The sequence below is a fragment of the Streptomyces sp. NPDC090741 genome (assembly GCF_044769045.1).
GTDB lineage: Bacteria > Actinomycetota > Actinomycetes > Streptomycetales > Streptomycetaceae > Streptomyces.
This window is the reverse complement of record NZ_JBIVXF010000011.1, coordinates 1-111,692: the sequence shown is the minus strand read 5'-3', so window position 1 is coordinate 111,692 and position 111,692 is coordinate 1. Positions and strand designations below refer to the sequence as shown.

The window sequence follows — 111,692 nt, the reverse complement described above, 5'->3', positions numbered from 1 at the left end:
TGGGCCTGCTCGGCCCGCTCCTTCGGAGTGTGGGCAAGACGGTCCTCGCGGTGCCGGACACGCACGTGACCGCGACCGTCGACGTCTCCCCGTGGGCCGCGCAGAAGTGGCAAGCGATCCTCGCCCACCGCAGCGAGGTCGCCCGTCCGCGGCCCCTGCCCGGCCTCCTCGCCCGCCTGCCCGAAGCCCAACGCAACGAGATCATCCGCACCGAGTCCTTCACACGACTCTCCCCCGCCGCCACGCCGGGCGACCCTCATCGGCTCACCCCCTGACCAGCCCGCGCCCAGCCCCCATCGAACCGAGGACCTTCATGAGCAACACGCCACCCCCGCCCACCCAGCCCCTGCCCGCCGAACACGCCGACACCCTGCCGCCAGCAGCATCGGACGCGCCGGCGCCGGTTCGAACAGGACACTGCCAGTGCGGCCGAATCTCCTACCAGGTCAGCGGCGTCCCTGATGATCCGCACCTCTGTTCCTGCGTCCACGAGACCCGGATCTCCGGCGGGCCCGCAGTGCTATGGGTGGGATTCCACCTGGACTCCCTGACCTGGACCGGGTCCGGCGGCGAGCCGAAGTGGTACTCGACCTACCCGACGCTCCACCGTGGCTTCTGCCCCGACTGCGGCACACATCTGGTGTCCGTGGCCGACGGTTCCAGCATGATCATGGTGACCGGCTTCAGCCTCACCGACCAGAGCGGCATCGAACCCCTCGGCCACTCCTACCGCGACATCGCCGCGCCCTGGATGAGCATCACCCTCGCGCGGGGCTCGGAGCACGGAGAAAACGAAGCCCCGATGACCGCGTCTGCGCGGTCCTGATCACCCTGGTCGCCGCCACCCCCACGTCCAGCGTGTTCTCACGGGCAGGAACACAGCCTGGTGCTGATGGCACCGGACGGGTCATCCCCGCCGCGTAGACCTCAGGCGAGGAAGCTGGTGGTGGCGGCGCACCTGTGCGGACCAGCCTGACGGACGTGCGCCGCACGGAACGAGGGTGAACCGGGCACCGCTCAGGCGGTACCCGGCTAGCTGTCAATCACCCTTCAACCTTCGCCAGAGCAGGATGCGACGGACACGGCAAGCTGCGGCCTTTACACTTTGAACGGAACGCTCCGCCCGGGCGCGTTCAAGACCCGCTGCTCCGCAAGAGTCAGGTCTGGGCCCGGCAGCGCGGGCTGCCGTGGGCCCCGAAGTGCTGCGAGCAGCACGGCAGGATGGGCGAGTGCTCTAACGTCCGCCTGGAGCGTCATAACCTCGGTGAGGGCGTCGGTGGCTGTGAGGTCGCCTGTGGCGGTGTGGATGAGACGGTGGACGTACGCGCTGGTCACGCGGTCGATGAGGTTGGGCTTCTTACCTTGGGAGTTCGGGAAGAAGATGTCCTGTCCCGTGGCCAGCATCCAGGCGGCGGTGGCGGGCCGACCGATGGCCCTCTGTGCGTGCCGGGTAAAGCCGCTCGCGCCGATGTTGCCCCGCTTGGCGACGACTTCAGCCAGGGCCCGGGCGCTCTGCGCGGCGACTGACATGCCGTGGCCGTAGACGGGGTTGAGGGCGGTGGCGGAGTCACCGATTGCTACGAACCCGTCGGGCATGTGGCGGCCCAGCTTCTCGTAGTGGCGGCGGCGGTTTGCCGTGGTCCGGGTGACGGTGACCGGTCCGAGCGGCTCCGCCCGGGCCAGGATCTCGGCGACGAGTGGGCTTCGAGCCTGGGCGGCGTACGCCTCGTACGCTTCGCTGTCATTGGTGGGTTCGCCGCCGCGGGTTCCGGACAGGCTGACCAGCCAGTCACCACCTTCGATGGGCACGATGGAGGCGATCTTGCCGGGATTGGGACGGCGGGGGTCGGCCTGGATGTGGATCACGGGCCACGACTTCGGGGTGTCGGCGGGAGCCTTGTACCGGCGGCTGGCGTAGGTGACGCCGGCGTCGATGACGCTCTCCGGGATGGATGGCACCCCGAGGTCCTCAAGCCACCGAGGCGCGCGCGAACCGCGGCCCATCGCGTCGACGACGAGGTCGGCTCGCAGGATCTCCTCGGTGCCGTCCGGGCGCCGGACCACGGATCCGGTGATGCGGGCATGGTTACCCAGGAGCCGGGTCGGTTCACCCTGCATGAACTGGATCCCCAGGTGTTCATCTAGGCCCGCGCGGACCCCCCAGTCGATGAGGTCGCGACTCGCGGTGATGAGGAAGTGCGACTCGGGCCACCTGCGAAACCACCCTCCGGGGGAGAGCGAGACCATGCCGGTGGGCAGGGGGATACGGTGGGCGCCGCCGGACAGCCATCGGGAGGTCGTGCCGGGCACCAGGGCCTCGATCGCCTTCGCGCCACCAGACCAGAGCATGTGGGCGTGACGGGCTTGTGGCAGGCCGCGGCGCGGCTGCGGTGTGGCGGGCAGCATGTGCCGCTCGATGAGGATGGTCTCGTCGCAGTGCGGGGCGAGTGCTGCTGCGGCGAGGGTGCCGGCCAGGCCGCCGCCCAGGACGAGGACGCGGCGGGTGGATGAGTGAGGCGCGGTCATGTCCTGCGGTCTCCTTGTCTGGGGGCCCGGGGGTGGCCGGTGGCTGGTAGGAAGGGGTGGCTGGGATTCGCGGTCGGCCGGGTGCGGATGGAGCTTCGGCCGTAGAGTCCTGCCATGATCAAATTCATTGGGGGGCCTCTCGACGGCGAGCGCGAGCTGCACTTCTCCGTCGCCGAGGCGCCCGTGAACATCGACGGGCGCACCGCAGGCAGGTACGTGCGCCGCAGCGCGGAGGGGGACGCACCGGGGGTCTACGAGTGGGTGCCCGAGCCGACTGCGCAGCAGGAGGCGGGAGGTACTCCTGCCTGACGCAGGTCAGCTGCTGTGCAAGACGTCCGTTTCCGGCGCGGGGTTCGATGCGAGCCATTCCGCGTAGGCGCGAACCCTGCCCCGCTGACGCATGGCGTCGAGTAGGAAGGCCAGCCGTGGGGAGGTCTTGGGCCGGGGACTCCGTCCATCCGCGGTGCGGCGCAGATGGGCCCGGATGTAGGAGAGCGCGCCGGCACTGGCGAGGTCCTGGTCCCGCCAGGGGAGGTACGGGGCGAAAACATCGGCTTCGTGGCCGGACAGCCAGCGGGAGGGCAGTTCGGGGTCGAGGGCGAGCGCTCGGGCCATTCCAACCATCGCGAATCCCCGCTTGAGGACCTCCTCGGCGGTCCCCCGGCGGCCGATGCCACCCGTGAGCATCAGGGGCAGCCGTGTGGAGCGTGCCAGGTGCTCCGAGAGGGAGAGGAAGTACGCCTCCTTGTCCAAGGCGCGCTGGTCAGCCGTCCGGCCCATGGTCGCGGCGCTCTCCACGCTCCCTCCGGAGAGCTCGACCAGGTCCACGCCGAGCCGCTCAAGGAATCCGAGGACCGTTGCCGCTTCGTCGAGGTCGAAACCGCCGTGCTGGAAGTCGCTCGCATTCAGCTTCACTCCGACGCCGAAGCCGGAAGATACCTCTGCACGGACTGCGCGGGTGACCTCGACAAGGAGCCGTGCCCTGTTCTCGAGACTGCCACCCCACCGGTCGACGCGCCGGTTGGCGAGCGGCGAAAGGAACTGGCTCAGGAGATACCCGTGGGCGCCGTGGATCTGTACGCCGTGGAAGCCGGCCTCCTCGGCGCGCCGTGCCGTGACGGCGAAGCGGGCGATCGTGGCCATGATGTCGTCCTCGGTCATGGCGGTGGGCCGAGCGAAAGCGGCGGTGTGCTTGCCGAGGCTGATGCCGATGTCGGAGGGCGCCCAGGCCAGGCCCGGCATGTTTGAGTACACCTGGCGGCCCGGGTGGTTGATCTGCATCCAAATCTGTCCTCCGTCTGCCCCGCCCGCAGCGGCCCACGTGCGGAAGGGCGCGAGGGGTGTATCGGCGTCGAGCACGATCGTCCCTGGGGAGGTCAGTGCGCGCCGGTCGACCATGACATTGCCGGTGACGATCAGGCCGCTGCCGCCGTGAGCCCATCGGCGGTACAGCGTCGCGATCCGCTGGTCGGGGAGCTGTCCGGGTTGGCTCGCCATGCTCTCTTCCATGGCGGCTTTGGCCAGCCTGTTTGGAATCCACGAGCCGTTGGGCAGTTCTAGCGGGGCGGACAGATGCATGGCGGGTTCCCCCTGTTCGGTGACGGATGCCGGTCGGCCTGACGGCGTGGTGTTGTCCAGGCGTGTCACGGTGTGCGGGCCGCCAGGAAACGTCCGGCACCCGTCCTGGCACGCCCCATGAGCTGTGCGAGAAGCCGGTGCTTGGGAGCTGGCTGCCGGGCCAGCATGGGGCGCGGCCACAGCCGGGCGATTTCCTTGGCGATGCCGCGCTGGGCACGCAGGGCGAGCGTCGGGTGTGAGATGCCGCCCTCTGCCAGGGCGGACCGCAGGGCGCGAACAGCGGCCTCCGCGGCCTGAGGGCCGCTCGCGTGGCCGGGCGCGAAGGTGGCACAAGCGTCGCCGAGAACCACAAGCCGGCGCGGCCACGTCTTGGCCTTGTCGTATCGGCGCCACCGAGGATCGACCGCTGCGGGGCAGTCCACCTCGCTGAGCGGGTCAGCCGTGCCGATCAGCTCTCCGACGCGGGGATCGGACAGCGCGAGAGCTGCCTTCTCAAAAAGGCCGCCGTCCGTCAACTCCTCACCCGCGGGAGCGGTCTGGGATACCGCCCATACGTCGTTCTCGATCGGAACGAGGACAGCAGAGCGTGCCCCGTCTGCCACCGCGGTAACCGAGACGTCGGCGCAGTCGGCCGGGGCGCGGTAGAGGCGACTCGTCCAGGCGCCGGCCGTAGCGGTGCTGACGGAGACGATGCTGTGGCCGAGTCCTGCCAGCCAGGACGGGGTGAGGGAGTCCGTGCCGCTTGCATCCACGATCAGGTCGGCGTTCACTTCGTGGACGACGTCGCCTCCGAGTCGCACACGGACGCCGCGTACTTCTTCCTTGTCGCCGATGAAGCCGACCGCCACGGCGTCGTCCCACAGCAAGGTATCCCGCCCGTGGCCGGGGTTGGCCGGGACGATCTCCCGCAGGACGCTGCTGAGCAGCTCCTGGCTGCACGAGAGAAGCCGGGTGGGCCCCCACAGGGGCGGCCCGTCGAGCTGAGGGCGCTCGATCACGCTTCCGCGAACCGGCAGGGGGGATTCCTTAGCCCCGCGGGCACGCAGTTCAGCGACAGAGCCGTACACCAGGTCCTGCACGTCGTAGATACCGCCGATGTGCAGGACCTGTCCGGGTGGTGCGGACGGCAGGGCGCCGTCGATTCCTGCCGGTGTGCCGTGGCCGGCAAGTACCAGGACGTCGACGTCGTACCGGGAGATCATGGACGCTGCCAGCAGGCCGGCATAGCCGCCGCCGATGACTACGGCGTTGACTCGGGTCGGGTGTGTGGTGGTCATGATGGTTCTCTCTGTACGGGGGCTGCATCCCACGAGGGAAGGCCGGTCGCGTGTACGCCGGTCGCGGTCAGGGTGCTGTGGCCACCAGTTCGGATGTACGGGAGCTGCGCACCAGGGGTGAGCGGGCGAGCGCTTTGGACAGGCTGACCAGCAAGTCGGTGCTGTCGGCCGAGCTCACGGTCCACCTGCCCTTGGGGGTGAGGGGTGCAGCGGCCGGGTCTCCCTTGGCGATGACTGCGCGAGCGATCACCGCTGCGTCTGCTTCGCTCTGGGCCCTCTCTGGGGCATGACCTTGAGCGATGGCCTGCTGGTAGACCTCCGCGCCCACGGTGCCATCGAAGAACGGGCAGAGTCGCAAGACTGCGTCGTTGATGTCCCTCTCGCGCTGCATGAGCCGCAGGTCGATGGGCTCCCACCACTGCATCGGCTCGGGGCTCGTCGAAGGGATCTCGGACCGGATTTCCAGCCACAAAGGTTGCAGAAGCTGATACCGCTGAAAGGATCTCCAGCGCGAATTCGCTCCTTGCCCGATGGGCGGGATCAAGAATCCGGCCGCGACGAGAAAAGCCGAAAAGCTCGCCAGGGTGAACGCGACGTTGGTGCTTAGCCAGTCAAGATTGTGACCAGTCCACCGCGCGACGATCGCAACATACTTGAGGAAGTCGTAGGCGAAAGTGAGAGCATTTCCTGAAGCGATGAAAAGCAGGCCGACTCTCAGGGCGCCGGGTACCTTCCTCGACCACCGCCAGCACAGGATCCCCATGGTGACCGCCGCAACGGTGTGTGCCGCCAGGTAGAGAAGGATCATCTCGCGGATATACGGGGTGCTGGCGTAGTAAGTGTCCAGGTCGCGCAGCCTCTCCACGTGGGCATCCCCCAGTGCGAAGAGCACCGCGATGGCCACGATGGCCACGCCGTAGACGGCCAGGCACAGACGGGTCGCCCGCCGGAGCTTGTTGGCGTCTTCATCTCCACGCCAGTGGATCAGCAGCACGATGGCCGTACCGTCGAATGCGGTCAGGATGCCGTACACGATGGGGGCGGCAATGTTCGGGATGCCTATCCATTTGTTGATCAGGGCGAGCATCGGCGGTGCCGCAGTCGCGAAGAGGAGGGCTGCGACGAAGAGCGAGGCGGACACGGCTCGCAGGAGAGTGTCGCCCGCGTTCTTGCGCAGAGCCGCGAACTTGATGGAGGCGGCCACGAGGAGAACCACGGCAGAACTGATGTAGAGCGCACCAGCCGTATTCATGGGCGACCCTCAAGTTTCCGTATGGAGAATCCGTTGTTGAAACTGAGGTCGGTTCGGCCGCTGGCCGGGGTGTAATTCGAAGGACGGCGCATGATTACTTGCTCTCTGGGGTGGCGGCCCCGACCAGGTTGGTGCTGTTGATCTTTGAGAAGTACCTGCTGAGCTCGGTCACGTGTGTGCCCGACAGGAAGACGGGGGGCCTGTCGGCGTGGTTGTCGGTCCGCTCGAGCTGGTGGTCCGGGTTCTGCCAGGTCGCTGAAGGCTTCGCGACTAGTGCCGCGTGAATGGTCGCCGCTTCCGCCACGACTCGGGCGGCATCCGGGTCGTACCCCTCGGCCTCGGCGTAGCGTTGGGCGGCCGCGCGGTGCTCGGGGCTGAGGTAGGGCGCAAGGTTCAGGAGCCGGTCGGCGATCTCGGTAGCCCTGTGCGTTGCCCGTACTTGGATGCCAGTGGTCAGCCCGATCCTCATGGGCGCTCCCGGGCCGTTCCACGGTTCGAGAGCGCGCCATAGGGGTTCCATGAGCTGGTAGGAGCGCCATGCTTGGAACCGCGCGCTGCTCCAGGGCCCGGCGACCGGAACCAGGAAGCCGAGCATGGTCACGCCGGCGCTCACGGCAACGACGGAGGGGGCGGCATCGGTGCTCAGGTAGTCCCACCGGTCTCCTCCAGTCGACCACCGCAGGCCCACGGCGATGAGCTTGAGGATCGAGTAGCCGAGGCTCAGGCAGTAGCCGGCGACGAGGACGGACAGGCCCTTCCGCGTCCAGCCGGCTCCCAGCACCCGTGCCCAGCTCCAGCACTTGATCATCACGGCTGTGCAGATGGCCGTGTGGCACAGCAGGTAGAGGACGATCATGGCCCCGATGTACGGGGTGGTCGCGTAGTACGTGTCCAGATCGCGCCGTCGCTCCACGGGGACGTCGCTCAAGGAGAAGAGCACGCAGTAGATGACGACGGCCCCGCCGGTTGCTGCGATCCACCTCCGAGTGTGCTGCCGGATGACCTCCTCGGGGCCGCCTCGCCAGTGCATCAGCAGGACCAGGGAGGCGCAGCTGAAGGCCGAGAGGATGCAGTAGACGATGAGGGCCGAGATGTTGGGGACGCCGATGATGCTGTTGACGCGGCCGACAGTTGGCGGTGCCCCTGCGATGAAGACGAGAGTTGACGTGAGGAGGATGGCGAACAGGGAGCGGGACATGGGCGAGCGCCGGGTTCGCCACAGGCCGGGCATCTTCACGGTCAGGGCGAGCCCCAGCGCGAGAGCGGGTATGTAGTAGTCCGTGCCGGTCACTGTCAGATGCTCCGGCTGCCGAGGCTGGCCTGGATGCGGCCGGCCAGACCGTCTTCAAAGGTCAGTTCGCTGTCGGCCTCGAAGTAGCTGCGGAAGGCCGAGCCCATGAGCAGCCCGAAGCTCTCGGCATCGTTCTCTTCCCTGGTGTTGAAGCTGGTTCGTGCTGCCAGCGACAGGATCTGCGCGTCCTGCAGCTCGCCGCCCAGCGAGCGGGTGGCCGCGTTCACTTCGGCCGAGTGGGCGACGTGCGCGCACTCTCCCTTGAGGACGTGCCAGATCTCGTGTGCGAAGATCACGACCTGGTGAAGAGGGCTCGTCTGGCTCTCCACCACGATGACGAGCCTGTCCTCGAAATCCAGGGACAGGCCGCTGGCCGTGCCCTCGGGAAACTGCTTGAACAGCAGGTAGACCGGTCGCCGAGGGCGCCCCTCCGCGTCGTCCTTCTCGTTGACGCGTTTTTCGAGGTACTCCCGCAGGGACTCGAAGAGGGCCTCGGGATCCGAAGGAGCGGGCCGCGCGATCCCCTCGAGGACGTCGTTGCGGAGTTGGATCATCGAACGCTTGCTTCCGCCGCCCTCACGGCGCTTCATCAATTTGCGAATCATGGATATCCCCCAGTGAAGTCCTGATGCATCAAGCAGCACCGACTCTGCCTGATGGCCTCTCGTCCCGTAGCTGACCGATGGCTGGCTAATCGGGGGCCCTCAACCACGGCCGGCTCCCTCGGTCGTTCTTGCGACAGCGTCGACGAGCAGCATGAGCGCGGCTTCTTGCTCGGGCGACAGGTCTGTGTCCCCCAGCCGGTGCGCGATCTTCACCGCGTGCCGGTTCGTGATCGCCTCGGTCGGGCTCTGGGCGAAGTGCCGCATTTGCGGGATGGTGCGGTCGTTCAGCACACGGTTCAGGGCCGCAGCCGGCGGGTCGGTCAGGAATGTGACCGGAACGCTAAAAAATGCGGCGAGCTTTGCCGAGTGGTCCAAGTTCGGCGCCTTGGGTTTGCCAAGGAGGTTGCTCAGCCAAGCCGGAGTCATGTTGCAGGCCCGGGCAATCTGGGCGGAGCTGTACCGGCGGCTCTCCAGAGTCCCGCCAGGGCCCTCAGTCTCGTTGAGCCGGGTCGCCTGCAGGTATTTGATCCGCCGTACGACCTCGTGGTCGAAGCTCTCGGGCTCGGGCAGGCGTTCGCCGGCCAGCAGCGTCTGTACGTCGTCTTGCGAGAAGGAGGTGTGGAAGGAGAGCTCCTTCAGGGGCAGCGCGCTGTCTCGGTCAAGTCCCGTTTGAGACAGGAGTAGTTCGACAGTTCTCAGGGTCTCGGCGAGGTCGTCGTACCCGTCGCTCATAGACGCTCCAGGAGGGGTGTGAAGGGGTTTGTGAGGTACGCGGACGGCGCCCGCGGCCTGCGTGGATACTAGATCACGTTAACTGTGCTTGATGCAACGATTTCATGGTTGACGGACCTGCGGTGAGGGGGCAAGATCGCATTCTGTGCCCCCCGGGGCACGCCGGGTACCGCTCTTTTCATCACGGTTGGCCATACATGTTCGATTCTGGAGTTGGCGTGTAAGGGGCGCTTGCGTACGGATCGGACCACAGCGGGCCAGGCATCGATCACCCACAGCACGATTGGTCAGCGAGGGCGAGATCCCGAATGCGCTTGAGATGGCTTCGGCCAGGCAAGGCGGTCTGCCACAGCCCGCGGGCCGTACGCAAGGAAGCTCGACGGGTCGTCGACAGCATGCCGCTGCCGGAGCCTTTCAGCCTGGCAGCCCTCATCGAGAACATGGAGAAGGCACGTGGCCGCCACATCCGGCTGGTGCCGATCCCGGACCACCTGCTCGGGGCGACTTCGCTGTGTGGCCTCTGGCTCAAGAACCAGAGCCTTCCCGTCGACCTGATCCTCTACGTCGACAGCACGACCGCCTTCCATCGTGAGGCGATCATCCTCCACGAGCTCACGCATTTGTGGTGCGACGACGCCGAGGGCGCGACAAACGAAGACGTGACGGAACTCCTGGCGGGTTTCCCACCCGAACTGGTGAAGCGGTTGGTCGGGTCGGGACAGGCTGCAGCCCGCCATCGCTACGGAACACGCAAGGAGTCGAGGGCCGAGATGGTCGCATGCCTCATCCAGCAGCAGGTCCACAGCTACCGAGACCTCGCCGATCCAGGCGATGACGAAGTGCTTCGAGCACTCGGTGAGTCTCTCGCCTACCCCACCCGGAGAAGACGTGTCTGACTTTGTCGCCTACGCCGTCGTCGTTGCCCTGCTCTTCCAAGCAGTCTGGAGGGCACCCACCGCGTTCCGAGGACACGTCAGAGAACGATCCCTGTGGGGATCCTTCACAGCGCTGGGCATAGCCTGGTTTCTTCGAACGCCCGCCGGTCATTGGCTCGTGGAGCAGTCCGGCGTCGACGAGCTCGCATACCTCCTCAAGCACCTGCTGACGATCGCCGGCCTGTGCGCTCTGCTCCGGTACGTCACTGCGATCGACGCCGCCCAGGTCGCCACCGGCGCCAACCTCAGCCGACGCGTCAAGATCACCAGCAGGGCACAGAGTTGGGCCCCCGCGGCCGGACTCCTGGCTGCTGCGCTAATGACCGCCACGTTCCTGTTTGCCCTCGACCGGTCCGGCCCTGAGCAGGCCCACTTCATGCAGCGCCATGCTGGCGAAGCTGGGCTGGCCGTGTACATGGGTCTGTTCTACCTCTTCACCGGAGCGGTGATCGGCCTGTGCGGCTACCAGTGGGGCAGCAAGGCCCGCGATGCACGCGGCGCCCTGCGTGTCGGTCTCGGCCTGATGGGCGGCGGAATGGCCGCGGGGACGCTCTACTCCCTCGTCCGCCTGATCTACGGCTTCGTCAACGCGGCCACGCCCATGCCCGCCGACTTCGCCGCGCTGCAGGAGACCGTCACCGATTCCCTGCTGTACATGTGCTTCCTGCTGTGGACCCTGGGCGCGGTCGTCCCCGCGACGCAGGGGGTCACGACGCGATACCGCACCATCGCCCACACCATCCGGCTTCACCGCCTGTGGGCCGACCTGACCCTCGTCAACCCCGACCTTGTGGCCTACCCGCCGAGTCAGCTCCTCGTCGGCCGCCCCGGTGCCGCGTTGCTCAACACGACACGCGACGTCCTCTCGCGGCAGATGTCGCCCGCGTTCCGGCTCGGCAGGTACATCACCGAGATCCGCGACGCCATCCTCGAACTCCGCCGCCGGGCCCCCGAGCACCTCTACGCCTCGGCCCTGCTGGCCGCCGAGCGCGACGGACACCAAGGCCAGGACGCCGAGATCGTCGCTCAGGCGTACTGGCTCCGGGCGGCGCTCGCGCGGGTGGACCGTCAACCTCACCAGCCGGTCGACTTCCCCGCGAACATCGGCGAGAGCCTCAACGATGAACGCGCCTGGCTGCTCAAGGTGGCCTTCGCCTACCGCACCATCCCGCGCGCCACGGCACTCGCTCTCCTGATCGACGCGCCGCAGCCCGCCTGAAATCCGCCTGACAGAACGACCCTTTTCACCCACACCAGGAGTCACCCGTGGAATCGCGCGAGACGCACACCACTGCCGGAGCCTCGGCTGCCGCAATCGTCACCGACGCGGAGGGGCGCTGCGTCATAGTCAACCCCCGGTACAAGCCCGGCTGGAATCTGCCCGGCGGCCGCCTCAACCTTGGGGAGACTCCGGGCGCGGCGTGTGCCCGCGAGATTCGGGAAGAGCTCGGCCTCGACCTCGAGATCGGTGACCTCCTGGTCCACTTCTGGGTCAACCGTGACAGCGGCTCCCACGTCTACTACATCTTCGACACACCCGCCCTGACCGCAGATCAGGTCGAATCCATCACGCTCCAGGACGCCGAGCTGACGGAGATGCGGATCACCAAGCCGGAAGAGATCGACCCGGAGGATATCCCGAAGTTCGCACTGACGGCCTGGCGCGCGGCGCTGGCGGCCCGAGAGGACAAGACGATCCGCTACGTAGAGGTCAGCGCGTAGGAGAACCGGCTCGGCCGTCCCGGGCTTAGGTGCCCTCGGGACGGCCGGGGCGATCAGATCCTCGGATCTCGTCGATGAGCTCGCTGAGGAAGTCCATCAGGTCTGCGGGCATCGCTTCGCCGGCGCCCCGCGCAGCCATGCCGGTGAGACCGGTCTTCAGCATGCGGGCGCCGCTAACGATCCGGGTGACTTCGTCGCTGTCGCTGGAGAAGAAGGAGGAGGGCGCGTCCAGGGCAGCTGCCAGCGCGCCCAGTTCGTCGACCCCGGCCTCCACGGCCTCCCCTGTACGCAGGTCGCGGACCAAGGAGGGGCTCAGGACGCGGCGGCCGGCGGCCGCGTTGCCTCGCCGTGAGATCTCCTCATCACTAGGCCGCCGGCCGGGAACATAGGTCTCCGCCAGCAAGTACTCGATCTTCTCGGCGATGGTCCGCGGCGTGCCGGGTACGGCTGCATCGGCCTCCGTACGGACCAGGGCCAACGCGGGGCCGGGGGCAGGCTCAGGAACGTCGTTGCCGAAACTGCGCTCCTGGGCGCGGAGCAGCACTTCCACACTGACTCCGTAGGCCGCGGCGAGGGAAGCCTCGTACTGGGGGGAGAGCCGGGCTTTGCCGCTCTCTGCTCTGCGCAGGGGGTTCGGGCTACGTGTGCCGAGAAACGCGGTTGTCTCCGCCTGGGTAAATCCGGCGTCACACCGCAGGTCCGTCAGGTCGGCGTCGCCGTCCCGGGGAAACAGCTCATCGAAAGGCTGGCCCAACTCCGCCGCCAGCCGAGCGAGCTTCTCAGGCGGCGGTGTAGTCCGTCCGGTCTCCCACTTCCCAACAGACGACTCGTTCACCTTCACGGCAGCGCCAACTTGGGCCTGAGAACGATCTGAAGCCCGGCGCACCGAACGGAACTTTTGCGCATCGAAAAGACGTTCGGGCATGCAGGGACTCCAGAGGACGCGAAGGCGGGCGACAACACTCTAACCACTTGATCATGTCGCCAGAAGACGATAACTTGCCTTTGGCGATCTGGGGGGTGGATCCGCTCTGACTCCGCTACCCGTTTCGTTCCACTCGTACCTCCCGCCCTATTTAGGGCGGTTGGATCCCGTCGGACCGGGCCGCAACGGCCTAGGAACCTCAGTGCCCGGTTCCGACGGAGCAATCCCCGCGGACGGAGATCAGGATGAATGGTGCACCACTCAAGGGCCGCGCGCACGCGCAATGGCGCTTTCGGTATCCAATCGTGCTTGGCACGGCGGCTGCGCTGGGCGCGGGCATCATGCTGGCGCCGGGTGCGCAGGCGGCGGACAAATGGGGGCCGGGATACTTGATTCCGGATGCCTCCGGCAAGCCGGACACCTCCCACATCGGTGCCTACGGAGCGCCCGGCAAGACCCTTCCCGGCGTGACCGAGCTGGCCTACTGCGCGGACCCTGAGCTCGCCGGCCCTGACGCGGCCGGCCAGTACGGGCCCGTCAAGGAGTTCACGACCTGGACCTCCCAGGCCAGCGCAAAGAAGGCGTCCGCCGAGGACGTCGCTCGCGCCGCGTACGTGCTCTCGAAGTACGGCCAGGCCAAGGGCGACATCCAGGCCGCTGCGGTCGACGCCGTCATCTACAGCTACCTCGAGGCCGGCACCACCTACGCACTGCCCGACGGCAAGCGTGCGCTGCAGCGCCTGAGCTACCCGAACGTGTCGCCGGACGCGAAGAAGTTCGCCACCGGATACATGAACGAAGCGAAGATGTTCGCCGGCCCCTACAAGATCAACATCAAGCCCGTCGGTGGATCTCTCAAGCCCGGCGGGAAGACCGAGGTAATCCTCGACGTCACCTCCGCCACCGGCCACAAGGTGCCCGGCGTCAAGCTCGACATCAACGTGGCTGGCGCGGCCTCCGGCGTGATGACCAACGCCGACGGTGTCGCCACCACCACGGTGACGGCCGGCAAGGACACCACTGCCACCGTGAAGGTCACCGCCAAGTCCCTCCCCGGCAGCACCCTGCGCGCCATCACGCCGAGCAACAGCAAGGCGCAGCGCATGCTGCTGGCCGGCGGCACCTCCAGCGCCGAGGCACAGCTTCAGCCCAAGGTCGACGCACTCCAGGGCAGCATCAAGGTCGTCAAGACCGCGGCCGACACCGGCAAGGCGCTCGCCGACGTGGAGTTCCAGATCAAGAACGACCAGGGCAAGACCGTCGCCACCGGCAAGACGGACGCAAACGGCTTCTGGCAGGTCAACGACGTGCCACCCGGCAAGTACACGGTGCACGAGGTCAAGGCGATCGAGGGCTACCAGCTGGCACCCGACCAGACCACCGCGGTCACCGACGGCAAGGCCGCCGAGGTCCCGGTCAAGGACGTCAAGATCCCGACACCCGAGAAGCCTAAGCCGCGGCCTGTGAAGATCCCCGAGCTGCCCAAGACCGGCGCCTGACCAATCCACTGCAGGCCCCTGCCAGGGCCTGACCTTCCCTCGAGCGGGGCCGGACCAGTTACCGGCCGGCCCCGCTGCCTGCCGTCCTCTCACGCACGGATGACGCACCATGACGCACACGCCCGACCACCCCAGCACCATGAACCCCGCCGCCCGTCGGCGGAAGCGGAACACCGGCCTGTACGCGGCGATCGCCGCTGGCGCCGTCCTGACCGCCGCGGCGGTTACGGTCACGGTCCTCAACAACGGCAGCGACGCGGCTGGCACGAACACCGCCACCCGTGACGTCTCGCCGAGCACGTCCACCACGACCTCGCAGCAGGTCGAACCCGACCCGCTCACCTCGTCCGCGGCCCCCACCGGCGGAGACCCGTCCGTCCCGGACGAGACCGGCACCGCCGCCAAGGCTGCCGACGACGCGCTGGGCACCTGGTCGGACAGCAACCCCGCATCCAGCGGCGACCGCGCCGTCGCGGGAGACCCGGCCCCGGGCCCGGGCGGCAGCATCCATGAGGTGGTGCGTATCCCCGCCCTCGGCGAGGACTGGGCCCAGCCCGTCTACGAAGGTGTCGCCGACAAGCAACTGCGCGCCGGCATCGGTCACTTCCCCGACACCGAACAGCCTGGCCAAGTCGGCAACTTCGCCCTGGCCGGCCACCGCAGCGGCGTCGCCGACCCCGCGTTCCGACAGATCGACAACATCAAGCCCGGATCCGTCATCTCGGTCACCACCGCCGACCGGATCACCTACACCTACACCGTCGCCCGGGTCCGCACCGTCGAGCCCAACGACGTCAACGTCATCGCTCAGGTCCCCGACAACCCCGCGGCCACGCCGACGAAGGCCAAGTTGACCCTCGTCACCTGCTGGCCGGCCACCGGCCACTCCAAGCGGGTCGTCGTCGAGGCGGACCTCACATCAAGCAAGGGGGGCACGTAATGTCCGACGAGGCCGACCAGGCCGACACCAGCAGCAAAGTCGTCATCCAGCCGTCCCGCCCCTGGCCCGTCTACAACGTGGACCGGGCGAAGGCGGAGCTCATCGCCCTGGAGCTCCTGACCCAAGGCGTCTCGCAGTACCGCGTCCGCTTCCAGACCAAGCTGTCGGCCAAAGAGGTCCGCCGCCTGGCCGCCGTCGTCGCCGAGGACGCCCAGAACCCTCCGACGCCTCGCATCGTCGGCCGCAGCCCGCGACCCAGCCGCGCCGTCCCGGCCGGCCCGGCCGCCCGCGCACCGCGCACCGCGGTCATCCGCCCGGCCCGCCGTGGCCACGCCCCCACCTGCCCTACCGCCCGAACCGAAACCCCGGTCGAGTCCGAGCAGATGGCCTTCGCCTTCGACTAACCCACCGGCGCAGCACCCGCTGCACCGCCTTCCCCTTTCAGGCCCGTCCCGCCGCGGGTCTACTTCGCGCACCCCGAGACCTGGAACTCCTGTGCCCACATCCACCCAGCCCGGCGCCACGCCGCAGCAGCAGACGCTGCCGCGCGTGCCCGCGGCCAACCAGTGGATCACTGCCACCAAGAGCCGCATCGCCACCGACCGCTACTCCTGGATGCAGGCCGTCCACTGGGCCAACATCCGCGCCGGCTACACCGACAACTCCAGCCACGGACCCCAGCGCATCAGCGACACCACCCTGCGCGTCGCCCAGGTCCTGGCCAAGCTCAACCCCTGCCGCCCGGGCATCGACTTCCTCGCCCGCGTCTTGAGCCTGTCCGAGCGCACCGTCCAGTACCACCTCGCCCTCCTGCGCGGCGTCGGCCTGCTCACCTACCGCACCAAGGGCACGCGTGTGCCCGGAGTAGGCGGCCAGGCCAGCGAGTTCGTCCACACCATCCCCCCTGGATTCGACGACGACCTCCAGCTGCGCACGGGCCCTTCCGAGCAGTACATCCGCACCGTTCGCGGCATCGACCCGGCCGGCCTGCCGCTGATGAAGCGCCTCGCCCGCCTCGCCGGCCGCGCCGGCCGCCGCCCCGCCAAGCGCACCCGCCTGGGCCGCTCCGGCGCCAACCCCTCTTGCACCCCAATGGGGGTGGGTCCTTCAACGTCTTCTCCTACCGGTACTTCTACGCTTCCCCCTGAGAACAAGCTCGCCAGCGGGAAGCCCAATTCACCCGCCCGGAAGAAGCCCAGCACCCCCAAGCCGAAACGTTCCCTCAACGCCGTCGGACGCCGCTTCCAGCTCGCCCGGGAGCTCATCACCCAGGTCCCGTGGCTCGGCCGCGCGAACACCGCCCGGATCGCGTGGATCGTCCGCGAGGTCGCCGACGCCGGCTGGACGACCACCGAGGTCATCGCCGTCCTCAGCCTGGAGAACCCGGCCCACCGCGTTCACCGCCCCTCCGGCTTCCTCGCTGCCCGCCTCCACGGCGCCACCGCGCTGTACAACACCCCCGAGCGCCGCGCCGCGATCGTCGCCTGGTGGCAGGACTCCCGCCACGCCGCACAGGCCCGGCACGCCGAATGGGACGGCACGTGGCAGGGCCCCACCAGCCGCGCCGTAGCCCGAGAGGTCAACGCCGCGATCGCCCAGCTCCACACCACCCCGCAGACCGCCAGCACGCCGGCCTACGAGGTCGGCGAGGACGGTTTCGTCGCCCTCGAACAGCTCACCCGCGACGAAATTATCGACCTTCGCGCGGCCGCCCAGAAGGACCCCCTCCTGATCAAGACCACCCTCGCCACCTGCGGCGAGACCTACGCCCGCCGCCTGTTTACCAACCACCTCGTCGACCAGGTCCAGCGCCTCGCCGGTGTCGGCCGCATGGTCCTGCACACCCAGTGGGGGCACGCATGACTACCACCGAGACCACCGGTGCCGACCTGGCCCGCATGGCCCTGATGGCCGCCCGCAAGGCCGCCGCCGCCCGAGGCGAGCACAGCCGCGCCCAGGCCAAGCCCAAGCGCCGGCGTTCCGCGCATCGTGGCGACGGCCGCGACCCCCTGGACCTGAAGGCCGTCTTCAAGCGCCTGGCCGACGAACGCGGTTGGGACGAGCCGCTCGTCGGCGGCCAGGTCATCGACCGCTGGAAGGACATCGTGAGCGGCGAGGTCGCCGACCGGCTGCAGCCGGTTCGCTTCGACGAGCCGACCGGCCGCCTGGAGCTGCTGCCCGAGTCGCCCGCCTGGGCCCTCCAGGGCCGCCTGATCAGCGCGCAGCTCCTCGACCAGGTCAACGCCGAACTCGGCGCCGGAGCCGTACGCGAGATCGAGATCCTGGCCCCCGGCACCCGCCGTCCCGGGCACATTCGGCAAGACGAACGGCCGGAAGCCGTCCAGCCGACGCTCCCCCCGCCCGCCGTCGACAGGTACGCGCCCGCCGGGTACCACGCAGTCCGTGAGGTACTCGCCGGCCGCACGGGGCCGATGATCGCCGGCCCTGCCCTGGTACGGCCCGACGAGGACAAGTGCGAGGGCTTCCACCACGCACGAGCCGGTCTCCGACCCATCCGCACCGCGCCGATGTCCGAGCCGGCTGAGATCCCGGTCGACCGGTCCCAGGGCTACCACCGTGCCCGCGCCGGCCTGCGGCCCATGGCCCCGCCGACGTCCGCGGCCGCCGTTCAGTACGAAGCGACGTCCGGCTACACCCGGGCCCTGCACAGGCTGCGGTCGAGCAAGGTGCTCAGCGCCGCGCCCGAGTGAGCACCATCCCGATCGCCCAAACCGGATGTGCCGCAGCCCACTTCTGAGCGCCAACCCGAACGGAGCCCGATGAACCCCACCGGTACCCACCCGCCGACTGACGGGGCCGAAGCCAGCCCGGTAGACCGGCACACGGCCTCGACCATCACCGACGACGCACTCGAAGACCTCTACAACCAGCGCGACCGACTCCTCTTCCTCGCCTTGCTGCTTGTCATCGCCCGCACCACGCCCAAGGAGACAACCGCATGACCGGCCCCACCAGCACACCCCGCGGCGAGCGCCACGGCACCACCGGCTCCCTCTGGGAGACTCACCTCGTCTCGAACGAAAGGGTCGTCCCCGACGAGGAATGGGAGATGCCTCTGCCCCGCGCCAACCGGGCAGCCCGGCGAGCAGCCGCCCGCAACCGGTCTCCACGATCCGGCGCAGCTCCCGGCTCGGCTGTGCCCCCGGCTGCGTAGGTGCCCCAGCACCGGCCAACTTGAGTACGCGCACTCAGGCCGCAGTGCCCCCGACCCGCCACGATGAAGATCAACTCGTCGCCGACCGAAGAGGCTTCTTCATGCTCAGCCGCATCGCCGCCGCGATCGTCCCGGCGTTCGGGCATCTGACCATCAGCTCGGACCGCCCCACCACGCCGACCGGCACGATCATCCTCGGAAACCACACCTCCCTCGCTGACCCCGGCGTCGTCCTGGCCGCCCTGCGACGCCTGGAGATCGAACCTGTCATCCTCGCGACCGCCGGGCTTTGGCGTATCCCTCTCCTCCGCAGCCTGCTCACCCGCGACGGCCACATCCCCGTGCACCGCGGCACCGCGCGGGCAGCCGACTCTCTTGAGGCCGCCGCCCAGGCGCTGGCCGCCGGCCGCAACGTGCTCATCTACGGCGAAGGCCGCCTCCCGCTCCGCAAGGACTCCGCCGAAGCAGCGCCCGAGAACTTCCGCAGCGGCCCTGCCCGACTCGCCGCAGCCACCGGCGCCCCGATCCTGCCCCTGGGCCAGGCCGGTGCGCGCCATATCACCTCCGGTACCCGCTCCAAGCAGCTCGCCGGGATCATCACCGCACCCGCACGCCGGCCGCGCCTGCACGTCCACCTCGGCGCTCCCCTGCGCCTGCCCGCCGAGATCCCGGCCGCCACCGCAGCCGCCCACCAGGCCGTCACCGCCGCCTGGCGCACGGCGGCTCGACACCTCGGAGAGCCGGCCGCGCTCGCCGCCTGACACCGGCCGTGCAGCTGGAATAGGCGCCCCTGGGCAACGAAGCGCCGAGTGCACCACGGCGGAAGACGCGATCTCGCTGGAGTCCAAACCGGTTCGTCCCGGGCGCAGATGCCGTAGGGTTCTGTCTACCGACGCGGGGTGGAGCAGCTCGGTAGCTCGCTGGGCTCATAACCCAGAGGTCGTAGGTTCAAATCCTGCCCCCGCTACTAAAAACGGCTTCGGGCCCAGCACAAACGTGCTGGGCCCGAAGCCGTTTCGCTTGCCATACGACCATTGCGCTGCCGCGGGCGAGTCGCTGCTCCGCCGTACGGACACCCGACCGACCCGAGTCTCCGACCAAGTCGTCACCGAGCCGAGCCGGCACCTGCCCCCGGTGCGCGGGCGGCCTTCAGGCCCCAGTCGCCTGCCCGTTCGGCGACGACCCGGATCCGCGACGGCAGTGGCTCTCTTCTTCCGCGCACAGGACCGGCCCGATGTTCAACTACGTCTGGTTGCAGCCATTTTGGGGATTCAGGGACCGCCAGGGTGGACCGGCAGGGCTTGACCAAGATCACCACTCTCTATATACTTTAAATTGTCAAAGAGAGGGGAGTGCATGACTCGATCCGCCACCCAGTCCCGCAAGCGCCGCTGCCCGCAGGTCCCCTATGACCTGCTGACCATGGAGCTTGGCCACCGGCCGCCCGTACGAAGCTTCGCCCCCGAGCGAGTGCCTGACCTCGTTGCCGAGGTGTTCGATCCGTCGAGGATTCTCCCGCTGGTCCTCGTCACGACGTCCCCGAGTCACGGCGACAAGCCGCTGCTCGACCCCGCCGAACTCGGTGAGCAGCTCGAAGGCCGAGCAGACGTAGCCGTTCTTGCCGATCAGGCCGCATCCTGGGCCCTCGGCGCAGCCCTCCCGGAGAAGTGGTCCACCTACGGAGGCGCCCTTCGAATCTTCTGGGCGGACGCCACCAAACGCGACCCTGCCGAGCGGCACCCCCGCGTCTACGTCAACTCCTCCAACACCGCAGATACCGTCCGCCACGTCGTCTCCCGCATTCGCGGCAGTGTCACCGTCTGGACCAGCGACACCGCATCTGCTGCACTCGCCACCCCGTCCGGAAGGCCGGACGCGACGCGCCAGGCAGAAGACGCTGACCTGCTGCGCGAGCACCTCCGGGCTGCCCGACAGGACCTTGCCACAGCCCGGAAGGACAACCGCGCTCTGCAGAACCGCATCCGCGACCTGAAGTCCTCGGGGGAGGGCGACGCCACCCTCGCCCTTCCGCCCGCAGTCTTCACCGATTCCGAGGCACAGTTCCGCTACGAGGTCGAGCAGATCTGGTTGTGGCGCTACCCCGAGGCCGAGCGGACCACCTGGCTCCTTCGCCCCTACCAGTTGGGACCCGACTGGCTCACCTCCCTTGGCGAAGTCACCCAGACCCACCGCCGGGACATCCTGGACGTCGTCACGGACGTACTCACCGGCCGCGCGGTCGACGTGCCGGGGCGCCAGGTCCGCCCCCACAAGACCCACGCGAGCGGAGGAGCACCCCAGCTCGTACGCGGCGACGGAGCCGCCGCCTGGCGGTGCAACATCAAGAACAACAGCCCCGCCGCCCCCCGCCTGACCTGGTGGAAGCTGAGCACCGGAACCCTCGAACTCGGACGTCTGTCCCTCCACGACGACACCAAGCTCCGCTGACGCGGTTCCCGGACGCTGCGCGGGCCCGGATACACCCCGGCCCGCAGCATCCCCTCTTCCGGCCGCCGTTGAACCGAGGCCGAACAGCCGCCGCAGGCGCCGGAAATTATCCACAGGCTCACCCCCATAGCGTCATTGACGTGCGCATTTGCCGCGCAGGCAGCCCTTCCGGGATGCCTGCGCGGTTGCACGTGACCGAGCTCGGCTGACCAACCCAGGGGAGGGCCACCATGACGACCAGCAGCAGCACCGCATCCCGCCATCGCGCGGCACCGCATACCCCAACCGGACCCTGAACCCAGCCTGAACCACCGGCCGGAGGAACACCCCCTGCTCTCCGGCCGGACCGCGGCCGAGGCCGGCCGCCGCCCGTGTCCCCCTCGGATCGGCGCCCAGCCCGGCCACCACTGCGGGGGCGCCGCCTCACCCCCATCCGGCGGCGCCCCCACGGGGATCCCGGACACCCGCCTGCTGCTGGAGAGAAGTGACCACGACCACCACGCCCACCAGAGCTGCAGAAGGCAGAGCGCCCGCCCGCGCCGGCTCCTGGCCCACCGAGATCCGCGCGCTGCTGGTCGCCACCTTCCTCGTCCGCGCCCTCGGCTACAGCTACCCCTTCCTCCCCTACCACCTCGACGAACTGCAGCTCTCCACCGCGACCATCGGCAAGACCCTGATGGTCTTCGGCGCCGGCTGGCTTGCCGGATCCGTCCTGTGGGGTTGGCTTGCCGACCGCATCGGCCGGCGCACCACCCTCGCCACCGCCATGGGGCTCGCCGCCGTGGTCCTGCCGCTCCTGGCCCAGGCATCGACGCTGAGCACCCTCACGACCGCGGCCTTCGTCGCCGGCATCGTCTACGACGCCCCCCGCCCAGTCGTCACCGCCGCCATCGCCGACCGCTACCGCGACGACGCCTCCAGGGCCTCGATCAACGCGGCCCGCAACTTCGCCGTTAACACGGCCGCCGCCGCTGCCGGCGCGAGCGGCGGACTCCTCGCCGACCGGATCGGCATCCCGGCGCTGCTGTGGGCCAACGCGGCTGCCTGCGCCGCCTGCGCGGTCATCGCCTTCACCCTCGTCAGCCCGAACAGCGCCACACCGCCCGCAGCCCGCGCCCCCCAGCGCGACGCGCTGCGCGACCGCCGGCTGTGGCTGCTGCTCCTGACCAGCCTGGCCGCGCTCACCGCCTGCGCCGCCATGTTCTCCAGCCTTCCCCTCCTGATGGCCAGAGCAGGACTGTCCGCCGCCGACTACGGATGGGCGCAGACCGCCAACGCCGCCGCCGTCCTGCTGCTCTCCCCCTACCTCAACCGCTGGATGAGCCGACGCGCTGGCCGCGACCGGCCCATGACCGGCATGCTCGCCCTCAGCGCCCTCATCCTTGGCACCAGCATGGCCTCCGCCGCCTACGCGACGAGCATCCCCGGATTCAGCCTCGCCGCCGCCCTGGCCGTCCCCGGGGAGATCATCGCCTTCATCGCAGCCGGAGACATCCTGGCCCGGATCTCACCCCCGGGAAGCCACGGCCTGTACGCCGGGATCTGGGGAACCACCCTCGCTGGCGCGGTCGTCCTGGCCCCCACCCTCGCCTCCTGGTCCCTCGAGCACGGCGGACCCCCGCTGAACGCCGCGGCCACCCTCACCGCCGGCGTCCTCGGCGCGGCGCTCTGCTGGCCGCTGGCCGCCTCCGTCCGCCGCATGCAGGCCCCCGCCACCCCCGCCCCCTGAATCCAGGAGCCTTGATGCGACCCCGCCATCCCGACACCCGTGCCAGGAACGGCCATACCGGCTCCGGGCCCACGCGATGAGCCTGCAAACCCTGCTCCGCCGAAAGCAGCGCCCCGCCCGGGCCTGAGAGCACCGGTGCACGATCCCGTACTGTCGACAGGCTCCGCCGCATGGGTCAGGGCCTGTCCCTGCCGATCGCCGCGATGCCCGCCGCCGGCGTCCTGCTGCGCCTGGGCCAGGACGACATGCTCGGACGCGCCCCCCACCCTGCACCAGGCCGCATCCGTCATCTCGGGAGCTGGCGCCGCCGTCCTCGACCAGCTGCCGCTGCTCTTCGCCCTCGGTGTCGGATTCAGGCTCAACCGCTCGCCGAACTCGGCCAGCCGCGTCCTGTCCTGCGCCCTCTCCTACCTGATCCTGGCCCGCGCCGTCATCGTCCTCAACCCACTGGACAAGCCCGACACACCGGCCGCGCGCTGGCCCTACGGAGCCCTCTCCGACTGCGAGGCGCTCGACGACCACTAATGAGGCGCGGCACTCACGGGGCGAGCCGGCCTTTTCCTACTCCCCGTCACGGCACCGCATCCGGTGAGTGCCGGGGTGCTCGTGATCGGCAAACTCCACCACTGCTCGTTGAACGCGGATTTCGGCATCCGCCCAGCGCCCAATGCTCGGGAAGTGACGGACCCTGTAGCAGCGGCCTTCGCCGATGTGGCATGAGACCGGCGCTCCCCGAGCCGCCGGCGAACTCCGGCCCGGGTACGACGCGGGGGCCGTACACCATGGCGTACGGCCCCCGCGTCCTGCGGACAGCTCAACTGCGTTCATGCGCAGTCAGGGGATCCCCCGACCTGACCGGAAGCGGTCAGCGTGATCTGTCCGCGGTTGTAGGCGCCGAAGAGGATTTCCAGCAGCCTGCTGCTGCTCACCACACCGTCCTTGGCACCCTTCTCCGTTGCTTGCTCGACGAGGTCATCGTCGAGCGCCAGGTCTTTCCGCGAGCGGGGCGCAGAGCCGCCATCAGGCAGGGGGCGGGCCAGCCGGATCGTCCCCTGAACGTATCCGCGGAGCAGGAAGGTGGCGAGGCTGGGTACGGACAAGCGGTCGCGGCCGGCAGCGTTAGTGAAGTCGACCAGTACGTCGCCGGCGATGGTGTAGGAGTTGCGGGGTAGTGCCATGCCCAGGAGTGTATGGTCCCGGCCCATATACGACTCTGCGCACCTGCCGTCGACGTGGACGGCCAGGTGCTTAAGGCGTGCAGCCGAGCCCGGGCTGGACGGTCGGCCAGGTTGGAGGGGACACAGGAGGGCTGGAGGCTGAGGCACAGCTGCCAGTGGGGCTGGGCGCGACGACGTTCCTGCCACCAGACCGGCCGAGTCGGCTACGCGGCGCTTCTCTCGGCCTCGTTGAGGGCGGCGGCCTCGCGAGCGCACACCTCGACCACCGGTCCCGTCAACCGTCCGGCACGCCAGGACTCGCGCAGTCCAGCATCGAGCAGGTCCGAGCGGGTGGCGAGCAAGCGCATGTCACCAGCCAGGCAGCCGGTGAGGCTACGTCCGGGGTGACGGCGGTGAGCTGGCCGGCACGGTCGGCCACAAGGGCCGAACGGTCGCGCTCGGGGTCAGAGGACAGCACGGTGAGAGCCCTCAAATGGTCAGTCGTGACAGCCGCTCGTGCCCATTCCGTCACTGGGACCCCCGTGACTGGCGCCACCTTGGCGCCTCCCGACGAGAAGTTCTTCTCTGTCCGAGCCATGGCGTGCCTCCCCTTGACCATACGGGCGGAATCCGATCTTGATGTATATGTTGCAGCAACATATACTAGGTCCATCGGTGTGAGTGTTGAAAGCCCCGTCGAGGGCCAATCAGCCAGCCACCCGTCCATCACTGGATCCTGCCCGCTGCACCATCGCCGCGGATCCATCACGGCCCAACCATCTGCCTTCCGTACGGGAGTTCAATGACCCAGCTGACCAGCCTGCCGTCGATGCCCACCGCCCGCGACGTGTTCCCCTCCGGGACCCCGGGCCACATCTGCGAGGACTACAACCGCCGTCGTAAGGCGCAGATCATCGCCATGGTCCTCTTCCGCCAGTTCAAGGGCGTCCTCACAGAGGCGTCGATCGCGCGGATCACCGACGAGCGCATGGAGTGGGCCGCCCGGAGTGCCAAGGAGAAGGTGCCCGGCAGCGAGCTGACGCGAAGCATGATCCGGGACGAGCTGCGGCGACTCGGCGGCCTGCCCCCGGCGCCGAACGACCAGGCGGGCGAGAAGGCTGCCGCCACCACCGCCCCCGCGGGCCAGCCCAGCAGTCCGCTCGACCCCCACCAGCTCTCCGAGATCCTCCGGCTCGGCCTGCCGGTCCTCGTCGTCCCGGTCCCTGCCGCCTAACACCGTCCACCGGCGCCTGGGGTGTCCCGTGCCCGCGTACGGCTCGCCCCAGGCGCCTGCGAGTTCACCGCTCCGCACGGTGCAGCGTCCACCTTCGACGCGGTAGACGCCAGCCGAGTCCCAGGTCCTGAACCAGAGCCACGGCCGATTCCCATCAGGAGGTCCGCCATCACCGAACCCCAGACGCTCAGCGGAGCGTTCCGTACCCGCCTGAAGCGCGCCTGCGCAGATCCCAACGGGCTCTTGGCCGGCAAGCTCACCCAGCGCTTCATCGAACAGATGAGCTTGGAGGGCTTCATCGCCGCCGTCCAGGCGAATCAGCCGGGCCGGGCTGAGCCGACCGACTCCGCCTGGAGCATCACCCCCGCAGGACGCCTTGCCGTCCTGACACCCGCTCAGCGCATCGCCCTCACCGAAAAAGTCGCCGAAGGCGGGCGCTTCGATTCCAAGGTGCCGTGGGCCACCCTGCGCTCGCTCGTCGACGACTGGCTCGCCGAATACCGCGACGAACACGGCGTCGCGCAGCCGAGCGACGGCGACGACGGCGTACGGGGGCCGCAGTTCGCCGCGTTCCGCACCCAGCTGGGTAGGGAGCTCGCCGACTACGCCCTCGCCGACACCACCGCGACCTGAAAGACCCCCACGCCCGCGACCTGCCCGCACCGCTACCGCCCGAGGGCGCCGCGGACAGTGACCCCGTACAGACGCCGCAGCCGGCCCAGCTCCCACACGGACAGGGCACTCACCGACAACGGTGGCCCGATGAGGAAGAGCAGCCGCACCGATGCCGGGGCGGCAACCGGACTGTCCTCACACGCCTGGAAGGCGCAGGTTGCCCAAGCCAACAAGGGAGAGAGCAGTGGTGGCAGGACTTCGTGGACGTCTCCGACCCGGAACACGTAGTGCACGGACAGGACGACCGAGGCCAGGCCGAAGGCTGTGGTGAACAGGACCAGCACCAAGAGGGCGATGAGCCCCGGGAAGCGCAGCAGCCCGAGATGACCGGTCAGCCGCATGCCTGCGTCCTCGCGCAGCAAGGTGTACACGACGAGGCCGGATCCGAAGAGCGCAGCGAAGCCTCCCAGCGGAGTGCCGAGCCGCCGAGCGAAGAGCCGCCGCCGCGGCGATCGGGCCGCGAGCACGAACGCGATCAGGGCTACAGGTCCAGCTACGGCGAGAACGCCGGCGGCGATGAACGCGTCGGAGAACCGGTCGAGGGCGAACGCGGACGCCGACTCCTGGAGCGGGTACCGATAGACAAGCCAAAACGTCGCGGCGAGGCCGATGCTCGTCCGCAGGATCTGGGCGGCCTCGATGGCGCTATCGCTGACGCGTCCGGGCCGACCGGGACGGTAGACGCGTAGCGCGAGCGCGAACGGCAGCGCGAAGCAGCCTGGTCGGCGGCGGCGGCGGCGCGAGCGCGAACCACGTCCTCGGCGATCCGGATGTATGTCCAACGTTCTCCCTCTGTGTCGTGGCTGCGGACGGTGGCCGCTCGGCCTGAGTGGCACCCGCCGCGCGGCCACCGTGGAGGGACCGTCGGCACGGTCAACGCCGCAGCTTGATCACATGTATATGTTCCGGTAACATATACACCATCGGGTGAGGTGATGCTCTACCCACCCCCGGCCCCGCGTGCGTCGCAGGCCACAGCGCACGCCGGACGCCAACTCCCCGCATCCCCACACGCCTTGACCCGAGATCGGCAGGGCGTCGACGCATCCACGTCCTCAGCCGAAACAGACCGACGCGCTCGCGCGACCAGCGCCTCTCACGAACCCGGAGATCCCAAGCGTGCTCCTGCGACCACCGCGAGAACGGCCGATCGTCCCCAACGCGCACACCCAGCTGCACTTCCTGAGCGACTACAACCACCCCCTCGGGCCTGTCGGCGACCTCCGGCATGAGCGGAGCTACTACCTGGCTCCCACCACCGAAGGACTGCAGGCCCACTGGGCCCTCCTTCGCGATCCGCACCCGGACAACCCGATCCCGTTTATGTGGCTGTGCCTGACGCACATCGACCACGAGGACCTCGGGCCCGGCGAATGCGGCCGCTGGCGACGCTGCGAAACGAGTGCCGCGGCCTCGGAGGAGGCCGCCAACCACGCCTTCTTCCACGACCGGTGTGCCGAGGAGGTACGTCGCCGAGGTGCCGGCGCACCGCCCAGCACCAGCCTGAACCCCACCGAGGAGCAGGTGGAGGTGGCGCTCGAGACCGCGCAAACAGGCGGTCCGTGCCCGGAAGAAGCCCTCATCGAACCCATTCTTCGCGCGCACCGCGCAGAGGGCACAGGTTCGGGAGCCGTGTGCACCACCGTCAGCAGGCGCCACCTGCAGATCCGGCTGACCCAGCTGATGGCCGGCGGCCGGGCTCGTGTCCGGCAGGAACAGGAGTGGCGCGCGCTCACCGGCACCCGATGGCCCAGCACATCCCCGCACCAGGCCCTCTGGGCCACCTGCGAGCAGGGCGAACGATGGGTGAGGGAAGCCGTGGAGAGCCGGCGAGGCATATGGGCGGCGTGATCATCCCGCGGCAGGAGGAACTCCTCCTGCCGTCTGTGGCGGACTGGTGTCAGCGCTGGAGCGAGCGACGCCCCACCTGGCGCCGCACCAGCGAGGGCGGCTTCGACCCGTCCGCTCACCGTGTTGTGTCGATCCCCGAGACCGCGGCGCGCAGCTTTGTCGAACGTCACCACTACAGCGGCGCTTTTCCGGTCGTCCGCTTCGCCTACGGCCTTCAGCGAATTGACGAGGAACCCGGACCGGGCGAGCCGCCCGGAGGTCGTCTGCTGGGCGTCCTGACGCTCGGTATCCCGATGAACGGTGCATCCCTCGACATCTTCGAGAACATCACGAGATACTCCCAATCGCTTGAGTTGAACCGACTCGTCCTACTTGACCGAGCTGAGTCGAACGCCGAGTCGTGGTTCTGTGCAAGATCATTTGTCCTCGCAGCCAGAAGGGGCATCCGAGGCGTCGTCGCCTACAGCGATCCGGTCGCCAGAATCCGAAAGACCGAGGCCGGGGACGAGCTCGTGAGCCCAGGGCACATCGGCCACGTCTACGCCGCCCAGGACTTCGCCTACCTCGGAAAGACCCGCACTCGACGGATCACTCTCCTGCCCGACGCGACCGTCCTGGCCGACAGGGCGGCCACCAAGGTCCGCCGAGGAGAGCAGGGCCACCGCGGTGTGGAAGAGCGACTCGTACGGCTCGGAGCCACCCCGCGGCGCAGCACCGAAACCGGCGCCGACTGGCTCACCGCCGCACTGGCCACCATCGGCGCCACCACATTCCTCCACGGTGGCAACCACCGCTACGCCCGCACCATCGGCCCCCACCGCACCCGCCTGCGCCTGCTCGGGACGACCCACCCCCCACCTCGGGCCTGCTGATCGCGGCCACCCGAGACCGTGCACCACACCATTCCACCCATAACCGGAGGACCGCTGATGACCAGCACCGACCAGAACCCGACCCACCACACCACGCCGGAGACCGGCGCCGAGCCGACCCGTGCCCGAAGGCTGCCGCGGGGCCCGGAACGCGACCAGCTGGTCGCCGACCTGAAGGAGAAGTACGACGGCGGCGCATCCATCCGTGAACTGGCGGACGAGACCGGCCGCTCGTACGGCGGCGTCCACCGTCTCCTCGTCGAAGGCAAGGCCGCCCTCCGCGGCCGCGGGGGAGCTCACCGCGCACCGGGCGCCGGCCAGCACAACTAAGCCCCCGCCACACCCCGCAAACCGCCGCCCTCGCAGATCCCCTGCGGGGGCGGCGGACTTTGTCCACAGGCCCGCGCCCAGAAGATCACCATCTACCCGTTCACCACCCGACGGAGAATCCGATGTTCCGAACCGCATTCCGGCGTAAGAGCGGCGCCGGCGCCAGCGCCCAAGCGATGGCCGACGCCATTCGAGCCGATGAGCGCCGACGGCAGCACCGCACGGCGGCCTGGGCCCTTCCTGCCGCGATTCTGCCCTCCGCTGGCCTCGGCTACCTCGCCGCAACCTCGACCAACTGGTACGCCGGCACCGCGGTCATCAGCGTCATCACGGTTCTGGCCCTGAGCCGGATCTACCGGACCAAGGGCAGCACCTGGGCCACCGGCGCGGCAGGGGAACGGAAAACCGCGCGGATCCTCGCCCCGCTCGTCTGGTGCGGGCTCGGACTCTGGATCGTCCTCCACGACCGGGCAATCCCACGATCCAGGGCGAACATTGACACATTGGTGGTTGCGCGGTTCGGGCTCGCCAACGTTGACAGCAAGACCTTCAAGTCGAAGAAGTCCAAGGTCCGTCTCGACGCCCAAGGCCACCTCTGGTACGGCCGCTTCTCCCTGCAGCGCAAGCTGGAGACCGTGGTCTGGGAGTCCAACCGCGCCGCGGAGATCCTCGGCTACCCGGTCCGACCTATCATCGCTGTCCACCACGCCGCCATACCTCCTGGCGGACTGATCAGCGGCGGCGTCACCATCATCCAGGCCGGCGAACTGCGTCGGTATCTGCGCTCACTGCCCAAGGAGCCCGGCTGGAACCGCGCCCGCGTGCGTCAGGTCGCTCTCCTCGCCGAACAGATGCTGCCCCCCGCCGCATGACACCGCCGAGCACGAAGCTCGGCACCCGCCCAGGCGCGGGTGTGATGACCAACGGCTGCGCTCCTGGGAACGCGCGGGCCTGCACACCATCTGACCCCACGCCGCGCCACGCAAGACATCGGCCGACGCCTCACCCCGCACAGCCGGCAAGTCGAACCCCCAGCCGATACCCAGACTCGCAAACCCGATTAAATCTGTGGAACCCAGCGTGTACGGCGCATAAGGTCACCTCTATGAGCCCTGGGGCGCAGTCACTGCCACCCCCCCCGCACACTGTCCAGGGCAACGCGACGGGCCCCGGAGCACGTGCCCTCAGGCACGAAGCTCTGGGGCTTCGTCATATTCCGAGCAGATGGCCAACGACCGACCCCCAGGGCGGTGCCCGTACCTCGCAACCTTACGGACCAGGCGCCAGCGCGGACGCCATCAGGAGTCATCGGCCGTACCGCTGACTGCAACCTGGTTGCCGAGCTCGGAGCGGTGTGGGGAAAAGCCGGGGCCCGCCCCGGCCGCCCTGATCTCGCCATTGCTGTTGCGGTACTCGACGAGCAGCAAGTCCGCCAGGCAATGGCTGGTCCGCTTCGTCACACGGTCGGACAAGCGTCCCGCCGAGTCCAGCTCCTGGCTGAGCGCGCGCCACTGCGTGGGGCTGAGGAGAGCGCGACGGCCAGCCGGCAGGATGCGGAACAGCGCCGTGTCGATCTCGCGAAGGGCGTCCTCCAGTTCCAGGCGGAAGCCGTCGGAGTCCTGGCCGTAGATCCAGCGTTCCCGGAGCATCGACTCGATGTGACCGGTACTGGTGTCCCCAGGCAGGTGCCCGTGCTCATGGACGCTGGCCAGTTTGAGGGCCGTTGCCTCCTTCGGCGTCGGCCTCCTCGATGCGTAAGTGGGCAAGGGCGATCCCTCCTGCAGAGTCGGAGCAATGTGGAGCGGCGACGCGAAGGGGCCTACGCCGCGGCCTGGCGAAGATCCCTGCCGCGCTGCGGAATCTGCATGACCGGAGCCATCTCCTGCATGGACGCAGCGGATAGGAGCCCGAGGTACTGCCGCTCCCGGGTTCGGTGCCGGCGTACCGCAGCGACAAGGTGCCGCTCCCGTCCTCGGAGGCGGTCCAACTCGCTGCGAGCGGCGGCCCGGGTGTCGGCCGCCCGGTGCTTGCCAGCGGCGATGCGCAGGGCGTCGACGTCGCGGCGGGCCAGGTAGTGGAGGGCCAGGGCTCGCAGGACGGCGCTGGCCCTGCGCGTGGTGGCCGCCGGCGCGGACGTGCTGGTCGTCGGCCCGAGCCGGACCGAGGCGGGCAGGTAGTCGGGCGAGGTGGCGGTGATGTCGTCACTGCGGCCGCCGTGGCTCCATCCGCCGCTGAGCTGCACGCCGTTGACGGTCGGCTCGTCGACACATGCACGCCACGACGGCCAGGCCGTACTGGATGCAGGCTGGCCGTAGGAGATGTAGATGCCCTGCGGGACGGCCGTGCTCCGGTCGTAGAGGTCTGGACCCACGGTGAAGCTGCCGAGGACGCGGCTGCCCTCGACCTCGTAGACCACGCGCCCGGGCACCGCGCCGACTTCCTTCTCCCGGATGCGCAGAACACCCATGCGTGTGCCCTGGCGGTCGAAGAAGGGCAGACTCACAGTCGTCTGCACAGGCGGCATCACCGCGGGCTGGCGCCTGCGGACGAGACCGGCGACCTGGTGGATGCGCCTGCGGGCGGCAGCACGGTCGCTGCGCACGGACTCGAGCTCGGCTTCCAGCTTCTCGGCGCAGCGGCGCTCGTAGGTGGCGTTGCCCTCGGCCGTGAGCCGCGCCGCAGCGAGAAGCAGCTCTTCGCGGTCCGGACGCTGGCGCCAGTCCTTCAGGATCGCGACGATCACGGCCTCGATGAGTGCACGGGCGCCGTCGGGGATGCGGTAGGTGGATCCGTTGTCCCGCAGGACCACGGCGTTCGAGGCGAGGGAGTAGCCGCGGCGGGAGACGGTACGCGGGTTGATGGAGTCGGTGAAGCCGTGGAGCCGTACGTTGCGCACGATCGGCTCATCGGGGCGCGGGCTGTACCAGCCCACGTTGTCGGTGCCGTCGCCGAACTGGACCCGCACCGTCCGCGGTGTGAGCGGACCTTCGTACGGGGTTTGCGGAACCACGACGAGGACGCCCCGAACATGGGGGCCCCGCACTGCGTATCGAACACGGCCGTGTTCGAGAACCGTTGTGTGGACGGTCAGCGTGCCGATGCCGCGGAGCGGCAACTGGGTGCCATTCTTCGGGTGCACATTCCTCCTTTCCTGATCAGGTGCTGTACGGAGGGACGGCTGCGGTGCCGCCTGTGCGGTCCGGTCGTGCAAGGTCCGGCCCTGGGTGGGGGCGCACCGTCCGCGCCGCCAACCATCGGTATGGCGGCGCAGGCAAGCGGAGCTGGGGACCGCCTCGGAGATGGGCGATGGGACGGTTAACAGCAGTTGGTCTGCAGTTCCGTTGAAGGGGGACCGTCCGGCCCGGCCAGAGCCGGGCCGGACGTCATGTGGGGTGGCCGGGCAGGCGGACGACCGGAGACCGCGGCCGTCATGGCGCCTGGAGGACTCCGGGCCTACGCCTCGTCGTAGGCGTCGCAGCACGGGCAGGAGTCCTGCCCGGTCTTGTAGTCGTGCGGGCAGAGGATGCCGCGTACGGAGCGCAGCATGGCCGCCACGGCGTTCAGGCGGGTGCGGTGTCCCGAGGAGAGGGGAGCGAACTCGGCCCCGTCCAGGGAACAGCTCCAGCGGCCGGATACTGCCCGGAGGACCCGGTAGGTACGGCCGGAATACCGGAAGGTGTAGTTTCCGGCGGAGCCGGCGAAGTCCTGACTCCGAGCGATCAGGCGCATCCAGCGGTCGTCTTCGGCGCTCTGCTGGACGGAGCCGGTGCTCAGGGCAGACTCGATGAGGTCGATCTGCAGGAGCAGCTCGTTGTGGCCTGCTTCGGCGTCATGGTCGGCGCGGTACCGGCGGCACTCGACCTCGTCGTCGATGCTGAGGTCGAAGACCATCGTCTCGAAGGAGTTTCCGTCCCACATCGGCTCCGCCATCGCCACGGTGGACACCTCGTACCGGCCGCACCGCGACAACGACTTGAGACCGATCATGCGGGCACCTCCGAGGTGATGGGCCGAAACTCCGACTGACACATAAAAGCATATATCGAACCGCGAGCGTGAGTCAACTTTTATGTGTCATATCACGATGTTGCGATCTTCCCCGGACGTAGACCCTCGGTCGGTAGGGCGGTTCTCGTGCCCGCAATCAATGTGGCCGAACATACGCGCATGTTGTGGTGGATGTCCGGCTAGCCTCCGCTCGTTACGCCTGCGTGCCTGCCGGGTGGGGGGCCTCGCTACAAGGGTCGACACGTGACACATAAAAGTGTATAGTCGGGGTAGCGATAGGCTCTCAGAGCCACGCTGCGGTAGCGCGCACCCATGTCAGCCTTCACTGGCGCACAGGCGTGCACCGCGCCCGCTCTGGCCATGCGGGGTGCAGCTCCCATGTCGTACCTGCCGATTCAGTTGAAGGGCGAGAACTTGTCGAAGCGCGGCCGGCCCACGAGGGTCGCATTGGTTGTCGTCGTGGCAGGTGTGATTGCGTTCGTTGTCGCCGTGTCCGCGGCGGCCGCCGACCAGGTAGTCGTATGCGCCACCGCCGTGGCCCTGACGGTCGGATGTGGGGGCTGGCTCACACACGACGCCTGGTGGACCGGGAAGCGGCCGCGCGGATAGGCCGCATCCCGCCCGACGTGAGCATCCGCGTTGGGGCGGCCGCACGGAAATGGGTCAGCGATCTCCGCTACCGGAGCGCGGTCTGCCCCAGGGCGGCGCCCGTAGGTCCGAGGGGCCGGCGCAGATTCAGAGCGACACGATCTACATTGAACCGCCGTAATACCGGCAATCCCCACAGGAGAGTGATATGAACCGCAGTGAACTGGTGGCCGCGCTGGCCGACCGCGCCCAGGTGACCCGCAAGGACGCCGACGCCGTGCTGGCCGCCCTCGCCGAGACCGTCGGCGACGTGGTGGCCAAGGGGGACGAGAAGGTCTCGATCCCCGGCTTCCTCACCTTCGAGCGCACCCACCGCGCCGCGAGGACCGCCCGCAACCCGCAGACCGGCGACCCCATCCAGATCCCGGCCGGCTACGCCGTCAAGGTCTCCGCCGGGTCGAAGCTCAAGGACGCCGCCAAGGGCAAGTAGCTCGGCCTCGGGCTGGGCTGAGCCCGCCCGGTCAGGCTTCGAACAGGGCTGCCACGCAATGTGGCGGCCCTGTCTCCATCCGGGAGACCGTCAGAATCTTGGAAGAATCTTGGAAATATCTTGGAGTTCCAAGATAGGGTGGGCATCATGAGTACCGCCTTCGACGAGCTGGAAGCCGAGATGCAGGAGCAGCGCCAACGCCTGCGCGCCGCTCTGACGTCCAGCAATGAAGTCGAAGTTCAGGCGTCTCGCGCGGAGCTCCAGCGCCTGGAAGCGGCCTGGCACGCCCTGACCGGGAAGCTGGTCGTTGACGCTGCTGACCGCGCGACGCCCTCGATGCGTGAGCGAGTCCTGCAAACCCTGTCGTTGATCGGTTCGCCTGCCTCCCAGACGTTCATCCTGTCTGTACACCGGGTCTTCTACGGCGCCGAGCTCAACGGCAAGGCGATGGTCAGCCTCCGCCGTGACGAACAGCGGAGCCTCGCCAGCACCGGCAACCACCGCGTCTACGTGTGCGCGGCGCTGACAGCGGACCGCTTCGGCGTTGCCCGAGGACTCCTGGCTCACTCCGCCTGGCCCCTGGAAGAACGCATCATCGCCCCGACTTCGCGGCGCGTGAACCTACTTCGTGCGATCACCCAGATCACCGAAGCCGCTGAACGCCTGCCCACCACAAACGGGACAGCGCACGCGGTACACAACCTGTTTCGCGGCATCCCGGAGATTCCGGAATACGACGTCACCGACACCCCAGTTGACCTCCAGGAGCTCCATGCCCGCGCCAAGCAGGCTCTCGCCCTGGAACTCCGGCCCGACATAAGGGCCCGGAGCGCAGCAGCACGACGGGCGCGACAACAGCTCGACCCTGTCCAACAACTCTTCGGCGCATCCCGCCACTGATCACCCACCGACCGAGTTAGCAACACAGACATGAAGGGGGCCAGACCAATGGCGGAGGTACGGCTGGGCGGATGCGTCGGCTGCACAGGAAGCAACCGGCCCGGCTTCATCTACCCCTATGAGGAGCAGGCAGACGGCTCCTGGAAGTCGGTGGAGAAACGCTGCCCGGAGGGGTGCACGCCCCAGTCCCGCCGGGAAGCGATCGCTCGTCAGCAGCGAGCCCGTGAAACCCCGAAGCACGAGTCGCCCGCTCCGTTGGCCCCCGCCCCCGCCGAGCCCGCCGCTGCTGCTGAGCCGATGCACCACCCCGCCAGCCCCAATCCGGCCTCCGCCTACCGGGGCCGACCCGGCCCTCCGGACAACCGCCGCGCGGTGACGCCCCGGCGTGACGCCGCCGCGAGGGCCACACGTACGCCGGCGACCGCCGGCGCCCCGCGCCGCTGGCCGGCAGTGGCCCTCGATGCAGCGGACGAGGGCTGGGTCCTCGACATCGAACAGGTCCCGCCGCCCGCAGGAATGAAGCTGACGGACTGGGTCGGCTGGCTCGGCACCGGACTGCCCCTGCGTGTCGAGCGGATCCACGCTGCCGGGCGCGCCGGTGACGGAATCGTCTGCCTGACCTCGGCCGCGCTGAAGAAGCTCGGCCTGCCCGCCGTCCTGCCAGCCACCGACAAGGCCCTCGCCCAGCTGCACAAGAAGCTCTCTACCGCGGCGGCCAGCGTCGGGATGGAGGTGTCCGACGAGATCGGACCCACCATCCACGTATTCCGCCGCAAGGGATCCGCCGGCGGACCCAAGACCTCCGTCCGGATCCTCTTCACGCCGTGGCTCGGCCAGGGCACGGACAAGCAGAAGGCCACCAACCAGCTCGCCCTCGAGATGGCCACTGACGACCACGGGCAGCCCGACGCGCCCGTCCTGGCCCGCCGCATCCGCACCTTCGTGGCCGACCTAGGCATCGCGCCCGGTTCGACCCACGCGACCACCAGCATGCTCCTGCTCGACGCTGTCCGCCCCCGCGAGGAAGCCGTCCAGGACGACGAGACCGGGGAATGGTCCCGGCAGCTGCGCGACGGCGCCCTGCCCTCGGGCGACACCGCCGTCCCACCGGCAGCCGGCGCCCGCCACCCGCTCACGCGCGAACTGACCGGAAAGGACGAAGCCGTCTGCCAGGAGGAGGACTTCAAGTACTGGGCCCGCCCCCTCACCGACGACGAGGCGGCCCTGCCCTACGCCGTGGTCATCGACGCCTGCGCCTCCTACCTGTCAGTCACCGAGACGCTCGCCCTGCCGGCCGGGCCACTGCAGTACACCAGAAACCCCGCCTGGGACACCAAGACCGCCGGGCTGTGGTGGTGCGACTTCACCGACGTGGAAGTCAACGCGCTCCTGCCGCACCCTGCGACCTTCCACGGCGCGCACCCCACAGGCCCCGGCTGGTACGCGACCCCCACCGTTGCCTACATGGTCACCACGTACGGATACGACCCCAAGAAGATCGACGCGGCGTACCTGTCCTCGCACACCGTCCCCCTCCTCAAGGAATGGACCGGACGCCTCCGCACGGCATACAAGCGCGCGTACGCCGACCTCGGACTCACCGACGGGCAAGACGCACAGGACTTCCTCGACGCCTACGCGATCCACAAGGACACCGCCGGCGACCCTCAGCGCGCCGACGCCGCCCTCCTCGCCTCCTTCTACAAGAGCATCTACAAGGGCGGGATCGGCAAATGGACGGACTCGGCACGCACCTCCATCCCGGATGACGAGGTCTGGCTCGAGAAGACCGCCTCGAAGTGGTCGTACCGGCCCGAGATCCGCTTCACCATCATCGCCGCAGCCCGCATCGCCGCACACCGCCGCATGCGCAAGACCTACCAGCTCACCGGACGCGCCCCCTTCGCCGTCAACGTCGACGCGTCCTTCTACGCCACCGCCGAGCCGACCCCGCTCGAGCTGTTCATCCTCGGCGACAACGGCAAGCCCGTCCCGGGGACACTCCGTCCGGGAATCGCTCCCGGCTCCTGCAAGCACGAGTCGAGCATCCCGATGAAGGCCGTCATCTCCCTGCTGGACAACCATGAGCATCCCGCCCGGATCGCCCACGACTACGACACTGCCGGCCAGCCCGTCGACGACCGCGAGCAGCAGGAAGAGAGCACTCAGTGACCGGCGACGACGAGACTCCCAAGCGAGGGCTGCTCGGCACCTTCCGCGCCAACGCCTTCCCCTCACGCCAGCCGCCGAAGATAACGACCACCCAGACCGCCCATGTCCTCGAACGCAAGTACGGGGGTAATCGTCAGGCCATGGCCGCTGCCTACGGCGTCACGCCAACCGCCGTGGGCCGCTGGCTCAAGGGGACGCGGACACCACGCGGCAGGGACGCGGAGAACCTGCGGCACGACGCCGCTGAGGTCCAGACCACCGAGCGCGGGCGGGAACGACGGGCCCGTGAGGTGGAACGTGCCGGCGCCGGTGCCAACGCCAGGGTCAGCCGGACCGCGACATTCGCCATTCGCGGCTCCGACGCCATCCGCGCCCAGGATGTCCCCCTGCGTCTAAGTGCCGCTCAGATTGCCGCACTCGTGCGAGCCGAGGACGAGGAGACGGCCCGACGCATCGTCGGCAGCGCCATCGCCGACTACTTCAACTCAGGTGCCTACGCCCGCTGGACCGCAGAAGACTTCGACTACGACCCCGAGAGCTTCACACTCGGATAGCACCGCACTCACACACCATCGCGGTCAGCCACGCGACAGACCGGCGACGACACCATGCCGAAGGGGGAAGACCATGGCATCGCACGACCCGAGCCGGCCCACAGCCGTGGCCACCAGGGTGGTTGCCGTTGACAAGAACGACTACCAGCACCTCCCACACGACGAACGGCACGCGGGCAGCTTCTCCTCGTACTGGCGCGACATCCACCAGACCGCCACCGCGGCCCTCGCCCGCGGCGAGCAGTACCTGCTCCGTCCCCTCCTGGCCGCCGAGTTCGACCAGTTCTGCCGAGGCGCGGGCCTGCGCCCCCGATCACGCGCCGCTCTCGATGCGTACAGCGCCGTCCCCGCGGACCGCGAAGAGCTGGTCGCGTTCAGCGGGGAACCTGTCGAGATGCTGCGGCAGATCATGGTCTACGAACGGGAGACCTGGGCGATGATGACGCTCTGCGGCCGCATCTTCGACCTGGCCGCCGAGCAGGGCAGAGACCACGTTGTCGGTGAAGCCCGCCACGACGCCAGGAACCTTCTGGACAGGCTGCTGCGGCGATCGCGTTGGCACGACGACGTGGTCCTCGTGGCGAAGGCAGGAGGCGGCCTGTCCCTTGGCTCCTACGCCATCACCGTGGGAACTCCGGCCGGCGACACGGCCATCGGCTCCCGCGACCGGAACCGCTTCACCTCGCTGCTGGCCGCCTCCCTCCTCGCCGGGGCCGCCGGCGTACTCACCCTGCGCACGCCGGACCCAGGCGGGGACCACGTCCTCGTCTGGCGGATGGCCGACCAGAGGCTCCTCCCCACCGAGCACGGCGAACTGATGCTTGAGCCAGCCGGAGGCCACGACCAGACAGTCACGTACGCGCCCGGTTTCGATCTCATGAGGTAGGGACACGGTCGCCGATCACCTCGCCCATACCCTGGCCGCAGCGCAGGCATTTTGGCAGATGGAACAGCTCGGCCAGACAGACGGCCTTGATGGCGTTGGCCGCGGTCACCGAAGCGACGTCACGCCCTGCACATCGGCCACCGGTGGGGGTCAGCCGCGATTCCCGGGGAGGGCAACCTCGACGCCGCGGGCCAGGAACCAGCCCTGCGAGAGACTGACACCATGGCACATGATGACGCGACGGCTGTGACGATGGCCCATCTCTTCGATCCGGAGCCGGAAAGGTGGGGCCTGCGTGGCGACCCTCATGTCTGGCGGGCCCTCCGTGACCACCTGTCCGCTACCGACCTCCCGGCGTCGGTTGACGAAGCGGTCGGCATTGTGCGGGAAGCGTTCAGGGGGCTCGTGGGTCTTGACCCCGTTGCGGACCCAGCGTCATGGGTGTACCGGGAGCAATACGCCCACGGCGGCATGTCCAGTGGAGGGATCTCTCTCGACACATGGCGAGAGAAGTTGATCCCTCTGCTCACGGAGCGTGCGAGGACGCAGTTGGAATCCTGATCGGGGCCGACTCGCACAAGCTCCCCCGAGCTGAGGGGATCCTGGAATGCTGCTGGCCGTGAACGAGGAACCCTTCGCTGACGGGTTGCTTACCACTTCCGCGACGTCGGCCGGCTCTTCCTGCACTTCCGCCGGCACACCGGGGCCAGCCAGACCGTCCTCGTCTGGTGGGAATGAGTCAATCCGACGTCAGCGCCATCGAGCGTGGCGTGCGGCAGGTCAAGACCGTAGAGGTCCTGGACCGGATCGCCGACGGCTTGTCGATCCCCGCCACCCTGCTCGGACTGGCCCGGGCGGGTCCACAGGCCGTCGGGGACGGTTAATGGAACCGCTGCGGGAGGGGCGGGCCTGGGCGAGGAAGGGGAGCGTCAGGTAGCACTGAGGGCACGCCAGCTGTTTTGGGCCAGGGCGGTCGATGGGTGGGGCACTGGGCGCTCCCGCGGCGCAGGAACCGTAGCAGCAGCGACCTCGGGGCTGGCGAACTGAGTCAGCGGTACACCGCCCGCCTGCCGGGGTGCCCGGGATGCCATTCGGCCCAACGCACTTCACCGAGAAGCGTGCCTTGCCCGGACCCACCTCCGGACTGTGGTGAATCCAGCTGCCGCTGGGAGGTGACGCAACGGTGATGCCCGGCACCCCCCCGACATCCTTGACCGCTTGTGCGCACTCTGGCGTTTGTCGTGGTGGGGCGGCATGACCCGGAGCGTGCAGGAGCCGTCTTGTTGCCGAAGAACAGCACGAACATCACCAACCGCCAGCAGATCGCCAGGGCACTTAACAAGGCGACCGGATGCGGTTACCAGCAGGCGTTGCAGCGCGTCGTCGACGCCGCCGGGCGGAACCTGCTGCCCCCAATCCTCGACGCGGCCGGCCGCGCTGCAGCCGTTCGCATCCTCACCGACCTGACCGCAACCGGGCCCAACCTGGGCCCCGTGCTCGCCACGGACTACCTCACAGCCCTGGTCGCGGAGTTCCGTCTCCTGGGATGGGGCGCTGATGACCGCAAGCCAGACGTGGACGCCTTCGGCCTCACGGCATACGCAGGACCGGTCGCTGGCCTGAGCCTCTCCGTGGGACGTGCATACCACGATGACGACGGCAGCGATGAATCCGACCCGGACGACCCGGAGCGCTTCGACCTGACCAAGCCGCTGTACCTGACCGCGATGTGCCCCTCGGGCAACGCCACCGTCGAGGACTTCGAGGACGGCCTCGCGGACTGCTCCACCGAAACCGTCCGCGTCACCGCGCGCCGCCTGGACACCGAACTCGGACAGACCCGGCTCCGCAGGGTCCGGGCCATGGAAGAGGAGTCCACCACGCCGTGCCCGATCTGCGGTGACCGGTACCCCGAGCACCACCTGCTCGAGAACTCGCCTGGTGCAGATCCTGTATGCCCCGCGTGCATCTTCGACGGCGACCAGCAGTACCGGACCGATCTGCCGCATTTCGCCGTCAGGCTCGACCGGCTCCTGCACGATGACCTGTCCGCCCCGGCGGGCTGGGACGGCGTCGCGGCTGTCCTCGCGCTGACGTGCGGCCCCAACTTGGGCGCCCGGCTCGACCGCGCGCTGAAGGAACGCGGCGGCTGGCCCTTCGTCATGGAACGCTGGGGCGAGCCGCGCGAACGCTCCTGGATCTGGCTCCCGCCGCCGGCCTACCGTCACGCGGCGTTCAAGCACCTGGGCGCCGGCGCGAACCTGGCCGCGCTTGTCGACGCCGTCGACCGCCACGACCCCACCGCTCGCGCTCGCGCGAAGGCCGTGTGCCAGGAGTCGGACGTGCGCTGGCGGGACGCCCTGTGGCCGGCCGCAATCGCCTACACCGTGGCCTTCACGACCCAGGGCTACGAGCGCGACCGGCACCGCGCCCCCACCCACGTCGTCCACTCCCTCAGCGACGGACTCGAGCAGACCATGAAGCCGTTCGCTGTCACGGGCGACGCCTCGAACGTCGAGTACGGGCTCGAAGCGCTCCTCACGTACCAGCTGTTCCCGATGTTCCTCGGGCACAGCCTCGACGAAGAACCCGACGACCCCCGCCGCCGGTACGGAGCGGAAAGCGACGACGACCGCCCCACCGCGGCCCGCGCCGACGCGCGCCTCTCCAACAGCATCGACCGCGCGAACCAGGTCGCTGTCATCCTCGGCAAGATCCCGTTTGCCCCGCCCGGCATCCCGGTCTGGGACGGCGCATCAGTAGCTGGGGCCGATGCCCGCGGCTTGGGCAGCACCGCGCCCGCAAACGACCAGTGCGCGGCGGCCCGGGAGCAGGCCCGTCAAGAGGCGGCCGAAGCCCTCTACGACCTGGGCGGATCCCTCTTGGTCGACGCCGACCAGGCATGGACGCGCAACGGCTGGTGGATTCCCTCGGACCACGCCCCGTACGCCGTGCGCCAGGCCCAGCAGTTCCTCGGCGCGAAGACCAGGGTCCAGGTCCTGTGGTACTGGCCCAGCTCGCAGTTCTCCGAACCCGTGCAGGTCTGCGTCGACGCCACCGGCGTCAATCCGCACAGTACCGGGCTCCGGGACGTGCCCTGGCTGGATGTTTGGGACGGCCATTCCGTGTTCGGGTTGATGCTGTCCGACATCGCCCTCGTCCGCCGAGCCGAACCCGGAGACGAACTCACCCAGGTCTGGCCCTCTCACAGCCCTTCCGCCCTCAAGGAGGACGAAAGCGCGAACGAGACGAGCCCCGTCACGACGGACAAGCTGCTTCCCACGCTGGACGAACTGTCCCTGCTGGCGAACCAGTTTCTGCATCTGGCAGGGCACCGGCTCGGAGAGGGCTGGAAGGCGGTCGACCAGAAGGCGTACGCCGCCCACCAGCGCCTGGAGAAGGCGCTCGAAGCCGAGTACACCGGCTTCGCAGCCACGAGCGTCAAGGTGTGGATCAACCTGTTCGACACCGGGCACCCCTGCCCGAGCGGACAGGCCCGGGCCTTGCCCGGATACGCCGTGACCGGCAAGCCCTACGAGGTGGAGTTCCAGGTTCACGCTCACGACCCGTCATGCGGCTGCGGCCAGGAGTACGGCTTCGGCGAGTTCTCCGACCGCATCTGCCAGCTCTTGATCGTCCTTTGTCTGTTCGGCGGACTGATCGAGATCCACCCCCTGATCGAGATCGCCACCGCGACGGGCGATCCGGACGAGCACCGGGCTACGCTGCGCGATGTCACCTGGGAGGTCGACGGACCCGACGGCTACGACTTTCGGGAAGTCCAGCGCCGGGTGATCCGGGACTTCACCGACGCCGACTCGAACCTGAACACCGATACCAACCCGACCTACATCCCGCCGTACATGGCGGCGGACGGATGGCACCTGCCAGAAGGTGGAACGTCGATGATGTTCCACGGACGACGGCACGGCGACGGCGGCGAGACGGCCTGACCGCAAGGCCGGTGCTCAGGTGCACCCTGAGCACCGGCCTCGGTGCGGAAGCCGTCTCGTGGGCATCCGATCGCGGCAGCTGAGAACCTCCGCACGCTGCCGTCGAGCACAGGGAGGGCGGGATGATCCAGCCACCTCGTCGGATCCAGCCGGGTGCCGGGAGCCTCTGCAGCAGGTGTGGTTACGCGGCCGCGGAGAGGTCGCCTCGCTGCAGGGCCGCGCGCAGCTCGTCAGAGATGGCCGTGGGCAGGAGGGCGATGCCAGCAATTGCGTCGGGGGTGAGGGGTACCTCGACGAGCTCATAGGTGCCTCGGTCGGTGCGCAGGAACTCGGGCCCGGTCCGGTCGGCGAAGTTCCAGCGCTTGACGTGGGCGAGGTAGAAGAGCTCGGTCTCCCCGCTGGGGTTCTTGAGCTCGTGGAAGAGTCGACCGATGGTCGCCTCGCCCGCGATTTCCTCGCGGATCTCGCGCAGCAGGGTGTCTTCGGGGGTCGCGTCGTCTTCTTCGATGCCGCCGCCGATGACTACCCAGTAGGGGTCGCGGTCCGGACGGATGCGCTTCATGAAGAGGGCGGTATTGCGCGGGGTGATCAGGATGGCGCGGACGCGCAGCTTCATCAGGTGGATCCTCTCGTGGACGGGTGGCGCGGGCGGTCAGTGGAGCAGCCAGCCGCCGTCAACGTGCAACGACTGACCAGTGATGAAGGAAGCGGAGGGACCCGCCAGGAAGGCAATAACGGCCTGGAAACGGCCGCGATCTACCGACGCCGGCGCCGAGACCTAGCAGAAGCCCCCGCCACCGCCCAGCGGCCCCGAGCGTCGCCGCGGTCATTGGCCTTTTACCACTCCGCGGCCGCGGACCCCGGCTTCGCGACTCCGACACCGGACAAGGGGCATGGACTGCGGGCGCAGAGCCTCGGCGACCTTGTCCACAGGGCCGGCGTCTTAGCGTGCCAGCGCCAGGAGCTGAGGCCCTGGACCGCCCTTCAGCGCCGGCACCGCTGTCGGGCGAGACCTCGCCGTACACGCTCGACAGCGATTGAAGGAGCAACCTTGCACAGTCAGGCACCACCGAGCCGGCCCCCGGACGAAGCCGGTCGGCGCGCCCGCCGACTCTCACGAGCCTGGACGCGGAGCCACCAACGAGATCTCTGGGAGTCCATATGTGACTTCTGGAGCGGGGCTCGGTACCCGATCCTCCGTACCGCCCGGTGGGGGCTTCTCGCGGCCGCCCCGTTCCTAGCCCTGGGCGTCATAGTCGGCCTGCTCGGTTACCTCGCGGACACGACTGGCGATTCGGGCCACACCGGCCTGCTCGCCACCGTCACCACCCCCGTGCACCGCTACGTGACCAGCCACGCGGTTTACCTACCGCTCTCGACGGCCACCGCGTACGCGTTGTGGAAGATCGTCGGGGTCGCCTCCTTCGTCCTCGCGGCCCTCCGCGTCGGCGGCGGCCGGCCCCTTTGGGGCCTGTGGGGCGTGGCAACGGTAGCCATGACCTGGGCCGGCACGCCCGTCACCGGCCGCGGCCTTGCCGCCGGGATCGCACTGCTGGGCTGGTGTCTGGCGTCGGCCATCGCACTGCGGGGAACCAGCCTGCGCCCCCGCGTCCAGGTCCTGATCGAGGCTCCCCAGCGGGCGCCAGAGGTCCACGCGGACATCCACGTCCACCCGGTGGAGTCCTCGCTCATCCCGCATAGGCCGCGCTCCGGCGGCATCTCCCTGAACTGACCGTAGGAGGAGCGAGACATGACCGAGCTGATGATTGCCGCCTGTGACGGCGCCGCCAAGGGGAACCCGGGACGGGCCGCCTGGGCCTGGGTTGTCGCAGGCGACGACGGTGGAGTGGCGCGCTGGGAGGCGGGCCCGATGGGGACGGCCACCAACAACCAGGCCGAGTTGACGGCGCTGCTGAAGCTCCTGCAGGCCACCGACCCCGCGGTGCCGCTGGAAGTGCGGATGGACTCGCAGTACGCGATCAAGGCCGTCACGACCTGGCTCCCTGGCTGGCGCCGGAAGGGCTGGAAGACCGCCTCCGGCACCCCGGTGGCCAACAAGGACCTCGTGGTGCACATCGATGAGCTGATGGCAGGCCGGAAGGTCAAGCTCGTGCACGTAGCCGCCCATCGGGCTAATGGCGACCCGTACAACGAAGCCGCGGACCGGGCCGCCAGCCACGCAGCCCGAACGCAGGAGGCCGCCCGCGGCACACACGCCTCCACACTGCCGGCGGCACGGGCCACCAGCCGCACGGAGCGCGGCCACCCGCGCGCCCGGTACGCACCGAGCCGAAGGCGCAGCCGCTACGACACATAAGAGTTGACAAAGGGCGTGTGTCAGCGTAAATTACGCCCCTATGGACAACGGGGTGCGCGTATCCGTGATCCGGTGCGACAGGCCCATGGGCCCTGCCTGTTGAGGTCTCGACCGTGTGATCACACTGGATGGCCGGATGCCCATGTCGTTCCGCCGCCCCACGGGTGAGGTTGGCGCTCGGCCCCAGGCGGGTGTCCCGTTTGGTCGGCTCCGCTGTCGATTTGTGGCGCGGAGCCGGCCGGCGCGCCCTCCGAATCGGCTGGCGGCGGCAATGAGTACTGGAGTTCGCGCCCCGGGCGCCGCTGGCACGGCCGAGGGTCGTCGCAGGTGCTGGCGAACTCATCGCAGAGGCGGGGCAGAAGGACGCTTGCGTGGCCGGATTGGAACGGCCGAATCGCCCGCGCGATCTCCCCCCTTGAGCGATCTACGAAAGGTTAGTGTGTGGACATGACACGCAGTCGCATCGCCGTCGTTCCCGCGGTCCTACTTGCCGCTCTCGCCGTCACCTCGTGCTCCTCCGGCTCGGATGACAAGCCGGCGAAGGAAGCGAACGGCCAGCCCATATCGAAGCAATTCAGCCAGGGCGAGATCACGCAGGCCATTCCTGACCGCGGTGAGGCGCCCGCCGGCTACGACCCCGGAAGCCTCGGCAAGGACCGGCCAGGCACCGCGGACGACTGCACCCACACGGAAGGTGGCTCTCCGAAGGGCTGGGCCCGCGCCGGCGACACCAACTTCTTCTACAACGGCTCCTCCCGCTCGCGCATGATGGACCTGGCCGTCTGCCAATTCGACTCGCCGGAGAACGCGAAGACCGCCTACACCGCCTGGGTCAAGCGCGAGGGCCTCACGCCGGTGCAAGCGAAGCAGACGTCCGTGGGGGAGGAGAGCTCCTTCCTCGTCAGCAAGACCGGCAGCGTGTATGCCTACGCCCGCTCGGGCACGGTCAACATCGAGGTCAAGGTCGCGGACGCCGGCGAGGACGCCACCGCGGCACACGACATGGCGGCCACAGTCCTGAAGCGCCTCCAGCAGATCCAGGCCGGGAAGCGCCCGACAGCCACCGCCGCCGAGATCGCCGCCGCGGCCCAGAAGAAGTAGGCCAGCACGCTCCTTTGGTCAGGCATCCTTCCGCGCCGGACCGGTGTCACCGAACGCATCCTCGATCGCCCCGGAGTTGATGAGCGCGATGCGCAGGCGCTCCCGCTCAGGCGCCTCCATTTCGCCGGCCTCAGCGAACACCCGGGCGGCGTACCGCTGGATCTCCAGCCGGTGGTACCGGTCTGCCGGGGCCTCGAGCATCGCCGCCGCGATACTCATCGCCTGCGGACTGGAAGGATGACCGGCCGCACGCTCGGCGACCCGGTAGGCCGCCTCCAGCACCGGCTGCTGCTCGACGGTGCGCGCTGTCAACTCCAGCCAGCGCGTTTCGTCGAGGCACTCGGCGTAGGCGAACCGGCCGAGGCCGGTCAGAGCGGCGGGCGGCAGGCCACAGTCCAGCGCCGCCTCCCACACCTGCGCCGCACGCCCGGGCCACGGGCTCCCCTCGGCGCAGCGGAACACAGCTCCGGCGACTTGGGACAGCACCTGCGAGACCGCCTCCGGGCCGCCCTTTCTTCCGGCGAACTCGGCGAGCAGGGTACCGTCCGGGCCGAGCGCCTCCGAGGCGTCCAGCAACGCGAAAGCGACTTTGCTGACAAGCGGGTCAGCCTGCGCTTCGGTCACCAAATCCAGCAGCACGGCCCGGTCGAGACGGGCCAGCAGCTGTGCGTTGGGCTGTCCGTGCCGCAGCCAGGCACGGGCTGAGCGCCACGGGGTGTCGATCGCGAAGAGGAGAGCGGCGCATTCGTCGGCCCACGCGGGCGCACAGTGCACGAGCTGGCTCAGACACAGTCCTACGACGGCCAGGGCCTGGTCGTCCGGCTCTTCCTTGAGGATCCGGTCGAGCACCGTCACCAAGGGTTCCGGCAAAGCCGCCTCTTGACGGTGCGCGTGCTGGAGGCCCCAGGCCATCAACGACAGCAGTGCGACCCCGCCGGACACCGCTGTGGCATCGATCAGCGGATCGGCCGAGGAGACCCGGGGCCTGGACCAGGACGCCACCAGGGCCTGGAGCCAGCTCACCACCTCCGGCTCGTCCTCCACTTCCAGGCCCTGTTCCCAGGCTTTGTGCAGCAAGTTGCAGGTCACCATCGTCAGCTGGCCGGCGCCTGCCTCAGCCGCTTCCGGAGCCGGCCTGACTGCGAACGCGGCCTTCGCGAGGTGCCCGAGCTCCGGGGCGGGCAGTGTCCCGTTGCCCAGGGCACGGTGGAGCGCGTTGAAGTAGGCCGCCCGGAGCGCCGGGTCTGACGCCTCCGCGACGACACCGGAGACGTCCGCCGCCCACGACTGCGGATCCTCGGTGACGAGCGCGGTAAGCAACCCGGCCCGCGCCCCACCGTCCTCGACGTCCTTCCGGGGGACCGCGGTGCCTACCAGCTCGCGAACCGCGGCAGCCGGGCCCTCGGCTGCCGCGAGCCCGGCGAAAGCCGCCGCGGACAGCCCGCCGTGCTCCTCGATCCACGACCTGATCCGCAGCAGGGGCTCGGGCCGGGACGGGGCCTGACCGCCTGTGAGCTCCTGCAGGACACCGAGCAGCGGCTGCCACGCCTCGATCGCGGCATGGGGAAGGATCGGGTGGAGGTCCCAGGCCGTCCGCCAGGCCGCCGGGAGGGCTTCCCCCGACGCTTCGTAGAGGGCCCTCCACGCAGCAACCTCTTCCGTTGTTGGCGCCTTGCCGAGACCGTCCCGTACGGCGGCTGCGAGATCACCGAGATGCTCCTCGGGACAGGTGCGGTGCACCAGGGCGAGGAAGTCGAATTCGTCGGCGCGCGCCGCGCGGGCGGTCACGATCCGGCCTGCGAGCGGGATCGCGGTGTCCCACCAGACCCGGGCCCGGTCCGGCACCACCGCATCCACCTCGTAGGACTCGCCCAGCAGCACCGCTGCAATCCGATCGCGAAGAGCCGAGACAGCCAGCTTCGACTCCAGCGGCCTGAGCCGCTCCGCGAGTACGACGCCGAGCTGCGCATCCTCGCGGGCGATGTCCAGCACAGACCGCATCACCGCCACCGCGAAGGAGTGCGACGGATCCTGAAGCGTGACCTCAGTCAGGTCGTTAACGACCTCCGCCTCGAAGTGGATGGGGCCTTCACCCAGGACCGCGGCGAGAGTTCCGGCGACGACGTTGCGGATGATCACGCCCAGCCGGTCGCCGGCCAGACGTACCTGACCATGGGGGTGCACGGTGACCGCCACGGCGCGAAGCAGCTGCGCGGCCTCCCACGTCTCCCGGGCCCCGTACTCAGGGTTGCGCAGGACGGCCTCGACGACCTGCACCCATCGGACGGTCCGCTCCGCCACATCGATGTCCCGGGCCCAGTACCCGATCCGCAGAAGGACGTGGCGGTCCTGATGCTCCTTCGCGATCGACAGGAGCAGAGGCCAGGCCGTCATGCCAGCCGCGCTAATCAGCCCCACCGCCGTGCTGACCGCTCCCGGGCCTCGGCCGCCCACTGCCTCCAGATTCGCCTCGACCCACGAGCAGACCCGCTCCGGGTCCTGCCGCAGAACGCGCTGCAGGTAAGGCAGCGCAGGCCACTGGGCGGACTCGGGGAGCAGGCGCTCCGCCGGGAGGAGATCGAGCCACTCGTCGCTGACGGCCGCACGGAAGAAGTAGGCGCCAGCCCGCGGGTCGGTCATCATCGCGATCTCATCGGCATCCGCTGGCGATGGCGCCTCCAGCAGCGCCAGTTCACGAAGGCGCTCGGCACGATCCGGCAGCCCGAGGAAGAGCTGCTCGAAGGCGGCGACCACACCGTTGAACAGCGCCCGCGATTCATCCGGACCGGTGCCCGAGCCATGCAGCACCCCAGAGGTGTCCCGGTAGAACCGGGTCCAGGAGTTCCGTACGGCCTCAACCTCCGCGAGCCCCATCTCCTGACGGGTCTGCTGCTGCACCAGGTAGCCGATCTGCCGGATCCGCTGCCCACCGGGATTTGCCTCCTCGCCACGCAACGCCTTCACGGACTCCGCGAGTCCGGTCAGAGCAGCGGAGGGCACCTGCCCATCGGCGCACCAGGCGCCGGCGATCGCCTTCGCCGCATCGACCACCGCCCGCCTCGCGGCCTCGATGCCGGGGAGGTCCTTCGGCGCCAGGTGCAACACGCTGTCGATCGCGTTCCGGCAGCACGACTGTGCGACCTCGTACGGTGCATTCCACCGCCCCGGCTCGGCCAGGACGGCCGCAGCATCCTGCAGCAGGCGCAGGGCACGCTCACCGTCCGGTCCGCACGACCGCAGTGCCGCGGCGAGATCGGGGGAGAGGACAGCGGCCCGGGCGGGTTCCACATCGGGAACGGCGTGCACGTGGTTCACCGGGACACCGTAGTCCGCGGCACCTGTCTGCCGTCCCCCACATCGGTGAACCGACCACGCCGCCGCGGCAGCCGCTCCGAGCCGGCCGACGCACAACTTGAGCGGCACATGCCGGAAAACACCGTCGGCGGGCCCGGGAGAGCGGACGCTGTCCACAGGACCCACTTCCTACGATGCCCAGACCCGGCACCGGTCGCCGGCTACCAAATGATCAGATGACGACGAGGAGTTCGACGCACGTGTTGGCGCCCACAGGCAACCAGGCCCTCACCCTTGCTGGGGCAGCCGCCCCCACCGGCCAGGCACCTCAGAGCCCACCGCTCCTCCCCGCCCAAGCGCCACATGACCGCACGCCCACGGCTCCGACGCCCCCACCGGCACCGGCCCTGTCCAGCGTCGAGGCGGCAGCCGAAGCGCTGCGCGCCGGCTGCGCCCTGACCTTCCTTCCCGCCACGGACCACGGCCCGGCGGCCCTGCTGATCTACCGCGCCGACGGACAGCCGATGCCCGACGTCCCGCTCCCCAGTCCACTCGCCACCGGCCTCTACGACCTGATCCTGGCTACCACGACCGGCCCAGCACGAACCCGCGTGCTCGGCTGGACCCTTGCCGCCGACATCGCGGCTCCTGTGCTTCTGCCGGTCGAGGACCACGCCCACGCGCACCCCTCCGCGACGGCCTGGGCGCGGGCGACCCGCATTGGCCTTCAAATGGTCGCCGCCCGCCTGGTCTACCCGGCCCTCAGCGACCATGGACGTGACCAGTGGCGGGTCGGTCCCTGGCCCCCGGCCGCGAACCGCGCCGTTGAGGCCCTCGCCGACGCGATGTCCATCCACGCCCACTGCACGGTCATCGCCGACACGAATTCCTCGGGCTCCGAGCACGTCCCCGAACCGCGGCCCGCGATCGAGGAGTTCACGCACGCCCTCGCCGACGCAATCCTCCGCACCCCGGCGGCCACCGCCCTCTTCCCTCAGGCCCCCTACGTCGACCCCAACCCGCACATCCTGCCGCCCGACCAACACCGCGACCTGGCCGCTTGGACGGACCACATCGAAGAGCGCCTCGACGGCGGGCCCCTGCCCGGCCTCGTGCTCGACATCGACGAACCCGACAGCGCCGGCTACCTCCAGGCCCGCCTCCAGCTGGCCTCACACCCCGCCGCCGACATCTCCGGCGTCCACCCCCCGGTCGCGGCAGCCGATGTCTGGAACGGCAGCGTTTCCCTCCCCGGCTTCGACCGCACCCTCGGCCGCGCCCGTGTACGCCGCGCCCTGCGCCGCGCAGCCCGGGACTACCCCGCGCTCGCCCCGCTCGCCGACCAGTGGACCCCCCAGCAGATGACCCTGGACGGGCCGGCCCTCCTCCAGGTCCTCGAGGCCGGGCCGGCGCTCGCCAGCCGGGGCCTGTCCGTACGCGCACCGCAGCAGCTCACCACCGCGCTCACCGCCCAGGCGATCGTGGGCGCTCCCGCCCCCGCACGGCCGACCGGCGCGCCTCCGCGCTTCGCGCTGACCGAACTCGTCTCCTTCCGTTGGCAGTTCGCCCTCGCGGGCCAAGAGCTCACCGAGGCGGAGATGAACGCGCTCGCCGAGTCCGCCCGCCCCCTCGTCCGCATCCGCGGCCAATGGGTCCTCCTCGACACCACTCTGGCCGCCCGCGCCCGCGCCCGGAACCTGCCCCTACTCCCCGCCCACCAGGCCCTCAACGCCGCGCTCACCGGCACCATTACCCTCGACGGCGACACCGTCCCCTGCCGCCCCGACGGCGCCCTCGCCGACGTCACCACCCGCCTGACCACCGACGAGCACACCACCGACGCCCTCCCGGCCGCGGCCGATCTCAACGCCACGCTGCGCCACTACCAGCAGTGCGCCCTGACCTGGCTGGCCAACACCACCGACCTCGGCTTCGGCGCCGTCCTCGCCGACGACATGGGCCTGGGCAAGACCCTGACCGCCCTCGCCTACACCCTCCACCGCCGCCAGCACCACGACCACGGCCCCGCCCTGGTCCTGTGCCCCGCCTCCCTGGTCACCAACTGGAGCCGCGAAGCGGCCCGCTTCGCGCCCACGCTCCCCGTCGTCGCCTACCACGGCGCCGGCCGCACCCTCGGCGAACTTCCCGACAACGCGCTGGTCATCACCACCTATGGTGTCCTGCGCCGGGACCACGAACAGCTCGCCGCCCGCACCTGGTCCCTGGTCATCGCCGACGAGGCCCAGATGGCCAAGAACCCCAGGTCCTCCACCGCCCGCCACCTGCGTACCCTCCTGGCACGCACCCGCATCGCCCTGACCGGCACACCGATCGAGAACAACCTCTCCGAGCTGTGGGCCATCCTCGACTGGACCAACCCCGGACTCTTCGGCACCCTCGCCGCCTTCCGAGCCCGCTACGCCAACGCCGCCGAGCGCGACACCACCGGGCCCGAAGCCCAGGCCCTGGCCCGCCTCATCGCCCCCTTCGTGCTGCGCCGCCTCAAGACTGACCCCCGGATCGCACCGGAACTGCCCGAGAAGGTTCACGTCCAGCGGATCGTTCAGCTCACCCGCGAGCAGGCCGGCCTGTACGAGGCCATGGTCCGCGAAACCATGGACGCCGTCGCCCAGTCCACCGGCTTCACCCGCCACGGCCTGGTCCTCAAGCTCCTCACCGGCCTCAAGCAGATCGCCAACCACCCAGCCCACTACCTGCGGGAGAAGCCCTCCACCGTCCTCGGCGACGGCACGTTCGCCGCCCGATCCGCCAAGCTCGCCGCCCTCGACGACATCGTCGAGACCGTCACCGACAGCGGCGAGGCCCTGCTCGTCTTCACCAGCTACGTCGCCATGGGCCGCCTCCTGACCGCCCACCTCACGAGCCGCGGACACCAGACCGCCTTCCTCCACGGCGGCCTCGACGCCGCCCGCCGCCAGAACATCGTCGACGACTTCCAGGCCGGCAACACCCCGGTGCTCATCCTGTCGCTGAAGGCCGCCGGCACCGGCCTGAACCTCACCCGGGCAAGCCACGTCGTCCACTACGACCGCAGCTGGAACCCCGCCGTCGAGGACCAGGCAACCGACCGCGCCCACCGCCTGGGCAGCAGCCACCGCACCGTCACCGTGCACCACCTGATCAATGAGGGAACCGTGGAAGACCGCATCGCCGCCCTGCTCGAGCACAAGCGCACCCTGCAAGACGCCGTCCTGACCTCCGGCGACCGCGCCCTGGCCAAGCTCTCCAACACCGAGCTCGCCGATCTCGTCACCCTCGGAGCAGCCGCGTGACCACGCTCGCCGCACACCAGCACACCACCGCCCGCTGGGCTACCACCTGGACCCAGCTCCTCGAAGCTCACATGACACCAGCCCTCCTCGCCGAAGGCCGGGCCCTCGCGGACAGCCCCGCCACTGGCGCGTTGCAAGTCGCCCAGGGCTTCGCCACCACCAAGATCACCACGCACATCGGCGAGCTGCGCCCCCGCATCGACGTACCCCAGCTCAGCGAGACCGACTGGGACGCCGTCTACGAGTCGATCGCCGCGCAGCCGGACATCATCACCAGCGCCCGCACACAGGCCGTGACCGACCTGCTCACCGACCCGCAGTACACCGCCGGCATCCCGATCCTCCCTGCGGCCGAAGAACTGACCTTCACCTGCTCGTGTCAGCCGGAACCCGGACCCTGCCTCCACACGGCAGCACTCGGACAAATGATCGCGAACCGCGCGCGGACCGTCCCGATCGTCTTGTTCACCCTCCGAGGCCGCGCACACCAGCACCTGAAGACCTACCTTCGCCGCCGCGGCAACACCGCGACCCAGCCACAGCCCGCCCCGGCGTCCCCCAAGACCCTGCTGGCGTCGCCCCCCGTCTTCGCGCAGACCGTGCTCGCGCAGGACGCCCGATACCGGCCCGTCTACCTCCCGCACACCCCTCCCCTCACCGGTGGCTCCACCACCCCGGTGCTGGAGAGCGTCACGGAGCAGCCCCCGGCGTCCTGCCTGCCGCTTCAGGCCCTCAGCGCGCTGGTCCACGCTGCCGCAGACCGGGCCACCGAGCTGCTGAATGGTGTCCCCGATCCGAGCGCCGGCCTGGCCGCTGATCTCGCCCGCTTCACGGCATCCACGCCCGGCGAGGCGTACACCGAACAGGCCGCTCACCAGCTCGGACTGCCGTACGCCCAGATGCGGCAGCTCACCGCGGCCCATCGCTGCGGCGGGAACGCGGCCGTGGAGACCTTCCTCTACACCACCGACCCCGGGCCCGAGATCCTCGCCCAGGCCGAGGAAGCCATCCAGCCCCTTCGGCCGAGCCCCTTCGCCACCCTGGCCCGCGATGGCAACCGGCTCACCGACCCGGCAGCGCGCATCCAACTGCGCTATGGGCCGGACCGCCGCTGGCACCCGTACATCGAGCAGTTCGGCGACTGGCGGGTCGTACCGGAGCCGCACAGCGACCCGGCCAGGGCGTACAAGGCCGCGCGAGGAGCGCTGCGCCGCTGATAGTCGCCCGAGCTCGTCTGGCCCGCTCACCCAGGCCCCGACCACCGGACAGGCGGAGTAAGCCGAGGTCAGCCGCCTGTTGAGGGAAAGGACGCCATGGCGGACTCTGGAGGAGGGGACAGGAGGCCACGATGCCGAACAGGCGGCCCCGCGGGCCGCAGCCTCAGTGGCGGCCCAAGCGGGAGACTCTCCGCGTGCTCACCGCGGTCGACGCCGTTCTCGACCGCTACCGCGATCACCTGCCCGTTTCGCTGCGGCAGCTCTTCTACGTCCTCCTCAGCGACGGTGTGCTGGAGAAGACCGAACGCGACTACAAGAGGATGTGCGAGTACGTCGGCATGGCCCGCCGCGCGGGCCGGATTCCCTGGGACGTGATCCGCGACGACACCCAGATCGCCGCCGATGCCCCGCTCTCGTTTACCGGCCCCGAGGACTTCTGGAGGGCCGTCGAGTCCGCTGCTGACGAGTACCGCGTCGACCGGCAGACCGGCCAGCCCGTGCGACTCGAACTCTGGTGCGAAACGGCGGGTATGGTCCCTCAACTAGTCCGGATTGGGGAGGAGTTCGGCATCGCTTGTTTCTCCGGCGGCGGCTTCGACGGTCTGGCCGGTAAACACGACGCAGCGGTACGGGCCGTAGCCGGAGGCCGCCGCACGCGAATACTGCACATCGTTCTCCCTGGCGCTTCGACGTGTCGTAGGACGCTGCGTCTGATCGTGTGAGCTGGGGGTCTTCTCCGCATCTCTGGAGCTGTCGTGATCGTTGCGACACGTTGCAGATGGAGTGGAGGAAGAGCCTTGCGGGCATTTCGTGTGCAGTTGCCTTCGGGTGCCGGGTACTGGACGGTGCTGGACGAGGAGCTGGCGGTGGTGCCGGCGGCGGATGCGTTCCTGCGGTACGTGCGGTTCGGCCGGGACCAGGCGGAGTTGACGACGCGTACGTACGCCGGGCACGTCGCGCTGTACCTGCGCTGGTGTGCGCGGACCGGTCGCGACTGGAGGACGGCCGCGCAGGACCTCGGGTTGTTCACCGTGTGGCTGAAGTACGGGACGCCGGAGGCCACCGGCATCGAGCGGCCGGTCGCGGGCCGTGGGGTGGTGATGGCCGGGCCGGGGGCGGAGCCCCACCGCCAGCCGGGCCGGATCGGGAACGTGCTGACCGGGGTGCGGCAGTTCCTCCTGCACGCCATCACCGCGAAGAGCGTGCCGTCCGAGGTCCTGGTCCAGCTCTACGAGGTGGCCGAGGACTGGGACCTGCCCGAGGAAGCCCGCGGCGAGGGGATGAGCTACCGGGCCGCCACCGGGTGCAGGTGCCGCGCAAGCGCCGGGACCGGGCCACGGACGCCGAGGCGGTGGCCCTGTTCATGGCCTGCCACAACGCCCGCGACCGCTTCATCGTGCTGTTGCTCGCCCGCGCCGGCCTGCGACGCGGCACCGCGGCGGGCCTGCGGCGTGAGGACATGCACTTCATGCCGGACTCCACCGCGCTGGGCTGCCGGGTGGCCGGCTCGCACCTGCACGTGCTGCGGCGGGAGAACGCCAACGGCGCGTGGGCCAAGCGCCAGCAGTCCGCCGCGCCGGGGAAGGCCAAGCCGGTCGATTTCCTGGTGGTCCAGGCCCACGACCAGTACGTGAGCGAGCGGATGGCGCTGCCGCACGGGGCGGCGAGCGACTTCGTGCTGGTGAACCTGTTCGCCGAGCCGCTGGGCGCCCCGATGAGCCCGGACGGCATCACCGAGCTGCTTCAGCGGCTGTCGAAGCGGGCCGGGCTGTCGCGCATCGTGACCCCGCACATGCTCCGACACGCGATGGCCAGCAACGTCGCGGACGCCGGCGGGAGCCTGGACGAGGTGGCCGCACTGCTCGATCACGCACGGCTGTCCAGCGCCGAGCCGTATCTGCACCCCGATCCGGACCGGCTGCGGCAGGCGGTTGACCGGGTGCCCTCGCCGCGCGAGCTGGCGGGTGGACTCCGATGACCGCCACGCTGCCGGCCGCGCCGCCGGCGCCGGGGGCCACCGCGGAGGAGAGCGCGGCGTTCCTGTGGTCGCTGATCGAGCCGGAGTTCTTCACCGAGGTCGGCTGGGACGGCGAGCGACGCGTCCTGACCGCGCCGATCGACCACCCCATGCTGGGGATGCGGGCCTGCCCGGTGCCGGGCTGCGACCTCCCGTCGAAGGCCCGCGGTCTGTGCCGGACCTGCCAGGACCAGCACCGCAAGTCGGGACTGCCGCTGAAGGAGTTCATCGAGCTCCCGCGCACCGCATCGCGCGTCGTCCCGGGGCAGTGCCGGGTCGACGGATGCGAGCGGACCTGGATCAACTCCCAGAAGCAGCCGCTGTGTCGGTCGCACTGGTACCAGTACGTGCAGTTCGGCGGCACCCTGCCCGAGTTCCTCTCCGACCCGGCGGCGCGGGCGCTTCCGGGCCTGGGGGACTGCGGAGCGCCCGCCTGCATCCGTCAGGCCGTGACGGCCGTGGGCCACCGGCTCTGCCATCCCCACGGCAAGCAGCTCAACCAGCTCCGCAAGGAGGGGCCCGTCGACGAGCAGCTGTGGCTGCGGACCGCACCGTCTGGCTGCAACGGCTCCGAGATCAGCTTCCGGGGCTTGCCGGACCTGGTCGTCGCGCAGCTGCTGTTCGGCCTGCAGCACCGCTGCCGACGTGGGGCGAAGACCGACGTCGGCGGCCTGCGCGCGCTCATCGACCGCACGATCCGCCCCTCGCAGGCGGGCCGCCTGGAGGACGTCCCCAGGCCGGGGGTGAACAGCACGGCGGTGATCCTGCTCAACCGGCTGACCGCCTACGCGCAGCGGGCCTTCAAGTCTCCGGAGGGCGAGTACGACAAGGACAGCTGGGACCTGGCGGTCTTCGGGCACCGCGGCACGGTGGAGTTCACCGCCGTTCACCAGGCGTGGCTGAAGGAGGCTGCAAAGCGCTGGGCCCGCGACTACCTGACCCGCGTGCGCTCCCGCAGCACCTCCTCCCACGCCCGCCAGCACATGACCGCCCTGGCCTTCCTGTCGCGCAGTCTCGACGCCCGGCCGGACCGCGGCTTGGACCGGGCGGCGCTGGGGCGGGCGGACATCGAGAACTACCTGAACCGCATGACGTTCCTGGAGGCCAACGGCCGTATCGCCGCGACGACCCGTGTCAGCTACGTCCGGGCGACACGCAACGTGCTGAGGCAGTCCCGTGTGATGGGCCTGACCAGGGCGGACGGCCCCCTGTCCGGGCTGCCCGACGACTTCGTGATCACTCGGCACGACGTCCCGAGGCCGCCGGAGCCCTCGGAGGAGGGCCAAGACCTGCCGCCGGAGGTGCTGCGTCAGCTCTGCGCGCACCTGGACCTGTTCGAGGAGATGACCTGCCGCGAACTGCGGGTCGCGGTGGAGCTGATGATGGACACCGGTCGGCGCCCGGAGGAGATCTGCAAGCTGGAGTACCACTGCCTGAACCGGGACCGGCAGGGCAAGCCCGTCCTGGTCTACAACAACTGGAAAGAGCAGCGGATCCGCCGCGAGCTGCCGATCCACGAACCCACCGCCCGGCTGATCCGCGAGCAGCAAGAACGCGTCCGCCTCCTCTACCCGGACCGGCCGCTGTCCCAGTTGGTCCTGCTGCCGTCGTCGGTGATGAACCAGCTCGGCGCCAAGGGCATCGACGCCACCCACTTCAGCGGGATGCACCGCGACTGGGTCACCGAACTGCCGGAGCTCCTGCTGGACGACGGGACCGTCTTCGACGAGGAGAAGGTCTTCCCCTACGCCTACCGGCATTCCTTCGCCCAGCGCCACGCGGACGCCGGCGTCTCCATCGAGGTCCTCTCACCCTTGATGGACCACGACTCCTACCAGTCGACCCGCTGCTACTACCGGGTCAAGGAAGTACGTCTGCGCGAGGCCGTCGACAAGGTCACCACCATGCAGTTCGACCGCCACGGCCAGCGTGTCTGGGGAGCGGTCACCACCTTGCTGGACGCCGAACGCATCCGCCTGGCGATCGGCTCGGTGCAGGTCCCCTTCGGCACCTGCTCCGAGCCGTCCAACGTCGCGGCCGGCGGCGGTGCCTGCCCTTTGCGGTTCCGCTGCATGGGCTGCGACCACTACTCCACCGACATCTCCTACCTCCCCGAGCTCAGCGCCTACCTCGACGGTCTGCTGCGGCAGCGGGAGCGGCTGCGGTCGATGACCGAGGCCGACGACTGGGCCCGAGCCGAGGCCACCCCGTCCGAGGAGGAGATCTCCCGCGTCCGACGGCTGATCCGTCGCGTCACCGAGGAGGTCGACCAGCTCACCGACGCCGAACGCGCCGAGATCCAGCAGGCCGCGGCCATGGTCCGCAAGACCCGCCAGGGCTTCCTCGGCATGCCCCGCATCCCCCAGCCCCTGCCCGACCTGCGACCGGAGCGACCCGCATGACCCCACCCGACCCCGCCGTCCGGGCCATGCTGGAAGGCCGCCGGGCCGACACCGGCCGACGTCGCCAGCGCGTCCTCGCCGCCCTGGCCGAGGCCGCGAAGGACGGCTCCGAGGTCAGCGTCGCAGCCATCGCCCGCCGCGCGGGCGTCGACCGCACCTTCCTCTACCGCCACCGCGACCTGCTCGGCCAGATCCACGCCCAGGCCGCCGAGCCGCCCACGATCCCCGGCGGCCGGGGACCGGCCGTCAGCCGGGCCTCGCTGCAGGCCGACCTGGTGTCCGCCGACGCCCGCACCGCCCGCCTCGCCGCCCAAGTCCGACGACTCGAAGGCCGCCTCAGCGAGGTCCTGGGCGAGCAAGTCTGGCGCGAGTCCGGCATTGGCGGCCCCGACGACACCGAACAGCTCCAGGCCCGGATCACCACCCTCGAACAGCAAGTCGTCGACCTGGAGCTCAAGCTCCAAGACCGCGACGACGACCTTTCCGCCGCCCGCGCGGCCAACCGCGAGCTGATGGCCCAGCTGAACCGCGGACGCGACACGCCCCCGTCGCCCGGATGAAACCCCAGGCCAACGGCCCCTTGAGCGAAAGGACGCCATGGCGGACTCTTGAACGCAGGAGGCCACAATGCCGAACAAGCGCCCCCGCGGGCCGCAGCCGCACTGGCGGCCCAAGCGGGAGACACTCCGGGTGCTGACCGCGGTCGACGCCGTCCTCGACCGCTACCGCGACCACCTGCCCGTCTCGCTCCGCCAGCTGTTCTACGTGCTCCTGAGCGACGGCGTGCTGGAGAAGACCGAGCGCGACTACAAGCGGATGTGTGAGTACGTCGGCATGGCCCGCCGCTCCGGACGGATCCCCTGGGACGTGATCCGCGACGACACTCAGATCGCCGTGGACGCCCCGCCCTCCTTCACCGGCCCCGAAGACTTCTGGACGGCCGTGGAAGCGGCAGTCGACGACTACCGCGTCGACCGCCAGGCCGGCCAGCCCGTCCGGCTGGAGCTGTGGTGCGAGACGGCCGGCATGGTCCCTCAACTGGTACGCATCGGCGAGGAGTTCGGCATCTCCTGCTTCTCCGGCGGTGGGTTCGACGGCCTGGCCGGCAAGCACGACGCAGCCGTCCGGGCGATCTCCGGAGGCCGCCGAACCAGGATTTTGCACCTGGGCGACTACGACCAGAGCGGCGTCCACATGTTCAGCTCGCTGGCCGAAGACGTGATCGCGTTCGCCGAGGCCGCAGGCGCTGAGGTGGAGTTTGAGCGGGTCGCGGTCACCCCCGAGCAGATCGTCACCTACAACCTGCCGACCGCCCCGCCGAAGACGACCGACCGGCGCTCGTTCTCCGGCACGGCCACAACTCAGGCCGAGGCCCTGCCTCCGGACGTCCTTGCCACCATCGTGCGCTGGGCCATCGAGGACCACCGCGACCCGGCAGTCCACCAGCGGGCCTTGGAACGCGAGGAAGCCGAGCGCCAGAGCGTCCGCGACCGCCTGAACGGGCTGGGGTGAGCCCGCTGGTCAGCCAGCAGTGGAGGTGTGGGCTGGGGCATGGTTCTCGCCTGCGGGGCCACTCCCCGTACGGGAGAATGCGCCCACAAGCCCACCGCTCGGGACGGAGACTCCATGGGCGCACCACCGAAGATGACGGCACGAGCAGCCTTCGACCCGGTCATCGCGGCCGTGGTGTCGGCGAGGATCTCTTCGATCGCGGGAGATCGCTGACTTTGCGCAAAACTACGTGCCCGTCAAACCGGTGGTGGTAGACACGAGTGGCTACTTGCGTGTTGCCACGTAGGGCTCCACGGATTGACCCAACTTGCAGGCGGGGCGATCGTAGGCGGTCACATCGTAGCGGCATCGCAGGCATCATCGCCCAAACCAGCTGGAAGGTGACATATGCGACGCTTTGCTTGGGCTGCCTGTTCCTTGGCGCTGATGGCCTCGGCCGTGCTTGGACTGCCGACCACTGCGGCAGCAGCAGATTCAATGCTGGATGCAAGCACAATCACGTTCGACGGAACGCCCAACCAGAAAATCTTCACCACCAGGAAGGTGTCCGTACCTGCTGGTGGCGGGCTCGGCGTGTACGGCAAGAACACTTACTCCGGCATCACCACGGCGACCAGGCTGGAGTTCCGCGTCTACCGTGACGACGGCGCCGATGTCACGAGCCAGTTCAACGTCAACTACCTCAACGACGGCGACGTCATCAACCAACGCGTACCCGTGTCGGCGGCCCACAGCTACTACATCTGGGCCAAGTGCGTGTTCGTCATCTACAACTCGTTCACCAGCTGTGATGGAACATTCACGATCAGTAGTTGGGGCTAGGTCCACGGTCGTCTGTGGCGCCGAAGGTCTCGGCCACGCATTGCCGCAGGGCACATGTTGAACGATCCCTGCGACTCGCCGTGATGGCCGCCCCCGACCGCTCTACGCTGGTCGAATGGCGGGCGGGGGCGGAATCGATCGATTGCGCCCCCGCCCGCCGATTCGTTGGCACCAAGCCCGATCAGCACGACTACGTCGGCGCCGTCTGGCGAATCGGCTCACGGCCTGGCTCGCCCGGCGTGACTGCACCACCTTCTGGACCGGAGCCGCTCAACCGAGTGAATCCCGAGCCCGGCTCCGTGCACCACACCTGTTGCAGAGGCTATGGTCGATCCGACCGCTTCTGAGCTGCGTGAATTCGAACCGCACGCTCGCGACGCCCCGGAGAATGGTCGGGGACTATGACCAGAGCGGCGAGCACATGTTCACCTCTCTCGCCGAGGACGTGATCGCGTTCGCCGGAGCCGAGGTGGAATTCGAGCGGGTGGCGGTCACCGGCGATCAGGTGGCGGCCTACCACCTGCCTACCGCGCCGCCGAAGACGACCGACCGGCGATCGTTCACCGGCACAGCCACCACGCAGGCCGAGGCCCTGCCGCCCGACATTCTCGCCGCGATCGTTCGCGGAGCCGTCGAGGCGCATCGCGACCCGGCTGCCCACCGTGAGGTACTGGCCCGCGAGCAGGTGCAGCGTCGCGCGATCCGTGAGCTCCTGGCCCGCACATCCCACCCCGAGGACGTCCTTCGGAGTGAGACTGCGAGCGAGAGAGATCCCGTCCTTGGCCGGATTCGCTGACAACGGCGAGAGGCCGAGCCGGGCTCACGGCGGGGGAATCAGCCGCACCACGGTCACGGTGAGGACGCCCGTCGAGACCATGTAGCGCAGGATGACGCCGGCCACGGTGGCCTCGCGCCGGTCCTTGTCGGGGCCGACTTGGGTCGAGGCGTGCCCGTACGGGTTCGTGCCGATAGTCGCCTGCACCTGGACTTTGAAGTCCGCTGGGTCAGGCAGCTTGTTGAGGGCCTCGGAGGCTGGAGAGGCGTAGGCGACGCGGTACTTCACGCAGCAGCCGCCGCGGACTCGTTGGCCTGGCGTTCGGCTTCGATCAGGACGTCCACCCTGTCCAGCTCGTCGCCGGGGATCACCTCGAGCGCCCACTTGCGAATGACGGCGCCCGCGGTGCTCGGTCCGGCCGCGGAGATCTCATCGTCGAAGGCAGCCCTGAGGCCGGCGTCGAGCGCGGCCCGCACGTCCTTCAGGGTCAGCGGTACGTCGAAGACCTCTCCGGCGTAGTTCACCCGGACCGGCCCGCTGATGTTGTACGCGCGCGGTTCACTGTCCAGCTGGGCAAGTGCCTCCCGCTGGGCCGTGATCCTCCGGACGAGGGCTTCCTCGTCCAGGTCGTACGGAAGGTCGGCCATGACTCCTCCTCGATAGCGCCTGGGGACACCACGCTACCGGTGGCGTGCCCACGCCGTCCGGGCTGGCGCCGAAATCCGGCACCATGCTGGGTGGGCGACTGCGCAGCGAGGCGCGGAGAGACCCTCCCGGGGGCGGGCAAGCGGGCCCACGGCGGCGCTCGTACGCTGGGCGGATGTCCGCTTCCGAGATCATTCCGCTGTACTTCGCCGACGCCGAGACTGACCACCCGGCCGTTGACCGCTGGTGCGCGGCGGTGCTGGACGGCCGCCCGGCCCGGTTGCTGCTGCTCGGGCCGTACTGGTCGGGCAAGTCGCACACCGCTTACGCCGCCCTGCGGCGCATCCTGGCTGCCGGATACCGTTCCGACGAGATCACGGCCCACCGGGCAAGCGACCTGGCGCGCACCTACGAGCCGGGCCTGACCAGGGTGGACACCACCCCGGTGACGATGGTCGACGACGTGACTCTTACCGTCGACTTGGTGCACGAGGCCAAGGGCCCGCTGCGACCGGACACGGTCGAGGTGCAGGCGATGATGGCCTTGGAAGCCGGCGCGCTCGCGGAGGCGATCGCCGACCTCGTATCCCTGCCGGACCGCTCATGGATCCTGATCGCCTCCACCCCCGATCTCCTCGCTGAAGCTGTCGGTGCCGACGTGGCGGACCGCATCCTCGCCGCAGCCGAAACAGCGGAGCTCCGGCAACGACCGCTGCCGGAGCTCCGCTGGTGACCTCTGCACGCTGAGTAAGACGATGCCGCCCCCGACGCCGTGTGCGTCGGGGGCGGCTTTGCGTCAGTGCTTCGTATCCCTGCCGAGGGTCCGCTCGTAGTCCTTGAAGCGGGCCTTGGCGATGCGCGAGCGGTCCGTGGTCCGCAGCACGATGCCCTCGGGGAGCCCCGCGGCCTGCTGGTCGAGGGCGACGAGCGTGGTCGTGAGATGGCTGCGGAGGAAGTCCTGCATGCCCTGGATGTTCGCGGGCAGGTCGTCCGCGTTGACCGTGGCCAGGCGCGGCGTCAGCGGGATGACGTCCCGCACGGCGGCATCGACGAGGCGGTCCTCGCTGTAGAACCTCTGACCGCCGGTGTCCCTCCAGGATGCGATCGCTTCGAGCGAGCGGTCGAGGTCGGCCGGCTCGAAGGTGGCGATGTCGAAGAGGCGGTAGCCGACGGCGGCGCCGCCGGTGTACTGGCGGCTCGCCTGCCCGATCTTGTCGCCGTAGACCTCCAGGTAGTGCACCCGGATGCCAGCCGCGGGCGGGGTGAGGCGCTCGGCGAGCGGGCGGAGGGCGTCGACGATGCCGAGGGCCGGGTTGGCGATGACATCGCCGCGGCCGTGCAGGAGGGTGTCGCGGGCTCCGATGGCGTAGTCGCCGTTGGGGAAGCTGATGATGCGCGATGCGCGCGTTCATGCCGTCGACCTTCTCGGTCAGCGTGACCTCGCCGGAGAAGGCGATGGTCTGTTCCAGCAGACGCCCGCCCTTTTCCGCTGGTGGTAGGTGCCGATGCTCGGGTACTTGGTCGCCGAGTCGAGGGCGGGGAGGTCCACGGTGCGAAGAGTGGTCACTGAGCTCCATAGGGTTTGCCGCCGGCGTGTGCGAATTGCAGGCCCTGCGGGATGGGAATCGACTGATCGCCGCTGGCATCTAATCTACACCTATTACGCCAAGATATCAACTTTTATATGTCACAGAAGAATGGGTAAGACTCTGTGCCACCTGCCGTGAAGAAGGGTTGCGGTGATGCTGAACGACACATAAAAGTTGCATCATGGCTGATTTGGCGATATGCTGGTGAGGTCTTGCTGCGCTCAGCGCACCCACTGTCCACAGGGGTGCCGGACCACTCTCGGGCATGGCCGACCACTGCACAGGTGCACGGGGGCCACGAGACGAGGCACTCGGTGGCCCAGCCGCCCTTCCCCTGCAGATCACAACCGCCCCGCGCATTCGAACCGGCGCCTGAACCGCAGTTGAGCCGCAGTGTCCAGCAGACGCCTACACCTGCCGGACCGGCCCATCAGAATCTGGAAAGGAACGCGATGCCGACCACCATGACCGTCCCGCTCCAGGAGCGTCTCCCCGGACTCGACGCAGCCATCCCTGTCACGATCACTGAGCAGTTCAACATCTACGACGCCGAACATCCGTGGATCTACAACACCTTGGAGAGCCTCGTGAAGAGGCGCCTGCGGACCGGGGCAACCCGGGTGAGCGTCAAGGCGCTCTTCGAAGTGTTGCGCTGGGACACGCCCGACGGCATCAAGGGCCTCAACAACAACTTCACCGCGCTCTACGCACGCAAGCTCGTACGCAACAACCCCCAGTGGGCAGACGCGTTCGCAATGCGCCGCCGCCGCTCGGCCTGAGCGCCCCGCTGGTCCAGCCGGCCCCATGCCGAGCCGACCCGATGCGGTCTCTGCCCACCACGGACTGGATACCTCCAGCCCGTTCGCGCAGTCCATGGCCACACCGCCTCTGCTGCCCGCTGCTCCCCTGCCCCCGATGGCCCACTTCAGAAGAAGGTGATCACCGTGACCCAGATCAGTGCCTACACGAGGAACCGAGAGCGCGCCGTTGCAGTGCAGGGCCTGCGCCGTTCCGGAGCGAGTGGCTCCCACGCGGCCGGAGCCAGACGACAGCGGGACCGCCGCGGGGGCAGGGCTGCAGCCATCCGCTACTCCCGGGACGCGGGCTAGAGGTTAGATACCGGCCTGATCTGGGTCAGGCGACCGTCCGGATGTGGCGGCCGGACCTGTCCTGCCGCGTCCAGCGCGGGAAGAAGCTCGTACGGCTTCCACAGGGGCTCGTCACCGCGTCCGCGATCCATCGCGGAGCTCCCGTGGCGGCGACGATCCGATGGACCGGCATGCACAGATCCCGATGCCGGCCGCCCCGGCTGAAACGGATGTCCGCCCCACCCACAGCCTTCAACGTGCCGTAGGGCTTGCCCGGCTGCTCCGGTCCCAGAACGGCCGCACAGCACATCCAGCCGCAGAATCCGCCACCCAAGCCACGGCAGCAGTTCCTCGAGCAGATCCAGAGGGCGGCGGCCGTCCGGAACCCAGCTGGCGTAGCCCTCACGGACCGCGACCCCAGGCCGTACGCCCGCTCCTCCCCGCCGACCGGGCGCACCGGGTTCAGCGCACGGTGGGCCCGGCGCTGCTCCTCGACGACCGAGACCGGGCCAGCAGGCTCCGGGCAGGAAGGGGACCGCCGCACGCAGCAACGCCTCGGCCGCCTCGTCGTCCGCCGTACCGCCGGCTAGCGAGTTCCCGGCCGCGAACCGCCCAGCGGAGCGTGCCTGCTCCGCCTCCAGCTTGGCCACGATGTGCCCCGGCGTCGCGATCACCGCAACGAAACGACGGCCCGGCGGTGTCCCCTCCGCTCCATGACACATACTCGCCCACCTCACGATGGCCGGACGGAACCACAGGCCCGAGCACGGGAGAAGCCGCCAGACAGGCGATCGCCGCGTCCCGTACAGCGGTCAGCGGCCAGTCGTGGACCAGCAGCAACTGCGCCGAGGCATCGCCCGACTCGGCTGTGAACTCGGCCGCCAGACGCGCGCACCCATCAGCCACAGCGCCTGGCCACCACAGGCTCAGCTCCGCGTCCGCCCAGGCCGCCGGACTTGAGAACGCGTCGCTGGCCAAGCGCGACGCCGGCAACTGGGCGACGTCGACGACGGGGGCCCTCTTCAGCTCCCGGCCAGCCACAAGGCACAAAAAAACTGCCCCCTGTCCACACCTGCGCCAACAGGAAAGCAGTGAACAAGAGGCAGTCTCTTTGTTGGAACCGATCCGCAAGGAATCGCTAGCCATAATCCTAGCGCCGAAGAGGATCCCGCCCAAACCCGCAGTTCACAATCCCCAGGCTCCATACCCAGTGCCAGACCCGCCAGAAAAAATAAAAGTTCCGGTGGCGATTTATATTGCCGTGCACACGAGGGTCCCACGACACCAGCTGCCACATGTCCAGGGACAGCTCCGGTCCGTAGAGGCGCTCCCGTTCCCGAGCCACGGGGCCGACGCACGCCGTGACCTGATCCAGGCGCGGCGCTCCTCTGAGCCGACCGACTGGCGGATTGCGTCAGGAGCACCGTTGTAGGCATCCACCTCCGGGCAGTCGGCGGCGTAGCCGTCCAGGAAGTTCTGATAGTCGGCCACGAGCCGGGCGCCAGGCACTCTCGAGTGCCACGACGTCATTCGCAAGGGCCCGGCCCCGCCGCGCTCGGCACCCGCACGCGAGATTGAAGTGCGTCGGTCTCGGAACTCTGGCCGCGATCCTCGGACGCACGAGCGACCAATCACCCGCCTGTTGGGGCGTAGGCGCGATTGAACGCGCCGCCCGCGCCCTACGCGGCGTGCGCCACGCGCTTGACGCCGCCGCGGCGACCCAGGCCGTGGAGGAAGCGGTAGAGGTCGGGCAGGTCGATCAGCCCGCTCGTCCGACGGGTCGCGATGCCCAGCTCGATCAGCTCGTCGAGGAGAGCCGGGTGGCTGTCGACGGACCGGGGGCCGGTGGTCACCGAAGCCCCGGCCCACCCGCCGTGGTCGCGCAGCCGGCCCAGGAGCCCAGCCTGCTTCCACAGGGCGAACACCTGCTCCTCCTCGATCGGGACCTGCTCGCCTGACAGAGCCGCCAGGGCTTCACGGACCCACGGGAGCGTGCCGTCCAGCTCACGGGCCCGGACACGGACACCCTCCTGCCAGCCGAGGCGGATGTCCTCGCGGTGCAGCGCCCGGCTGTGGCCGGGGCGGCCGTCAGCGTGGATTGCGGCCTGGTGGAGGGTGGCGAGGAAGGACCGGGGGGTTACCTGGCCGCGAGCATCCTGGAGGTAGACGGGCAGCCACCGGTAGGAGTACCCCTTGCGGGCGTTGGCGCCCATGTACGGATCGGCGATCAGGCTGAACACAGCCTCCTGCGCGTTCGCATCGGAGCAGAGCACTTCCGGGGCGGCGAACCGGCCGTCCGGCGCCTCGCGCCACGTGGGCGTCATGGCCCGGAACGCGGCGGCCTCCGCGCTGGAGTGGTTGCCCAGCAGGTGGAAGAGCAGCCCGTAGAGGGAAGTCGAGTCCCAGCGAAGGCTCCGGGCGGCAGACCAGGACAGGTCCACGGGGCGCAGGGAACGACGCGCGGCCGGGGTCAGGGCGGGCAGCGCCGAGTCCCACATGTCCGGCCGGATGAAGACCTTGGCGTGGACCCGGGTGCGCAGCTGGGCCAGATCGTGAGCGAACTGCAGGATGCCGGACGCCAGACCATCCGCGCGGGTGCGGTCCGGGTGCAGGCGGTCGAGGGAGTCGAACACGACCACCAGGTCCCCGTTGACGGACCGCGCCGCAGAGTCCAACGCCGCCACGGAACGTTCCAGGGTTCCCGGGTTGCGCACCAGCCAGGCGATACGTTCGCCCCAGCCCGGCAGGACCGTCATCTCCGTCACGCCAAGTGCGGTCAGGGCGAAGGCGGTCCATACCGTCACAGGCGCGGCACCCTCGTCGACCAGGGCGGCCAGCTCGTCGGGACTCACCTGGACCGGGCTGGGCCCGGAACCGAAGGCCACCACGGCTGCGGTGCGCTCCAGCCGCGGCATCTGGAACTCGCGTGCAGCGACCGACCTCCTCTGCGAGTCGGTCAGGGTGCGGGCCCAGAACGTCTTGCCCATGCCCGGCGCGGCGCGCACCACCGTGGTGTCGGCGTAGAGAAGGGCACGGTGGCCGAGGCCGGCGGTGTACATCAACGACGACGGAACCGTTGATGCGTCCGTGTCGAGAACGGGGCCCAGCGCGTCACGCACCAGTGTCCGCATCTGTGCAGCGGAGAGCGGATCGAACATGCGAGTCCTTCCATCGGTGCGCGACCGGCGGCGGGCGCCCGTACACGGGAGTCCGGCGTGCCTTCGCGAAGTCGGTGCGGCCATCAGGCGTAGCGGCCGGTGGGAGAGGGCTCCGAGCCCCGTAGAGGCTAATTTACACGTATGTTTCTTTAATATCAACTTGTATGTGTCGCAGGGCTGTGGGTCCACCCGGTCCCACAGCCCCACGCCCTGCCAGCCGTCCGGGGCGGGCCAGGCCGGATCAGAAGGTGCGAAAGCTGCGCACGGCGTAGGCCAGCAGCGCGGTAGCGGCTGCTCGGTTGAACGGCAGGTCCCAGCTCACGGAGGTGGTGATGTCGCCGTGCCGGATCCAGCTGCGTCCGTTCTTGTGTGAGAGGTCGATGACCGGCACACCCGGGAGCCGTTCGGGGATGGCCTGCGGTTCGGCCGACGCAGGGCCGACAGCGTCGGCGAGGTCGGCCGCCAGGTACTGAAGGTCATCGTCAGTGTGAGAGCAGCCGTCGCAATCAAGGAGCGCCAGGCGCGGCTGCTCCGGACCGGCGTACAGCGCATGTCGAGCGTGGCCCAACCCCGACGTCCGGGTGCGGACGACAGCGGTCGCGGCCGCCGGGTTGTCCCGCACCAGCCAGAACGCCTTCCCGTCGCCATCCCGGAAGACCCAGCTGCAGCGGACACCAAGGGCGTTGCGGACGGTCAACCAGTCGGTCTCGACCCCCAGCGTCGTACCCGCCCAGGTGTACAGGTGCAGGTCGCTGCGCCCGGCGGCGAAGTTGACGAAGAACGAGCCGGGAGTCGGCGGCCAGGGTCGGATGCGCGCCAGCACGAGCGGGGTGTCCCCGGGCCAGGACAACTCCCGGTGCTCGTTGGCCTGCTGGAACACGGGGCAGGTTGCGCAGTGGCCGGCGCCGGGCCTGAGGCACCGTTCGTAGCCGCCCCAGCGCTGGCGGCCGGTCCTGGACTCGAACAAGGTCGCGTGGTTGGTCGGCAGCAGCCCGCACTGGTGACGCGTCTCGAAGTGCGCGTTCAAGCTCAGCCGGTTCCAGCCCTGACCGTCCGGGCCGCCGGGGCCGTATCCGGGGTCATCAAGGAAGAGAGGCAGGTCAGTCCCCTTTCTCAGGGCGTCGGAGCGATGGGCGAGGTGGGGATCGTCCCAGGTATGGCTTTGAGGGGGGCGGGCTGGCTGCGACATGGGGGGCCTGCCGTGGGGAAGCGCGGGCCGTGTCCCCGCGAGAGGGTGCCGCGCGGGTTCCCGGTCTGACTGGGTGAGAATCGCAGGCCCGGGCCTTGGCGATCAGGCGGTTGCAGGCGCGGTGCGGCGGGTGCCCTGGAAGCGGTTGCGGAGGTCGCGCAGGCGACGGAGGGTACGGCCGCCCCCGCCTCCGTGCCACCACTGGTGGAGATAGAGGGCGGCCAGGGCGGCGTGGATCGCCGCCCACATGTCGCTGCCGTTGAGCAGGCTTCCGATGCCGAAGAAGACGCACGCCACGCCGAGCAGTCCCGCCATCGTCGGGTACGTGATGCGGCCGGTCAGCAGCGCGGCGGCGGCGAAGACCTCGACGCCGATGCCCAGAGCGATGAGTACCACGTGGTCTCCGGTGGGTTGGTGGTTGGAGTCTCCGGGCCTGCTCGTGGCGGCCCAGCGGTCCCTGTCCGCCCGCCGCACGGCGGGCGGACAGGGATTGTCAGACGACGCGCATGCCGTACAGCCGGGGCGTGTAGTCGGGCTGTCCGCACCAGTCGTGGGCGCAGTCGGCGCAGAGGACCGGGCAGTCGCAGTCGTCGCGGTTGAGGGTGTGCCATCCGGCGTCGTGGGCGTCGTGCTCGCCGTCGCCGTCGTAGAAGTAGGGGGACATTGCGTCGCACTGGTCGCAGGTGATCCGCTCGTCCTCGGTGACGTCCAGGGGGAAGGCGGGGGAGAGGAGCGGGGTGGTGGGCTCTGCGATCAGTACGGTCAAGGTGCGTCTCCTCGGCTCGGTCTCAGGACGGCGACGCCCGCCCCGTTAAGAACTAATTTACACCATTGACGCAGAGGTATCAACTTTAATGTGTCATGCAGGCGAGGGTGAGGACGCGGGCGTGCTGGCCGGGGAGAGGTCGTCGTCGATACCGGCGGGCGCGGGGGTGCCGGTGGCTTCCTCGAAGCGGGTGATGGTGGTGGTGGCGCCGGTGATGGCGGCCCTGATGTCCGCGCCGCCGGTCGGGCAGGCCGCGACAGCCTTCGTGGCCGCGGTGAGGGCGGTGCCAAGGTTGTGCCACTGGAGGCCGCCGCCCTGCTGGGCAGCTGCGAAAGCGTACATGGCCATGTCGGAAAGCCAGTTTTCGAGTCCGCGCGCGGTCTCGGAGACCCGCGGGACGGCCTTGTATGCGCCGAGCGCCATGTGCGTCCTGAGGGCGATGGCGGAGGCGGGGCGCGGGTAGAGGACAGTGTTCATGGTGTGGCATCCTTCGCTCGGAATGGCTCTGCTGAGTGGTGCGCGGGGGCGTGGAGTTGCCGCGCGGGCCCGAGGTGCGGGACCGCTTAGGTGGTGGGGCGGCGGCGGGCCAGCTTGTCCAGCCGGTGCACCCCCGGCGTGGACATGTCGAATCGGCACCAGGTGCGGCCCATGAATGCCTCGGCGGTATAGAAGTGCACCGTTCGCGCCCAGTGGCCTCCGCCGGCCGTGGCATACGCGGCGGCGTACCAGTAGCCGTTGACGTTGAGCGGGACAGCGTCGTCGGGCCAGAGGTGAGGTATCGGCGTCAGGCTCGCCCGGTCCGCGTGCTTCACGCATCGGTCAGTGTCGAGGTCGACAACCATGAAGTGCGACTGGTCAGTCGGCCACTCGCCTTCCTCCGGGTGGTCGTGTTCGTCACACGCCTCACAGGGGCCGAACCATGTGCACGGGAGGACGTACAGGGGCAGGTTGTGCAACTCGGAGAAGCGGCCGTGGTACGTGACGCGAGAGCCGATGTACAAGCGGGGCAGGGGTTCAGGTGCAGGCATATGACTTCCGCGGGGTGGGTGGGGTGTCGTTCGGGCGGGCGCCTGACGGCAGGTGATTCACGCGAGCGGCGCCGCGCCCAAGAGGTCGGACGCCACGGCCAGGGCCTGCTCGATTTCCTTTGCGGACTCTGCAGCGTCGTCATCGATGTAGGTCGCGTCCCAGAAGATCCACAGCTGGTTCGCGGCAGTCGGGAGGCTGCACGGCGTGCCTTCGGAGAGCGGGACGTCGTGAGCGTTTCCGCAGCAGTGGCACCCCCAGGCCGTCAGTCGGAGAAGCCGGCCGACGCGGACCTCCCACAGCAGGTACTCGATGACCTCGTTGTCGTACTCGTCGACGGCGCCCAGTGCGAGGAGAACCCGGTAGTTGCTGAAAGTCTGGATGGTGGTCATGGTGGCTCTCCTTTCGGGCACCGGCGTGGCGTGATTACCTCGCTTCAATGAGAGCTAATTTACACTAATACTCCACTGGATATCAACGTATATATGTCATGACCTCTCGCGCTATCCAGCTCGCGGCCGGGCGTCGCCGGCGGGTGGGCGTAAGTGCCACGTTCATTCGCGGATGGATCTCATGCGGTTGTGTTGGCGCCGTGGGTCGCGCGCCCATTTGGTCTGTGATCGGCGGTGGCGTGCGGGGCGGGGTTTCCTCGCGGTCGAGTGCGCGGCTGTGCATGTGAGGGTGGATGGCCAGGCGGGCTGCGGACTTCGTATGACACATAAAAGTTGACGCAGGCGTCCAATGGGGGGTAATTTAGCTCCAGCAAGGGCCTGCCGTCTCGTCGGCTTCGATCGGCTCGCGGACGCCCTCGGCTGGGGTTTCGACACATCGGCAAGACCGTGTACGTGCACGCCGACGGCTCCCTGGGGGCCGAGGCCCTTCGCCGGCTTACCTGCCGCCCACCGCCCGCAACGACGTACACCTCTCACGCCGCCGTCGCGCGCAACTTCAGCTGAGCCTGCACTCCACCCTTCCGCTACCTGATGGCCGCGTTCGGGGCGGGCCGGCGCGACCAGGCTGGCGGCGTCGAAGCCAACTGGAAGGCAAGGATCAGACAATAGCTACATATCCGATATCTGGAGTAAAGCGAACTATCCGACCCGACGGCACCGTAGAGCGCGTCGAGTTCCGCGATAAGCCGCAGACCGCCGACGAGACGAGAGCGTTCGCGAAGTACCGCGATCTTTCTCCCCTGGACCTGATGCGCCAGCTGCGCACCGCCGAATGGAACGCGGACGTCGCAGGGACCGAGCGCGACCAGTGGAAGGCCATTGCGCAGAGGGTGCAGAGCGAGTTGGCGCGTGCCGAACGCAAGCTGGCAGCGGTGACTCCGGACGGCTGGGAGGTCCCGAAGCCCGTCGCGGACCTGCTGGCCCATGCTGAGGCCTATGGTTGGCGATCGGTACTGGCATGGACGCCGCGCGACGCCGACGAGATGCTGCTGAGTGTCGTGGTCGGACGCGACGTCACGCCGAGGGACGCGCCTGCCCGCGGTACCCAGTGGCGCTACAAGCTCACCTGGAACTGCACGCCTGGATCGGCGCGTCGGGCGGGAGCCGGCCTCGCGAGCACACCCGCATGCCCGCAGTGGCACGACGCTCCGTCGCTGCGGAAGATCCGCGAGGAGATGCAGGCGCACGCATGCACTGAACCTGCGCAGCGCCCGTGAGCCGCCTGGTGTCCCCTCGCACCCCTGCCCTACCGCCGGGCCTCGGGGCGGCGTTCCGCTTTCTGTCGGCGCAGGCTCGGTGCTTGCCCCCTACTCGGCCGCTTCGCGCCCGGCGCGGTGCAGGGATCCTGTCGGGCGGGGTTGATCATGACGGAGACCTCTGATATACTTTTAATTGTCAGCGAGGGTGGATCCACCCCGCGACGCTGAACAGTGCAGAGCGGCCGATCCGCACTGGACGGCAGGCCCGTAGCTCAGACAGAAGAGCGGCCCCCACGCCGGGGGACGGTCAGGGGTGCAACTCCCCTCGGGCCGCCAGGCCACTGCCGCGCACCGTGCGGCAGCAGAGCCTCACAACGGACCTGCACCGGATGATCCTCGGTCGGGTTGAAGAGGAGGGGACGCTCTCCTTGGGACGGTAGCTCAATTGGCAGAGCAACCCCTTGGGGTTGGTTGCGGGTTCGAATCCCGCCCGTTCACGACGTGTCGACAGCAATGGTGAAGTTCCCCACGGATCCGGCCTGCTGACACGCGCCGCTCGCGGCTCCTGGGGAGGGGCCAACAGCGGCCCGGCCGTCGGCCGGGGAAGGTGAAGGGCAAGCCCTACGGGCCCTACCTGATCTGGTCCCCGGGCCGACGCCCGGAATGCCCTCGTGGAGTAGTGGAATCTCGCCCCGTTCTCAGCGGGGAGACTGCGGGTTCGAATCCCGCCGAGGGTACGCGCGTATCACCGTGCACCAGCTCCTGTCGTCCATAGGTAGGGCACCGGGTTGTCAGTCCGGTAAACGGGGTTCGAGTCCCCGCAGGAGCGCTCCGTCTCCGCTGGTGTAGTTGGCAGCATGCTCGGCCGGGTCGCCCCCGCGTCGAGGGTCGCGGTTCGAGTCCGCGGCGGAGAGCCTCGGCCCGCGTGGACGGGACATACGACCGCGGCCTCGGGCCGCATACCGACTCGATTCCCACGCCCGCACCCGCCGACCGCGGCCGCCCCCACGGACGTGCCGCTGATGTGTTCTCTTCGCCTGGCTCCTGTCGTCCATGGGTAAGACGCCGGTCCTTCAAACCGGAGAACGGGGTTCGAGTCCCCGCAGGAGTACGAGCGGCGCCCTGGATCCCCTCCCGGGGCCCTCTCAACCGCAACCCGCTGTCGCGCCAACGTCCGGTGCCCAGAGGCGATGGTTCCCCACCTGGGGAGCGCGATCGCCGGACGCCGCTGTTGCCCTGGGAGCCGCCAGGCCACCGAGGCAACAGCCGCGCCCCGCAAGGGGCCTCCCGCCCCACCGCCCCTCACCGCCCATCGCGACCGAAGGAGCCGTGCTTCATGTACCGCGACAAGGACACGGTGGCCGTGGACGTCCGCGCACTCGACGTCGACGGCCATGTTGGCCTCACAAAGGTCCCCCGGGACCACCTGCTGCGCCTGCAGGAGGACACCCTCGGCATCAAGGCCGGTCTCCTGCGCACCGGGTGGACCTACAGGAAGGGCTCCTACCCCTGCACCCTGCGCGACCTGGAACCGCTGCCGACCCACGAGGCCGAGGAACTCATCGCACAGGGCGTCCCGGTCCACGAAGCGCGCCGCGCCCCGGAGTGGACCGGCGACTTCCCCGTCCTGGTCCTCGGACTGCGCCTGGGAGAGTTGCGCGCGGCCCTGGCTGCTGTCGACCTGCCCGACGACGCGATCGTCGCCATCGACGCAGCGGACTTCCCGGCCCAGGGCATCGGCTCGCCGGCGTCCACCTACCTCGGTGCTGGCTACTACCAGCCCGAGCCGTCCAGCGGCACGTCCGGCAGGGCAGGCGTAGGCGAGATCGACTACGACGCGGACGGAAACATCCCCGTCCACCTGCCCGCACTGGTCCTCAGCCCCACGCACTGATCCCCACGCGGCGCGGTGAACGTCGCATCCCAGGACGCGGCCGCGCCCCTGTCGCCCCGGTATAGACCGCTAGGCAGCGATGGACATCCCTTGACGCGGGACGCCGCTAAAACTCAGCAGCAGCACAGGGACGACCACATGTGAAAACCGCTACCAGTGACACGCAGGCCGGCCCGCGGACCACGGGCCCCGCTCCCGGAGGAAAGCCCATCCGATACCTGATCACCGACGACCGTCGCCGCACCCTGGCCACGATCGACGTAACGACAGACGAGCCCCTGACCGTCGCCATCGAGCGGGCCGACGAACCGGAGCTGCTGTACCTCTCCGCCGACCTCCACCCGGACGGGTCGGTCCACGTTGGGCACTGGCCCGACGGCGAGACCTGGAACGTACTCCTCCGCACGCACGGCGTGCGTAACCAGTACGGCCGCGGCACCCCGGCCCGCCCTGCAGAGCCGCTCCACACCCGCGACGCAATCGTGCGGGCCCTGAATACCGCGCGGGACCGAGTGCGGGGAGCCACCAACGACGCCGACGCACTCGTCCGCGCCACGCTCACCTTGCTGGCCAACCCGGACTCCGAATCCCCGAACCCCGGCTACCAGATGGGCGGCAACCTGAGCACGGCCCCGACAGCCCCGGACACCCGGACGGTCACTGTGCGCAAGACCGGTGACCGGTACGTCTCCGAGTTCTCGGCGCTGCCCGGCCGGACGTTCGGGCCGTGGGACTTCCCCGAAATGATCCGAGACCTCAGGGTCTCCGCGCTGCTTGCCCCGCTCGCAGCGCGGGACCTGGTCATGGACGCGGCCGTCTACGGCACGGCGACCACCACGACGAATCCGTGACATGAGAACGCCCAACCGCCGCCTCCCCCCGACTCGACCGACGAATGGAGAACCATCCCGTGAGCGTGGAGCACTCCTTCTACGCCGTCTACGGCGTCGAGTTGGCCGAGGCGGATTGGTGGGTCGTTGACGAGGGCCTGACGAGGCTCCGCCACACCCGGCCCACCGACGACGAGGCGGAAGACGTCCAGCTGTACACCATCAGCGGAAACGGCGGCCCCGAGCGAGTCGTCATCGGAGTCACGTCCGAAGAGCTTCCGCCGGGCACCTGCCGACCGGCCGGGGACTTCACCGGCTCGGTCGATCGGGACGAGGTCCTGCGACGGGCCGTCGACTTCCTGAACTGCCACGCCGTGGCCGAGCCGGGCTGGTTGCTCGTGCACGACTTCAGCTGACACGCCCCGAAGCGCACCCACCAGACCAGAGAGGCGAGCGTATGGGAGTCGACTCCTTCCACACCCGGGCCGCAGGACCCACACTGCAGGCCGCATTCGAAGCGGCCCGCAACACCGCGGCCCGCGAGTACGGCACCAGCCCGTACGCCGGCACCGTCTACAACAAGACCGAGATCGAGCTGTTCGACGAACCGGCCCGCACCGAACGGGAAGCCTCGTTCCGCGCGAGCGAGCCGATGCGGACCCACCACTTCGACACGTCCTCGCCAGCCGGAGCCCTGCCCCTGACCACCGACGGCGCCACCAGCGCCTGGCTGCTGTTCGGCTACGTCGTCATCTGAGCCGGGCCGCACAGCAGTGGTGTCCCCCAGGGCGGCCGGACTGCTCCGACGGCACCTCACCCCATCTGCGACCCGACCGCCCGCCACCGAGCGAACCGACCGTCGGTGCCGGACGACAGGCCCGCTTCCCCGACCGACCTTGGGAGGTACCTCTGACCCTTCTGACTCCCCGCGCCCAGCTCGTTGCCGACCTCGTGGCGCCCCTGAAGCACCCCACCCGCTCCCCGGGCGAGGCCACGGACACCGACCCGGCCAGCATCGCCTCGGACTTGCCCGACCTCATCGAGGCAGCCCACCAGCGGGTTCGAGGCATGCGCGCAGTGGTCGTCACGACCATGGGCCCTGACGGGCCAACCCCCTGCGCCGCGGTGCGCTCCGCCCCCGGCTCATCCGAGTCAACCGACTTCACCAAGCTGTGGTGCCTGGCGCTGGAGGCCGCCGAGGGCGGCCCCTCCCACACCCTCGCCGAGCTGATTCGCCGGTCGAAGATCCCGATGGACGAGCGGATGGAACGCGCCTACCCCGGCGTGCAGCTCGCAGGCCCTTCCGGCGACTCGCTGCACGGCGAGTACAGCCTGTACGCCCGGGGCGAGACCGCCGTACGCCAGCTCGCCGCATTGCTTAGTGCATCGATCGACGCCTGGCCCGAACCGGACTGGGCGGCCCAGGTCCAGCGGGAGACGTTCCTGCGCGAGGTCTTCCGCGCCCACTGCGAAGGCCGCACCGACGACCTCCAGACCCTGATCGACGACTTCACCGACGCAGACGGCCAGAGCCCCGAATCCACTGAGTGATCGCGCCCCGGCTCCCCATTGGACCGCCGCGCTCCACCGTTGCTCCGCCGCGCCCAACTCCGCTGCGCCCCGGTCCACAACCGCCTCGGATCCGCCCGACCTGATCGATGCGGCCCGCAGTCAGGGCCCGGCACCGGCAAGGGCCCCACCAGCACCGACAGGAAGAGGAACGAGGAACAACTTTGGCGCGCACGGCTGCGGCCGAGACGATCGCCGAACCGATCAGGGTGACCGCCCTCGGCTCCGCGGTCGACGGCATGATGCACCTGCTCGCCGACCACGCCGACGACACCGCCCGGTGCGGGTTCACGGACTGGCACAGCTACGTCATGTGCGTCGCTGGCTCAAGGAACGCACCTGCCCGGTGTGCGTAGCCGACCTCGCCGTCGAGGTCGGCGCCGAGATCCCAGACGACATCCTCGCCGAGTTGGATGAGATCGCCGCCCCGTGGCCCGGCCGATGGCTCGTCCGGCCCCGCGCGAGCGAACGCGAACGCGTCCTCGGCATCTTCGCCGGCCCCGGCGGGTGGGATGCGGCGCTTGACGCCATCGGCGCGCAGTACGACGCAGTAGGGGTCGACCTCTCCTCCGCCGTCCCGCAGCGCCCCGCCGGCCTTTCGCTGGCCGCCTCCTTGCCGTGGGGTGGCCGCTGCGCTGTCCCACTCCCGCCCGTTGCCCGCGTCGTACGCCGGTGCGCCGACTTGCCCCCCCGCCCGCTCCCATCACTGCCGCCGCTGGCCGGGCCCGCCCCGCCGCGGCGGCCCCGTTGTGTCGCCCCACCCGGCCCGGGGGAGCTATGACTGCGGCTTCGCTGGCTGGGCGGGATGGAGCCGGTGGGCGGACCGTATCCACAGGGCCGTGCTCTGAGGATCGGCGCATGAATGCTGCTGCTGCACGCAGGTTCCAGAGGGAACTCAAAAGGGATAAAGAGCTGGCACGTTGGTGGTACCGCTTCGAGTTTCTCGAGTGGTTGATCGACGACGACCCGAGGAACCTCGAGGACATCGAGCCTGATGAGATTGACGAAGAGGTTCTGGCCCGCGACGGTACGTCAATGGCGAGGCTCGTGGCGCCGTGGCTGGCAGCGGGACTGCTGGCCCGCGTCGGCTGTTACGCGGACGAGCGGGTGAGCAGGAACTCGCGGCTCCCGGAGCTGCTGCTGGCCCGTGCCAACGCGGTCCTCGCGCAGGCGCCGCACCGGTGCGACGCCTGGCCTGGGGGGTGCCGTGGTTGCTCCGCCGCGTCGCGTTCCGCTGCGGAGGCCGCGGAGCTGTTCGCACTGGCCGCGCAGGTAGGCACCTCGGTGCGAACCAAAGCCGTCGCAGCCCAGCAGGTTCTGCCTCGGGCGGCCTGAGTACCTACTCCCGCTCCGGCCTCGCCCCGTCCCCGCCACCGCCCGGGTGCCCGGCGCACCGCACCCGGGCCCCGCCCCACCTGCGGCCCACCACCCGCCCGGCCCCGTGCCCGCCTGTTGCCCGCGTCGTACTCCGTCCTTTCTTCGTGCGCGGCAGCGGGCATTCGAGCTCGTCGTCCCGTCCGCCTGCGCCTGCCGCCCGTCCGCGCTCACTCTCGGCCTGTCTCGCCCGCGCCAGCCTCCTCTCCGCCGTGGCTTCGCCGCGGTGTTGCCGTTCGGCCTCCTCGCGCCTGGTCAGGTCCTGGTGATGCGCGCGGCATGGATGGCGAGCTCGGTCTCCGTGCGGGTTACGAGTTCGAGGGCTGCGGTGGTCAGTGGGGCCTGTTCGCGGGTTGCGCTCCACAAGCGGAGGTGGGCGGCCAGACGCTCGTCGTGAAGTGCGGTGTCGTCGGTGAGCGACAGGTCGTAGACCGAGGCAGGGTCGGCGTAATGGGTCAGGCGCCACAGCTGTTCAGCGGTCAGGGCCGGGGCGGCGAGGTGTTCCGCGGCGTCGAGCACGGCCTGCACGGCAGGCGGCGGTTCTGAGGGGTCGTCCCGGACGGTCTGGATCACGAGGTGCAAGTCGTAGGGGTCGAAGCGAACGACTTCGGCGAAGTCGAGCATGGGCTTTCGTCCTTACGTCGGTCCGGGCGGCGAGACGGGTATGCCGCCGTGTCCGGTGAACGAGGTGCTGCTCAGCCCGGTTACCGCCCGCCGGCACGCAGGCCCCAGCCAACGAACTGCACACGCTGGCCGCGCGGCGGAGGGGCCCGCCCGCGCCTCGCCGCCCCGAGCGGCTGTCCGCCGCCGAATGCCGCGCCGCCACCGCCCGCATCTTCCCCGACGCCGGTGACACTGCCGGCGCCTTCGCCCAGCTGCGCCTGGTCAAACTTGCCGCGCCGCTGAAGGCCCGCGGGCCTGCGGTTCGCGTGCTGACCGTACGGGTTGCCGAGCTGCGGTCCGGCCTGCCGGGTCTTGGGCAACTACAAGCTCCGAACCGTGGTGTCCCCCCGCTGACCTGTATGAACAACCACTCGCGAGCCCGGCGGGAGTTGGCCGGCTGCGCCTGGAGGGGCACCGGCAGGCAGGTCTCCCACCGCTCGGCCGCCGCCCGGCCCCGCGGGTCCGGGCCGCTGCGCCCTGCGGTTGCCGGGCCTTCTCGGCCGGCCGGGCGTCCTGCTGCGCCCAGTGCCGCCCCGGCCGCTGCCAGACGCAGCGGCGGTCGGCTGCGGGCCCAGGCTGCGGGCCCCTGCTCCGGCGGGCGTACTGCGTGGCGCTCTGGCCGGCGCCCGGCCGTTCCTCGCCGCTCGGTTCGCGGGCAACGGGCGCGCGGTCCGCCGCCTCGTCGCGGTCGCTGGCGCCCCGTCTGGCACGCCCGCGCTCCCTGGTCCGCTCCTGCCCGGGTGCCGCGCTCACCCGGATGCCGACGCCGCCGGTGGGGTCCAGGAGGCGGGGCTGGGGCGGGCTTCAGGCCCAGGACACTGCGCGTCCCTGGGCTGCGCACCACGCGGCCAGGGCATGGAGTTCGGTGAGGCGTGCCTGGAGGTATCCGGCCGGGCGGCCGCAGTCGATGAAGCTGCCGTCCTGCACGGGCGGTACTCCTGCGTCTGCAGGCTCGAGGGCCAGCGCGATCAGGCAACGGCCGAGGAAGTCTTGGGCGGCCGTACTGCCGGCGAGGTCGCCGAGTTCGCCGGCCAGGCCGAGTGCGTCGAGGACGCGGCGCGCGTTGCTGTTGGCGAGGTTGACCTCGGGGACGTCGCCGGCCGGGTCGAGGCCGATGATGAACGGGTGGCAGCGGCCCGGGTACTCGCAGCCGGGCAGTTCGGCCAGGAAGGGCTCGTCCGGGTAGGCCGCGCGGGCCGCGTCATAGGTGGTGTGCGGGGACGCGGCCGCTTTTGCCGCCGGGCAGCAGCAGCTGATGATGAACGCCGAGCTGGGGATGTAAGCGGCGGTGAAGGTGACGGACATTGTGCGCTCCTCGCTCCCGAGGGGCCGGCCCGGGCGCCCGCGCGGACCCGCGGAGGCTTGCCGAGGCCCTGGCGGACCTCTGGGGCCGTTAGGGGGTGGTGAGGACGTAGGTGTGGGTGTGGAGGGCGTGTGCGACGGCGTAGCGAGCGTGGATGCGGCCGTGGGTGCGGTCCAGGGTGATGCGGGCGGCGGGGTAGCGCTGCGCGGTGCCCTGGAGGGAGGTGCGTACGTCGGCCGGTCGGAGGCCCGGGACGGGATGTCGGGGGCTGCCGGTGGTGTCGCCGAGGAAGGCGCCGACGCGGTCGAGGGAAGAGCGGTGGTGGAGGACGGCGCCGGCGGCCGGGCGGATGTCGAGCAGGCGCAGGGCGTCGGGGGTGTCCAGCACGCGGCCGGGCAGGGGCTGGTGGGCGTCGGGTCGGGCCGGCGTGAAGGCGGTGAGGGGGTCGGCGGCCAGCAGGCCGCGCACTGCGGCGTCGTCGAGTTCGGCCGGGGCGTCACCGCCGGGGATGGCCCAGTACCGGGGGCGCAGCAGGCCCCGGTGCCAGGCCCGGCCGCTGCTGGTGCGGACGATGTCGCGGTCGGCAAATCGCCAGACGGCCGGGCGGGTTGCAGGGGGCATGTGTGCTCCTGGGGTGTCGTGGGGGAGCCGCGCGGCGCCGCCGCGCAGAGAGGGCTCTCGGGGCGGGAGAGTCAGGCTGGGAGCGCCGGACCCCTGGAGGATCTGCTCCGCAGGCGGAAAGGGGTGCGCTCGTGGGGCCGTGGAGGGTGCTGTTCGTCATGGTTGCTGTCGAGGCTGTGGCGCGTAATGGCGTCTGTTCGCAGTTTTGTTGGTGGCGGGGTGCTGCCGGTTGGGCGTCCCGGGTTTGTGGGGGTTCTATGCGTCGCGTGCTGCTTCCCATGCGCAGTCGCCGTCGCAGACCCAGACGTCGAGCCAGCCGTCCTCGCCGAGCGCCCGCCCCGTGGGGTGCGGGATGCGGTCGGTCGCCACGCCCGTGCAGCCGCTGCGTCCGAGGTCGCACTCGGGAGTCGCGCTGAGGATGCCGTTGAGGATCTGGATGTCGTTCATTGTGTGTACCCCCTCCTGGAGTGCCGCGCTGTCCGCCGCTCGTAGGAACTAATTTACACTAATAACCTCGCGCCGGTCAACTTTTATGTGTCGGACGGTCTTTCGGGTCCGCTGACCCCGTTCCGCGCCCGCCGCCCCGCGCCCCTGTCCGCCGCCGCGCCCGCGCCTGGAGGGACGGGGGTCCAGTCGGCCCTGCCGCCCGGCTTGATCGATATGGCCGGGCTGGCGGGATTCCGTGGGCAGGAGGTCTGGCAAGCGGGCGGGCTAACTCAAGCGGGAGTTGAGTTCCGATGCGCCCCGCGTCGCCCTCCCGCCTCCGCCGCCCTGCCGCGCCCGCCCGGCCCGCCGCCCCCTGCCGCGCCCGCCCGGCCCGTCGTGCCGTCCGCGGCGGCCTGGCCTCGTCCGCGTCGCTGCGCCTCGCCGCCGGTCCGCCGCCGTCGGCTGCGCCCGCCCCTGCCCGCCCGCCCCTGCCCGCCCGCCCCTGCCCGTCCGCCCCGGCCTGCGCTCCGCGCCGCACCGCCCCGGCCTGCGCGCCGCACCGCCCTGGCCTGCGCTCCGCTCCGCCGCCCGCTTGCTACATCCCGGGGTGCTGCTCCTCGGGCTGCTCCTGGTGCTGCTCGGCGGGATGCCGGTGGGTGCTGCTGCTGTTCGGCGGGCTGCTGCTCAGGCTGCTGCGCCGCCGGCCTGGTCCTGGTGTTCGGTCGGCGGCCGGTGGCGGGCTGCTGCTGCGCGGGAGCGACTGGAGCGACTGAACGCCGGAGGGTGGGGTGCTGCCGTGGGTCTTCGAGTCGTCCGCTTCGGGGCGGGGGTTGTCCGGCGGGTCCGTGCTGGTGGGGGAGTTGTCCGGCCCGGGGCGGGCTGGGGGTGGTGGTCGTCGCGGCGGTCCCGGACGCCGGCGGCGGCCGTAGGCCGGTGCCCCGCCGCCGTGCCCCGCCGCCGTGCCCGCCGCTGTGTCCGGCCCGGTCCGCTTCCCGCTGCTCCCCGCCGGCTGCTGCACCCGGGCCTCGCCTTCGTCGGCCCGCTACTCGGGTTCCGCTGTCGATGGCCGGTCCGCGAGCGGTTGACCGGGATGTCCGGGGGCCTGCGGAGGCTGATGTGACGGGTCGGGGGCGGGGTTGTTCGGCCGGGGAGCGGGGTGTTCGGCGTTGTTCGGTGGTGTTCGGCGTTGTTCGCCGCGCGCCGGACGGCGTCGGCCGCGCGGGTCTGCTGCTGGAGTTCCGGGTCTGCCTGGGTTCCTGCTGCTCGCTGCCCGCCGCTGTGTCCTGCCCCCGGTTCTTCGTCGTGGTCCGGCCCGGGTGCGCGGGCTGCGGTCGGCTGGGTGGCTGCTGTCCGGCGGCCGGTGCGGCAGGGGGTGGTGGAGGGGTGGTGTCCCCTGGCTGGGTGGGGGTTGTCGTCGTGCGGGTGGGCGGGTCCGGTTCGGGCCGCCCGCTGTACGGCGGCTCCCGGCTCGCTCGGCTGGCTGCCCTCGTTCGTTCGCCGCTTGCCGTGCGGTCGTGGTCGTGCCCCGCGTTCCCGCCGCCGCCGTTCCCGCCGGTGCCCCGCGTTCCCGCCGGTGCCGCCGCGTCGCGCTGTCGCTGTCGCTGTTGTTCGGCGGGGGCTGTCCGAGCTGGCCGGCTGTCGGAGCTCGCCGTTCCGCCCGGCGCTCGCCTGCCGTTCCGCGCCCGTCCGTTGCTGTCCGCCGCGGCCGCCTGCCGTCCGGTGTCGTGGCTGGAGCCTGCCGTGTTGCGGCCGCTGTTCGCCGCCTCGCCGCGCGGTGGAGCTGTCCGCCGCTGTCCGCCGCCGAGCCCGCTTCCGGTCGCCGTGTCTGCCGTCTTGCCGCGCTGTCGTCGTCGGCGTTGTTGGTCGGTGGTTGTGTTGCTGGTGCTGTTCCTGGGGGCGTTGTTGCTGCCGGCTGTCGGTGGGTTGGTGGGGTCGTGGTCGGCGGGGTGATGGTGCTCCGGGCCCGGACCGAAGCAGCAGCACGCCTAGGCGCAGCAGACGGCTATCGGCCCATGACGTCCAGGCTGGGGTAGCAGCGCGACGGGCAGCAGCAGCGCGCGGCCGGCGAGCAGCAGCACGACTATGTGCAGCAGTACCGGGGACGGGCAGCAGCAGCGCGCGGCCGGCGAGCAGCAGCACGACTATGTGCAGCAGTACCGGGGACGGGCAGCAGCGCCGGCCTGGAGCAGCAGCGGACGAGCAGCAGTACCACCCGCAGCAGCGCCACCCGTAGCAGTGGCCCGCCGGCAGCAGCCGGACGAGCAGCAGCAACCCGGCAGTGAGGACAGCAGCAGCGGCCGATGTCGACGAACAGCAGCAGGCCCGGGAACCGACCCCACGTCGATGCCCGCTCCCGGCCGCCCCTGGCCAGGGGGCCGGCTCCCTGGCCGCCGCCAGACCCTGGTTTTGCCCGGTGGGGTGGAGGTCCCGCTCGGCCGTACCGGCCTCGTGTCGGGGGCGGGATCGGTCCGGTTCGTGCCTGGCGTGAGGCTGTTTCGGCTCCGGCGTCCGTGTTCTGCTCCTGCGCGGTGCCGGGCTGTTCGGGTTTCGGTGTTCGGGCTGGCCGCGGCCGGCCGCTCCTGGCGGCCCTCTGGCCGGGGGGCCGGCGTGTGTCCTTGGCGTCGGCCTCGCCGTTCGGGCCGGCTGCCCTGGTGTCCGTCCGGTCCGGCTGCGGGGGTGGGCCCGGTCACGGTGTCCGGCCTTCGTGGTGGCCCCTGGTGGGGGCGGGGGCCGTGGTGGCGGTCTCGGTGTCCGGCGCCGTGCCTGGTTCGTGGGTGGTCGGGTCCGGGTCCTGCCCGGCGGGTGTGCAACACGGGGGTGCAATGGTGGGGTTGTTGCGGCTGTGACCTGCATGTTTGGTCGTGGTGGTGGGTGTGGGGGTCGTGTTGCGGTGGGTGTTGCGGGGTGGGGGCCTGCCACGAGGGGGCGGCGTCCAGGAGGTGGTCGGCGGTTTGGCCGGGGTGTTCGGCCTGGGCGTCGGTGTCCGGTCGCGGGGTTCGTCCTGGTGCCGGCCGGGGGTGGGGCTGGGGGTGTGGAGGTCGTCGTTCGTGTTCCGCGGTTCGGCCGTGGCCGTGCGGAAGCGGGGCCGGTCCGGGGTGGTGGGGCTCGGCTAGGCCGGCGCGCGGCGCCGGGTACCGGATGGCCGGGTTCGGGTGGGGCCAGGGGCTGGTGGCCGGCCCGTGGGCCGGGGTGGGCGGCGTCCTTCGCCGCCCACCCCGAGCTCGACGCCGGTCCTTCGACGGACGCCTGCGTGTCGTGGGCGGCCGGACATTCGGTTGGCCGGCCGTCGCCGTCGCGTGCCGGGTCGCCGCCGCGGGTCCGGGGTCCGGGGTTGGGTGTGGGCGGGGGCGGTGGACCGGGGGTCGCCGCGGCGTGCTGCTCACCGTCGGGGGGTTGGTCGGGTGCTGCTCGGTGGGCTGCTGCTGTTCGTGCTGCTGTTGTTCGTGCTGCTCGGCCGGGCGGTGAGGGTGTAGCAGGTGGGGCGGGTGCTGCTGATGCTGCTCGGTGGGCTGCTGCTCGATCCCGAGGTGCTGCTCCTGGGCTGCTGTTCGTGCTGCCCGTCCGGGTGCCGGGGCGGTGCTGCTGTCCGGTGGGCTGCTGCTCCCCGACGGCTGCTGCTGGCTGCGTTGGCGGTCGGGATGGAGCCGGCGGGTGCCGCCCGGGCGCCGGGGTCCGGACTATGTCCACAGGCCGTTGGGGTGAGGCTGTGCCGCATGATCACTTCTGTCCTTCGCCGCCGGTGTGCCGCCGGTGTGCTGCCGCCGCTGAACACCGTTGCCGGTCGTGCCCGCGCGGCCGCCGCCGGGGGGTCGCGGTGAGTGGCCTGTCGGCTTCCTTCGCGCTCGCCGGTACGTGGGTCGCGGTGAGCTTCGTCCTCGGGGCTCTTCTCGCGCGGATCGGGTACTGCCTCAAGACGCCGCGGAGCAACCGGCGGTGAGCCGACCGCAGTGGAGCTGGTCGGCTGCGGAGGCCCGGTGTCCGCGGCCGCGGTCTGGGCGCAGGGCGCCGGCCCGGCGGGTGCGTACGTCCCGCCGGGCCGTGCGTTGGGCGGGGGCCTGGACGGGCCCCCGGAGCCGTTGGCCGTGGTGTCCCCCTGGCTGTGGGGCCCTGGTGCCGCGCCCGGCGGGCGCGGGGGTCAGGCGGCCGGCTGGCCGGGGGAGTGGTGTTTGCGGTCGTCGCGGTTGCCGCCTACGTGGTAGCGGCGGCGGAGGTGGCTGGCGGGCGGGTTGTTGAGGTAGTCGGCCCAGTGGCATCCGGCGGGGTGGGGGCAGGTGGTGATGTGGGTGCTGCAGTCCTTGCAGAGCACGCCGCGGATGAGATGGGTGTGCCGGTCGTAGTCGAGGTGCTGGGCGAGGCTGGTGCGGCAGGCGTGGCACAAGTCTCCGCCGGCGGCTATGTACTCATTGCGGTACTGGGCGCGCCAGCTGCTGCGGGGCCCGTTGCTGTAGGGGGCCCAGTCGCCTTCGTGGACGTTGACCTGGCACCGGTGCTCGGGCGGTACGAGGTCGGGCCGCTGCTCGTCGGAGGTGAGGGTGACGTCCCATTCGGCTTCGGTCCAGCCGGTGCTGCCGGGGCGGCCGGTGTTCTCGACCCGGTAGGTGTGCCCGTTCGTCCACCAGCCGAAGTGCTGCGCGTGGTGGATGACGTCGCCGGGCCGGGCCGGGACGGTGTCGTGGCTGAGCTGGGTGCGGACGGGTACGGAGCAGATCACGGCGTTGCCCAGGCGCAGGTGCCATCGCTCGTCCGTGCCGAGGATCGCGGTGGTCGGGAGGTGTCCGCGGCGCTTGTCAAGCCGCGGACACGCGGCCCCGGTGCGCTGGAGGGCCTGCTCGAGGGCGTCGGAGAGCCGCTGTTCGGAGACGTGCGGATACCGGGCGGTCAGGTCCAGGCGGCGGTGGTCGGGCAGTGCGAAGAGGCGGTGAGCGTCGTTCATCGGCACAGAGTGGGGTCGTGGCCCTGTGGACAGGAGCCGAGTCTGCCGGCCCGGCCGGGCGCCGCTGGGCGCCCTGTCGGTGGGAGGGGCCGGTCGGCCCGGATGTACCGCGCGGGTCGCCGCTGCCGTACGCCGAGTCCGCGCCCGCGTCCGTGCGCCCGGCGCTCGCCGCCAGCGGTCCGTGCTGCAACGCACCCGTGCAACACGGCCCGTGTTGCGGCTCTGACCTGGGTGAATGCCCGTCGCGGGAGGCGGGGTTCCTGTGTTGCGGCCCGTGTTGCGCTGGGGCGGCGGACCGGGCCGGGGCATGCCCCTTCCTCTCGTGTGACATATAAAAGTTGAAATAGGATTCGGATGGGTGTAAATTAGTTGCGACGGGGGTGTTGATCTCTCCCGAGGGGCCGCCGTTCGTGCGGGGCTTCTGCGCCCGGCCTTTCCCTGATCACGGACGACGAACGGAGCTCGTCTCATGCGTACCTACGCCGCGGTTCAGAACATTGGTGGCCGCTCCGCCCAGTGCGACGCGACCGCCGTACGCACTGCCCCCTCAGGGGCTCGCGCCTTCGTCCTGCTCGACGGGATCGGCTCCAGCGAGAAGGTGCGCGACTGGACCCGCCGGGCCGCGGTCCGCCTCGCCCGCGCCGCCGCCCACCGTGGTGATGCCGAGGCCGGGCTACGCGCCGTCTACGCCGGGTACGCCGCGGACCCCGACCGGCAGGACCCCTACCTCCGCCGCTACATGCCCTCGGCCGCGGCCGTCGTCGCCGTCGCTGCTCCGGGTAAGCCCCTCTCGGTCGCCTGGGCCGGTGACTCCCGCGCCTACCTCCTGCGCGGCGGGATCGCCGCCCGCCTGACCGAGGACCACAACCTGCGCCGGGTCTACCCCCCGACCGCGTCCCGCGGCGGCGGTAACCGGAACGTCATCACCTCCTGCCTCGGCTCTCCCCACACCGACCAGGAGCTGCGCGACGCCTACAACCACCCTGCGATCGAGACCGTCACCGTCGAGGTCACCCAGGGAAGCCGCCTCCTGCTCGCTTCCGACGGCGCCTACGAGCCCCACGAGGACACCGGACACGACCTGTTCGCCGAGCTCGACGACGACCCGCTGACCGGGGCCGTGCGCGGCTTCGTAGACCTCGCGGTCGAGACCTCCCGCGCACATCTGCCGTCCCACGAGCACCGCTACGTGGACAACGCCACCGCGCTCCTCGCCGACCTGACCTGACCCGGTTCGTCGATCCCCTTCGACGACGGGTCACCCGGCCTTCGCACTCTCCAGCCAAAGGAGTCCGTCTTGACCACCTCGCAGACCTTCACCGCCACCGCCACCGGCGCCCTGTGGACCGACGTCATCAGCCACTTCGGCACGGTCAACGTCACCATTGACCCGACGCTGAAGAACGCGGTCGTCACGGTGAGCACGGGCGACGACGAGGGCCCCCTCGCCGACGCGGTGCGCGGCACCACGATGAAGGAGAGTACCCACAAGGCCCTGAACTGCCTGACCATCCGCGTCCCCGAGGTCGCGGGCAACACGATGACGATGGGCAGCTCCACCTTCAACTTCAGCGGCAACAGCAGGGTGGTCGCCCAGAACTTCGGCGTCATCACCGGCTCGGTGACCGGCATGCACATCAGCGGCAACGACATCAGCATCGGCGGCCGCAAGATCGTCTCCGGCGGCCGCGTCGTCGCCCCGGAGGGCACCGTCGTCTCCGGCGGCGGCATGGGCACCATCACCGTCGACGTGACGCTGCCCAGCGACCAGTCCTCGATCCGGATGGAGACCACCACCGCCGACCTCACCGTCGACGGTGACCTCCAGGTCCTGGACTTCCACTCGCTCTCCGGCGACGTCGAAGCCCGTGGCGTGCACACGCTGCGCGGCAACACCACCAGCGGCGACTTCGAGGTGGACCGCGTCGACGCCCGCCTCGACGTCAACACCGTCTCCGGCGACATCGAGATCGGCGCGTACAACGGCTCGGAGTTCCGCTTCAACAGCATCTCCGGCGACGTCCACGTCACCGCGACCCCCATCGCCACCGGCTTGATCGACGCGAACACGGTCTCCGGCGACGTCACCACGCGCGGTGCGTACACCCTGCACGAGCGCGTCAGCACCGTCACTGGCCGCCACCGCCGCCGGTGACGGTGCCCGGCCGCGGACCGCCGCCATTTCACCGCCCAGCAACCTCCGGCGAACGCGACGCGTCGCCCGCGTGACCGGGGCCGTGCGCGGCTTCGTAGACCTCGCGGTCGACACCTCCCGCGCCCAGCTGTCGCCCCACGAGCACCGCTACGTGGACAACGCCACCGCGCTCCTCGCCGACCTGACCTGAGACCCGGCCGCCCCGAGCCCTGGGCCGCCGCGCCCCCGCACCCCGCCCTTGGAGGTCTCGCCCATGCCGGCATCCCGCCAGACTCCCGCTCCGGCCGCGCCGTACACGGTCGTGGCCGCCGCCGGCGGCCACCGGGTCGTCGACTCCCGACACGGCTACGCCCTGGCCGAGCACACCCACCCGGCCGCGGCCGCCGAGCAGGCCCGCCTCCTGGCCGCCGACCCGGTCGCCGCGGTCGCCGCGGTCCGTGCCCTGGACGCCGCGCAGAGCGAGGCGTACGAGTGCCAGTGGGCGACCTGCACCGCCAACGCGGTGGCCCGTGGGGTGTGCGAGCGCTGCTTCGACGCCCACGCCGCAACCTCGCCTACCGCGTCCGGCGCAACCCCGGCTCCTCGCCCGCGGCCTGACCCCGGCACACCGCCCCCACCCACCACTCCCACCGAAAGGGCACCCGCATGCGCCGCTTCCTGTTCGGTCTCGCCCTGGGCGCCCTGTCCGGCGCCGTGACCTACCTCCTGACCAAGGACCCGGCGATCACCGCGCTCGTCGCCGCCGTCGCCGCGGTCCTGACCTGGCTGCGCATCGACACCGTGATCTTCGAAGGCGGCGACGGCTGACCCCGGGCCCGCGATCCGTCCCGAGCCCAGCGGATGCCGGCCGCGGCCGTAATGCTGCGCCCCGTTCAACCCCTCCCCGTGCCCGTCCAGCGGGCACCCCCGACGCCAAGGAGCACCCCGCACCGTGAACTTCGAGATCACCGAGCCCAAGACCCTGCCCCTGGAGGCGAACGGCCACATCCTGTCGTTCTCGGGGAAGACCGAGGCCGAGGTGTACTTCCTCGCGGGAATCCCCCAGGTCTCGGGCGTCGCCTACGGCTGCGGGGTCTGCGACGAGCGCCCGAAGTACCAGGTCACCGACACGGCCATCAAGGTTGAGAACCCCTGCCCCTACCCGGAGGGCCTGACCACCGAGATCACGCTCGAGGTCCCCTCCGGGAAGATCGTCGTCACCGACGGCCTGAGCCCCCTCTACAGCTACGACGACTCCGGACTCGCCTCCTACAACTCCGCGCTGGGGCAGGCCGAGGCCATCCGGGCCATGGCCGCCGCCGGCTGCGCGTACGGCCCAGTCGGCAACTCGTGCCCGGGGCTGTACCGCACCGGCCCGGACACCTACGTCGTCGCCCGCCCCGGCTACGACGAGGACGACAACCCCGACCTGCCCGAGGACGACTGCTTCGCGGGCATCGTGACCGACCTGTGGGCCTACTCCATCGCGGACTTCGATCACTGGAAGTCCCGCGGCGGCGACCCCGACACCCTCGGCTGGACGGTCTCGGTCGTCGACATCACCCCGGGGACGTACCGGTTCACCCACCACACTGGCGAACGCGGCTTCAACGGCGACGCGCCCGGCGCGGTGGTCTTCGCCCACGTCGAGCGCATCGCCTGATCCAGCCCGAGCGCCCTGCCGCGGTCCCGCCCCGGTCAGGGCGCTGTTCCCCTGCGGCCTGACCTCCCCGAAGGAGTGCACCGTGTCTCTGCCTGCCGACGCCTTCCCGGCGCTCCCGCACGTCCTCGACCCGCACGACGTCCTCGTCGACGATCCGGCCTTCACCTTCTCCTCGTCCTGCGCGGGCGGGGGAGGGTTGGCGGCCTTGCGGGTGTGGCGGACTGCCGAGGGCGGTCACCTGGCGATCGTGACGGAGTGGGGCCTCGGCGTGAGCATCACCAACGCGGCCGAGGAGATTACCGCCGCGCTCACCGCCCGCCTGCCCGGCCCCCTGGTCGTGCTGGAGCACTGGCTGCCTGGCGACGGCGCCGACCACGACCGCCTCGACCAGGTCCTCGCCCCGCCCGGCCGCCGCCCGCGGTGGCGCCGGGTATGGCCCACCGCGCCCGCCAACCCCGACCACGCGGCCTACGAGGAGTGGATGCGCAGCTGCGGCCACGCCCTGCTCGCCGCCCGCACCCCCTGACCAACCGGGCCCTGGCGGCCGCCACGCCCGCCCCGGCGCCCGTCACTTAGCCGTACGGCTGCCGCGGCCGGCCGCCGGGCCGCCGCCCCCTCGCCCGCTTGGCTGCTTCCGGAAAGGACCCATCCGCCCCATGCACGTGACTGTCTGGCACAACACCGGCCGCGACCACTTCTTCGGCTTCCAGCCCGACCACCCGATGCTGCGCGTCTTCTCCTACCCCGCCGCGAGCTCCGACGCGGAGACCGAACTCTGGCGTGCCGTCGCGCTGTTCAACGCGGACCTGGACATGCTCGACGGCGCAGACCGCGACGTCGCCGCCGCCTACCGCTCGCGCCGCCTGCGCTCCTTCTCCACCGGCGACGGCTTCAGCATCCGGCCCCAGGACGGCGGCGCCGAGTCCTTCTGGGTCAGCGACGGCTTCGACCTGCTGCGCCAGGCCGGTCCGTTCCCCGTGCTCGGCCTGGACGCCGAGCACGGATCCCAGCCGCTGGGCAGCCGCGTCACCTACCTCGTCCCCACCCTCGACGACCTCATCCGCGAGGGCCTGTTCGAGATCGCCGGGACCGCCGAGGCGGCCGTCGCAGTGCACCACGGCGTTGCCGCGGACGACATCGTCGTCCTCCCCGGTCCGCGGTAGCCGTCCCGGATCTGCTCCGCTCCCGCCACCGCGCCGCCCGCCCCGCTCCGTGTCGGGCGGGCCCGTGGTGTCCCCGGCGCGAGCAGCGCCGATGCGCGCCCAGCTCGGCGCCCGCCGACGGCCGGCGCCTCACCGCCGCCGGGAGGCTCGGGCACTTCTTGCCGGCGGCACGAGGCCCCCGGGCGTACGGGCGCCGGCTGCAACGTGCGGGCCCGGACTCTGCAACGCGGGGTGCAACAGCGCCCCGTGTTGCACGGTTGACCTGCGAGAACACCCGCCACGGAGGCCCGTGGCGGGTGTTGTTGCATTCCGCGCCCGCGCGTCGGCGGTGTCGGGCCGTCGCGGCGGTGGTGGCGTACGCCGCCGGGCCCGGCCGGCCCGGTTCCTCAGTCACCCGCCGCCCGCCCCCGGTGCTCGCCGACGGGGGCCGGCGGAGGACCGGGGGCGGGGAGGGGGCTTCTCTAGGTGCGGTCGTTGCGGGGGCGCGTGCCGGGCTTCTTGGACGGCCGGGCGCCGGTGTCGAGGCCGAGTTCCCGAGCGACCGCGTCGAAGAGGTCGGGGTCCGTGGGCAGCGGCTTCCCGTCGGACGGCCAGGGAGGGTCGATCAGGACGGGCGTGTACTCGGGCGCGGGAGCCGGGCCGGCCCATTCGAGGTTGCGGGGCGGGTCCGTGTCGACCAGGACAGCCGACGGAGCGCCGGGGCCGAGGAAGTGGGCGATCGCAGGACCGGCGTCCGTAGCGGTCTTGCCTTCTCCGCCCCGCTGGTCGATGACGGGGAGACCTGCCATGCGGGCGGCGAGGAGCGTCACGGTGTTCAGGAGCGAAGTCGAGGTCTTGCCGTGCTCCCGGGTGGACTTGTAGCTCACCAGATCCCATTCCTGGTCTGCGAGGGCCGGGATCCTGCTGGCGGAGGCGGCCGGGGCGGTGAGGGCGTGGGCCTGGTCGGGGGTCATGCCGGTTGCCGCGCACAGGGCCCGGACGGCTGCCTCGGGCAGGCCGGCGGCGAGTTCGTCCAGCCGCTCGGTGGCGGAGGTGCCGGGCTCGAGGCCGAGGAGCTCCATGGCCCGGTGCCGGTGGATGCTGGCCGCGGTGGCGACGCGCTTGACGTAGCCGGCGAGCGTCTCGCCGGGCTCGGGCAGGGGAGCGGCCGGGATCCGGGCCGGGAGGTGCTGCCGGCGGCTGGCGCGGGCGGCGACGGCCTCGCGGGCCTCGGGAAGGGTGGTTCCGGGGTGGGCCCGCTGGTACTCGCGCACGGCGCGGTTGTACTGGCGGTTGCGGGGGTCGGTCATGGTGTTCCACGTCCTCGTTCGGCCTGCTGCCCCACACGCGCCGGCCGGTCCAAGGGTGGATGAGGCCATGCCGAGATCACTCGCGCGAGTCTCAGACGTCTTGGGTCCCCCCGGCGGTGTGGGCGTCGGGGTGGTGGACCGGGCGCGGCGCGGTTGCCCTTGGTGCCCCGCCATCGTAGCGGCGGCGCCGGACACCCGGGCCCGGGCTACAGCCCGGGCAGGGCCGCCTGGCCGCGGCCGCTGCTGCGCCGGGTGCCGGTGGGGCGGGTGTGCTCGGGGCGCGGCTTCTTGGCCGGGTCGGGCCGGCGTGCGGGTGCTGCGCCGGTCTTGGGGCAGGGGCAGCGGCACGACCACACGCAGGGTTCGCCGCCGGGGCGCAGGATGAGCTCGGCGACGTGCCGGCCGTGCTGGTCGTGGACCGTGGCGGTGTTGTCGCAGGCGTCGGGGCGGCCCTTCTGCCGGTGCATGCACTTGGAGCAGTCGCCGGCGAGGCAGTTCCAGCAGGTGCCCTTCTCGCAGTAGGACCACCGCCAGAAGCCGAAGGCGTAGCTGTCGTCGATGTGGTGGAGGAACGCCGGCCAGACGTGTTCGCGTACCCAGGCGCCCTCCTCCTCGTCCATGGGGGAGGGCTTGGGCACGGGGTCGACGAGGCCGAGGTGGAGCATGCGGTGCAGGGCCAGCGTCTGTACGCCGCGGATGGTCTCCCGGTCGGCGTCGGTGAGCCGGCGCTGGGGCCGTGCGGGGGTGCTCACGGCGCCGCCTTGCGTACGGCCTGGCCGGCGACGCGGGCGGCGTTGCGCAGGTCGCCCGCGGTCTGGGGGGTGCCGCCGCCGTTGACCAGGAGGTAGATCTCGGCCTCCTCGGCGAGGGTGGCGACCTTGGCGACCGCGACGGACAGGTGCGCCCGGTTGCCGAACTTGCGGCGCGCCACGTCGGTGAGGCCGGTGATGCGGACGTAGGGGCCGTCCGCGGTCTCCTCGGTCGCGGTGACGTCCTGGTCCGGGAACCAGCTGGCGGGCACGGCCAGGTCGCCGTCGAACCAGCGGTGCGCGGTGGTGAGGCGCTGCCGGCCGTCGATGCACGCGTACACGGGCTCGTCGCGGTCGGTCGGGTCGTAGCCGTTGGCGGCCTTCCACTGGGGGGTGGAGCGGTCGTTGAGGATGACGACGCCGGTCGGGGTTCCCGTCATCCAGGACCTGACGAGCGCGATGCGCTGGTCTGAGGTCCAGACGTCGCCCCGCTGGTAGTGCGGCCCGAGGTCGAGCCCGAACGCGGTGCGGAAGCTGGTGGCCAGGTCGTGGGCCGTGCGGTCCGAGGTGCGGAGGCTGTGGTGTTCGAGCGGGCTGGGGGTCTGGCGGCTCATGGCGGCTCCTGGGCGGTCGGGTTGAGGCGCGGTGGGCGGGCCCGGGGCACGGCCCGGGGCGGACGGCTGCGCGCGGGCCGTCTTCGGCCGGCGCTCGCTGCGCCCGGCCGGGGCCGTGCCCCGGGGCGTTCAGTTCAGGACGTGGCAGCGGCCGCCGTGCCTGCCGGGCCGGTGGCCAGGGCGGGCGTGTGGGCGGGGTGGCCGGGCAGGGGGCGGGGGTTGGCCATCGGGTCGTCGAGCTGGGCGTACCAGTCCTCGTCGTCGGTGAAGATCGTTCCGCAGCCGGCGGTGCAAATGAGCTGGCCGGGCTTGAGGAGCTTCTGTACTTCGTAGACGGGCGGGTTGCGGTAGCCGGTGGCGGAGCCGTGGTTGCAGTACCCGCGGTCGCGCACGGCGTGCCAGGCGTCGGCCGCGGCGTGCATCTCGGCCATCTCGAGGTCGACGTCCCGGCGGTGGGCGTAGATGGGTTCCAGGGCGTCGCTGCTGGTCTCGTCGGCGTACAGCAAGCTGTCTCCTTCGGGTCGGCGGTGGGGGAGGGGCGCGGCGGCGCCGCCCGCATCGGTGGGGCGGCGCCGGGGCCGGGTCAGGCGGCGCGGTGCGCCACGGCCGGCCGCGCGGAGCGCAGCAGCTGGTGGCGGGCGTACGCCATTTCGGGGCCGAGCTCGTAGTCCCAGCCGGCGGGGAGGTCGTCCAGGGTCACCCGGTCGTAGGTCCGTTCGATGGTGACCTCGAAGACCGTCGCGCCGTACGGGCCGGTGACGCAGCGGCCGCAGGTGGTGAAGTCGCCTTCCGCGGGCTGGCGGACGCTCACGCCGCGGTCCTCGCGGACGGGGCCGTGCTCGCGGACGTGGAGTTCCTGGAGCGCCGCGAGGCGGGCGCGGACGGCGTCGCCGGTGGCCAGGACCGGGGGCCCGAGCCGGTGCAGGCCGTAGCCCCGGTAGCCGCGTTCGCCGGGCGGGGCCGGGGTGGGCTCGCCCGGCCCGGGCAGGTCCTGAAGCTGGATGGGGGTGTACGTCGTCACCGAGTGCTCCTCGACGATCTCGTCGACGACCAGGTGGGGCGCGCGGTGGGCGTAGAAGTCGCGGACCGTGTAGAGGGCGGACAGGCGCGAGGAGTGCTGCGCCGGGGTGCCGCGCAGGTACTGGCCGGGGCGGTGGTGGTAGCGGATCTCCCACGCCACCTTCGGCACGGCGGTGGTCAGCAACTGCTCGTCGGGCTCGTGCCGGGAGGTGCGGCCCGGAGTGTGGGGTTCGGCCGGCTCGAAGGTGAGGCGGACGGCCGGCCCGAAGGGGGTGCCCTCGCGGGTGACGGCGGCGACGGTGTCCAGGCGCGGGCCGTTCATCACGACGGCCCCGGGGTACAGGTCCTGGGCTTCGGTGTAGATCAGTGCGGGTCTCCAGTCGGTCGGCGGCGGCGGCGGGGGCGGGGGCGGGGGCGGGGGCGGTGCGGCAGGGCCCGCTAGCGCGGAAGGTCCTCGTCGTCGGCGGCCAGGGGGCCGGCGGGCAGGTCCCGCACCGCCTCGCTGCGCCACTGCCGGTTCTCACTGCGGCGGACCAGGCGCCGGAACCAGGGGCCCTTCTCGCCCTCGTCGCTGTAGCGGCCCGGCAGGATCTTGCTGCCGACGGTGCCGGTGCGGGCGTTCTTGACCTTGCGGCGGTTCTTCTTGCCGGTCCTCGGCACAGGGGTGTTCATGGTGATCGGACTCCTCACGTTCATCGGTCGCTTGGGTGCCCCGCGCCACCGCGCAGTGGCAGCGGCTCCCGGCCGTCTGCTCGGCCGGGGACAGGGGGCCTGGCGCCCTGGCGGGCTGCGGCGCCCCCTACTGCGGCGGGGTCTTGCCCGCGGCGCGCAGGAGGCCGGTGGCACCGGCGAAGGAGCTGTAGCGCAGCCCGGCCGGGGAGTCGGCGGTGACCGTGCGGAGCAGCTCGGCCAGGGCCTCGGGGTCGGCCTTGAAGCGGTCGCGGATGGTGGTGTCCGCGAGCTGGCCGAGCAGGGTGGTGCGGTCGGTGGCGTCCAGGTGGTCAACGGCCGTGCCGATCACCTTCACCTGGTGGGCGATGACCTGCTCGGGGGTGCGTCGGGGGGTGGACTCTGCGGTGTGGTTCAAGGTGTCTCCGGAGTGAGGGGCCGGGGCGCAGTGCTGCGCCCCGGCCGTGCGGCCTACGGGGTGGGCTGTCCGGTGCGGGCCTGGACGACGGCGGCGGGGATGACGGCGAGCGGCGCGGGGACGGCGTAGACGGCGCATGGCTCGTAGCCTTCCGAGGGGGCCAGGCAGACCCACCGGGTGTCGCGGCCGGGCACGGTGTGCGGCTCGGCCCCGTCGAAGTCCTTGCAGCGGTTGCACCCTTCGCACGGGCAGCCGGAGATGGTGTGCGGGTCTGCCAGGTAGGGGGCCGGGAGGTGCACGGAGACACGGGCGGCTGCCGTGCCGCCGAACTCGGCGATCACGAGGTCACCGGCGCGCACCTGGTCCGCGTGGAGCAGCACGGCGTCATCAAGGGTCAGGCCCTGCGGCAGCGGCTCGTACACCAGGTACTGGGACTTCGTGGCCGGTCGCGGAGTCAGGAGGAACGTGGCGGGGTTGTCGGCCAGTGTGAGCGTGCGCATCGGGGCTTCCCTCCGGGCGGGGCCGGGGGTGCGGTGCTGTGCCCCCGGCGGGGGCTTGGGGTTGGGCGGGTCGCGCCCCGGGTCGGCGTGCTGGACCCTGCCCGCAGTACAGGCCGGGAGAGGGGATGTCAGGGGCGGCTACTTCTTGCGGCCGCCGAGGTTGATACGGACGCGGGAGCTTGCGGTGGGCGGCGTGGGCCGGCCGGTCGGCTTGGGCTCGGTGGTGGTGTCGCGCGGGTTGATGCGGACGCGGGACGTCTTGTCGCTGCTGGTCATGGCTTCTCCCGAGAGATCTGGGCGGGGTGCGAGGCGGCAGCCCGGGCTCGGCAGCCGTGCGGGGCCGGGGCGCGGTGGTGCGCCCCGGCGGGGGCTTGGGTTGGGCCGCGCCCGGGGGCGCGGCCCGGCCGGGTCAGCGGCGGCGGTTGCGGCGGGTGGCGCGGTGGGCCTTGTGGTGCAGGAAGCTCAGGCCGCCGAAGAGGGCGATGGCGAGGAAGCCGGGGAAGGTCTTTGCGGCGTCGATGACGCTGCCGGTGGTCAGGACGCCGATGAAGAAGCCCGCCGCCGCGATCATGGCCAGGCCGTCGGTGATCAGGGCGAGGGTGGCCCGCCTCGGGAGGGTGCCCGGGCGGGCGCCGCCCTTGCCGAGGGCCATGGCGAGCATCCAGACGCCCAGGCCGCCGATGGTGACCAGCGCCAGGACCAGGAGCGCAGGGGCGCCGCTGAACAGGGCGGGGAACGCCAGGACCAGGGCCGCGATGCGCAGGACCGGCAGGACGCGGTAGGCGGCCGGGCGGGCGATGGCGATGCTCATGGGTGACCCTCTCGGTGGCGGGGATCGGGGGCGTTTCCCCCTCCCTCATGAGAGCTAATTTACACCTATACCCCCGGCAGAGTCAAACTTTAATGTGTCAATGATGGATCATGGACGCCCTTGCGTCGCACGGCGCCCCGCCATCGCCGGCCGCCGCCGCGCCCGCGCATCCCCGCGCCGCCACCCTGCAACACGGCCGGGGTCGGGACTGCAACGCCCGATGCAACGGGACCTCGCGTTGCGCCCTCTACCTGCGTAAACCACTATCGGGTGGCCGTGTGCCCGCGCGTTGCGTGCCCGCGTTGCAGTCCGGCGGCGACGGGCGCCGCGCCTCGACAGCCCCGCGCGCGGCTGTGATGGAGGGCCGCCCGGCGATGACGGGCCCACCGCGCGACCTCTCTTCCACATGACACATTAAAGTTTGACTCGGGCGAGCGGATGTGTGTAAATTAGTTCTCACAAGGCCGCAGGGAAATCACGGAGGACCACCACATGCCGCACCCGCTTTTCCCCGATGACCAGTTTCCGGCCGAGGCCCTGCCGGACTACCCGGAGGACTTCTACGAGGGCGACGGGTTCGACTGGATCAGGCAGCTGCCCATCGGCTGGAAGCACGTCCCCCAGTGGGGCGCGGACGGCTGGGACCTCGGCGCCTACCCGTACATCGTGGTCGCCCACTACGACTGCCCGCTCGACGTCCTGTACGGCGTCGCCACCTTCACCGAGGGCGATGTGACCGTGTCGGCCTGGGGTTCCCGCGAGGCCCGCGACGCCGAGACCGACGAGATCGCCCTCGGCCTCTGGCACGACCGCGAGAACGCCCCGGCCGACCTCCCCGCTGCCGGGGCCCCGGCAGCCAGCATCCCCGCCCGCTTCCGAGGCCCCTACACCCGCGCCTGACGCCCGCCGCGCCGCCCTCCGCCCCGCCCTACCGAAGGAATCCCGCATGGTCCTCGACTGGAACAGCAACACCTCCGCCTCGTGCCCGCGGTGCAACCACGACACGGTCGCCAACCCCTCCAGCTGGGAGGTGTACACCTGCTGCAACTGCGGTACCCGCTTCGCCCGCTTCCCGCGCCTCCAGCGCGTCCTGCGCCACGTGGGGATCACCTGCGAGGTCTGCACGGAGCGCCACCCCGTCCCCGTCGACGGCCAGCCGTTCGGGTTCCTGCGCCGCCGCCACAACGGCAACGGCATGTACGCGGAGCACCAGGTCGAGGCGTGGCTGTACGACACCGACGAGGTCCCCGACCACCGCGACGGCGTCCGCTACCGCTCCACCCGCTCCAGCCGCGCGGAGGCGATGGCCGACCTGGCCCACTGGCACAGCATGTTCGGCCCCGTCGCGGACGACCTCACCCCCGTCCTCGCCGTCGTCGCCGACGAGACGTTCTACAAGTACGGCCCCGACGCCACCGACGCCCAGCAGGACGGATTCCTCGACGGCACCCTGGAGGTCTACGGCGTCGGCATCCTGCGCCCGTACACGGCCCCCCACCCCCGGCGCGGCCAGTTCTACGCCGACACCGACACCGACACCTTCACCTGGGGCCTGATCGCGCCCTCCGGCCTCGAAGGCATCTACACCCGCCAGCTCCCCGAGCCCCTGGCCGCGTTCCACCCCCACGCCCAGTAACCGCCCGCCCCGCCGCAGCTGCGCCCCGACGACGAGATGAGGGCCCCGTGGAAGCCAGGACCGCCCGCAGGGCCGCAGCCGAGCGCGTGGAGGCACTGCTCCCCTCCCGGGTACGGGAAGGGCTCGCGCTGAACACTTCCCGGGTGGACGAGGTCGTCGAGGTGCTGTTCCGGTACGACCCCCGCACCCGCGGGTTCGGCGCCCGCGCGAGCTGCGTAAGGGAACACGGTTCCGGGGCGCAGGACCAGTACGTCGGCAGCATCTTCCGGCGTGACCTCGACGGCCTCGACGTCGACCTCGACGTGCTGAGCGTGCACTACCGCCCCCGGCTCGGCGAGTTCATCCGTGTGGACCTCGCCCGGGGCACCACCACCTTCCACCCCGGCGGGGAGTAGCCCCGCTCGGCCAGCCCGTGAGCCGCGCCCCACAAGGCCCCGGCCGGCCCGCCGCACGACCGCGGGCCGGCCGCCACGGGGCAACCGCGCGAGCGCGTCCCGCGACGCTGCGATCCCGAACCACCAGGAGGACACGAGCACATGACCCAGCCGACCGACGCACAGACCGAACCCGAGCAGTTCGCTCCGCGCTTGACCATGGAGCGGTTCGACGAGGTGGTGTGGTTCGACAAGACGGGGCAGCCGAAGCCTCCGCAGAACTCCTACGAGCGGCTGTGGCAGGGCGAGCGGTGCGGCCCCGACTTCACCGCCGACGAGGCGACGTTCCGCCCGACCAGGCTCCGCGCCCGCTGGTTCCAGGCCGGCGACGACGCACCCTGCTGGAACAGCATGGAGGTGACCGGGCACGAGGTGCGCGCCGACGGCATCACCGGCTGGCGCACCGTCCGTCAGATCTGGACGTCCCAGCACGCCGACATGGGGCAGGTCCCGCCCTGGATCCTGCGCTTCGTCGGCGACAACCCCCCGGCCCCGCGCAGCATGACGGCGACCTGAAGCACCCGCGCGCACGGTGGGCGGGCCCGGCCGCTGAGGCCCCCCGCACGCAGCAACGGGTGTCCCCCTGGCCGCCCGGGCCCCAGGCCCGGGCGGCCATTGCTGTCTGCACGAACACCCCGGCCGCCCGTTCCCGCGCCGCCGGGTGTTGCCAGGGAGGTGGCAACACCCGGCGCCGGCCGCGGCGGCCAGGTGTTCGCGAACCCCGGTGCGGGGCGGGGGCCGGCGGCGATACTGCGATGACCGGGGTCGAGCGGTACGGAGGAGCGGGTGGCGGGGGAGGAGATCGGGCACCCGGCGCTCGCCGGCGGGCCCTGGCCGGTGATCGGCGTACGGGTGCGCCGTGAGGACCGGGCCCCGCGGGCGGCCTCCTGGCGGCCGGCGCCGTACGCCGTGCCGGAGGACGTCCTGCTGCCGTGCACGTGGCCCGAGTTGGAGCGCCTCGCGCAGATCGGCACCGGTACGTCGCGGGCCTGGGTGTTCGTGCGCGACCTCGGCGGCGCCGAACCGGATCGGCGCCTGGTGCTGTGCCTGCGCGGTGCCCCCGGCGCCGTACGGGTCGAGGGCCCCACGGCCGCCGTGGCCGAGGCTCTGGCGGCCCGGGCGCGCGCCGCCGTGCTGCGAGTCGCCGCGGTGCACCGGGGGGCCGGCCGCGCCGAGGAGGCGCAGGCGTGGCGGACGCGGGCCCGGCGGATCCTGAAGGACGGCCGGGCCGCGCGCCGCGGCCGGAGCGTACGGACCGCCTCGGCGGGGCTGCCTACCCTGGGCCGGCGTTCCTGAGCCGGCCGCCCGTACGCTGCTGACCGGTGGCGGCGGGACCAGCCTGGCCGCCGGGGAAGATGCCAACGTCGCAGGGTCGAGCAGGGTCGGGGGCCAACCGGGTCAAGCCGCGCCGGAGCCGGGCCACCTCGTGCGACTCCATCCGCAACGCCCCCGCCGCCACCCCGCCGCCCGTCGGCCGGCCCGCCCGCTTCCCTGGCCCCGGCCCGGCTGGTCCGCCGCCGAGCGCACTGCCGCGCCCTCCCCGAGCCCGAACCGCCGCAAGCGAAGGGCGCCGACACGGTCCGGCCGGCACGCCGACATCGCCCGAGGTCCGCGCCGTCCGCCGGGCCCCTCGCTGTGGGCTGCTGGGTCCGTGTCCACAGGCATCCGTTCCCAAGATCAGTACGCCAGCCCCGCCGGGCACCGCCCGGGCGACGCCCCGAGGGCTGGATACAACGACGGGAGGATGTAGGTGAACGACACCGCGAGTTCTGCGCCTGTGGCACGAGCAGAGTCCGCCCAGGAGGCCGCTGGACCCGTACGCCCCCGGTTCCTGCTGCTGCCGATGCGCTCCAGCTGCGCCACGGAGCGGATCTACAAGTGGACGCTGCCGGCCCACGAAGGCGTACTGCCCGACGGCCGCCACTACAACGCCTGCCCAACGGCCGGGGTTTGTGCCGATTTGTGCTATGCGCGGGCTGGCCACTTCCAGCGCGGCACCGTGCTGGCCGCGCACCAGCGCAACCTCCAGTACGTCATGGACGACCTCCCGGGCTGGGAGGCGCAGATGACCGAGGAGCTCCAGCACCGCCGCTACCGCGCTGCCGAGGGCCGCAGCGTCCACGTGAGGGTGCACGACGCCGGCGACTACTGGTCGGTCCCGTACCTGAAGGCGTGGTTGCGGGTTTTCCGCAGCGCCCCGCACGTGACGTTCTACAGCTACACCAAGCAAGTCGCTCTGCTAGAACGCTGGGCCCGGCCGGACCCGCCGGCCAACTTCCACTGGCGCTACTCCTACGGAGGCACCCAGGACGACCTCATCGACCCGCTGCGCCACCCCCACGCCGACGTCTTCCCCGACGAGGCGGCCGTCGAGGAGGCCGGCTACACCTCCCAGACACCGTCGGACCTGCTCGCGGTGTACGGGCCCCAGACGCTCGGCCTGGCCGCGAACAACATCCCCCACCTGAAGAAGGCGCAAGGCAGCCGGACCTTCCGCGCACTCCAGCGAGCCGCCAAGGCGAGCAAGCGCGACCCCCAGCGAAGGAACGGCCCCGCCCCGCGCCGGCCCCAGGCGGACTGACCCATGCAGGACTGCGGCCCCCTTCCGGCACTCCGTCGGAAGGGGGCCGCCCCGCGCGCGCCGGGGCTAAGCCCCGGCCGGGCGCAGGGGGACTACCGGCCGAAGTAGCCGTATCGCCGGACGCGTTGACGTGCCGCGGCCTACGATCGCGCCATGACGATCGAGGCCCCTGCCAAGCTGCGGTTCTTATCGCTGGAGATCACCGGCCGCTGCCAGCTGACCTGCCCGTCGCTGTGCTACGCCGGCTCAGGGCCGACACGGGGCCACGGCAGCATGAGCGATGGCGACTGGTTCCGCACCATCGACCAGGCCGTCGCACTCGGTGCCGAGGAGGTCCAGCTGATCGGCGGCGAGCCGACGCTCCACTCCGGCTTCGCCTCGATCGCCCACCACGCGCTGGCCGCCGGCCTGCGTGTCCGCGTCTACAGCAACCTCGTCCGCATCCGCGACGAGCACTGGGAGTTACTGGAACAGCCCGGCGTCCGGCTCGCGACGACGTACCACAGCAGCGTCGCGGCCGAGCACGACGCAGTCACCGGCCGGGAGGGCTCCCATACCGCGACGCGCGCCAACATCGTCGAGGCCGTCCGGCGCGGCATCGCGTTGAAGGTCGCCGTCCTCGACGCCGGCGACCCGGCGCGCGCCGAGCGGGCCCGGACGGAGCTTGCGGCCCTCGGCGTTCGTGACGTCCACGTCGGGAAGGTGCGGGCGGTCGGCAACGCCGCGTCCGCCGCGCTGCCGTCCACGGCCGAGCTGTGCGGGCGATGCGGGGACCAGCGGGCCGTGGTCCTGCCGGGCGGCGAGGTGGCGGTCTGCGAGATCGGGCGCTTCCTGACTGCGGGCAGCGTCCTGGACGACGGCTTGGACCAGGTGCTGTCCGGCCCGCGCTGGGCCGAGGCGAGCGGCAGTGTCCTGCGGCGGACGGGCCCGACGGCCTGCCACCCCGACTGCCAGCCCTCCAATTCGGACTCGTGCGACCCCGGCAAGAACGACCCTTGCGACCCGATGGGCTACGCACCGGCGATGACGGGCTCGCCCGCGGCCGCCGTGCCCGCGCTCCTCTGAAAAGGTGCCCTGCTGATGGAGTGGACGCCGGCGGGCTGGGAAGCCCACGCCACACGGATGGCCGACGCGACCGTACGCCCGGAGTCCCGCTGGCACCGCCCCCTGGCCACAACGCCCCGGCACCTGTTCGTGCCCCGCTGGTGGACGTCGGTCGAGCGGGACGGCACGTGGGTCTACGAACTGCGCGACGGCGCCGGCGACCCGGACGCGTGGATGAGCAGCGCCTACGACCACACCCGCAGTGTGATCACCCGCGTCGGCCCCCACCACGCCGACCACGCCGCGCCCGCGGCCGTGGTCCCGGAGGCGTGGCCGACTTCGTCGGCGACGCTGCCCGCGCTGGTCGTGAAGATGTACCAGCACGCCGTCCTCGCGGACGACTCCCGTGTCCTGGTGACCTGCGGCAGCGGCTACGGAACCGCCCTGGCATGCCGGCGCCTGGGCGACGGCCGGGTCACCAGCGTGGACGTGGACCCCTACCTCGTCGACGCCGCCCGCGAGCGCCTGGCCGCGGCCAGGCACCGGCCGCACCTAGAGGTCTGCGACATCACCGGCCAACTCCCCGGCGTCCACGACCGCATCGTCTCCACCGTCTCGGTCTCGGCCATCCCCGCCTCCTGGCTGACCGCGCTGGCCCCGGGCGGCCGCATGGTGACCACCCTGTCGGGAACCGGGCTGCTCATCGTCGCGGACAAGACCGCGGATGGCGGCGCCACGGGACGGGTCGCCCCGGAGCCGGCCGACTTCATGCGCACCCGCCACGGCGACGACTACCCCACCACGCCGGAGACCGCCGACCTGTGGGCTACCTCACGGAAGGCCGACGGCGAGTGGGTCACCACCGGCCGCTACCCGGTGATGCGGGTGGCCAGCACCTGGGACGTGCGCTCCACCCTGGAGCTCACCGTCCCCGGCATCGAGCACCGCATGGAGACGGCCGCGGACGGCTCCCGCACCGCCTACATGCTGCACCCGGACGGCTCCTGGGCCCGGGCCACGGCCGCCGGGGCCCGCGAGGTCCCCACCGTCCACCAGGGCGGCCCGCGCCGGCTGTGGGACGAACTGGACCGCATCCGCACCTGGCTCGTCATCGACGGCGATCTGCCCATCTCGGGGGCGGCGGTACGCGTCGATCCGGACGGCGCCTGCCACTTCAGCCGCAGCGGCTGGTCGGCAACCCTCAGCGCCCGGTAGGGCGCGGCCGCGCGAGACCGCACGCCCCGCCGGCCTGCCGCTGGTTCGCCGTCCGGCCGCGGCGGCCGCCCGCTGCGCCCTACCGGCCGGTGCCTGGCCGCCGTACCCCGGGTCCGGCCGGACCCGTCCCGGCACCCCTGCAGGGCGTCTGGGGCTTACGGCTGGTCCGGGCCGGGCGGGTCCGGTGCCGGAGGACAGCCGATCCACGTGTCGTAGGCCGGCCGCGCCGGTGCCTCGATCGCCGCGAGCTCGGCGTGCAGACCGCTGTCGGCCGGGCTGGGCCCCGCGGGGGCCGGGTGGGAGTCGGCCGCGAGCTCGTCGAGGAGGGCCTCGGCTTCGTCGATCCGGCGTTGGTAGTCCTCTTCCTGCTCGTCGTGCAGCTGCTGGTCGTACCAGTCGCGTTCGGGCTCGGCGAGCCAGGGCCGGGCGGCTTCGTCGCGGTGCCGGCGCTCGGCGGCCCACTCGGCCTCCGCGCACGGGTGGGGGAAGGGCGGGTCCGGGCCGTCGAGGATCCGCCGGTGGCCGGCCAGGAGCGCGGCGGTGGCCGCCTCGCCGGCGTCGCATGCGGCGGCGAACGCGGCGAGCTGGCCGGCGGTGGGTATCTGCCGGCCGGCCAGGATGCGGTGGAGGGTGCTGCGGGAGAGAGCGGGCCCGGCCTTCTCGGCGAGGGCCCGCAGGCTGGTGCGGGGGGCGGTGACGCGTACGCGGTCCATGGCCCGGACGAGTCCGGCCGGGGTGGTGAAGGCGCCGGGGACGTGCGGGGCGGGCCGGCGCGGCGGCGGGTTGACGGCGAGGTCGGCGGCCGCCCACAGCCGGTCGGCGGTCGCCTCGTCGGCTCCGGCGCCGAGGGCGAAGGCCCGGGCGGTGCGCCGGGTGGGCAGACGTCCGTCAAGGGCCTGGCGCAGGGTGCAGGCGCTGACCACGTAGTCGTCCTTCTCGCCGAGCAGGCAGACGCTTTTCCGGCTGACCTCGTAGGCGCGGTCGGCGAGGTACTGGTAGTTGGCCGGCGCCCCCGCGGCCTTCGCGGCCGCCAGCGCGGCGGTCTTCTTCGCGCGCAGCCAGCCGCGCAGGGCGGCGAGCTCGGCCGGTTCGGCGCCGGGGCGGGAGCGGGTGGTGCGGTCGGGTGTGCGGTTCACGGGCGGGGGGCGGTGAGCGCGTGGAGGACGGCGAGCAGCCGGCCGCCGGCGCGGCCGGGGAGCAGCACCAGGAGGGTGCCGGCGGCGAGGGTGGTCAGGAGCGCGGGGACGGGGCGCTCGAGGACGGCGAGGACGGTCACCGCGGTGATGACGATCGCGGCCTCGGCCGCGCCCAGGCGCCCGCTGGCGGCCGGCGAGCCCGGGGCGGTGGCGGCGGCCGGCGGCGGCGCGGAGGGCTCGGGGGCGGACGCGGGGTCGGGCGGGGGAGCGGACATGATGGCGCCTCCGTACGGGAGTTGGGGTGCTGGGGTGGGCCGGCGGCCCGGTGCGAGCCCCCGATCGTGGCAGGACGAGGACCGTCGGCGCGAGCTGCCGGCCGCGGCCGTCCAGACCGACGTCGGCTTCGGCCTCGCAACGTTTTCCCAGGCCGGATGCCGGAAGCGAGAGAAGGCTGTCCCAGCCCGCCAGTGCCCGCCGGCAGGTCTCCCGGCCGCCCACGCGGGGCCCCGCGGGTGGCCTCCCACGGGCGCCGTGGTGCTTGTACCGCACGGCGGAGCCCCCGGTGCGTTGCCGCCGGCTGCTGCGCCCGGCCGTCCGCGCGGGCGGTCGCCTCCCGCTGCGCCCTGGCCGGGGTCCGGGTCACCGTCCGGTTGCCGGCTCGCCCCGGCTCGCCCCGGCTCGCCCCGGCTCGCCCCGGCTCGCCCCGGCTCGCCCCGGCTCGCCCCGGCTCGCCCCGGCTCGCCCCGGCCCGCCGCGGGGCGAGCCGTCGGGCTGCTCGTCGGAGCAGGGCTGCCGGCGGTGCTCACGCGTCAACCCGTCTTCCGCAGCGGCAGCGGGCGGAAGTCCGGGGTGTGGCCGACTGTGGGCCAGGGGGCGCGCAGCCGCCGGGGGCGCGCCCTGTTCCGGGGCGTTGCCGGGCTCGTACTGTGCTGGTGGGAGGCAGCGATGAACGTGTGGGCCCGGCTGGCCGGTCTGGTGCGGGGCCGAGGGCGCGGTGCCGCGGGTGCCCGCCCTGCTCCCCAGCCGCCGGCCGCCCCCGCCCCCGGCGGCCCACCCGAACCCGAACCCGGGGCCGCCGGAGACGGTGCTCCCGCTGGAGGCGGTCACCAGGTCGCGGCCGCCGGGGTGCTGAATCCACCGCACGGTGCGCGGGCGGTTCCGGTGCCGGTGGTGCCCGCCGCCCGCTGGCGGGCTCGGCGTGATCCGGGTCTGGTGTACGCGCGGATGTCGAACGCCGAGCGGGCCCGGCTGCTCCAGCGGCACCCGGACTGCGAGCTGTGCCGACGCCGTCCTTCGGCGGCTGTCGACCACGACGCGGTCACGGGCCGGGTGCGCGGCGTGGTGTGCCGCAGCTGCAACAGCTGGCTCGGGTCGATGGAGAGCGCGCTGCGGGTGCCGGAGCGGCTGATGCAGACCCAGGCGGCGTACCTGCACTGGCGGTTCGAGGCCGGGGGGACGGCGGAGCTGGCCCGCCACCGGGGCGAGCTCTCGTACCTGGGCATGAGCCCGGCACGGTACGCCGAGGGCCTACGCCGGCTGCGTGGGCTTCTGCCGCTCCCGTACGTGTACTGGACCGCCTGGAGCGAGGAAGGGCCTCCGGTCTCCCGGAGCACGCAGTGGACGAAGATCGGGCCCCTGGTGGACGTCGAGGAGGCGGACCGCCACCACCGCCTGCGCAGCACCGCAGCACCCCGTCTCGTGGTGTGGGCCACCTTCGAGCCCGACGACGGGGTGAACAGCCCCTTCCCGCGCGGCCTGGCCAAGCCCTTCACCGGCGACGCCCGCACCCGGTACGCCGGACCTCACCCGCGGATCCCGCCGCGTCCGGCCTGACCCCCGCCCGGCCGCCGGCGCCCGTACTCGGCGGGGCTGGATGAGCTGCGGCCGCCTTCCGGCACCGTCGTAAGGCGTACGCCGGGGCGCGGACCGCATCTGCCCGCGCCGTCGGTCTGCCGGTTCGGGCCACCGCGTGCAGGCGTGGTCCGTACGGTGAACGGGTGGCACAGGAACTTCCCTCGACGGCGGCGGACTTCTCCCGGATCCGGGCGGCGGCCGCGGCGCTGGACTGCCCAGCAGAGCTGCTCCCCGTGGCGGTGGCGGCGTTCACCGGCGCCCCCGAGCCGGCACCGGGCCCGGCCCGGAGTCTGCTGGAGGCGGTGTTCGCGGCCGTGGACCGGGTGCCGCGGCACGAGATCGGCACCGGGGACCTCGAGACCGCGGCCCAGGACTGGCCGGCGCTGTCGGTGACCGTGCCGGCGACCCCGTGGCAGGCGGCGACCGTGGTGGACGGGCTGGTGGACCTGCTGCGCCCACTGACCGCCGGCCGGCTGCGTGATGCGGCGGCCGGCCTGGGTGTCGAGGCGGGCGAGCTGGTCCGCCGCCTGCACGACGCCGACCATCCGGACGGCCGCCAGGAGTTGGAGAACCCGGCCGGGCCGGCGGGGCGGACGCTGCGCGAGGCGCTGGCCGCGGGCCCGGATTGGACCGCGGGGCTGCGGGTATGGATGCTCGCCGTCCCCGAACTCGCCGCCCAGGACCCGTCCACCTGGCCGCAGGTGTTCGAGGACGCCCTGCGCGGTGCGGTCCTGGAGGTCCTCGCGCGGGCGGCAGCCGGCCTGCTGCGGGTCTCCCGCCCCGACCCGGCGCCGCTGCAATGGTCCGCCGCCGGCGAGGTCCTGACCGCCGGCCGGCCCGTGCCCGGCTCCGCGCACGGCATCCAGGCCCGCCTGCGTCCCGCGAAGGCGCAGCGCCCGCTGCTGCCCGGCTGGGACCGGCCGGTGTGGCCCCTCGGGGAGACCAACGGTGCGTCCGGGGAGGCATGGCGGTGGGAGGCCGGATGGCCGCTGCCCGACGGCACGTTCCAGGGACAAGCCGGCTGCTCCGCCACCGAGCCGTCTCAGGCGATGGCGAAGTTCGCCGCCGAGCAGACCCTCGCCGAGCTCCTGGCGGGCGCCCGCGGTCTGCGGCAGAGCTTCACCGGCCGGCTGCTGGTCCCCCGCTCCCAGCGGCCGGCCGGGGACGATCCGGCGCTGCGGGTGATCACCCTGCGCTCGCTGCTCCTGGGCACGAGCCGAGCCGACTGCGGCGACGGCGAGGCGCCGACCCGGGTCCAGGCGTGGCAGCAGATCGCGGAGGGCATCAGCCTGCCGGCCCCCCGCCGCCCGGAGCTGGCCGCAGCTGACGACCGCGCCCTGCCGCAGCTGATCGACTTCCTCACCGCCCAAGCGGTGGTGCTCACCCCGCCCGCGCTGCGCTACCTGGCCGGCGTGGACCACCACGCCGGCCCACTGGCCATGGACCGCCGGCACGCCCGCGGTCTGCGCCGCGCGATGGAGCCGGCCACCGCCGAGGAGGCCGAACAGCTCGCCGCGGACCTGGGGCCGCTGCTCCCGGGCACCGCGTGGACCGACCTGCTGGACCCGGGCGTACTGGAGCGCTTCCTCGACGAGGGGCCGTAAGGAGCAGCCCCGGGCGAGACCGTCCTGGGCCCGTCGCGGCCGCGGCGTCGACGCCGGCCACCACCTGCAACAGCGCCATGCCGCGCTGCAACACGACAACTGCAACATCGCCCGTGTTGCACGTCTGACCTGCGGAAACTCCCTTCAGGGAGCCGCGTGTGGAGACGGACGTTGCGCTGTTGCAGTGCGCGTATCTTCTCGACGGGCAGAGCCGGCGGCGGTCCGGCCGGAGGCCGGTGCCGCGGTGTTCTCGCGCAGGCCGGTGGCGCCTCAGCTCTGCGCCGGGCACCGGAATGGCCGGCCGGCTACCGGTCGGGGGCCGGCGGGACCTGAGCGGCGCCGTCGGCGAGGTGGGCGCCCAGGGCGTAGTGCTCGGCATCGGTGTCTGGGCCGAGGCCCGGGCTGATGTCGCCGGCGCACCGGGCCCGCGGTCTTCGCCGGATCGGATGGGGCACCCTCAAGCAATGACACATTAAAGTTGATCTCCAGTGTTTGATAGGTGTAAATTAGTTCTTGCAAGGGAGGGGGAAACACCTGGCCTTGCGCCCCCTTTTCCCACACCCCAAGGAGCCTTCATGGAGCTGTCCCACCGTGCCGCCCGGCTGCCGATGACCATCAGCCGTACGGGCAACGGCGGGCGCACCGGCGGGAGCCGCGTCACCGCCCCCATCGCCCTCGGGCTGCTCCCCGGTCAGGCTGGCGCCCGCGTTGCCCAGGGGCGGGGCCGGGCCGGTGCGCAGACGCCGGAGACGGTGCCGGCGGGCACTCCGTACAACGCGCGCCGCCTGGTTGGCGCGACCGCCGCCGGACGCGTGTACGTGACGGGGAAGGGCGAGCGGCTGCGGATCGAGTCGGCGGACGGCCGGATGGCGTTCTCGCTGCCCACGGTGCCCGACGGCGCGCGCCAGGGGGCGCGGGACGGGTTCGCGGCGTTCGCGGAGCAGCTGGTCGCCGAGGTGGAAGAGCGCGGCGAGGGGATGCCGGCGTGGAGCGCGTGCCAGCCGGAGATGTGGCAGTTCGAGCCGCCGGCCGTCGAGGAGTTCGCGCCGGCCGGGTATACCCCGGGCGTGATGCTGGCCTGGACGGTGGCCGGCGTCGCGTACACGGGCCAGGTGTGGGCGAACCGGGTGGGCTCCGGTGCCTGGAACGGCTGGAGGGGTACGACCTCGGCGGTCGTGGTGGCCACGATCGGCGGCCGGCGGGCCCGGCGGGATGAGGCGGTGTGCCTGCCGCTCCTGCACGGGAAGAAGCACCCGCAGGCGGTCGTGGTCACCGCGGGCGGGAACACCGAGGTCGAGGTGATCGCCCCGCAGCGCGCCTGCGAGGGCCTGTTCGACATGGTCACCACGGCCGGCGACCCGGTCGAGGGCTGGGAGGCGGAGGGCGGCTACGTCCCGGACGCCGGCCCGGCGGACGACCTGGAGGGGCCGGCCGCCGCTGTCGAGCCGGCCCCGGCCGAAGCGTCCGAGGACGTCCCGCCGGTGGTTCCGGAGGGCCGGCACTGCCCGCGGTGCGACCGGAACGCGCTGTACGGGATCGAGTGCTCGTACTGCGGCCACATCATCATCACGGCCTGGGAGGTCAAGCCGTGCCACCCGCCCGCCTGGTTCGAGGGGTGCTGCCCGACCTGCTTTACCGCCGATCCGGAGGTCTGGGAGATCAGCGGCCGGCTGGGGTGCACGGTCTGCGCGGACGGCCACAGTCGGTGGGGTACCCGGGTGCAGGCCGGCCCGGGGTGGCGTGAGCGCTCGCGCCGTGTCGTGGCGTGGACGGACAACCCGGGTGAGAAGGCGTACGCCACCGCGTACGCGGACCTTGCCGGGCTGGCTGCCCTGGCCGGCGTGGTGTCCCCCCTGTGACCTGCGCGGATACTGCGCCCCGCCGGTCCCGGGCGCCCCCGGCGCCGTGCCCGGTTCCTGGCGCGGGCCTCGGCGCCGGCCCCCTCCGGGCTCCGGGCCCAGGCGCTTCCCGGTCCCGAGCTGGCCCCGGCGGGCTGCCGGCGACCTGACCCCGCCGCGAGGCCGGGCCCCGGCGGTCTGCTGCTGGCCCCGTACCGGGCTCTCCTGCTGCGCCCCGGCGCCACGCCTGGGTCTGCACCGCCTTCCCAAGGCCGTGGCCGTGGCCCAGCCGGTGCCCGGGCGGGCCTGGCGGGACCGCCCCCGGCCGGGTCCGGCGCCGGCCACCGCGAAGCCCGCGGGGGAGCGGCTCAGGTGGCGCTGCTGGGCGCGGTGGTGAGGGCGTGTTGGATGGCGGCCCGCCAGATGTCGCCGGGGGTGGTGACGTTGGCGGCGTGCTGCTCGTAGAGGTTGAGCTGGGCGATGTCGCGGACGGTGCCGGGGTTGCGGTCGCGCCAGCGGCGGAGCTCGGCGACGGCGGCCTTGGAGATGTCCCAGCAGCCGGCGCGGGTGCGGGTGGCGAGCTCGGCGGGCAGGCGCAGGGTGAGGGAGCCGGTGAAGCGTTTGTCGCGGCTGCCGGGCCAGCGTCCGTTGTCGGCGGGGGCCTCGGGCGGGAGCGGGGGCCAGTCGTGGTCCCAGCCGCGGGCCTGGAGCTCGGCGCGGACGCCGAAGGCGGCCAGGACGTCGAGGGTGTCGAGCAACTCCCCGGCCGCACGGAGCCGTTCGACCTCGCCCCGCCAGGCGGCCCGGACCCGGGCCGCCTCCTCCCGGGGGAGCCGGTGGGTGAACCAGCGGTCCTCGGCCGAGAGCACCGCCCGCGCCCGCTTGCCGTCCTCCGCCCGCGTACGGGCCTCGGCCGCCACCGCCTTGTCGAGCTTCACCGTCACCGTCGAGATCCCCGGCACGCGCTCCGTCTCCTTCACACCGTCCACGCCGTACACCGTGCCCGCTGCCGCCGGCCCCTGTCCCGAGAACGCGCCACGCGCCGAAGGGTTCTGACTGCCAGTCACTTCGTAACTTGCAAACTTCAACACCACTACAATGAGTCACCATCCAAAGCATCGAAAAGGCGGTAACAACAGCAAACATACTCACGCAGAACACCGGCCACACACCGGCTCCGGAGCGAAGCGGAGGAGCCCACACCCCGAGCCGCTCGCGCCCGACCGAAGGCCGGCCGCAGGCGCCCCCACCGCCTCCACCACCCGACCCACCCCGAGCCGGGGCCGCAGGCCACGGCCAACACCCCACACCACCAGGCCACTTACCACCCCACCACCGGGCCAAGCGCCCGGAGGGCGCGCCGGCCCCGGGCCACCCCCAGCAGGGGGCGCAGCCCCCTGCCCCCGGGGCGCAGCCCCGGCACTCCCGGGCGAAGGCCCGGGAGCCTCGGGCGAAGCCCGAGGCAAGCCGTTCACTCCCGCGAAGGGCCGAAGGCCCGAGCCCCCTGGCCGAAGGCCAGGGGGTTACCCGGCGTAGCCGGG

Annotated in this window: 115 protein-coding genes, 6 tRNA genes and 1 pseudogene (1 of these 122 running past the window's edge); 76 read left to right on the top strand and 46 right to left on the bottom strand. The window is 71.0% G+C overall.

The window, feature by feature from the left end:
- Together ACIQU4_RS27915 and ACIQU4_RS27910 are read left to right on the top strand one after the other, a co-directional pair.
- Positions 1–275: the 3' end of a PIG-L deacetylase family protein gene (locus ACIQU4_RS27915; RefSeq protein ID WP_403736579.1), read on the top strand. It extends 505 nt beyond the left edge of the window; 275 of the gene's 780 nt are visible here — the last part of the coding sequence; its start codon lies off the left edge, out of view; it ends in the stop codon at positions 273–275.
- A 38-nt stretch (positions 276–313) separates the two neighbouring features.
- Positions 314–826, top strand: a complete 513-nt coding sequence (locus ACIQU4_RS27910) for a GFA family protein (RefSeq protein WP_403736160.1) — start codon at positions 314–316, stop codon at positions 824–826.
- A gap of 272 nt (positions 827–1,098) precedes the next feature.
- On the opposite strand, the gene ACIQU4_RS27905 is transcribed toward ACIQU4_RS27910, so the two are convergent.
- Positions 1,099–2,526, bottom strand: coding sequence for an NAD(P)/FAD-dependent oxidoreductase (locus ACIQU4_RS27905; RefSeq protein ID WP_403736157.1), 1,428 nt, complete (start codon positions 2,524–2,526; stop codon positions 1,099–1,101).
- A gap of 114 nt (positions 2,527–2,640) precedes the next feature.
- On the opposite strand from ACIQU4_RS27905, the gene ACIQU4_RS27900 reads away from it, so the two are divergent.
- A complete protein-coding gene (locus tag ACIQU4_RS27900) occupies positions 2,641–2,835 on the top strand; it encodes a hypothetical protein (protein ID WP_403736155.1) in 195 nt (64 codons plus the stop codon).
- 6 nt (positions 2,836–2,841) lie between these two features.
- On the opposite strand, the gene ACIQU4_RS27895 is transcribed toward ACIQU4_RS27900, so the two are convergent.
- The 6 genes from ACIQU4_RS27895 to ACIQU4_RS27870 form a co-directional block, all read right to left on the bottom strand.
- Entirely contained in the window at positions 2,842–4,104 is a 1,263-nt protein-coding gene (locus ACIQU4_RS27895) for an NADH:flavin oxidoreductase/NADH oxidase family protein (protein ID WP_403736152.1), read from the bottom strand.
- Between the two features lie 65 nt (positions 4,105–4,169).
- Positions 4,170–5,381, bottom strand: a complete 1,212-nt coding sequence (locus ACIQU4_RS27890) for a hypothetical protein (protein WP_403736149.1) — start codon at positions 5,379–5,381, stop codon at positions 4,170–4,172.
- A 67-nt stretch (positions 5,382–5,448) separates the two neighbouring features.
- Complete coding sequence (locus ACIQU4_RS27885; protein WP_403736146.1) at positions 5,449–6,633, bottom strand: MAB_1171c family putative transporter; 1,185 nt, start codon at positions 6,631–6,633, stop codon at positions 5,449–5,451.
- A gap of 94 nt (positions 6,634–6,727) precedes the next feature.
- Positions 6,728–7,924 carry an MAB_1171c family putative transporter gene (locus tag ACIQU4_RS27880; RefSeq protein ID WP_403736143.1) on the bottom strand — a complete coding sequence of 399 codons (1,197 nt, stop codon included), beginning with the start codon at positions 7,922–7,924 and terminating at the stop codon, positions 6,728–6,730.
- A gap of 2 nt (positions 7,925–7,926) precedes the next feature.
- Positions 7,927–8,529 carry a toxin-antitoxin system, toxin component gene (locus tag ACIQU4_RS27875; protein ID WP_403736140.1) on the bottom strand — a complete coding sequence of 201 codons (603 nt, stop codon included), beginning with the start codon at positions 8,527–8,529 and terminating at the stop codon, positions 7,927–7,929.
- A 99-nt stretch (positions 8,530–8,628) separates the two neighbouring features.
- Positions 8,629–9,261, bottom strand: coding sequence for a hypothetical protein (locus ACIQU4_RS27870; protein WP_403736137.1), 633 nt, complete (start codon positions 9,259–9,261; stop codon positions 8,629–8,631).
- Between the two features lie 395 nt (positions 9,262–9,656).
- On the opposite strand from ACIQU4_RS27870, the gene ACIQU4_RS27865 reads away from it, so the two are divergent.
- The 3 genes from ACIQU4_RS27865 to ACIQU4_RS27855 are packed head-to-tail and all read left to right on the top strand — an operon-like array spanning position 9,657 to position 11,918.
- Entirely contained in the window at positions 9,657–10,157 is a 501-nt protein-coding gene (locus tag ACIQU4_RS27865) for a hypothetical protein (protein ID WP_403736134.1), read from the top strand.
- A complete protein-coding gene (locus tag ACIQU4_RS27860; RefSeq protein ID WP_403736131.1) occupies positions 10,093–11,415 on the top strand; it encodes an MAB_1171c family putative transporter in 1,323 nt (440 codons plus the stop codon). The genes ACIQU4_RS27865 and ACIQU4_RS27860 overlap by 65 nt, the downstream gene beginning before the upstream one ends.
- 47 nt (positions 11,416–11,462) lie before the next feature.
- Complete coding sequence (locus ACIQU4_RS27855) at positions 11,463–11,918, top strand: NUDIX domain-containing protein (protein ID WP_403736128.1); 456 nt, start codon at positions 11,463–11,465, stop codon at positions 11,916–11,918.
- Between the two features lie 25 nt (positions 11,919–11,943).
- On the opposite strand, the gene ACIQU4_RS27850 is transcribed toward ACIQU4_RS27855, so the two are convergent.
- Positions 11,944–12,843 (bottom strand): helix-turn-helix domain-containing protein, encoded by a 900-nt coding sequence (locus ACIQU4_RS27850; RefSeq protein ID WP_403736126.1) that lies wholly within the window; start codon positions 12,841–12,843, stop codon positions 11,944–11,946.
- Positions 12,844–13,088: 245 nt separating this feature from the next.
- Here ACIQU4_RS27850 and ACIQU4_RS27845 point away from each other — a divergent pair, with 245 nt between their 5' ends.
- The 11 genes from ACIQU4_RS27845 (at position 13,089) to ACIQU4_RS27795 (ending at position 23,159) form a co-directional block, all read left to right on the top strand.
- Positions 13,089–14,342: a SpaA isopeptide-forming pilin-related protein gene (locus ACIQU4_RS27845; protein ID WP_403736123.1), complete on the top strand. Its 1,254-nt coding sequence runs from the start codon at positions 13,089–13,091 to the stop codon at positions 14,340–14,342.
- 109 nt (positions 14,343–14,451) lie between these two features.
- A complete protein-coding gene (locus ACIQU4_RS27840; RefSeq protein WP_403736120.1) occupies positions 14,452–15,282 on the top strand; it encodes a sortase in 831 nt (276 codons plus the stop codon).
- Positions 15,282–15,686, top strand: coding sequence for a hypothetical protein (locus tag ACIQU4_RS27835; protein WP_403736117.1), 405 nt, complete (start codon positions 15,282–15,284; stop codon positions 15,684–15,686). The genes ACIQU4_RS27840 and ACIQU4_RS27835 overlap by 1 nt, the downstream gene beginning before the upstream one ends.
- Before the next feature lie 91 nt (positions 15,687–15,777).
- A complete protein-coding gene (locus ACIQU4_RS27830; RefSeq protein ID WP_403736114.1) occupies positions 15,778–17,145 on the top strand; it encodes a winged helix-turn-helix domain-containing protein in 1,368 nt (455 codons plus the stop codon).
- Entirely contained in the window at positions 17,142–17,993 is an 852-nt protein-coding gene (locus ACIQU4_RS27825) for a DciA family protein (protein ID WP_403736112.1), read from the top strand. The genes ACIQU4_RS27830 and ACIQU4_RS27825 overlap by 4 nt, the downstream gene beginning before the upstream one ends.
- 69 nt (positions 17,994–18,062) lie before the next feature.
- Positions 18,063–18,245 (top strand): hypothetical protein, encoded by a 183-nt coding sequence (locus tag ACIQU4_RS27820; RefSeq protein ID WP_403736110.1) that lies wholly within the window; start codon positions 18,063–18,065, stop codon positions 18,243–18,245.
- Between the two features lie 313 nt (positions 18,246–18,558).
- Positions 18,559–19,218, top strand: a complete 660-nt coding sequence (locus ACIQU4_RS27815; RefSeq protein WP_403736107.1) for a lysophospholipid acyltransferase family protein — start codon at positions 18,559–18,561, stop codon at positions 19,216–19,218.
- A 132-nt stretch (positions 19,219–19,350) separates the two neighbouring features.
- Positions 19,351–19,424 (top strand) — tRNA-Met (locus tag ACIQU4_RS27810).
- A 389-nt stretch (positions 19,425–19,813) separates the two neighbouring features.
- Positions 19,814–20,905, top strand: coding sequence for a hypothetical protein (locus ACIQU4_RS27805; protein WP_403736105.1), 1,092 nt, complete (start codon positions 19,814–19,816; stop codon positions 20,903–20,905).
- 484 nt (positions 20,906–21,389) lie between these two features.
- Positions 21,390–22,634 carry an MFS transporter gene (locus ACIQU4_RS27800; protein WP_403736103.1) on the top strand — a complete coding sequence of 415 codons (1,245 nt, stop codon included), beginning with the start codon at positions 21,390–21,392 and terminating at the stop codon, positions 22,632–22,634.
- 135 nt (positions 22,635–22,769) lie between these two features.
- Positions 22,770–23,159, top strand: coding sequence for a hypothetical protein (locus ACIQU4_RS27795; RefSeq protein WP_403736100.1), 390 nt, complete (start codon positions 22,770–22,772; stop codon positions 23,157–23,159).
- Positions 23,160–23,458: 299 nt separating this feature from the next.
- Here ACIQU4_RS27795 and ACIQU4_RS27790 read toward each other — a convergent pair whose 3' ends face one another.
- Together ACIQU4_RS27790 and ACIQU4_RS27785 are read right to left on the bottom strand one after the other, a co-directional pair.
- On the bottom strand, positions 23,459–23,812 hold the full coding sequence (locus ACIQU4_RS27790) for a hypothetical protein (protein ID WP_403736097.1): 354 nt from the start codon (positions 23,810–23,812) through the stop codon (positions 23,459–23,461).
- A 203-nt stretch (positions 23,813–24,015) separates the two neighbouring features.
- Positions 24,016–24,159 (bottom strand): hypothetical protein, encoded by a 144-nt coding sequence (locus ACIQU4_RS27785; protein WP_403736094.1) that lies wholly within the window; start codon positions 24,157–24,159, stop codon positions 24,016–24,018.
- 434 nt (positions 24,160–24,593) lie between these two features.
- Between ACIQU4_RS27785 and ACIQU4_RS27780 the strand changes: the two genes are divergently transcribed.
- Together ACIQU4_RS27780 and ACIQU4_RS27775 are read left to right on the top strand one after the other, a co-directional pair.
- Positions 24,594–25,025 (top strand): hypothetical protein, encoded by a 432-nt coding sequence (locus tag ACIQU4_RS27780; protein ID WP_403736091.1) that lies wholly within the window; start codon positions 24,594–24,596, stop codon positions 25,023–25,025.
- A gap of 243 nt (positions 25,026–25,268) precedes the next feature.
- Positions 25,269–25,658, top strand: a complete 390-nt coding sequence (locus tag ACIQU4_RS27775) for a hypothetical protein (protein ID WP_403736088.1) — start codon at positions 25,269–25,271, stop codon at positions 25,656–25,658.
- 32 nt (positions 25,659–25,690) lie between these two features.
- Here ACIQU4_RS27775 and ACIQU4_RS27770 read toward each other — a convergent pair whose 3' ends face one another.
- On the bottom strand, positions 25,691–26,482 hold the full coding sequence (locus ACIQU4_RS27770; protein ID WP_403736086.1) for a hypothetical protein: 792 nt from the start codon (positions 26,480–26,482) through the stop codon (positions 25,691–25,693).
- 337 nt (positions 26,483–26,819) lie between these two features.
- Here ACIQU4_RS27770 and ACIQU4_RS27765 point away from each other — a divergent pair, with 337 nt between their 5' ends.
- The 4 genes from ACIQU4_RS27765 (at position 26,820) to ACIQU4_RS27750 (ending at position 29,625) form a co-directional block, all read left to right on the top strand.
- A complete protein-coding gene (locus tag ACIQU4_RS27765; RefSeq protein WP_403736083.1) occupies positions 26,820–27,551 on the top strand; it encodes a hypothetical protein in 732 nt (243 codons plus the stop codon).
- Positions 27,539–28,423, top strand: coding sequence for a hypothetical protein (locus ACIQU4_RS27760; protein WP_403736080.1), 885 nt, complete (start codon positions 27,539–27,541; stop codon positions 28,421–28,423). The genes ACIQU4_RS27765 and ACIQU4_RS27760 overlap by 13 nt, the downstream gene beginning before the upstream one ends.
- Positions 28,424–28,480: 57 nt before the next feature.
- Positions 28,481–28,753: a helix-turn-helix domain-containing protein gene (locus tag ACIQU4_RS27755; protein ID WP_403736078.1), complete on the top strand. Its 273-nt coding sequence runs from the start codon at positions 28,481–28,483 to the stop codon at positions 28,751–28,753.
- 122 nt (positions 28,754–28,875) lie between these two features.
- Positions 28,876–29,625, top strand: a complete 750-nt coding sequence (locus ACIQU4_RS27750; RefSeq protein WP_403736076.1) for a nuclease-related domain-containing protein — start codon at positions 28,876–28,878, stop codon at positions 29,623–29,625.
- A 426-nt stretch (positions 29,626–30,051) separates the two neighbouring features.
- Here the strand turns inward: ACIQU4_RS27750 and ACIQU4_RS27745 are convergent, their stop codons facing one another.
- The 3 genes from ACIQU4_RS27745 to ACIQU4_RS27735 all read right to left on the bottom strand — a co-directional run bounded on the left by ACIQU4_RS27745 (position 30,052) and on the right by ACIQU4_RS27735 (position 32,740).
- Entirely contained in the window at positions 30,052–30,519 is a 468-nt protein-coding gene (locus tag ACIQU4_RS27745) for a hypothetical protein (RefSeq protein WP_403736073.1), read from the bottom strand.
- A gap of 53 nt (positions 30,520–30,572) precedes the next feature.
- Positions 30,573–31,718, bottom strand: a complete 1,146-nt coding sequence (locus tag ACIQU4_RS27740; protein ID WP_403736070.1) for a hypothetical protein — start codon at positions 31,716–31,718, stop codon at positions 30,573–30,575.
- 488 nt (positions 31,719–32,206) lie between these two features.
- The gene (locus ACIQU4_RS27735) at positions 32,207–32,740 is read right to left on the bottom strand and encodes a hypothetical protein (RefSeq protein WP_403736067.1); all 534 of its coding nucleotides are present in this window, start codon (positions 32,738–32,740) and stop codon (positions 32,207–32,209) included.
- Positions 32,741–33,557: 817 nt separating this feature from the next.
- On the opposite strand from ACIQU4_RS27735, the gene ACIQU4_RS27730 reads away from it, so the two are divergent.
- The 7 genes from ACIQU4_RS27730 (at position 33,558) to ACIQU4_RS27700 (ending at position 42,304) form a co-directional block, all read left to right on the top strand.
- Positions 33,558–33,839, top strand: a complete 282-nt coding sequence (locus tag ACIQU4_RS27730; RefSeq protein ID WP_403736064.1) for an HU family DNA-binding protein — start codon at positions 33,558–33,560, stop codon at positions 33,837–33,839.
- A gap of 147 nt (positions 33,840–33,986) precedes the next feature.
- On the top strand, positions 33,987–34,739 hold the full coding sequence (locus ACIQU4_RS27725; RefSeq protein WP_403736061.1) for a hypothetical protein: 753 nt from the start codon (positions 33,987–33,989) through the stop codon (positions 34,737–34,739).
- 450 nt (positions 34,740–35,189) lie between these two features.
- A complete protein-coding gene (locus ACIQU4_RS27720) occupies positions 35,190–36,911 on the top strand; it encodes a hypothetical protein (protein ID WP_403736059.1) in 1,722 nt (573 codons plus the stop codon).
- Complete coding sequence (locus ACIQU4_RS27715; protein ID WP_403736057.1) at positions 36,908–37,465, top strand: hypothetical protein; 558 nt, start codon at positions 36,908–36,910, stop codon at positions 37,463–37,465. The genes ACIQU4_RS27720 and ACIQU4_RS27715 overlap by 4 nt, the downstream gene beginning before the upstream one ends.
- A 73-nt stretch (positions 37,466–37,538) precedes the next feature.
- Positions 37,539–38,351 carry a hypothetical protein gene (locus ACIQU4_RS27710; protein WP_403736054.1) on the top strand — a complete coding sequence of 271 codons (813 nt, stop codon included), beginning with the start codon at positions 37,539–37,541 and terminating at the stop codon, positions 38,349–38,351.
- A gap of 734 nt (positions 38,352–39,085) precedes the next feature.
- On the top strand, positions 39,086–39,235 hold the full coding sequence (locus ACIQU4_RS27705) for a hypothetical protein (RefSeq protein ID WP_403736051.1): 150 nt from the start codon (positions 39,086–39,088) through the stop codon (positions 39,233–39,235).
- Between the two features lie 399 nt (positions 39,236–39,634).
- Positions 39,635–42,304 (top strand): hypothetical protein, encoded by a 2,670-nt coding sequence (locus ACIQU4_RS27700; RefSeq protein ID WP_403736048.1) that lies wholly within the window; start codon positions 39,635–39,637, stop codon positions 42,302–42,304.
- Positions 42,305–42,485: 181 nt separating this feature from the next.
- Here ACIQU4_RS27700 and ACIQU4_RS27695 read toward each other — a convergent pair whose 3' ends face one another.
- Together ACIQU4_RS27695 and ACIQU4_RS27690 are read right to left on the bottom strand one after the other, a co-directional pair.
- Positions 42,486–42,920 (bottom strand): NUDIX domain-containing protein, encoded by a 435-nt coding sequence (locus ACIQU4_RS27695; RefSeq protein ID WP_403736045.1) that lies wholly within the window; start codon positions 42,918–42,920, stop codon positions 42,486–42,488.
- A gap of 36 nt (positions 42,921–42,956) precedes the next feature.
- Complete coding sequence (locus ACIQU4_RS27690) at positions 42,957–43,037, bottom strand: hypothetical protein (protein WP_403736577.1); 81 nt, start codon at positions 43,035–43,037, stop codon at positions 42,957–42,959.
- Positions 43,038–43,355: 318 nt separating this feature from the next.
- Here ACIQU4_RS27690 and ACIQU4_RS27685 point away from each other — a divergent pair, with 318 nt between their 5' ends.
- The 3 genes and pseudogenes from ACIQU4_RS27685 to ACIQU4_RS27675 all read left to right on the top strand — a co-directional run bounded on the left by ACIQU4_RS27685 (position 43,356) and on the right by ACIQU4_RS27675 (position 45,722).
- Positions 43,356–44,036, top strand: a complete 681-nt coding sequence (locus tag ACIQU4_RS27685) for a hypothetical protein (RefSeq protein ID WP_403736043.1) — start codon at positions 43,356–43,358, stop codon at positions 44,034–44,036.
- An 18-nt stretch (positions 44,037–44,054) separates the two neighbouring features.
- A pseudogene (locus ACIQU4_RS27680) lies at positions 44,055–44,600 on the top strand (ribonuclease H); the annotation flags it as partial.
- A 468-nt stretch (positions 44,601–45,068) separates the two neighbouring features.
- On the top strand, positions 45,069–45,722 hold the full coding sequence (locus ACIQU4_RS27675) for a hypothetical protein (RefSeq protein ID WP_403736041.1): 654 nt from the start codon (positions 45,069–45,071) through the stop codon (positions 45,720–45,722).
- An 18-nt stretch (positions 45,723–45,740) separates the two neighbouring features.
- On the opposite strand, the gene ACIQU4_RS27670 is transcribed toward ACIQU4_RS27675, so the two are convergent.
- Positions 45,741–49,193 carry a hypothetical protein gene (locus ACIQU4_RS27670; protein ID WP_403736039.1) on the bottom strand — a complete coding sequence of 1,151 codons (3,453 nt, stop codon included), beginning with the start codon at positions 49,191–49,193 and terminating at the stop codon, positions 45,741–45,743.
- A gap of 83 nt (positions 49,194–49,276) precedes the next feature.
- On the opposite strand from ACIQU4_RS27670, the gene ACIQU4_RS27665 reads away from it, so the two are divergent.
- From ACIQU4_RS27665 to ACIQU4_RS27635, 7 genes are all read left to right on the top strand, one after another.
- Positions 49,277–52,309 (top strand): DEAD/DEAH box helicase, encoded by a 3,033-nt coding sequence (locus tag ACIQU4_RS27665; protein ID WP_403736036.1) that lies wholly within the window; start codon positions 49,277–49,279, stop codon positions 52,307–52,309.
- The gene (locus ACIQU4_RS27660; protein WP_403736033.1) at positions 52,306–53,526 is read left to right on the top strand and encodes a hypothetical protein; all 1,221 of its coding nucleotides are present in this window, start codon (positions 52,306–52,308) and stop codon (positions 53,524–53,526) included. Before ACIQU4_RS27665 ends, ACIQU4_RS27660 begins: the two co-directional genes overlap by 4 nt.
- A gap of 194 nt (positions 53,527–53,720) precedes the next feature.
- Positions 53,721–54,248, top strand: a complete 528-nt coding sequence (locus ACIQU4_RS27655) for a hypothetical protein (protein WP_403736030.1) — start codon at positions 53,721–53,723, stop codon at positions 54,246–54,248.
- A 587-nt stretch (positions 54,249–54,835) separates the two neighbouring features.
- A complete protein-coding gene (locus ACIQU4_RS27650; RefSeq protein ID WP_403736027.1) occupies positions 54,836–55,504 on the top strand; it encodes a tyrosine-type recombinase/integrase in 669 nt (222 codons plus the stop codon).
- Entirely contained in the window at positions 55,501–57,945 is a 2,445-nt protein-coding gene (locus ACIQU4_RS27645) for a tyrosine-type recombinase/integrase (RefSeq protein WP_403736025.1), read from the top strand. Before ACIQU4_RS27650 ends, ACIQU4_RS27645 begins: the two co-directional genes overlap by 4 nt.
- Positions 57,942–58,505, top strand: a complete 564-nt coding sequence (locus ACIQU4_RS27640) for a hypothetical protein (RefSeq protein WP_403736022.1) — start codon at positions 57,942–57,944, stop codon at positions 58,503–58,505. Before ACIQU4_RS27645 ends, ACIQU4_RS27640 begins: the two co-directional genes overlap by 4 nt.
- Positions 58,506–58,572: 67 nt before the next feature.
- Entirely contained in the window at positions 58,573–59,457 is an 885-nt protein-coding gene (locus ACIQU4_RS27635; RefSeq protein WP_403736019.1) for a hypothetical protein, read from the top strand.
- A gap of 332 nt (positions 59,458–59,789) precedes the next feature.
- Here ACIQU4_RS27635 and ACIQU4_RS27630 read toward each other — a convergent pair whose 3' ends face one another.
- Positions 59,790–59,990, bottom strand: a complete 201-nt coding sequence (locus tag ACIQU4_RS27630; RefSeq protein WP_403736016.1) for a hypothetical protein — start codon at positions 59,988–59,990, stop codon at positions 59,790–59,792.
- Positions 59,991–60,000: 10 nt separating this feature from the next.
- Between ACIQU4_RS27630 and ACIQU4_RS27625 the strand changes: the two genes are divergently transcribed.
- Complete coding sequence (locus ACIQU4_RS27625) at positions 60,001–60,279, top strand: hypothetical protein (protein ID WP_403736013.1); 279 nt, start codon at positions 60,001–60,003, stop codon at positions 60,277–60,279.
- A gap of 352 nt (positions 60,280–60,631) precedes the next feature.
- Positions 60,632–61,075, top strand: a complete 444-nt coding sequence (locus ACIQU4_RS27620; RefSeq protein WP_403736010.1) for a hypothetical protein — start codon at positions 60,632–60,634, stop codon at positions 61,073–61,075.
- Positions 61,076–61,099: 24 nt separating this feature from the next.
- Here the strand turns inward: ACIQU4_RS27620 and ACIQU4_RS27615 are convergent, their stop codons facing one another.
- Positions 61,100–61,342: a hypothetical protein gene (locus ACIQU4_RS27615; protein ID WP_403736007.1), complete on the bottom strand. Its 243-nt coding sequence runs from the start codon at positions 61,340–61,342 to the stop codon at positions 61,100–61,102.
- A complete protein-coding gene (locus ACIQU4_RS27610; RefSeq protein ID WP_403736004.1) occupies positions 61,339–61,701 on the bottom strand; it encodes a hypothetical protein in 363 nt (120 codons plus the stop codon). The genes ACIQU4_RS27615 and ACIQU4_RS27610 overlap by 4 nt, the downstream gene beginning before the upstream one ends.
- 173 nt (positions 61,702–61,874) lie before the next feature.
- Between ACIQU4_RS27610 and ACIQU4_RS27605 the strand changes: the two genes are divergently transcribed.
- Positions 61,875–62,432 carry a hypothetical protein gene (locus ACIQU4_RS27605; RefSeq protein WP_403736001.1) on the top strand — a complete coding sequence of 186 codons (558 nt, stop codon included), beginning with the start codon at positions 61,875–61,877 and terminating at the stop codon, positions 62,430–62,432.
- A 63-nt stretch (positions 62,433–62,495) separates the two neighbouring features.
- Here the strand turns inward: ACIQU4_RS27605 and ACIQU4_RS27600 are convergent, their stop codons facing one another.
- On the bottom strand, positions 62,496–63,041 hold the full coding sequence (locus tag ACIQU4_RS27600; RefSeq protein ID WP_403736574.1) for an RNA ligase family protein: 546 nt from the start codon (positions 63,039–63,041) through the stop codon (positions 62,496–62,498).
- Between the two features lie 699 nt (positions 63,042–63,740).
- Here ACIQU4_RS27600 and ACIQU4_RS27595 point away from each other — a divergent pair.
- Complete coding sequence (locus ACIQU4_RS27595) at positions 63,741–64,067, top strand: hypothetical protein (RefSeq protein ID WP_403735998.1); 327 nt, start codon at positions 63,741–63,743, stop codon at positions 64,065–64,067.
- 1,988 nt (positions 64,068–66,055) lie between these two features.
- On the opposite strand, the gene ACIQU4_RS27590 is transcribed toward ACIQU4_RS27595, so the two are convergent.
- The 7 genes from ACIQU4_RS27590 to ACIQU4_RS27560 all read right to left on the bottom strand — a co-directional run bounded on the left by ACIQU4_RS27590 (position 66,056) and on the right by ACIQU4_RS27560 (position 70,907).
- Positions 66,056–67,534, bottom strand: coding sequence for a hypothetical protein (locus tag ACIQU4_RS27590; protein WP_403735995.1), 1,479 nt, complete (start codon positions 67,532–67,534; stop codon positions 66,056–66,058).
- 241 nt (positions 67,535–67,775) lie between these two features.
- A complete protein-coding gene (locus ACIQU4_RS27585; protein WP_403735993.1) occupies positions 67,776–68,561 on the bottom strand; it encodes a hypothetical protein in 786 nt (261 codons plus the stop codon).
- 264 nt (positions 68,562–68,825) lie between these two features.
- Positions 68,826–69,119 carry a hypothetical protein gene (locus ACIQU4_RS27580; RefSeq protein ID WP_403735990.1) on the bottom strand — a complete coding sequence of 98 codons (294 nt, stop codon included), beginning with the start codon at positions 69,117–69,119 and terminating at the stop codon, positions 68,826–68,828.
- A 97-nt stretch (positions 69,120–69,216) separates the two neighbouring features.
- On the bottom strand, positions 69,217–69,489 hold the full coding sequence (locus tag ACIQU4_RS27575) for a hypothetical protein (RefSeq protein WP_403735987.1): 273 nt from the start codon (positions 69,487–69,489) through the stop codon (positions 69,217–69,219).
- A 93-nt stretch (positions 69,490–69,582) separates the two neighbouring features.
- Positions 69,583–69,966 (bottom strand): hypothetical protein, encoded by a 384-nt coding sequence (locus tag ACIQU4_RS27570; protein ID WP_403735984.1) that lies wholly within the window; start codon positions 69,964–69,966, stop codon positions 69,583–69,585.
- An 86-nt stretch (positions 69,967–70,052) separates the two neighbouring features.
- Entirely contained in the window at positions 70,053–70,301 is a 249-nt protein-coding gene (locus tag ACIQU4_RS27565) for a hypothetical protein (RefSeq protein WP_403735981.1), read from the bottom strand.
- A 273-nt stretch (positions 70,302–70,574) separates the two neighbouring features.
- Positions 70,575–70,907 carry a hypothetical protein gene (locus tag ACIQU4_RS27560; protein ID WP_403735978.1) on the bottom strand — a complete coding sequence of 111 codons (333 nt, stop codon included), beginning with the start codon at positions 70,905–70,907 and terminating at the stop codon, positions 70,575–70,577.
- An 809-nt stretch (positions 70,908–71,716) separates the two neighbouring features.
- Here ACIQU4_RS27560 and ACIQU4_RS27555 point away from each other — a divergent pair.
- From ACIQU4_RS27555 to ACIQU4_RS27495, 13 genes are all read left to right on the top strand, one after another.
- The gene (locus ACIQU4_RS27555; RefSeq protein WP_403735975.1) at positions 71,717–72,184 is read left to right on the top strand and encodes a hypothetical protein; all 468 of its coding nucleotides are present in this window, start codon (positions 71,717–71,719) and stop codon (positions 72,182–72,184) included.
- 244 nt (positions 72,185–72,428) lie between these two features.
- Positions 72,429–72,502, top strand: a tRNA-Ala gene (locus ACIQU4_RS27550).
- Between the two features lie 94 nt (positions 72,503–72,596).
- Positions 72,597–72,665 (top strand) — tRNA-OTHER (locus ACIQU4_RS27545).
- Between the two features lie 166 nt (positions 72,666–72,831).
- Positions 72,832–72,903: transfer RNA gene (locus tag ACIQU4_RS27540), tRNA-Glu, on the top strand.
- A gap of 21 nt (positions 72,904–72,924) precedes the next feature.
- Positions 72,925–72,995 (top strand) — tRNA-Asp (locus tag ACIQU4_RS27535).
- Positions 72,996–73,206: 211 nt separating this feature from the next.
- Positions 73,207–73,277, top strand: a tRNA-Glu gene (locus ACIQU4_RS27530).
- Between the two features lie 225 nt (positions 73,278–73,502).
- Positions 73,503–74,060: a hypothetical protein gene (locus tag ACIQU4_RS27525; protein WP_403735972.1), complete on the top strand. Its 558-nt coding sequence runs from the start codon at positions 73,503–73,505 to the stop codon at positions 74,058–74,060.
- A gap of 140 nt (positions 74,061–74,200) precedes the next feature.
- Positions 74,201–74,911, top strand: a complete 711-nt coding sequence (locus tag ACIQU4_RS27520; protein WP_403735969.1) for a hypothetical protein — start codon at positions 74,201–74,203, stop codon at positions 74,909–74,911.
- A gap of 59 nt (positions 74,912–74,970) precedes the next feature.
- The gene (locus ACIQU4_RS27515; RefSeq protein WP_403735966.1) at positions 74,971–75,306 is read left to right on the top strand and encodes a hypothetical protein; all 336 of its coding nucleotides are present in this window, start codon (positions 74,971–74,973) and stop codon (positions 75,304–75,306) included.
- 41 nt (positions 75,307–75,347) lie between these two features.
- Entirely contained in the window at positions 75,348–75,647 is a 300-nt protein-coding gene (locus ACIQU4_RS27510; RefSeq protein ID WP_403735963.1) for a hypothetical protein, read from the top strand.
- A 194-nt stretch (positions 75,648–75,841) separates the two neighbouring features.
- Positions 75,842–76,441 (top strand): hypothetical protein, encoded by a 600-nt coding sequence (locus ACIQU4_RS27505; RefSeq protein ID WP_403735960.1) that lies wholly within the window; start codon positions 75,842–75,844, stop codon positions 76,439–76,441.
- A 182-nt stretch (positions 76,442–76,623) separates the two neighbouring features.
- Entirely contained in the window at positions 76,624–76,815 is a 192-nt protein-coding gene (locus ACIQU4_RS27500) for a hypothetical protein (RefSeq protein ID WP_403735957.1), read from the top strand.
- Positions 76,816–77,317: 502 nt separating this feature from the next.
- A complete protein-coding gene (locus tag ACIQU4_RS27495) occupies positions 77,318–77,794 on the top strand; it encodes a hypothetical protein (protein WP_403735955.1) in 477 nt (158 codons plus the stop codon).
- 294 nt (positions 77,795–78,088) lie between these two features.
- On the opposite strand, the gene ACIQU4_RS27490 is transcribed toward ACIQU4_RS27495, so the two are convergent.
- The 4 genes from ACIQU4_RS27490 to ACIQU4_RS27475 all read right to left on the bottom strand — a co-directional run bounded on the left by ACIQU4_RS27490 (position 78,089) and on the right by ACIQU4_RS27475 (position 80,867).
- Positions 78,089–78,457, bottom strand: a complete 369-nt coding sequence (locus tag ACIQU4_RS27490; protein WP_403735953.1) for a hypothetical protein — start codon at positions 78,455–78,457, stop codon at positions 78,089–78,091.
- Positions 78,458–79,300: 843 nt separating this feature from the next.
- Positions 79,301–79,801 (bottom strand): hypothetical protein, encoded by a 501-nt coding sequence (locus ACIQU4_RS27485; protein WP_403735950.1) that lies wholly within the window; start codon positions 79,799–79,801, stop codon positions 79,301–79,303.
- Positions 79,802–79,889: 88 nt separating this feature from the next.
- Positions 79,890–80,420 carry a hypothetical protein gene (locus tag ACIQU4_RS27480; RefSeq protein WP_403735947.1) on the bottom strand — a complete coding sequence of 177 codons (531 nt, stop codon included), beginning with the start codon at positions 80,418–80,420 and terminating at the stop codon, positions 79,890–79,892.
- A 255-nt stretch (positions 80,421–80,675) separates the two neighbouring features.
- Positions 80,676–80,867 (bottom strand): hypothetical protein, encoded by a 192-nt coding sequence (locus ACIQU4_RS27475; RefSeq protein WP_403735944.1) that lies wholly within the window; start codon positions 80,865–80,867, stop codon positions 80,676–80,678.
- A 290-nt stretch (positions 80,868–81,157) separates the two neighbouring features.
- Here ACIQU4_RS27475 and ACIQU4_RS27470 point away from each other — a divergent pair, with 290 nt between their 5' ends.
- A complete protein-coding gene (locus tag ACIQU4_RS27470) occupies positions 81,158–81,619 on the top strand; it encodes a hypothetical protein (protein WP_403735941.1) in 462 nt (153 codons plus the stop codon).
- Between the two features lie 3,362 nt (positions 81,620–84,981).
- On the opposite strand, the gene ACIQU4_RS27465 is transcribed toward ACIQU4_RS27470, so the two are convergent.
- The gene (locus tag ACIQU4_RS27465) at positions 84,982–85,779 is read right to left on the bottom strand and encodes a hypothetical protein (RefSeq protein ID WP_403735938.1); all 798 of its coding nucleotides are present in this window, start codon (positions 85,777–85,779) and stop codon (positions 84,982–84,984) included.
- Positions 85,780–86,248: 469 nt separating this feature from the next.
- Between ACIQU4_RS27465 and ACIQU4_RS27460 the strand changes: the two genes are divergently transcribed.
- The 7 genes from ACIQU4_RS27460 (at position 86,249) to ACIQU4_RS27430 (ending at position 90,739) form a co-directional block, all read left to right on the top strand.
- On the top strand, positions 86,249–87,007 hold the full coding sequence (locus tag ACIQU4_RS27460; protein ID WP_403735937.1) for a PP2C family protein-serine/threonine phosphatase: 759 nt from the start codon (positions 86,249–86,251) through the stop codon (positions 87,005–87,007).
- 69 nt (positions 87,008–87,076) lie between these two features.
- Entirely contained in the window at positions 87,077–87,934 is an 858-nt protein-coding gene (locus ACIQU4_RS27455) for a DUF4097 family beta strand repeat-containing protein (protein ID WP_403735933.1), read from the top strand.
- Between the two features lie 253 nt (positions 87,935–88,187).
- Complete coding sequence (locus ACIQU4_RS27450; RefSeq protein ID WP_403735930.1) at positions 88,188–88,631, top strand: hypothetical protein; 444 nt, start codon at positions 88,188–88,190, stop codon at positions 88,629–88,631.
- The gene (locus ACIQU4_RS27445; RefSeq protein WP_403735928.1) at positions 88,580–88,741 is read left to right on the top strand and encodes a hypothetical protein; all 162 of its coding nucleotides are present in this window, start codon (positions 88,580–88,582) and stop codon (positions 88,739–88,741) included. The genes ACIQU4_RS27450 and ACIQU4_RS27445 overlap by 52 nt, the downstream gene beginning before the upstream one ends.
- A gap of 124 nt (positions 88,742–88,865) precedes the next feature.
- Positions 88,866–89,576 carry a hypothetical protein gene (locus ACIQU4_RS27440; RefSeq protein ID WP_403735925.1) on the top strand — a complete coding sequence of 237 codons (711 nt, stop codon included), beginning with the start codon at positions 88,866–88,868 and terminating at the stop codon, positions 89,574–89,576.
- Between the two features lie 82 nt (positions 89,577–89,658).
- A complete protein-coding gene (locus ACIQU4_RS27435; RefSeq protein ID WP_403735922.1) occupies positions 89,659–90,102 on the top strand; it encodes a hypothetical protein in 444 nt (147 codons plus the stop codon).
- A 130-nt stretch (positions 90,103–90,232) separates the two neighbouring features.
- Positions 90,233–90,739: a hypothetical protein gene (locus ACIQU4_RS27430; protein WP_403735920.1), complete on the top strand. Its 507-nt coding sequence runs from the start codon at positions 90,233–90,235 to the stop codon at positions 90,737–90,739.
- 461 nt (positions 90,740–91,200) lie between these two features.
- Here the strand turns inward: ACIQU4_RS27430 and ACIQU4_RS27425 are convergent, their stop codons facing one another.
- From ACIQU4_RS27425 to ACIQU4_RS27380, 10 genes are all read right to left on the bottom strand, one after another.
- The gene (locus ACIQU4_RS27425; protein ID WP_403735917.1) at positions 91,201–92,028 is read right to left on the bottom strand and encodes a hypothetical protein; all 828 of its coding nucleotides are present in this window, start codon (positions 92,026–92,028) and stop codon (positions 91,201–91,203) included.
- Positions 92,029–92,234: 206 nt separating this feature from the next.
- Positions 92,235–92,780: a DUF6248 family natural product biosynthesis protein gene (locus ACIQU4_RS27420; RefSeq protein ID WP_403735914.1), complete on the bottom strand. Its 546-nt coding sequence runs from the start codon at positions 92,778–92,780 to the stop codon at positions 92,235–92,237.
- On the bottom strand, positions 92,777–93,391 hold the full coding sequence (locus ACIQU4_RS27415; RefSeq protein ID WP_403735911.1) for a DUF262 domain-containing protein: 615 nt from the start codon (positions 93,389–93,391) through the stop codon (positions 92,777–92,779). The genes ACIQU4_RS27420 and ACIQU4_RS27415 overlap by 4 nt, the downstream gene beginning before the upstream one ends.
- A 134-nt stretch (positions 93,392–93,525) precedes the next feature.
- Entirely contained in the window at positions 93,526–93,897 is a 372-nt protein-coding gene (locus ACIQU4_RS27410; protein ID WP_403735908.1) for a hypothetical protein, read from the bottom strand.
- Between the two features lie 77 nt (positions 93,898–93,974).
- Complete coding sequence (locus tag ACIQU4_RS27405; protein WP_403735905.1) at positions 93,975–94,733, bottom strand: hypothetical protein; 759 nt, start codon at positions 94,731–94,733, stop codon at positions 93,975–93,977.
- A gap of 116 nt (positions 94,734–94,849) precedes the next feature.
- Positions 94,850–95,083, bottom strand: coding sequence for a hypothetical protein (locus tag ACIQU4_RS27400; RefSeq protein ID WP_403735902.1), 234 nt, complete (start codon positions 95,081–95,083; stop codon positions 94,850–94,852).
- A 127-nt stretch (positions 95,084–95,210) separates the two neighbouring features.
- Positions 95,211–95,498: a hypothetical protein gene (locus tag ACIQU4_RS27395; RefSeq protein WP_403735898.1), complete on the bottom strand. Its 288-nt coding sequence runs from the start codon at positions 95,496–95,498 to the stop codon at positions 95,211–95,213.
- Positions 95,499–95,551: 53 nt separating this feature from the next.
- A complete protein-coding gene (locus ACIQU4_RS27390; RefSeq protein WP_403735896.1) occupies positions 95,552–95,998 on the bottom strand; it encodes a hypothetical protein in 447 nt (148 codons plus the stop codon).
- Positions 95,999–96,136: 138 nt separating this feature from the next.
- Entirely contained in the window at positions 96,137–96,274 is a 138-nt protein-coding gene (locus ACIQU4_RS27385; protein ID WP_403735893.1) for a hypothetical protein, read from the bottom strand.
- A 133-nt stretch (positions 96,275–96,407) separates the two neighbouring features.
- The gene (locus ACIQU4_RS27380) at positions 96,408–96,809 is read right to left on the bottom strand and encodes a hypothetical protein (protein WP_403735890.1); all 402 of its coding nucleotides are present in this window, start codon (positions 96,807–96,809) and stop codon (positions 96,408–96,410) included.
- Positions 96,810–97,301: 492 nt separating this feature from the next.
- Here ACIQU4_RS27380 and ACIQU4_RS27375 point away from each other — a divergent pair, with 492 nt between their 5' ends.
- The 8 genes from ACIQU4_RS27375 to ACIQU4_RS27340 all read left to right on the top strand — a co-directional run bounded on the left by ACIQU4_RS27375 (position 97,302) and on the right by ACIQU4_RS27340 (position 103,719).
- On the top strand, positions 97,302–97,709 hold the full coding sequence (locus ACIQU4_RS27375; protein ID WP_403735887.1) for a hypothetical protein: 408 nt from the start codon (positions 97,302–97,304) through the stop codon (positions 97,707–97,709).
- A gap of 46 nt (positions 97,710–97,755) precedes the next feature.
- Positions 97,756–98,445 carry a hypothetical protein gene (locus ACIQU4_RS27370; RefSeq protein WP_403735884.1) on the top strand — a complete coding sequence of 230 codons (690 nt, stop codon included), beginning with the start codon at positions 97,756–97,758 and terminating at the stop codon, positions 98,443–98,445.
- A 47-nt stretch (positions 98,446–98,492) separates the two neighbouring features.
- Positions 98,493–98,840: a hypothetical protein gene (locus ACIQU4_RS27365; RefSeq protein ID WP_403735881.1), complete on the top strand. Its 348-nt coding sequence runs from the start codon at positions 98,493–98,495 to the stop codon at positions 98,838–98,840.
- Positions 98,841–98,981: 141 nt separating this feature from the next.
- On the top strand, positions 98,982–99,395 hold the full coding sequence (locus ACIQU4_RS27360) for a hypothetical protein (protein ID WP_403735878.1): 414 nt from the start codon (positions 98,982–98,984) through the stop codon (positions 99,393–99,395).
- A 270-nt stretch (positions 99,396–99,665) separates the two neighbouring features.
- Positions 99,666–100,175 carry a hypothetical protein gene (locus ACIQU4_RS27355; protein WP_403735875.1) on the top strand — a complete coding sequence of 170 codons (510 nt, stop codon included), beginning with the start codon at positions 99,666–99,668 and terminating at the stop codon, positions 100,173–100,175.
- 454 nt (positions 100,176–100,629) lie between these two features.
- Positions 100,630–101,460 carry a hypothetical protein gene (locus tag ACIQU4_RS27350; protein ID WP_403735872.1) on the top strand — a complete coding sequence of 277 codons (831 nt, stop codon included), beginning with the start codon at positions 100,630–100,632 and terminating at the stop codon, positions 101,458–101,460.
- A 153-nt stretch (positions 101,461–101,613) separates the two neighbouring features.
- On the top strand, positions 101,614–102,525 hold the full coding sequence (locus ACIQU4_RS27345; protein ID WP_403735869.1) for a radical SAM protein: 912 nt from the start codon (positions 101,614–101,616) through the stop codon (positions 102,523–102,525).
- A 15-nt stretch (positions 102,526–102,540) separates the two neighbouring features.
- On the top strand, positions 102,541–103,719 hold the full coding sequence (locus ACIQU4_RS27340; protein WP_403735865.1) for a methyltransferase domain-containing protein: 1,179 nt from the start codon (positions 102,541–102,543) through the stop codon (positions 103,717–103,719).
- A 155-nt stretch (positions 103,720–103,874) separates the two neighbouring features.
- Here the strand turns inward: ACIQU4_RS27340 and ACIQU4_RS27335 are convergent, their stop codons facing one another.
- Entirely contained in the window at positions 103,875–104,855 is a 981-nt protein-coding gene (locus tag ACIQU4_RS27335; RefSeq protein ID WP_403735863.1) for a helix-turn-helix domain-containing protein, read from the bottom strand.
- Positions 104,852–105,130, bottom strand: a complete 279-nt coding sequence (locus tag ACIQU4_RS27330; RefSeq protein WP_403735860.1) for a hypothetical protein — start codon at positions 105,128–105,130, stop codon at positions 104,852–104,854. Before ACIQU4_RS27330 ends, ACIQU4_RS27335 begins: the two co-directional genes overlap by 4 nt.
- 949 nt (positions 105,131–106,079) lie before the next feature.
- Here ACIQU4_RS27330 and ACIQU4_RS27325 point away from each other — a divergent pair.
- The 3 genes from ACIQU4_RS27325 (at position 106,080) to ACIQU4_RS27315 (ending at position 110,172) form a co-directional block, all read left to right on the top strand.
- Complete coding sequence (locus ACIQU4_RS27325; RefSeq protein WP_403735857.1) at positions 106,080–106,688, top strand: endonuclease domain-containing protein; 609 nt, start codon at positions 106,080–106,082, stop codon at positions 106,686–106,688.
- Positions 106,689–106,852: 164 nt separating this feature from the next.
- Positions 106,853–108,313, top strand: coding sequence for a hypothetical protein (locus tag ACIQU4_RS27320; protein ID WP_403735854.1), 1,461 nt, complete (start codon positions 106,853–106,855; stop codon positions 108,311–108,313).
- A 575-nt stretch (positions 108,314–108,888) separates the two neighbouring features.
- Entirely contained in the window at positions 108,889–110,172 is a 1,284-nt protein-coding gene (locus tag ACIQU4_RS27315; RefSeq protein WP_403735853.1) for a hypothetical protein, read from the top strand.
- Between the two features lie 347 nt (positions 110,173–110,519).
- Here ACIQU4_RS27315 and ACIQU4_RS27310 read toward each other — a convergent pair whose 3' ends face one another.
- On the bottom strand, positions 110,520–111,140 hold the full coding sequence (locus ACIQU4_RS27310; protein WP_403735850.1) for a hypothetical protein: 621 nt from the start codon (positions 111,138–111,140) through the stop codon (positions 110,520–110,522).
- Positions 111,141–111,692: the final 552 nt, after the last annotated feature.

What these genes read in the sequence shown, in the direction of transcription:
- ACIQU4_RS27820 (WP_403736110.1), top strand. Translation starts at nt 18,063, where the DNA reads ATGAACCCCACCGGTACCCACCCGCCGACTGACGGGGCCGAAGCCAGC.
- ACIQU4_RS27710 (WP_403736054.1), top strand. Translation starts at nt 37,539, where the DNA reads ATGGCATCGCACGACCCGAGCCGGCCCACAGCCGTGGCCACCAGGGTG.
- ACIQU4_RS27450 (WP_403735930.1), top strand. Translation starts at nt 88,188, where the DNA reads ATGCCGGCATCCCGCCAGACTCCCGCTCCGGCCGCGCCGTACACGGTC.
- ACIQU4_RS27645 (WP_403736025.1), top strand. Translation starts at nt 55,501, where the DNA reads ATGACCGCCACGCTGCCGGCCGCGCCGCCGGCGCCGGGGGCCACCGCG.
- ACIQU4_RS27725 (WP_403736061.1), top strand. Translation starts at nt 33,987, where the DNA reads ATGAGTACCGCCTTCGACGAGCTGGAAGCCGAGATGCAGGAGCAGCGC.
- ACIQU4_RS27375 (WP_403735887.1), top strand. Translation starts at nt 97,302, where the DNA reads ATGCCGCACCCGCTTTTCCCCGATGACCAGTTTCCGGCCGAGGCCCTG.
- ACIQU4_RS27495 (WP_403735955.1), top strand. Translation starts at nt 77,318, where the DNA reads ATGAATGCTGCTGCTGCACGCAGGTTCCAGAGGGAACTCAAAAGGGAT.
- ACIQU4_RS27445 (WP_403735928.1), top strand. Translation starts at nt 88,580, where the DNA reads ATGCGCCGCTTCCTGTTCGGTCTCGCCCTGGGCGCCCTGTCCGGCGCC.
- ACIQU4_RS27885 (WP_403736146.1), bottom strand. Translation starts at nt 6,633, where the DNA reads ATGAATACGGCTGGTGCGCTCTACATCAGTTCTGCCGTGGTTCTCCTC.
- ACIQU4_RS27905 (WP_403736157.1), bottom strand. Translation starts at nt 2,526, where the DNA reads ATGACCGCGCCTCACTCATCCACCCGCCGCGTCCTCGTCCTGGGCGGC.
- ACIQU4_RS27910 (WP_403736160.1), top strand. Translation starts at nt 314, where the DNA reads ATGAGCAACACGCCACCCCCGCCCACCCAGCCCCTGCCCGCCGAACAC.
- ACIQU4_RS27345 (WP_403735869.1), top strand. Translation starts at nt 101,614, where the DNA reads ATGACGATCGAGGCCCCTGCCAAGCTGCGGTTCTTATCGCTGGAGATC.
- ACIQU4_RS27605 (WP_403736001.1), top strand. Translation starts at nt 61,875, where the DNA reads ATGTCCGCTTCCGAGATCATTCCGCTGTACTTCGCCGACGCCGAGACT.
- ACIQU4_RS27870 (WP_403736137.1), bottom strand. Translation starts at nt 9,261, where the DNA reads ATGAGCGACGGGTACGACGACCTCGCCGAGACCCTGAGAACTGTCGAA.
- ACIQU4_RS27890 (WP_403736149.1), bottom strand. Translation starts at nt 5,381, where the DNA reads ATGACCACCACACACCCGACCCGAGTCAACGCCGTAGTCATCGGCGGC.
- ACIQU4_RS27895 (WP_403736152.1), bottom strand. Translation starts at nt 4,104, where the DNA reads ATGCATCTGTCCGCCCCGCTAGAACTGCCCAACGGCTCGTGGATTCCA.
- ACIQU4_RS27475 (WP_403735944.1), bottom strand. Translation starts at nt 80,867, where the DNA reads ATGAACGACATCCAGATCCTCAACGGCATCCTCAGCGCGACTCCCGAG.
- ACIQU4_RS27390 (WP_403735896.1), bottom strand. Translation starts at nt 95,998, where the DNA reads ATGCGCACGCTCACACTGGCCGACAACCCCGCCACGTTCCTCCTGACT.
- ACIQU4_RS27790 (WP_403736097.1), bottom strand. Translation starts at nt 23,812, where the DNA reads ATGGCACTACCCCGCAACTCCTACACCATCGCCGGCGACGTACTGGTC.
- ACIQU4_RS27815 (WP_403736107.1), top strand. Translation starts at nt 18,559, where the DNA reads ATGCTCAGCCGCATCGCCGCCGCGATCGTCCCGGCGTTCGGGCATCTG.
- ACIQU4_RS27430 (WP_403735920.1), top strand. Translation starts at nt 90,233, where the DNA reads ATGCACGTGACTGTCTGGCACAACACCGGCCGCGACCACTTCTTCGGC.
- ACIQU4_RS27860 (WP_403736131.1), top strand. Translation starts at nt 10,093, where the DNA reads ATGACGAAGTGCTTCGAGCACTCGGTGAGTCTCTCGCCTACCCCACCC.
- ACIQU4_RS27360 (WP_403735878.1), top strand. Translation starts at nt 98,982, where the DNA reads ATGACCCAGCCGACCGACGCACAGACCGAACCCGAGCAGTTCGCTCCG.
- ACIQU4_RS27380 (WP_403735890.1), bottom strand. Translation starts at nt 96,809, where the DNA reads ATGAGCATCGCCATCGCCCGCCCGGCCGCCTACCGCGTCCTGCCGGTC.
- ACIQU4_RS27835 (WP_403736117.1), top strand. Translation starts at nt 15,282, where the DNA reads ATGTCCGACGAGGCCGACCAGGCCGACACCAGCAGCAAAGTCGTCATC.
- ACIQU4_RS27640 (WP_403736022.1), top strand. Translation starts at nt 57,942, where the DNA reads ATGACCCCACCCGACCCCGCCGTCCGGGCCATGCTGGAAGGCCGCCGG.
- ACIQU4_RS27755 (WP_403736078.1), top strand. Translation starts at nt 28,481, where the DNA reads ATGACCAGCACCGACCAGAACCCGACCCACCACACCACGCCGGAGACC.
- ACIQU4_RS27340 (WP_403735865.1), top strand. Translation starts at nt 102,541, where the DNA reads ATGGAGTGGACGCCGGCGGGCTGGGAAGCCCACGCCACACGGATGGCC.
- ACIQU4_RS27325 (WP_403735857.1), top strand. Translation starts at nt 106,080, where the DNA reads ATGTCGAACGCCGAGCGGGCCCGGCTGCTCCAGCGGCACCCGGACTGC.
- ACIQU4_RS27610 (WP_403736004.1), bottom strand. Translation starts at nt 61,701, where the DNA reads ATGGCCGACCTTCCGTACGACCTGGACGAGGAAGCCCTCGTCCGGAGG.
- ACIQU4_RS27470 (WP_403735941.1), top strand. Translation starts at nt 81,158, where the DNA reads ATGCGCCCCGCGTCGCCCTCCCGCCTCCGCCGCCCTGCCGCGCCCGCC.
- ACIQU4_RS27705 (WP_403736051.1), top strand. Translation starts at nt 39,086, where the DNA reads ATGAGTCAATCCGACGTCAGCGCCATCGAGCGTGGCGTGCGGCAGGTC.
- ACIQU4_RS27785 (WP_403736094.1), bottom strand. Translation starts at nt 24,159, where the DNA reads ATGCGCTTGCTCGCCACCCGCTCGGACCTGCTCGATGCTGGACTGCGC.
- ACIQU4_RS27590 (WP_403735995.1), bottom strand. Translation starts at nt 67,534, where the DNA reads ATGTTCGATCCGCTCTCCGCTGCACAGATGCGGACACTGGTGCGTGAC.
- ACIQU4_RS27385 (WP_403735893.1), bottom strand. Translation starts at nt 96,274, where the DNA reads ATGACCAGCAGCGACAAGACGTCCCGCGTCCGCATCAACCCGCGCGAC.
- ACIQU4_RS27750 (WP_403736076.1), top strand. Translation starts at nt 28,876, where the DNA reads ATGTTCCGAACCGCATTCCGGCGTAAGAGCGGCGCCGGCGCCAGCGCC.
- ACIQU4_RS27490 (WP_403735953.1), bottom strand. Translation starts at nt 78,457, where the DNA reads ATGCTCGACTTCGCCGAAGTCGTTCGCTTCGACCCCTACGACTTGCAC.
- ACIQU4_RS27735 (WP_403736067.1), bottom strand. Translation starts at nt 32,740, where the DNA reads ATGATCGGTCTCAAGTCGTTGTCGCGGTGCGGCCGGTACGAGGTGTCC.
- ACIQU4_RS27840 (WP_403736120.1), top strand. Translation starts at nt 14,452, where the DNA reads ATGACGCACACGCCCGACCACCCCAGCACCATGAACCCCGCCGCCCGT.
- ACIQU4_RS27875 (WP_403736140.1), bottom strand. Translation starts at nt 8,529, where the DNA reads ATGATTCGCAAATTGATGAAGCGCCGTGAGGGCGGCGGAAGCAAGCGT.
- ACIQU4_RS27845 (WP_403736123.1), top strand. Translation starts at nt 13,089, where the DNA reads ATGAATGGTGCACCACTCAAGGGCCGCGCGCACGCGCAATGGCGCTTT.
- ACIQU4_RS27780 (WP_403736091.1), top strand. Translation starts at nt 24,594, where the DNA reads ATGACCCAGCTGACCAGCCTGCCGTCGATGCCCACCGCCCGCGACGTG.
- ACIQU4_RS27485 (WP_403735950.1), bottom strand. Translation starts at nt 79,801, where the DNA reads ATGTCCGTCACCTTCACCGCCGCTTACATCCCCAGCTCGGCGTTCATC.
- ACIQU4_RS27415 (WP_403735911.1), bottom strand. Translation starts at nt 93,391, where the DNA reads ATGAGCCGCCAGACCCCCAGCCCGCTCGAACACCACAGCCTCCGCACC.
- ACIQU4_RS27555 (WP_403735975.1), top strand. Translation starts at nt 71,717, where the DNA reads ATGCGCCAGCTGCGCACCGCCGAATGGAACGCGGACGTCGCAGGGACC.
- ACIQU4_RS27570 (WP_403735984.1), bottom strand. Translation starts at nt 69,966, where the DNA reads ATGAACACTGTCCTCTACCCGCGCCCCGCCTCCGCCATCGCCCTCAGG.
- ACIQU4_RS27900 (WP_403736155.1), top strand. Translation starts at nt 2,641, where the DNA reads ATGATCAAATTCATTGGGGGGCCTCTCGACGGCGAGCGCGAGCTGCAC.
- ACIQU4_RS27480 (WP_403735947.1), bottom strand. Translation starts at nt 80,420, where the DNA reads ATGCCCCCTGCAACCCGCCCGGCCGTCTGGCGATTTGCCGACCGCGAC.
- ACIQU4_RS27460 (WP_403735937.1), top strand. Translation starts at nt 86,249, where the DNA reads ATGCGTACCTACGCCGCGGTTCAGAACATTGGTGGCCGCTCCGCCCAG.
- ACIQU4_RS27825 (WP_403736112.1), top strand. Translation starts at nt 17,142, where the DNA reads ATGACTACCACCGAGACCACCGGTGCCGACCTGGCCCGCATGGCCCTG.
- ACIQU4_RS27595 (WP_403735998.1), top strand. Translation starts at nt 63,741, where the DNA reads ATGCCGACCACCATGACCGTCCCGCTCCAGGAGCGTCTCCCCGGACTC.
- ACIQU4_RS27510 (WP_403735963.1), top strand. Translation starts at nt 75,348, where the DNA reads ATGGGAGTCGACTCCTTCCACACCCGGGCCGCAGGACCCACACTGCAG.
- ACIQU4_RS27400 (WP_403735902.1), bottom strand. Translation starts at nt 95,083, where the DNA reads ATGAACACCCCTGTGCCGAGGACCGGCAAGAAGAACCGCCGCAAGGTC.
- ACIQU4_RS27525 (WP_403735972.1), top strand. Translation starts at nt 73,503, where the DNA reads ATGTACCGCGACAAGGACACGGTGGCCGTGGACGTCCGCGCACTCGAC.
- ACIQU4_RS27425 (WP_403735917.1), bottom strand. Translation starts at nt 92,028, where the DNA reads ATGACCGACCCCCGCAACCGCCAGTACAACCGCGCCGTGCGCGAGTAC.
- ACIQU4_RS27315 (WP_403735853.1), top strand. Translation starts at nt 108,889, where the DNA reads ATGGAGCTGTCCCACCGTGCCGCCCGGCTGCCGATGACCATCAGCCGT.
- ACIQU4_RS27330 (WP_403735860.1), bottom strand. Translation starts at nt 105,130, where the DNA reads ATGTCCGCTCCCCCGCCCGACCCCGCGTCCGCCCCCGAGCCCTCCGCG.
- ACIQU4_RS27865 (WP_403736134.1), top strand. Translation starts at nt 9,657, where the DNA reads ATGCCGCTGCCGGAGCCTTTCAGCCTGGCAGCCCTCATCGAGAACATG.
- ACIQU4_RS27405 (WP_403735905.1), bottom strand. Translation starts at nt 94,733, where the DNA reads ATGAACGGCCCGCGCCTGGACACCGTCGCCGCCGTCACCCGCGAGGGC.
- ACIQU4_RS27695 (WP_403736045.1), bottom strand. Translation starts at nt 42,920, where the DNA reads ATGAAGCTGCGCGTCCGCGCCATCCTGATCACCCCGCGCAATACCGCC.
- ACIQU4_RS27760 (WP_403736080.1), top strand. Translation starts at nt 27,539, where the DNA reads ATGGGCGGCGTGATCATCCCGCGGCAGGAGGAACTCCTCCTGCCGTCT.
- ACIQU4_RS27560 (WP_403735978.1), bottom strand. Translation starts at nt 70,907, where the DNA reads ATGACCACCATCCAGACTTTCAGCAACTACCGGGTTCTCCTCGCACTG.
- ACIQU4_RS27850 (WP_403736126.1), bottom strand. Translation starts at nt 12,843, where the DNA reads ATGCCCGAACGTCTTTTCGATGCGCAAAAGTTCCGTTCGGTGCGCCGG.
- ACIQU4_RS27635 (WP_403736019.1), top strand. Translation starts at nt 58,573, where the DNA reads ATGCCGAACAAGCGCCCCCGCGGGCCGCAGCCGCACTGGCGGCCCAAG.
- ACIQU4_RS27675 (WP_403736041.1), top strand. Translation starts at nt 45,069, where the DNA reads ATGACACGCAGTCGCATCGCCGTCGTTCCCGCGGTCCTACTTGCCGCT.
- ACIQU4_RS27805 (WP_403736105.1), top strand. Translation starts at nt 19,814, where the DNA reads ATGACTCGATCCGCCACCCAGTCCCGCAAGCGCCGCTGCCCGCAGGTC.
- ACIQU4_RS27465 (WP_403735938.1), bottom strand. Translation starts at nt 85,779, where the DNA reads ATGAACGACGCTCACCGCCTCTTCGCACTGCCCGACCACCGCCGCCTG.
- ACIQU4_RS27730 (WP_403736064.1), top strand. Translation starts at nt 33,558, where the DNA reads ATGAACCGCAGTGAACTGGTGGCCGCGCTGGCCGACCGCGCCCAGGTG.
- ACIQU4_RS27370 (WP_403735884.1), top strand. Translation starts at nt 97,756, where the DNA reads ATGGTCCTCGACTGGAACAGCAACACCTCCGCCTCGTGCCCGCGGTGC.